Source organism: Levilactobacillus sp. (assembly GCF_022646225.1).
GTDB lineage: Bacteria > Bacillota > Bacilli > Lactobacillales > Lactobacillaceae > Levilactobacillus > Levilactobacillus suantsaiihabitans.
On sequence record NZ_JALCJA010000003.1, the window covers coordinates 1 to 115,343 of the forward strand.

84 protein-coding genes and 1 other annotated feature (1 of these 85 running past the window's edge) are annotated in these 115,343 nt (G+C 52.8%); of the genes, 28 read left to right on the forward strand and 56 right to left on the reverse strand.

The genetic code is table 11. From position 1 onward, the window contains the following. Positions 1–468: 468 nt before the first annotated feature. Together tyrS and LKH74_RS05035 are read right to left on the reverse strand one after the other, a co-directional pair. Positions 469–1,728: a tyrosine--tRNA ligase gene (gene tyrS / locus LKH74_RS05030; RefSeq protein WP_135368769.1), complete on the reverse strand. Its 1,260-nt coding sequence runs from the start codon at positions 1,726–1,728 to the stop codon at positions 469–471. A 56-nt stretch (positions 1,729–1,784) separates the two neighbouring features. After that, positions 1,785–1,983, reverse strand: a binding site (T-box leader). 99 nt (positions 1,984–2,082) lie between these two features. Beyond that, positions 2,083–3,450 (reverse strand): Nramp family divalent metal transporter, encoded by a 1,368-nt coding sequence (locus LKH74_RS05035; RefSeq protein WP_135368768.1) that lies wholly within the window; start codon positions 3,448–3,450, stop codon positions 2,083–2,085. 201 nt (positions 3,451–3,651) lie between these two features. Here LKH74_RS05035 and LKH74_RS05040 point away from each other — a divergent pair, with 201 nt between their 5' ends. Then, the gene (locus LKH74_RS05040) at positions 3,652–3,882 is read left to right on the forward strand and encodes a hypothetical protein (RefSeq protein WP_135368767.1); all 231 of its coding nucleotides are present in this window, start codon (positions 3,652–3,654) and stop codon (positions 3,880–3,882) included. A 442-nt stretch (positions 3,883–4,324) separates the two neighbouring features. On the opposite strand, the gene LKH74_RS05045 is transcribed toward LKH74_RS05040, so the two are convergent. The 4 genes from LKH74_RS05045 to LKH74_RS05060 all read right to left on the reverse strand — a co-directional run bounded on the left by LKH74_RS05045 (position 4,325) and on the right by LKH74_RS05060 (position 8,708). Beyond that, positions 4,325–4,690, reverse strand: a complete 366-nt coding sequence (locus tag LKH74_RS05045) for a MarR family winged helix-turn-helix transcriptional regulator (protein WP_135368766.1) — start codon at positions 4,688–4,690, stop codon at positions 4,325–4,327. Between the two features lie 71 nt (positions 4,691–4,761). Then, positions 4,762–6,123, reverse strand: coding sequence for a DUF2252 domain-containing protein (locus tag LKH74_RS05050; RefSeq protein WP_287708535.1), 1,362 nt, complete (start codon positions 6,121–6,123; stop codon positions 4,762–4,764). 766 nt (positions 6,124–6,889) lie between these two features. Next, on the reverse strand, positions 6,890–8,374 hold the full coding sequence (locus LKH74_RS05055; RefSeq protein WP_135368764.1) for a helix-turn-helix domain-containing protein: 1,485 nt from the start codon (positions 8,372–8,374) through the stop codon (positions 6,890–6,892). A gap of 91 nt (positions 8,375–8,465) precedes the next feature. Further along, positions 8,466–8,708: a hypothetical protein gene (locus LKH74_RS05060; RefSeq protein ID WP_135368763.1), complete on the reverse strand. Its 243-nt coding sequence runs from the start codon at positions 8,706–8,708 to the stop codon at positions 8,466–8,468. Between the two features lie 224 nt (positions 8,709–8,932). On the opposite strand from LKH74_RS05060, the gene LKH74_RS05065 reads away from it, so the two are divergent. The 3 genes from LKH74_RS05065 to LKH74_RS05075 are packed head-to-tail and all read left to right on the forward strand — an operon-like array spanning position 8,933 to position 11,327. Beyond that, complete coding sequence (locus LKH74_RS05065; protein WP_135368762.1) at positions 8,933–10,150, forward strand: glycosyltransferase; 1,218 nt, start codon at positions 8,933–8,935, stop codon at positions 10,148–10,150. 2 nt (positions 10,151–10,152) lie between these two features. After that, the gene (locus LKH74_RS05070; protein ID WP_135368761.1) at positions 10,153–10,446 is read left to right on the forward strand and encodes a hypothetical protein; all 294 of its coding nucleotides are present in this window, start codon (positions 10,153–10,155) and stop codon (positions 10,444–10,446) included. Then, positions 10,443–11,327 (forward strand): polysaccharide deacetylase family protein, encoded by an 885-nt coding sequence (locus tag LKH74_RS05075; RefSeq protein ID WP_135368760.1) that lies wholly within the window; start codon positions 10,443–10,445, stop codon positions 11,325–11,327. The genes LKH74_RS05070 and LKH74_RS05075 overlap by 4 nt, the downstream gene beginning before the upstream one ends. Before the next feature lie 834 nt (positions 11,328–12,161). Here LKH74_RS05075 and LKH74_RS05080 read toward each other — a convergent pair. Then, positions 12,162–13,574, reverse strand: a complete 1,413-nt coding sequence (locus tag LKH74_RS05080; protein ID WP_287708536.1) for a cytosine permease — start codon at positions 13,572–13,574, stop codon at positions 12,162–12,164. A gap of 398 nt (positions 13,575–13,972) precedes the next feature. Further along, a complete protein-coding gene (locus tag LKH74_RS05085) occupies positions 13,973–14,413 on the reverse strand; it encodes a nucleoside 2-deoxyribosyltransferase (RefSeq protein WP_135368758.1) in 441 nt (146 codons plus the stop codon). Between the two features lie 393 nt (positions 14,414–14,806). On the opposite strand from LKH74_RS05085, the gene LKH74_RS05090 reads away from it, so the two are divergent. Together LKH74_RS05090 and LKH74_RS05095 are read left to right on the forward strand one after the other, a co-directional pair. Continuing rightward, positions 14,807–15,283 (forward strand): PH domain-containing protein, encoded by a 477-nt coding sequence (locus LKH74_RS05090; RefSeq protein ID WP_287708537.1) that lies wholly within the window; start codon positions 14,807–14,809, stop codon positions 15,281–15,283. After that, positions 15,270–16,718, forward strand: a complete 1,449-nt coding sequence (locus LKH74_RS05095) for a PH domain-containing protein (protein WP_287708538.1) — start codon at positions 15,270–15,272, stop codon at positions 16,716–16,718. Before LKH74_RS05090 ends, LKH74_RS05095 begins: the two co-directional genes overlap by 14 nt. Before the next feature lie 244 nt (positions 16,719–16,962). On the opposite strand, the gene LKH74_RS05100 is transcribed toward LKH74_RS05095, so the two are convergent. The 4 genes from LKH74_RS05100 to LKH74_RS05115 all read right to left on the reverse strand — a co-directional run bounded on the left by LKH74_RS05100 (position 16,963) and on the right by LKH74_RS05115 (position 20,629). After that, complete coding sequence (locus LKH74_RS05100; protein WP_287708539.1) at positions 16,963–17,910, reverse strand: ABC transporter permease; 948 nt, start codon at positions 17,908–17,910, stop codon at positions 16,963–16,965. Between the two features lie 12 nt (positions 17,911–17,922). Then, positions 17,923–18,816, reverse strand: coding sequence for an ATP-binding cassette domain-containing protein (locus LKH74_RS05105; protein ID WP_135368754.1), 894 nt, complete (start codon positions 18,814–18,816; stop codon positions 17,923–17,925). After that, complete coding sequence (locus tag LKH74_RS05110) at positions 18,813–19,184, reverse strand: GntR family transcriptional regulator (protein ID WP_125576482.1); 372 nt, start codon at positions 19,182–19,184, stop codon at positions 18,813–18,815. Before LKH74_RS05110 ends, LKH74_RS05105 begins: the two co-directional genes overlap by 4 nt. 707 nt (positions 19,185–19,891) lie before the next feature. Then, entirely contained in the window at positions 19,892–20,629 is a 738-nt protein-coding gene (locus LKH74_RS05115; protein ID WP_287708540.1) for a DUF975 family protein, read from the reverse strand. Positions 20,630–20,946: 317 nt separating this feature from the next. Between LKH74_RS05115 and LKH74_RS05120 the strand changes: the two genes are divergently transcribed. Further along, a complete protein-coding gene (locus tag LKH74_RS05120; protein WP_287708541.1) occupies positions 20,947–22,671 on the forward strand; it encodes an aryl-sulfate sulfotransferase in 1,725 nt (574 codons plus the stop codon). Positions 22,672–22,909: 238 nt separating this feature from the next. Here the strand turns inward: LKH74_RS05120 and LKH74_RS05125 are convergent, their stop codons facing one another. Beyond that, a complete protein-coding gene (locus tag LKH74_RS05125) occupies positions 22,910–23,119 on the reverse strand; it encodes a hypothetical protein (protein WP_135368751.1) in 210 nt (69 codons plus the stop codon). A gap of 174 nt (positions 23,120–23,293) precedes the next feature. After that, positions 23,294–24,079 carry an alpha/beta fold hydrolase gene (locus LKH74_RS05130; protein WP_287708543.1) on the reverse strand — a complete coding sequence of 262 codons (786 nt, stop codon included), beginning with the start codon at positions 24,077–24,079 and terminating at the stop codon, positions 23,294–23,296. 417 nt (positions 24,080–24,496) lie between these two features. Here LKH74_RS05130 and LKH74_RS05135 point away from each other — a divergent pair, with 417 nt between their 5' ends. Beyond that, entirely contained in the window at positions 24,497–25,438 is a 942-nt protein-coding gene (locus tag LKH74_RS05135; protein ID WP_135368742.1) for a nucleoside hydrolase, read from the forward strand. A 77-nt stretch (positions 25,439–25,515) separates the two neighbouring features. Next, positions 25,516–26,445, forward strand: coding sequence for a DMT family transporter (locus LKH74_RS05140; RefSeq protein WP_287708544.1), 930 nt, complete (start codon positions 25,516–25,518; stop codon positions 26,443–26,445). A 95-nt stretch (positions 26,446–26,540) separates the two neighbouring features. On the opposite strand, the gene LKH74_RS05145 is transcribed toward LKH74_RS05140, so the two are convergent. The 5 genes from LKH74_RS05145 to LKH74_RS05165 all read right to left on the reverse strand — a co-directional run bounded on the left by LKH74_RS05145 (position 26,541) and on the right by LKH74_RS05165 (position 33,685). Further along, positions 26,541–26,822, reverse strand: coding sequence for a type II toxin-antitoxin system RelB/DinJ family antitoxin (locus tag LKH74_RS05145; protein WP_135368740.1), 282 nt, complete (start codon positions 26,820–26,822; stop codon positions 26,541–26,543). A gap of 421 nt (positions 26,823–27,243) precedes the next feature. Further along, on the reverse strand, positions 27,244–28,875 hold the full coding sequence (locus LKH74_RS05150) for an ABC-F family ATP-binding cassette domain-containing protein (protein WP_287708545.1): 1,632 nt from the start codon (positions 28,873–28,875) through the stop codon (positions 27,244–27,246). A 132-nt stretch (positions 28,876–29,007) separates the two neighbouring features. Further along, complete coding sequence (locus LKH74_RS05155) at positions 29,008–29,868, reverse strand: AraC family transcriptional regulator (protein WP_287708546.1); 861 nt, start codon at positions 29,866–29,868, stop codon at positions 29,008–29,010. 1,344 nt (positions 29,869–31,212) lie between these two features. After that, the gene (locus tag LKH74_RS05160; RefSeq protein ID WP_135369022.1) at positions 31,213–32,412 is read right to left on the reverse strand and encodes an MFS transporter; all 1,200 of its coding nucleotides are present in this window, start codon (positions 32,410–32,412) and stop codon (positions 31,213–31,215) included. A 394-nt stretch (positions 32,413–32,806) separates the two neighbouring features. Next, positions 32,807–33,685, reverse strand: coding sequence for a LysR family transcriptional regulator (locus LKH74_RS05165; protein WP_135367366.1), 879 nt, complete (start codon positions 33,683–33,685; stop codon positions 32,807–32,809). Positions 33,686–33,801: 116 nt separating this feature from the next. On the opposite strand from LKH74_RS05165, the gene LKH74_RS05170 reads away from it, so the two are divergent. Together LKH74_RS05170 and LKH74_RS05175 are read left to right on the forward strand one after the other, a co-directional pair. Continuing rightward, positions 33,802–34,833, forward strand: a complete 1,032-nt coding sequence (locus LKH74_RS05170; RefSeq protein ID WP_135367365.1) for a YeiH family protein — start codon at positions 33,802–33,804, stop codon at positions 34,831–34,833. Positions 34,834–35,507: 674 nt separating this feature from the next. Beyond that, positions 35,508–35,885, forward strand: a complete 378-nt coding sequence (locus tag LKH74_RS05175; RefSeq protein ID WP_287708547.1) for a hypothetical protein — start codon at positions 35,508–35,510, stop codon at positions 35,883–35,885. 245 nt (positions 35,886–36,130) lie between these two features. Here LKH74_RS05175 and LKH74_RS05180 read toward each other — a convergent pair whose 3' ends face one another. Next, the gene (locus LKH74_RS05180; protein ID WP_287708548.1) at positions 36,131–36,733 is read right to left on the reverse strand and encodes a cadmium resistance transporter; all 603 of its coding nucleotides are present in this window, start codon (positions 36,731–36,733) and stop codon (positions 36,131–36,133) included. A 71-nt stretch (positions 36,734–36,804) separates the two neighbouring features. Between LKH74_RS05180 and LKH74_RS05185 the strand changes: the two genes are divergently transcribed. Next, a complete protein-coding gene (locus tag LKH74_RS05185) occupies positions 36,805–37,143 on the forward strand; it encodes an ArsR/SmtB family transcription factor (RefSeq protein ID WP_135367362.1) in 339 nt (112 codons plus the stop codon). A gap of 575 nt (positions 37,144–37,718) precedes the next feature. On the opposite strand, the gene LKH74_RS05190 is transcribed toward LKH74_RS05185, so the two are convergent. From LKH74_RS05190 to LKH74_RS05200, 3 genes are all read right to left on the reverse strand, one after another. Further along, positions 37,719–39,254, reverse strand: coding sequence for a multicopper oxidase family protein (locus LKH74_RS05190; RefSeq protein ID WP_135367361.1), 1,536 nt, complete (start codon positions 39,252–39,254; stop codon positions 37,719–37,721). A gap of 812 nt (positions 39,255–40,066) precedes the next feature. Continuing rightward, positions 40,067–41,860 carry a heavy metal translocating P-type ATPase gene (locus tag LKH74_RS05195; RefSeq protein WP_287708549.1) on the reverse strand — a complete coding sequence of 598 codons (1,794 nt, stop codon included), beginning with the start codon at positions 41,858–41,860 and terminating at the stop codon, positions 40,067–40,069. Between the two features lie 967 nt (positions 41,861–42,827). Continuing rightward, positions 42,828–44,192: a collagen binding domain-containing protein gene (locus tag LKH74_RS05200; RefSeq protein ID WP_287708550.1), complete on the reverse strand. Its 1,365-nt coding sequence runs from the start codon at positions 44,190–44,192 to the stop codon at positions 42,828–42,830. Positions 44,193–46,076: 1,884 nt separating this feature from the next. On the opposite strand from LKH74_RS05200, the gene LKH74_RS05205 reads away from it, so the two are divergent. Then, complete coding sequence (locus LKH74_RS05205) at positions 46,077–46,922, forward strand: hypothetical protein (protein ID WP_287708551.1); 846 nt, start codon at positions 46,077–46,079, stop codon at positions 46,920–46,922. 386 nt (positions 46,923–47,308) lie between these two features. After that, entirely contained in the window at positions 47,309–49,030 is a 1,722-nt protein-coding gene (locus LKH74_RS05210) for a hypothetical protein (protein ID WP_287708552.1), read from the forward strand. Positions 49,031–49,111: 81 nt separating this feature from the next. On the opposite strand, the gene LKH74_RS05215 is transcribed toward LKH74_RS05210, so the two are convergent. From LKH74_RS05215 to LKH74_RS05230, 4 genes are all read right to left on the reverse strand, one after another. Continuing rightward, positions 49,112–49,516 carry an iron-sulfur cluster biosynthesis family protein gene (locus tag LKH74_RS05215; RefSeq protein ID WP_125576434.1) on the reverse strand — a complete coding sequence of 135 codons (405 nt, stop codon included), beginning with the start codon at positions 49,514–49,516 and terminating at the stop codon, positions 49,112–49,114. Positions 49,517–49,849: 333 nt separating this feature from the next. Then, complete coding sequence (locus tag LKH74_RS05220; RefSeq protein ID WP_135367355.1) at positions 49,850–50,221, reverse strand: GntR family transcriptional regulator; 372 nt, start codon at positions 50,219–50,221, stop codon at positions 49,850–49,852. A 36-nt stretch (positions 50,222–50,257) separates the two neighbouring features. Then, on the reverse strand, positions 50,258–52,066 hold the full coding sequence (locus LKH74_RS05225) for an FtsX-like permease family protein (protein WP_287708553.1): 1,809 nt from the start codon (positions 52,064–52,066) through the stop codon (positions 50,258–50,260). 11 nt (positions 52,067–52,077) lie between these two features. After that, entirely contained in the window at positions 52,078–52,836 is a 759-nt protein-coding gene (locus LKH74_RS05230) for an ABC transporter ATP-binding protein (RefSeq protein ID WP_135367353.1), read from the reverse strand. A 288-nt stretch (positions 52,837–53,124) separates the two neighbouring features. Between LKH74_RS05230 and LKH74_RS05235 the strand changes: the two genes are divergently transcribed. The 3 genes from LKH74_RS05235 to LKH74_RS05245 all read left to right on the forward strand — a co-directional run bounded on the left by LKH74_RS05235 (position 53,125) and on the right by LKH74_RS05245 (position 56,003). After that, positions 53,125–54,075: an aldo/keto reductase gene (locus tag LKH74_RS05235; RefSeq protein WP_287708554.1), complete on the forward strand. Its 951-nt coding sequence runs from the start codon at positions 53,125–53,127 to the stop codon at positions 54,073–54,075. 553 nt (positions 54,076–54,628) lie between these two features. Then, the gene (locus LKH74_RS05240) at positions 54,629–54,898 is read left to right on the forward strand and encodes a hypothetical protein (protein ID WP_287708555.1); all 270 of its coding nucleotides are present in this window, start codon (positions 54,629–54,631) and stop codon (positions 54,896–54,898) included. A gap of 454 nt (positions 54,899–55,352) precedes the next feature. Beyond that, positions 55,353–56,003 (forward strand): TetR/AcrR family transcriptional regulator, encoded by a 651-nt coding sequence (locus tag LKH74_RS05245; protein ID WP_287708556.1) that lies wholly within the window; start codon positions 55,353–55,355, stop codon positions 56,001–56,003. Between the two features lie 10 nt (positions 56,004–56,013). On the opposite strand, the gene LKH74_RS05250 is transcribed toward LKH74_RS05245, so the two are convergent. Together LKH74_RS05250 and LKH74_RS05255 are read right to left on the reverse strand one after the other, a co-directional pair. Then, positions 56,014–58,170: a lectin-like domain-containing protein gene (locus LKH74_RS05250; RefSeq protein ID WP_287708557.1), complete on the reverse strand. Its 2,157-nt coding sequence runs from the start codon at positions 58,168–58,170 to the stop codon at positions 56,014–56,016. Positions 58,171–58,508: 338 nt separating this feature from the next. Continuing rightward, positions 58,509–59,864 carry an MFS transporter gene (locus tag LKH74_RS05255; protein WP_287708558.1) on the reverse strand — a complete coding sequence of 452 codons (1,356 nt, stop codon included), beginning with the start codon at positions 59,862–59,864 and terminating at the stop codon, positions 58,509–58,511. Here LKH74_RS05255 and LKH74_RS05260 point away from each other — a divergent pair. Then, the gene (locus LKH74_RS05260; RefSeq protein ID WP_287708559.1) at positions 59,844–60,206 is read left to right on the forward strand and encodes a winged helix-turn-helix transcriptional regulator; all 363 of its coding nucleotides are present in this window, start codon (positions 59,844–59,846) and stop codon (positions 60,204–60,206) included. The two genes, LKH74_RS05255 and LKH74_RS05260, sit on opposite strands and share 21 nt — an antisense overlap. Before the next feature lie 504 nt (positions 60,207–60,710). Then, positions 60,711–61,004 carry a hypothetical protein gene (locus LKH74_RS05265; protein ID WP_287708560.1) on the forward strand — a complete coding sequence of 98 codons (294 nt, stop codon included), beginning with the start codon at positions 60,711–60,713 and terminating at the stop codon, positions 61,002–61,004. A gap of 306 nt (positions 61,005–61,310) precedes the next feature. Here the strand turns inward: LKH74_RS05265 and LKH74_RS05270 are convergent, their stop codons facing one another. After that, positions 61,311–61,757 (reverse strand): Rrf2 family transcriptional regulator, encoded by a 447-nt coding sequence (locus LKH74_RS05270; RefSeq protein WP_135367345.1) that lies wholly within the window; start codon positions 61,755–61,757, stop codon positions 61,311–61,313. A 44-nt stretch (positions 61,758–61,801) separates the two neighbouring features. After that, positions 61,802–62,665: an SDR family oxidoreductase gene (locus tag LKH74_RS05275; protein ID WP_287708561.1), complete on the reverse strand. Its 864-nt coding sequence runs from the start codon at positions 62,663–62,665 to the stop codon at positions 61,802–61,804. Positions 62,666–62,836: 171 nt separating this feature from the next. On the opposite strand from LKH74_RS05275, the gene LKH74_RS05280 reads away from it, so the two are divergent. Beyond that, positions 62,837–63,601, forward strand: coding sequence for a glucose 1-dehydrogenase (locus LKH74_RS05280; protein ID WP_287708562.1), 765 nt, complete (start codon positions 62,837–62,839; stop codon positions 63,599–63,601). Between the two features lie 659 nt (positions 63,602–64,260). Here LKH74_RS05280 and LKH74_RS05285 read toward each other — a convergent pair. Next, entirely contained in the window at positions 64,261–64,989 is a 729-nt protein-coding gene (locus LKH74_RS05285; protein WP_287788519.1) for an SDR family oxidoreductase, read from the reverse strand. A gap of 127 nt (positions 64,990–65,116) precedes the next feature. Here LKH74_RS05285 and LKH74_RS05290 point away from each other — a divergent pair, with 127 nt between their 5' ends. Beyond that, positions 65,117–65,857 carry a sulfite exporter TauE/SafE family protein gene (locus tag LKH74_RS05290; protein WP_287788837.1) on the forward strand — a complete coding sequence of 247 codons (741 nt, stop codon included), beginning with the start codon at positions 65,117–65,119 and terminating at the stop codon, positions 65,855–65,857. A gap of 160 nt (positions 65,858–66,017) precedes the next feature. Here LKH74_RS05290 and LKH74_RS05295 read toward each other — a convergent pair whose 3' ends face one another. The 9 genes from LKH74_RS05295 to LKH74_RS05335 all read right to left on the reverse strand — a co-directional run bounded on the left by LKH74_RS05295 (position 66,018) and on the right by LKH74_RS05335 (position 88,593). Continuing rightward, a complete protein-coding gene (locus tag LKH74_RS05295; protein WP_287788520.1) occupies positions 66,018–68,114 on the reverse strand; it encodes a collagen-binding domain-containing protein in 2,097 nt (698 codons plus the stop codon). Between the two features lie 215 nt (positions 68,115–68,329). Continuing rightward, the gene (locus LKH74_RS05300; protein ID WP_287788521.1) at positions 68,330–70,543 is read right to left on the reverse strand and encodes a KxYKxGKxW signal peptide domain-containing protein; all 2,214 of its coding nucleotides are present in this window, start codon (positions 70,541–70,543) and stop codon (positions 68,330–68,332) included. A gap of 418 nt (positions 70,544–70,961) precedes the next feature. Next, entirely contained in the window at positions 70,962–73,049 is a 2,088-nt protein-coding gene (locus LKH74_RS05305) for a MucBP domain-containing protein (RefSeq protein WP_287788522.1), read from the reverse strand. A 187-nt stretch (positions 73,050–73,236) separates the two neighbouring features. Next, positions 73,237–75,411, reverse strand: a complete 2,175-nt coding sequence (locus LKH74_RS05310) for a MucBP domain-containing protein (protein WP_287788523.1) — start codon at positions 75,409–75,411, stop codon at positions 73,237–73,239. Positions 75,412–75,597: 186 nt separating this feature from the next. Then, positions 75,598–77,787: a MucBP domain-containing protein gene (locus LKH74_RS05315; RefSeq protein WP_287788524.1), complete on the reverse strand. Its 2,190-nt coding sequence runs from the start codon at positions 77,785–77,787 to the stop codon at positions 75,598–75,600. A 206-nt stretch (positions 77,788–77,993) separates the two neighbouring features. Further along, positions 77,994–80,342, reverse strand: coding sequence for a MucBP domain-containing protein (locus LKH74_RS05320; protein ID WP_287788525.1), 2,349 nt, complete (start codon positions 80,340–80,342; stop codon positions 77,994–77,996). Between the two features lie 306 nt (positions 80,343–80,648). After that, positions 80,649–83,192 carry a MucBP domain-containing protein gene (locus LKH74_RS05325; protein ID WP_287788526.1) on the reverse strand — a complete coding sequence of 848 codons (2,544 nt, stop codon included), beginning with the start codon at positions 83,190–83,192 and terminating at the stop codon, positions 80,649–80,651. Positions 83,193–83,336: 144 nt separating this feature from the next. Further along, the gene (locus LKH74_RS05330; protein ID WP_287788528.1) at positions 83,337–86,033 is read right to left on the reverse strand and encodes a MucBP domain-containing protein; all 2,697 of its coding nucleotides are present in this window, start codon (positions 86,031–86,033) and stop codon (positions 83,337–83,339) included. 361 nt (positions 86,034–86,394) lie between these two features. Further along, the gene (locus tag LKH74_RS05335; protein WP_287788530.1) at positions 86,395–88,593 is read right to left on the reverse strand and encodes a MucBP domain-containing protein; all 2,199 of its coding nucleotides are present in this window, start codon (positions 88,591–88,593) and stop codon (positions 86,395–86,397) included. Between the two features lie 388 nt (positions 88,594–88,981). Here LKH74_RS05335 and LKH74_RS05340 point away from each other — a divergent pair, with 388 nt between their 5' ends. Next, a complete protein-coding gene (locus LKH74_RS05340; RefSeq protein WP_135367331.1) occupies positions 88,982–89,692 on the forward strand; it encodes a TatD family hydrolase in 711 nt (236 codons plus the stop codon). Between the two features lie 793 nt (positions 89,693–90,485). Here LKH74_RS05340 and LKH74_RS05345 read toward each other — a convergent pair. Further along, complete coding sequence (locus LKH74_RS05345) at positions 90,486–91,196, reverse strand: MIP/aquaporin family protein (protein ID WP_125576384.1); 711 nt, start codon at positions 91,194–91,196, stop codon at positions 90,486–90,488. Positions 91,197–91,722: 526 nt separating this feature from the next. On the opposite strand from LKH74_RS05345, the gene LKH74_RS05350 reads away from it, so the two are divergent. Beyond that, the gene (locus tag LKH74_RS05350; protein ID WP_135367330.1) at positions 91,723–92,493 is read left to right on the forward strand and encodes a C40 family peptidase; all 771 of its coding nucleotides are present in this window, start codon (positions 91,723–91,725) and stop codon (positions 92,491–92,493) included. Between the two features lie 514 nt (positions 92,494–93,007). Here the strand turns inward: LKH74_RS05350 and LKH74_RS05355 are convergent. From LKH74_RS05355 to LKH74_RS05385, 7 genes are all read right to left on the reverse strand, one after another. Then, complete coding sequence (locus LKH74_RS05355; protein ID WP_135367329.1) at positions 93,008–93,427, reverse strand: Spx/MgsR family RNA polymerase-binding regulatory protein; 420 nt, start codon at positions 93,425–93,427, stop codon at positions 93,008–93,010. Positions 93,428–93,819: 392 nt separating this feature from the next. Continuing rightward, positions 93,820–94,980, reverse strand: a complete 1,161-nt coding sequence (locus LKH74_RS05360) for a hypothetical protein (RefSeq protein WP_287788533.1) — start codon at positions 94,978–94,980, stop codon at positions 93,820–93,822. An 82-nt stretch (positions 94,981–95,062) separates the two neighbouring features. Continuing rightward, positions 95,063–95,527 (reverse strand): hypothetical protein, encoded by a 465-nt coding sequence (locus LKH74_RS05365; protein WP_287788534.1) that lies wholly within the window; start codon positions 95,525–95,527, stop codon positions 95,063–95,065. A gap of 15 nt (positions 95,528–95,542) precedes the next feature. Beyond that, complete coding sequence (locus LKH74_RS05370) at positions 95,543–95,980, reverse strand: hypothetical protein (protein WP_287788536.1); 438 nt, start codon at positions 95,978–95,980, stop codon at positions 95,543–95,545. 66 nt (positions 95,981–96,046) lie between these two features. After that, complete coding sequence (locus LKH74_RS05375; protein WP_287788537.1) at positions 96,047–96,529, reverse strand: hypothetical protein; 483 nt, start codon at positions 96,527–96,529, stop codon at positions 96,047–96,049. Between the two features lie 251 nt (positions 96,530–96,780). After that, the gene (locus tag LKH74_RS05380) at positions 96,781–98,631 is read right to left on the reverse strand and encodes an N-acetylmuramoyl-L-alanine amidase (protein WP_287788538.1); all 1,851 of its coding nucleotides are present in this window, start codon (positions 98,629–98,631) and stop codon (positions 96,781–96,783) included. 150 nt (positions 98,632–98,781) lie between these two features. Continuing rightward, positions 98,782–99,165, reverse strand: coding sequence for a MarR family winged helix-turn-helix transcriptional regulator (locus LKH74_RS05385; protein WP_135367320.1), 384 nt, complete (start codon positions 99,163–99,165; stop codon positions 98,782–98,784). Between the two features lie 248 nt (positions 99,166–99,413). Between LKH74_RS05385 and LKH74_RS05390 the strand changes: the two genes are divergently transcribed. After that, the gene (locus tag LKH74_RS05390; RefSeq protein WP_135367319.1) at positions 99,414–100,235 is read left to right on the forward strand and encodes a Cof-type HAD-IIB family hydrolase; all 822 of its coding nucleotides are present in this window, start codon (positions 99,414–99,416) and stop codon (positions 100,233–100,235) included. 27 nt (positions 100,236–100,262) lie between these two features. Here LKH74_RS05390 and LKH74_RS05395 read toward each other — a convergent pair whose 3' ends face one another. Further along, a complete protein-coding gene (locus tag LKH74_RS05395; RefSeq protein WP_287788540.1) occupies positions 100,263–101,093 on the reverse strand; it encodes an alpha/beta hydrolase in 831 nt (276 codons plus the stop codon). 270 nt (positions 101,094–101,363) lie between these two features. Between LKH74_RS05395 and LKH74_RS05400 the strand changes: the two genes are divergently transcribed. The 3 genes from LKH74_RS05400 (at position 101,364) to LKH74_RS05410 (ending at position 103,836) form a co-directional block, all read left to right on the forward strand. After that, a complete protein-coding gene (locus LKH74_RS05400; protein WP_287788542.1) occupies positions 101,364–102,395 on the forward strand; it encodes an aldose epimerase family protein in 1,032 nt (343 codons plus the stop codon). A 499-nt stretch (positions 102,396–102,894) separates the two neighbouring features. Further along, positions 102,895–103,164, forward strand: coding sequence for a 30S ribosomal protein S14 (gene rpsN / locus LKH74_RS05405; RefSeq protein ID WP_135367317.1), 270 nt, complete (start codon positions 102,895–102,897; stop codon positions 103,162–103,164). A 234-nt stretch (positions 103,165–103,398) separates the two neighbouring features. Continuing rightward, complete coding sequence (locus LKH74_RS05410) at positions 103,399–103,836, forward strand: hypothetical protein (RefSeq protein WP_287788543.1); 438 nt, start codon at positions 103,399–103,401, stop codon at positions 103,834–103,836. Positions 103,837–103,912: 76 nt separating this feature from the next. Here the strand turns inward: LKH74_RS05410 and LKH74_RS05415 are convergent, their stop codons facing one another. From LKH74_RS05415 to LKH74_RS05440, 6 genes are all read right to left on the reverse strand, one after another. Next, positions 103,913–104,197: a type II toxin-antitoxin system HicB family antitoxin gene (locus LKH74_RS05415; RefSeq protein WP_287788544.1), complete on the reverse strand. Its 285-nt coding sequence runs from the start codon at positions 104,195–104,197 to the stop codon at positions 103,913–103,915. A 173-nt stretch (positions 104,198–104,370) separates the two neighbouring features. After that, complete coding sequence (locus LKH74_RS05420) at positions 104,371–106,641, reverse strand: glycoside hydrolase family 65 protein (RefSeq protein WP_287788545.1); 2,271 nt, start codon at positions 106,639–106,641, stop codon at positions 104,371–104,373. Between the two features lie 212 nt (positions 106,642–106,853). Continuing rightward, on the reverse strand, positions 106,854–108,227 hold the full coding sequence (locus LKH74_RS05425) for an SLC45 family MFS transporter (RefSeq protein WP_287788546.1): 1,374 nt from the start codon (positions 108,225–108,227) through the stop codon (positions 106,854–106,856). 195 nt (positions 108,228–108,422) lie between these two features. Beyond that, a complete protein-coding gene (locus LKH74_RS05430) occupies positions 108,423–109,388 on the reverse strand; it encodes a LacI family DNA-binding transcriptional regulator (RefSeq protein ID WP_135367311.1) in 966 nt (321 codons plus the stop codon). Between the two features lie 683 nt (positions 109,389–110,071). Continuing rightward, the gene (locus LKH74_RS05435; RefSeq protein ID WP_287788547.1) at positions 110,072–111,415 is read right to left on the reverse strand and encodes a sensor histidine kinase; all 1,344 of its coding nucleotides are present in this window, start codon (positions 111,413–111,415) and stop codon (positions 110,072–110,074) included. Beyond that, positions 111,405–112,097 (reverse strand): response regulator transcription factor, encoded by a 693-nt coding sequence (locus LKH74_RS05440; RefSeq protein ID WP_135367309.1) that lies wholly within the window; start codon positions 112,095–112,097, stop codon positions 111,405–111,407. Before LKH74_RS05440 ends, LKH74_RS05435 begins: the two co-directional genes overlap by 11 nt. A gap of 1,278 nt (positions 112,098–113,375) precedes the next feature. On the opposite strand from LKH74_RS05440, the gene LKH74_RS05445 reads away from it, so the two are divergent. After that, positions 113,376–115,343, forward strand: partial view of a YfhO family protein gene (locus LKH74_RS05445; protein WP_287788548.1) — the 5' portion only. 732 nt of this gene lie beyond the right edge of the window; only the first 1,968 of its 2,700 coding nucleotides appear in the window; it begins with the start codon at positions 113,376–113,378; the stop codon falls past the right edge of the window.

A 115,343-nucleotide genomic window follows, 5' to 3' on the forward strand; every position in this document is an offset into this window, starting at 1 on the left:
TACACATATTTGGTTTGTCGAAACAATGTTCAGTTTTCAAAGGTCTACCAAGTTATCTGCTCTAACAGACAACTTAATCATCATATCATTTAACCGATGTGATGTCAACAAGAAGTTTGATTTAACAGCGTTTCTCGTTGATGTGTTATCAAGAAGCGACAACTCAATTAATATAACATTTTGTTATCATCTTTGTCAACAACTATTTTCAACTCATCGAATTGGTCTAGTTGGTGAATCGCCGTGACAACATGTATAACTATACCAACCGCAACCCCTACCGTCAACTAAAATCTGAAAATAAATCAACCTTTTTTCAAAGGCATATCTTACCCCTGAAAACACGCAAGATAGTTACCTGACGGCCGTGTGTTTCCTAATTTTATTGCCGCAACCGTTCGTTTTTATTTCAGCAGTAAAAAAGCACGAACGCGCTCGTGACGTGTTCGTGCTTCGCAAATTTCTAAATTAACCGGCAACGCGGACTAAGAAGTACCGCTTTTTCCCGCGCCGGACGATGACAAACTTACCATCGAAGGCACTGGTTGGATCAATGTCAATATCCGTGGCCGTGACCTTTTCGCCGTTGATGCGGATGGCCCCGTTGGTCAGGTCTTCTCGTGCTTGCCGCCGTGAAGATTCAATCTTCGTGTCGTCGACCAACCATTCAACGATGTTCTTTTGGTCAGCGTTCACCGTCACAGATGGCATCTTCTTGAAGCCTTGTTCGATTTCACTGGCCGTCAAGTCGGCAACATCCCCAGAGAACAAAGCCTTCGTGATGTGTTGGGCTTCGACCACGGCTTCTTTACCGTGAACGAACTCAGTGACTTCTTCGGCCAGACGCGTTTGCGCCAAGCGCTTTTCTGGATGGGTCGCCACAGCTTCCTCGAGTTCCTTGATTTCATCTTGATCCAGGAAGGTGAAGTACTTCAAGAACTTGATGACGTCGCGGTCATCCGTGTTGATCCAGAATTGGTAGAACTCATATGGTGAGGTCTTTTCTGGGTCCAACCAGATGTTGCCGCCTTCGGACTTCCCAAATTTAGTTCCGTCCGCCTTTAACAGTAACGGAATCGTCAGGCCGTATGCCTTGGCGTCGGCGCCTTCTTGCTTGTGGATCAGGTCAATGCCGGCCGTGATGTTACCCCATTGGTCGGCACCCCCAATTTGTAATTGCACATCTTCTGCTTGGTACAAATGAAGGAAATCGATTGATTGCAGGATTTGGTAAGTGAATTCCGTGTATGAGATTCCGACTTCCAACCGTGAAGCGACGACTTCCTTGTTCAACATGTTGTTGACGTTGAACAGCTTCCCGTAGTCCCGCAAGAAGTCCAATAAGGAAATCTTGGATAACCATTGATAGTTGTTAACGATCTTGAAGGAGCCGTCTTGACCGAAGAGGTGTTCCATTTGCTTAGTCAAGCAAACTTCGTTGTGGTGAACCTGGTCCATCGTTTGTAAGACCCGTTCCGCCTTTTTACCAGAAGGATCACCAATGGACCCCGTTGCGCCCCCAATGACGATGTACGGCCGGTGTCCCGCCAGCTGGAATCGTTTCAAAATCATGAAGGGAATCAAGTGACCGATGTGCATGGAATCCCCTGTGGGGTCAATCCCAGCGTACAGGCCGACTGCTTTTTCGTTGACCAAGTCACCCAAGCCGGATTCGTCAGTCTGTTGGTTAATGGCGCCACGCCACTTCAGTTCATCAATAATCGACATATCTTTTCCTCCTAAAATTACCATCACTACAAAAAAGCCCCCAATGGCGTTCTGCCATCAGGGACGAATTAAAATCCGCGTTACCACCCAAGTTGTTGTCGATTGACAACCGCTCGTCATCGTTAACGGAATGACCCGCCGAAAAGCTCGGCCGCTCCACAGCGTAATTCGTGACCACGGGCGCTTTGACTCCCAGCACCGTCAAATCTCTTAACCGGAGCCGCCATCACTACTGGACTGTTTCTTAGCTTATGTCCTTGATGATACCGACCCGGAGGCGAAAAGTCAATAGACGCCGGCTTGGCTGCGCGTAAATTTTAAATTTGGTCACACTTTCCATCTTACCGATTAATCTTAGAACAAGTCCGTCAGTGTCGTCCAGACAATCTGCACGTTCAACAGCGTCAGGACAATCGTGCAGACCCAGGCTGACACGGTTACCCAGCGTTTGTTGACCCACTGTTCACCCATGATTTTCTTGGATGAGGTGAAAATTGTCAGAGGAATCATGGAAAATGGCAGCGCGATGGACAAGAAGACCTGTGAGTTGACCAGCAGACTGTCCAAAGCCCGTTCGCTCCCACCGAAGAAGATAGTTGCCGCAATCACGGGCAACACAGAAATCAGCCGGGTCACCAGGCGCCGGACCCACAACGGAATCTTCATATTAATGAAACCTTCCATAATAACTTGTCCAGTCAAGGTCCCGGTAATCGTCGAATTTTGCCCGGAGGCTAACAGGGCGACCGCAAATAGCGTTGACAATAACGGTGACGCCACGGCGCCGGCCAAATGGTTGTCTTGCAACGCCGCGTACAGGTTGCCGAACGTTCCCAGTTGGTCCGTCCCCTTGCCGAAGAACATCGCTGCTCCCAACAACAGTAACAGGCAGTTGATGACAAAGGCGCCAAACAACTGAATGTTGGAGTCCCAGGTGGTGAACTTCACGGCCCGCGCCATTTCAGCCGGGTCTTCACGGTCAAATTTCCGTGTTTGTGAAATCGACGAATGCAAATACAGGTTGTGCGGCATCACGGTTGCGCCGACGATTCCCAGCGCCATGGTCAATTGTCCTGGATGCATGATTTCTGGCTTAGGTATAAAGTTGGCTACGGCCGCACCCATATTAGGTTGAGCAATCACCACTTCGTAGGCAAAGACCACCAGGATGACCGCAATCAGGCACACCACGATGGCTTCGATTTTTCGGAAACCCAGCTTGGTTAATAACAATAGTAATAAAACGTCGAACACGGTCAAGGAGACCCCTAAGATCAGTGGCACACCGAACAGCAGTTGCAGGGCAATCGCGCCCCCAATCACTTCGGCGATGTCCGTGGCCATGATGGCCAATTCCGTGACGACCCACAAAATGGCACCGATGCGTTTGGTGGTATGCGCCCGCGTGGCTTGGGCCAAATCCATTTGCGTCACAATCCCCAGTTTAGCTGCCATGTACTGGAGCAACATCGCAATCAAACTCGAAATCAAGATCACAGACATCAACAGGTACCCGTACTGCGCACCCCCACCAATCGACGTGACCCAGTTCCCCGGATCCATGTAACCCACGGCCACTAACGCCCCCGGTCCCGAAAAGGCCAATAGGTTCTTCAAGAACCCCTTTTCCTTAGGAATCTTGACTGATCCATTAATTTCTTGCAATGACGGTCCGTTTGCGCTGCCGACCAAAGGCGACTTCGTTGAAACGTTGTCTGTCATGTTTTCCACTCCCCTATCTCAATGTTATGCAATCATTATACTGACTACGCGGGGATTATCAAGCATTTTTTAATGGTTCCTAACTTTTATTTTATATTACCCATTAAATAAATAACCCCAAAAATACCAAATTTTCTTGTGTTTTCACGGTTCTTGTTGGATAATGATGGGAAATTCTTTTTTTCAGAAAGTGGAGCAAACATGTCAAATCTCAAAGTATTTTTTGAAATATTAGCGCCGCTGTTCATCGCCATCCTGGTTCTGGCCGGACTCGCCGCCTTGATTGCGTGGCAGCTCACCCCCACAGCCATCGGGTTGGGGGCGCTGGGTGCCGGTGGCTTGGTGACCCTGGTAGTGGCAGGGGTCGTCGCCGATGGCTGGTCACGGCGCCACGCCGCCAGTCGCCAGCCCTCCCGCAAGCACGGCGTTTAAACCACTGTTGTGAGTAATACGGGGTGGACTGGTCGCCTTACCGCCTGCCAAATATGGGCTGGAACGCGGCGGGCGGACCGATTGAGCCATAAAACGGTCTCAATCTCGCTTTGAGCCGAAACCCGCGTCTCAAAGACGCCAGTTCCCTAACCAGCAAAGACCGCTGCTAAGGGAACTCCCACGGCTGAGCCCATATTTGGCAGGCTCTCGGCTACGGTAGCTATTGTTAGCAACCCTGTTTTAATGCCCTCGGATTGCTACCAGTCCTTTTACCGGTGACTGTCATCAAGCTACGTAACTCAGCTAGTACCATTGGTTGCCACACTATTGGCAAGCCTCATCTCAGCGATACAGCGCCGACCAATCATCCTTTTAACTTCAACCAAAATACTGAGCGCCTGGGAAGACAGCCTTCCCAGGCGCTTAGTTGTTGCTATGTAAGTTAACTCTGGTCGCGCAAGGTGCGCAGCGTGTCCTGTAAAATGGTGGGCAGTTGTTGCTGGATCAGCGCCATTTTTTCCGTTCCCAATTGCGTCAGCCCCAGGTAGCGGCGCCGGCGGTCGTGGTCCGCGACCTGTTGCTTCAGGTACCCGCGTTTGCACAGATCGACCACCAGATTGGACGTGCGCGTCGCGGAGAAATTCAGCTTGTGGGCGACCTGGGCGACCGTCATTTGCTCCGCCGCAACGTAGGTCATCAGCTGGCACTGCGGCAGATTAATGGCCAGCTCCGGCAAGGGCTGATTGTAACACTGCGTCACCAACGTATAAATCTGGGTCAACTTCTGTAACTGTTTCTGATCTGGCATCCGCTTCACACTCCCATTCCCAAATGTATCCGCTTACATTATATCACGAACCACATTTCTGTGGCACACCGCTAAGCCAGGCGGTAGTCGACGAAGGCCTGGTAATCGTGCTGAACCTGGTCGGCATAGGCCCAGGCAAAGTCACTCATTGCCTCGTCAAACTGCTTGCCGTTGCCCAGGTAGCCGCGAATCATGGCCGCCGTTGGGCTTTGGCAGTGGGCAATCGCCAACGTCCAGGCACAGGTGTTGGCGTACGTTTGAAATTGGTCCCAGTCCAGTTGTGTCAGGTCGATGGATTCCTTCATGTCCCGGAACTGGCGCACGTAGAAGCTCTGTTCGGTGCCGGCGAAGTAGCCCAAAAATGGGTCCGAGGCCGACTGTAAAATCTTTTGACAATCCACGATGCGTTGACCTTCCGTTTTTTCCAAGGCGACCGTGATGTGCGTGGCCTGTTGACTGCCCTGTTGCCGCGTAGGTAAGGCTTCTTTGACCTGTAAGACCAGGTGGGAGCCGTCGATGCTGGTCAACAAGACCAAGTAACACCGCGAGCCAAAGCTACCGACGCCGACACTGTGCCAGACCACATCCGTGATGTGATACTGCGACAACAAGAGGTTCACGTCGGGCCGCAGTGTTTGCCGATAGGCCGCGAAGTAGGCGGCAATGTGACTGGTCACGTCATCATCCACGTGGGTCGTTCGCGGCGCATTTTCCCGGAAGCACAGGTTGCCGCGGACATCCAGCGTGGTAAATTTACGCACGACTTGCTCGGAGTCGCGCTTGCTAGCCCGTCCCATGATGGACGTCAACAGCTTGGAGCTGTCCTCATCCAGCGCACTGGCTTGGACCAACTTTTCCACTTCGTTCATCGGGTAAAACCGGCTGAGCGTGGTCTGTTCAAACATGTGCTTGATGCTCTTACGATACGTCGTGGCCACCAACGGCAAAAGTTGCTTGATTTTCTTATCCTTGAACCCGTTGGCCTGGGCCGCCAAGAGGACACTGACCATCAGTCGTTTCAAATCCCATTCCCAGGGATTGATACCCGCTTCATCAAAATCGTTGAGGTCAAACAACAGCCGCCGTTCTGGCGATGCGTAAAACCCAAAATTACCAATGTGGGCATCCCCGCAAATAAACGTGGCAATCGTCGAGTCTGGTTGTGCGCGCAGGTCGGCTTCCATCAATTCGGCCGTTCCCCGGAAAAAGGCAAACGCCGATGCGCCCATCCGTTGCGTCCGTTCCGGCAACAGCTCCGGAATCAACAATTGGCGAATCCGGTCCATCATCTGATTACTGTCGCGGTTCGTCGGGGTATAGCTCCCCAGCGCGGCAAACGGCACTTGCGTCCGTGCCGCCTTGCCCATGCGCCGGAGCTCCGCAATAGTTTTATTGACTTGTACCCGCCCGGTACTAAATGCTGCTGGCGTCATCACGCCACCTCCCGTCTTTCATTAACTCCTATTCTACCGCACTCACCGGTCGTTTGGGCGCCGGCGTCAGAGAAAATCTGGCCATGACACGAAAACGAGCCACGGCCACAGACGCCCGGACTCGTTTGTTTATTTTAATGATTGAAGGTTGAAAAATTAACGTGCTGATTGGTGTTCTGACACCTAAAATTGGCGAAACCAGGCGCCTACGTCAGCCAGGGTTCCGCCTGCTCTGGGGAACACCTCCAGCCTGAGAAGCGGTCTTCCGGTTCGCTTGAAAGCCTGGCCAAGACCGCCAGTCTCTCAAGTCGTCCCGCGCTGTAGGCTGAGAAAAAACCTCAGCCAACCCCGCCGACACAGCTGGCTCCACCCTGACTGCCTCCGGCAAGGTTGACAGCTATCAGCAACACTGTGTTAATGAAAGACTAGCCGTCAATGCAGCGACTACCTGGGTTTAAGACGCCTGTTACTGGCAAGCACTAACTTAGCCGAGAGTTCGCCAAATATGGGTTCAGCCGTGGGAGTTCCCTTAGCGGCACGATTCATGCCGCTTAGGGAACTGGCGTCTTTGAGACGTGTTTTTCGGCTCAAAGCGAGGTGTCGAGACCGTCTTTTGGCTCGACCCGTCCGCCCCAGCGTTCCAACCCATATTTGGCGAACGGTAGGCGACCAGTTCGGATTGTGAGGCTGAAAACGACTATTTTTAACGTCAGAAGTCGCATGGTGACGATGATTCTAGCTGAAAGTTCGTCCGCCAGCCAACCCCCTAATCCTCCGCTTCCGGATGACTGTGGTTGTTGAAGTCCAACGCAAACAGGGACATCTCGTGATGCCGCAGCTTGCGAATCAGTCGGTCCAGGTTCTCGCCGTAGGGCAACTCCTTGACCCAGTGAAAAGCCTCGATCTGTTCGCGCTGGGCAAACGCCGCCGCCCGGGGATCGACGCCGTACACCACGATATAGTTGTCACGATGCTGTGGGTCGATGGTCGTTTGGTCCGTCAACAGGCTCAGGTGAACGATGCCGCTCAACAGGCGGTTGAAGATATCCGTGGTCACGCCAATCATGTCATAGGTCACCAGAATTTCGACCTTGGCCGACGTCAACGTCAAGCCGTTCGTGTATTTGCTCAAATACTTTTGCACCATCCGCAGATCCATCTTGCCGACCTGTTGCGGGTACAGCAGCCCCATATTTTTCGCCATGATGAGGGCCGCCGCGGACGAGGACGGCGTCGGCTGATACAGTGCCGTAATTTCTGGCCGCAATAGCGGGTCCACCCGGAACAACAACATGAATTGGCACAGGGAGAACAGCCAGTTGGCAAACCAGTCATCCCCCCGCGCAAAGTCGGCCAATTCGGTCACCCCCGGCGCCAGCTGATAGCGGCCGTTGCGATGCCGCAGTCCCCGATACAACCGAGCCATGGCCTTAGGCTGCAGGGCGCGTACAAAGTATGGCGAACTCGTCAGCAAATAATCCAGCGTCGCCAACTCCGTCAGGGCTTGCTGGGGCGTGTCACCCAGACACGTTTGAAATTGGCCGGCCAGTTCACGGAGGTCGGTCAGGTGGGCCAGCGGCAAGCGCAATGCCGGGTAGCGGTGGCCTTGGGACAATCGCAACAGCGCCAGCGTGATCATCAAGTCACGCCGTTGCTGGAGACTCGCCGCATCCTGGTACAGGCCGGATTGCGTGTAGGTCTGGCACAAGCCCTGGTGTAAGGCCGCTAGCTCCGGTGGAATCGCCGGTAGCTCGGTCAATGGCGTCAGCGTGGTGGTGAACAACATAAAATACAGCAACTGAATCAATGTTTCGTTACCCGCTAAGCTTAACGGGCTCGCCACCAGTTGTAGGTTGTACTGGGCCAGTTCGTGTTTCATCGGCCGCATCCGCCGGTTAAAGGTTGACAAACTGATTTCATGAGCCGCACAAAAATCACTGGCTTGTCGATATTCCCCGGTCAACGTCGCTCGCATGGCCAGATACGGCACGCTCTGGCGGTACAGCCAATGGCGGTACTCGTCCATCGTCACGCGGGTAGTTAGTAAGTCTTTCGTCAAAACCGTCTGCTGGTCGCGCACCAACAGATCACTGCGCAAATTCAATAAAACGTGATAGGCCCGCGAATAGCTCACGTCCGCCATGGTCGCGAAATCCGTGAGGCTAAACTCCCCGTCCTGGTCACGAATATACGTCAACAGCTGGATCTTCAACAGGTCCTTGGCCGTTAACATCGCAAAATCAATCTTCACTGCTCTCTCCCCCTGTAATTCCCCCCTGAGTATACCGAAAACCCCTGAGCCGCGGCGGTTGTCGCCGGTTCAGGGGCAATCAGGGGTTCAGCTAATCAATGCTGTCAATGGTAACGCCCTGTTCATCAAATTTAGCTAGTGTTTCCTTTAAAATAATCCGGGGATCGTCATAGCGAACGCCCGGGAGACTGGTGCTGACAAAGTTGCCCGTCAACTGACCATCAACGACCTCCGGCGATACCCGAACGTCTTCACCCTTATCCGTCGACAACGTCACACTTTCGCCTTCCGTCAGCCGTTGGACCAGGGGCAGGATTGGCATCTGTTGCATCATTTCGATCACCCTTTCAGTTTTACTTTTCTTCTATATTTTACCACGGCGGCTGTCAACCAGCGCTACCGGCCGCTCAAGTAAATGACGTTTTCATTAATATTATTATTAAAGATTACGATTTCGTCATTTTTCATTTTAGCCTTTCCATTCTTTGCTTGGCTGTGGTATGCTGATAGCCGCTAATTAATAATGTGAAGTGAATTTCTGGGGGAGAATACAAAGTTATGTGGTTTAACAATCTCAATACCGCCTTTGTGGTCGGGTATCCAATCTTCGTGTCCATCATTTGGATCACGGGCTGTCTGTTTTCAAGTTTTTATCGACGCCGACAACCGCGGACCCTCCTTGATGCGCAAACCCAACCGTTTGTGTCGATCTTGGTTCCCGCCCACAATGAAGCGGACACACTCGACGCTGCCGTCCGGTCTTTAGCCAGTTTAAACTATGAACGATACGAACTGGTGCTGATCGACGACTGCAGTACGGACGACACGCTGGCCATCATGAACCGGTTAAAAGCCACCTGGCCCAACGTGTCAATGACCATCGTGGCCCTGCCCACGAACCAGGGGAAAGCTAACGCCTTGAATCAGGGACTCAAGGCGGCTCAGGGCGACTACATCGTCGGCATCGACGCCGATAGCCTGTTGGCCCCCGACGCCGTTAATCAACTGGTCACGACTTTAACGTCGCAACCGGATGTCGGTGCCGTCACGGGAAAACCCGTGGTCCGAAACCGTTCTAACCTGTTAGGTCGCCTCCAATTGCTGGAGTACATTGGGGTGATCGACCTGATCAAGAAGGCCCAGGCCTATTTGACTGGCTCCATCACCACCGTCTCCGGGGTCATCGTGGCCTTTCGTCGCGAAGCCTTGGAGCAGGTCGGCGGTTGGAATCCGGCCGTCATGACCGAAGACATCGACATCACCTGGCGGATGTACCGTCATCATTGGCGCGTGGCCTATGAACCGCGGGCCATTTGCTGGATTCTGGTTCCAGAACGCCTGCGCGGCTTGATCAAGCAACGCCAACGCTGGTCACGGGGCGGTCTGGAAGTGCTGGTCACCAATTGGCGCGGCTTTTACCGCAATCCGTGGGGCCAACGGTTCTTGTTACTCGAGACCGTCGTCAGCAATCTCTGGGCCATTTCCACGGCGCTGAGCATCCTGGCCTACACGATCAAGCTCTTGTATTTACACGGCTTGTCCTTAGACGGCAACCTCTTGGTCATCTTGTTGTGCCTGAGTGGCATCCAATTTACGGTGGGCTTCGTGTCCTCGCAAGTAACGGCGCGTTTAGCGGGTCCCGAACTACTCTTGGTGCCCATCTATGTGCTGTACTACTGGATGATCAACTTGGTCAGCTGCTTGTCCGCTATCGCTTCTTACTTCGTCAGTCCGCAACGTAAAGGGACCTGGCGGAGTCCAGATCGGGGGTTATAACCGTGAAAAATCCAAAATTTGATCCAATCGTGCGTCACCAAACGAGTCGCGCCAGTCGCATCTGTCGGGCCGTGATTTTAATCGCCCTGTGGCTGTTCATCGCGCTGGTCGTCTTTGCCAACATTAGCTTCAGTCTCGGCTGGTACAGCGACGGCTTGGTCAGTCTTTACCTGTTGCTCAACCTGCAGCCCCACGCCAATAATGCCATTTTGATGCTGATTGGCGTGTTACTGCTCATCGTACCGATCTATGGCGGTTTACGGTGGGCCCACCTGACAAAGGAGGACCACGCATGAAACGCCGCACTCGTCAGGGCCTGTTGATTGCCCTGGTCTTGACGTTGGTCTTTAGCCTCGGCTGGACCTACCAACGCCAAGCCAGCAAGCAACACCAGACCGAAGAAAGTTACGCCCTACCCGCTCGTTTTAAGCACATGAAAAACGGCATCATGGTCTTTTGTTACCACCGGGTCCTCAAGCATTCCGTACCCACGGAAATCGCCCAGACCCTATCCAACAACTCACAGCTCCACGAGTTCAACGTGCCCGCCGATGAGTTTGCCGCACAAATGGCTTTCTTGAAAAAACACCACGTCAACGTCATCTCGGCAACGACCATGACGCGCATGGTGCAGTCCCACCGCCCCATCACCGGCAAATACGTCGTCTTAACCTTTGACGACATCGACCGCAGCGTCATCGACAACGCCATCCCCGTGATGCGCCACTACAACTTCCCCTTCACGACCTTTATCATCACCGGCAACACCGGCATGTACCGTGAAGGCAGTCAAATGGCCACCTGGAAGGAAATCAAGGCCGCGCAAGATGACGCCGGCGAATTGATGACCCTGGGGCTCCACACCCACAACCTGCACCACTTAACCGCTAAAATGCAACCGGTTTTCCTACAACCCCACTACTACGGCAAATTCCAACGTGATTTTGCCAAGTCAGTCCAGGAGTTGAAGGACCACACTGGCGTCACCGCCACGTCGTTCGCCTACCCTTATGGGGGCGGCACCGCTCAAATCAACAACTTTCTGGCCCAACAAGACTTAAACTGGGTCGCCACGTTGGATTCGGGGATCGTGACGTCTGACACCAACCTAAACGAGACGCCCCGGCTCATCGTCAACCACGAGAGCTGGCCGTCCATCCGCAACTGGCTTAAGTAAGAGTGGGCCAACAGGCGGTTAACTGCCTAGCAGTGTTAAGCGGAACCAGTTGCCTGTTGGCGCACGTTTCAGCTATATAAAGGCGACGCAAAGAGCCTGGGAAGTTTTTCTTTCCAGGCTCTTTTTGGGGGTTGTGAAGATGTGAGGTTGTATAAACCAGGCGCCTGCGTCAGCCAGGGTTCCACCTGCTCTGGGGAACGGCTCCAGCCTGAGGGGCGGTCTTCCGCCTCGCTTGAAAGCCTGGCAAAAATCACCAGTCTCTCAAGTCGTCCCGCGCTGTAGGCTGAGAAAGGACCTCAGCCAACACCGCCGACACAGCTGGCTCCACCCTGGCTGCCTCCGGCAAGGTTGACGGCTATCAGTGACACTGTATTAATTAATGAGTAGTCGTCAATGTAGCTACTATCTGGGGTTAAGACGACCATTTCTGGCATGCACTACCTTAGCCGAGAGTTCGTCAAATATGGGTTCAGCCGTGGGAGTTGTCTTAGTGGCGCGGTTCATGCCGCTTAGACAACTGGCGTCTTTGAGACGCGAGCTTCGGCTCAAAGCGAGGTGTCGAGACCGTCCTTTGGCTCGGCCCGTCCGCCCCAGCGTTCCAACCCATATTTGGCGAACGGTAGGCGGCCAGTTCGTATTACGAGGCTGGAAACGACTATTTTTGACGTCATGAGTTGCATGATACCAATAATTCCAGTTGGTTTTCGCCTTTCAACCTTCAAATTGTAAACCAAAAGCTCCCTCGTCAGCAAAGGACTGACGAGAGAGCTTTTATTTTGGGGTGCATCGCCACGGCTGGCCTTTCACCACCGACTAACCGTGCGTGCGCGAATGCTATTTGACTGCGGGGGCGACGGTTTTTTCACGCGTGACGCGCATGCCGATCCAGTAGATGACGGCGGTAATCACCATCGCAATGAAGGTGGCACCGACCGTGGTGGCAATCACCGCGACTTGTTTCAAGCCCCAGTATGCGACCACGCCCAGCACCCAGCTGGCCACGGCGACCCAGTTGATGCCGTGGCTGTACCAGTAGGCGCCGCGCACCTTGGTCAATTCCGGCAGGCGATACTGCTTGCCCTTCAAGAAGAAGTAATCGACCAAGAAGATGGCAATTTCCGGTCCCAGAAACATGCCGATGCCATCCAAGAATGTTTCAAAAACGTCCAGGAAGCTGGCCAAATAGACCGGGATGAACGTCACTAACGTCGCCGTGATCGTGACGATCCACAGACTGACGTTTAACGACAACCGGTGGGTCATGTTGGTCAGCGCCGACCCAGCAGACATCAGGTTGACCGCGTTGGCCGTGGTGCTGGTCAAGACGATGACCAGTAAGGCAATCACGCCCAGGCCCAATTTTGCTGCGACCGTGCTGGGATCCGAGTTATTGGGGTCGAAATGGTTCAGCGACACCGCCGTGCCAATCGTGGCGAACAGGCCAATGAAGGCGAACCAGAATAACCCGAAGTTGGCACCGAGAAATGACGCCGTGGTCGCCGCCGACTTTTTCGCCGTGAAGCGACTGAAGTCCGAAGCCGCGGTGACCCAGGCTAAGTTGAAGGCCGCTAACGTGTCGGCCGCCACCCCGGAGGACATCCGTAAGTTGGCCGGTGCCCGCCACGCCAAAATTTCGTGAAAGGAGACCGTTTGAAAGACCACGACGGATTCCCATAAGACGAAAACGACCACCAAAATGATGCCGATGCGTTCGATCAAGCGGACGGATTTTTCGCCCAGTGAGATGCTCAATAAATGCAAGACACTCATAATCAAAATGCCGACGATCAAACCAAACGTGCCGCCGGGCTTGCCATACAGCGGCCACCCAAACAGTTCGCCGAAGATATAGCTAATCGACGTGGCGGCGATAAAGGTGTTGACGGCCGCCCAGCCGATAAATTGAATCACGTTGATTGCGGACGGGATAAAACTCCCCCGCAGGCCAAATGAAGCGCGAGTGAGCGCCATGGCTGGTACGCCGGTGCGATACCCCATGTAACTGGCCACCGCCAGCAATGCATAGGAGATCAGGCCGACAATCACCAGGGTCGTGGACGCTGTGACAAAGCCACAGGCCGCAATGACCCCACCGATGTACCACGTTCCGTTATTGGCATTTGCACCAATCCAAGTCGCAAACAAATCCCAGTTGGACATCCGCCGATGCGCCATGGGAATCGACTCCACGCGCCCAAATGCGGGCGTGGCGTGCGTCGTTGCGGCTGTTTTAACCTCTTGAGCCACGGTTCCTCACCTTTCCTTTATTCACTTATTTGTTGTACAAACCAGTTGCCTGCGGCTGCCAGGGGTTCCGCCGGTTATGGGCGGCGGATTGAGTCACAGGGCTCAACGTCTCGCGGCCGAAACGCGCGCCAACAGGCAACTGGCTTCTAGCCAACATGGTGTTGCTGATTCATGTTAACCTGCCGGAGTCAGCCAGGGTGGAGCCAGCTGTGTCGGCGGTGTTGGCTGAGGTTCTTTCTCAGCCTACAGCGCGGGGCGACTTTGAAGACTTACGGGTTTAGTAAGGCTTCAAAGCGAACCGGAAGCCCGCTTCTCCGGCTGGAGGTGTCCCCCATAGCAGGCGGAACCCTGGCTGACGCAGGCTCCCCCATGGCTGCAAGCAACTCCGAGTGGCCAGCTTACAGGATTTCGCCGACGAACTCGCCCTTTGGCAAGGTGTTGAAGTCATACGTCTTGAAGTCGTCGACCGCCTTGGTGTACCAGTGCAGGCTTTCGGTGATCATCAGGTTGACCGCCTCGTCCTTTTCTTGTAAGGCCAGGATGGGCTTGTGGCTCATCGTGGCCACGCCCAGTTCGTAAGCGGTCCCCGAATCCAGGTTCTTGGCCTCAAAGTCGATGACCGTCACGATGACGTCTGCGGCCGCGATTTGGTCCATGTCGCGGTGGAAGATCTCCGTGGCCCACGGCTTGGTAAACTGCTCGTTGGCGGCGTCTTGGTGCAACCGCGGGGAGTAGAAATCTTTGACCGTGGGGTTGGCCTCTAAGGCGGCCTCCAGGCGTTTGACCCGGTCGACCTGTTCGGGACTGAAGAATGGACTTGCGACGTAAATTTGTGCCATGAAAAAACTCCTCCTACTTTTCTTTACAACCGTCGGCCATGAAAAAAGCGGCCGGATCCCGCAAGGAGTCAGGCCGCTAGCGCACATTAAAATTAAGTGACTACCGGACCTTTGTTAGCCTCACGGGACTAAATTAAAAGGACGATTTGGTTGTTGTTAGCTATTATACGGGGTCCACCAGGTTGCGTCAATCCTCATTTTGACCACGCTGCGTCAGGTTAAACGTTTGACACCCTACTGGTCCGGACCGTAACCGCTGACAGACTTTTTCGTCTGATGGGACTAACCGTTGACGCCGATTTTGGTTAAGTACCTAACTGTTTTCACCCAACCATTGTCAATGATTCACCGGCCTGCTACACTTAGACTACCACTCAAGGGAGGAGTCATTTCATGCCATCAACCAACCATCAATTACCACCCCGCATTAAGCGCATCTGGGGCATTAGCGCCCTGGGCAGCCTGGTCGCCCTGCTGGTCATCAGCGGCTTGCTCTGGCTGACGCACCATTACTGGGATTGGTCCATTTGGATCACCGTCTTTGCCCTGATTCTCACGGTCATCGAGCCGCTCATCGAAGCCGCCCTGATCCCATACCGCTACCGGTTCACCCGCTACCACATCACGGACCTGGCGGTGGAAATGCAAGCCGGCTTCATTTTCCAAAAACGCGTCGCCATCCCGATTGCCCGGGTGCAAAACGTCACGTTAAACGCCGGCCCGTTGCTGCAGTGGCAAAAATTGACCAAGGTCTCGATTGCGACCGCATCCACTAGCCACGACATCGAAGGGCTAGAACTCCCCGAAGCTGAGCGCCTCCGTGAACAAATCATGCGGTTGGCGCAGGAGGCGCGCCATGACCAAGCCTAAACGTACACATCCATTGGGCCTGCTCCAACACATCGCCAAATCCATCAAGGACTACTGGTTTTTACTGATTCTGGTGTTCACCAATCACGATCACACTTCGATTTGGTTCTGGGGCATTATGATTATTTTAATCATCGCCTTCTTCGTCTGGCCGCTCGCCAAATGGCTGACGTTGACCTACGTGGTCGCGCCCGATGCGGTGGTGGTCCACTCCGGCGTCTTCGTGCGGCACCACGAGCACATCCCCTACGCCCGCATCCAAACGGTCCAATCTAAGCAATGGTTCTACCTGCGCCCGTTTAAGCTAGAAGAGGTCCTGATCGAAACGGCCAGTCACAGCGACAGCGCCCCGGAAGCCCGATTGGCCGCGGTCCCCATCACGGTGGCTCAACAGATCAACCACTACCGGCAGGCCCCGGCGGCAACGTCCGCACCAGACCCGACGACCGACGACGCAACCCCCACCACCGCACCAGCGGCCGTCACCGACACCCCGGCTGCGTATTATCAAATTAATTACCGGGACCTGGTCAAATTCGGTCTGACCTCGCTGATCTTCATTCCGTTTCTGTTGGTCCTATTAGGGCTATACAACAAGGTTCCCCGCAACGTGACCGACGCGTTGGTCAACGACGCCAGTCACTTGGGACTGACCTTGTTGATTGGCGGGGCCATCGTTATCATCCTGATTGCCTGGCTGGGCGCCTTTCTGTGGACCCTGACGCGCTACTACCATTTCGAACTGTCCCGTGCCGGCCACCAACTGGTCACGGCCAAGGGATTGTTCCAACGCAACACGGTCACGGCGCCGCTCGACCGCTTACAGGGGGTCCGCATCAAGCAAAATATCCTCCGGCAATGGCTGCGACTCCAAACCGTGCAAGTTCTCGTGGCCTCCAAAGCCGCTAGCGATGACGACGACAACGACCTGGTCGTGATGCCGGTGATCGACAGCGCCATCGTCTACGACACCATGCAGCCGTTCATTCAGTGGCTACCGGACCACCAACCGGACTTGTCCGCCCTGCACGTCGCCCGCAGTTGGTATCAAATTCGCAATACCATGCTGGTCGTCGCGGTGCCCATCGCCCTGTTGTGGTGGCTGTGGCCCAGTTGGGGCTGGATCAGCCTGCTGCTTTTGCCGATTGCTGCGCTACAGGGTCGCTTTGCCGCTAAGAATACGGCCGGCGCCCGATTATCCCCGCAGCTATTGGCGTTACAGACCGGCCACTTCTGGGAACGAGAACTGTACTACATTCCCACCGAAAAGATTCAGTCGATGAAACTGACTCGGTCAATTTGGATGAAACGCACGCACCTGGCCCACCTGGTGGTCAACATCCGCCACGGCAACCACAACCAGGCCATCGAGCTGCGCTACCTCCACGCCGACGCGGCCCACGCCATTTACGACTGGTACTTGCACCGGACTTGACCTTAGGCGCCAGCTGGCTGACGAGACTGTCGTTGCGGTGGCCAATACCGCCGCAACCTAACCAAACACCCGCTTCAGCGACGTTACTAAAATCAAATTCAACAAAAAATGGTGTTCCCAACTGTCTCGACAGTCAGGAACACCATTTTCATTTGCCAGTAGCGTTCCCCAACGCCACTGGTCACTCCCCTTGGTAATCCGTGGACTACCCGTTGTGCGTTTGAGCCCTACGCCGACTTACTCTCTAGCCTTCGCGTTGTGAGCGCCACCGATGCCACTTGGCCATGATGCCGGGCCGCCAGAGCCAGAAATACCCGAAGGCGGCGGAGACCAAGAAGCTGATGATGGTGCTGTACGTATCCGTCCCGTTGAACCCGTTGACGCCGGTCACGTACACGACGAACACGATGTAAACGGGCACGCGCAAACCTGGGAACAGCAGATATTCGCCATTGTGTTCCAGCGAGAGGTGCTGATACAGGTACGCGCCCCAGATGAATAGGATCAGGGCCGCCACGACCCAGGACCCGGCAGATAGCCAAGCCACTTGGGCACCGCTTAAGTTCCATCCCAGACCACCGTTGCTATCCAGTTGTTCAAAGATAGCGGCCACGCCGGACAGTGACAGGGTGAACCCAATGAGGGTCACGACTAAGGCGCCGGTCTGCCCCACGATCAGGGCCGCAAACCAGCACATCGCAAACATCCCCAGTGAGCCGGCCAAGCCATAGCCCCACGAGGTAATCAGTCCCGGCCAGGCGAGGTGAAACCCGATTCTGGCCGGAAGACTGACCCAAAAAATACCATACTGCACGGCTAGCGTCAAGCTGACAATGACCAGCATTGCCAGGAGGCCCTGCCACAACTTGGTCCAATAGACCCGCTGACGGGAAAAGCCGCTACTGAATAAGAATTGATTAAAGTTATCCGTCAGGTCCTGATTCATTAACACCAGACCGAGAAGCCAGGCCACAATCAACAGCCAAAAGGAATACGCCGGAAAGTTGCTGGTATTATACACTTCCCAGTGATTGATGCTGGCCTTCACCAATTCATAGTGTCCCTGCGTCCGGTTCAATCCGTGCAGGGTGATCAGGTCATTGGCCACCGCGACCAGCATAGAAAGGAGCCCCGCCAGCACAAACGTCCGGCGGTGTCGTCGCCAGATTAATTTCGTTACTTGATTTTGCAAAGTCCCTACCCCCTACTTGAGTAATTGATAGCCTGTATCGTGCGCCAGGTTCGCCCGGAACAGGTCTTCGAGTGTCAACGGTAATTCTTCCAGCAAGACGGGATGCAGTGCCCGCAACTGCTGGTCGATGGCGTCGGTGTAGTCCGTGATGACGACCACCAACACCCGTCCGGAAACGCGGATCAGGTGACTGTGTTCCTTGAGCACCGCCGGAATCGTCTTGTCCGGCAAGACCAGCTGAATCTTCTTGGCCGTTTCCCGGATGGCTTCCAGATTGTAATCGTGGGCCAATTGACTGTCCTTAAGCAATAAGACGCGGTCGCTCAGACCATCCAGCTCGTTTAAGTCATGCGAGGAGATCAAGAACCCCTTGCGCTGATCGGCCACCTCATCAATCACCATGGTCGCGATATTTTCACGCACGATCACGTCCAGCCCGTCAAAGGGTTCGTCCAAAATGAGGTACGTCGCGTTAGACGTCAACGCCAAAATGATGTTGACCATCGCCCGCATCCCCTTGGATAACCGCCGGTACTGGTCGCCAGCGTTCAGGTCAAAATGCCGTAACAGCTCGCCGTACCGTTGCCGGTCGAATTTGGGATACACCAGGCTGTAGAAATCTGGCAGTTCCTTTAAACTATAATTGCTCAAAAAATTGTACTGCGTGTCTAAGAAGAAAATCTCGCGTTGCCGCGTGGGCGCCTGCTGGATGGGGTGGTCATCCACCAACACCTGTCCCGCATCGGCCACGTAATGGTTGACCATCGTCCGAAACAAGGTGGTCTTACCGACGCCGTTTCTGCCGACCAAGCCAATGATTTCGCCCGGTGCCCAGTTAAAGGTCACGTCCGAAATGATTTGGTGTTTATTGATTTGCTTGCTTAATTGCTTCACCTGTAAGGTCACTGCTCTACCCCCTCATATGCCTGTTTGATCCAACTCACGACCTCGTCCAGGGGCACCCCCAGGTAGCGAATCTCCGTGAGTAACGTTAAAAGTTGTTTTTTACTGGCGACCACTTGGGCCGAATCTCCCGGCGCCGTTGCGGTTTCGCGGACATACGTGCCCTTACCGTGAACGGTGGTGATCACCTGTTGTGTTTCCAATTGCTTGTAAGCCTTGCTGACCGTGTTGGGGTTCAGCTGCTCTTGCCGCGCCATATCGCGGACCGACGGCAACCGGTCGCCCGGCTTCAAAATGCCCTGGACGATCTGTTGCTTGACCCGCCAAACCAGCTGTTCGTAGTACGGCAGGCTGGAGTCATTCATTTGCATATTTGGTTCACCCCTTGGTGTTTGGCTACGTGTCCTGTGTGTACTATTATACCTAGTACACTCGATTTGGCAAGCTTTTTTCGCTGCTGGTTTAACGAATGGCCTTGACTCGAAACCAAATTCGACCGATTGTAACGCTTCGCAATTGCGGTAGCCAGGCTAGATGACTGTCAAGCTCGTTCACATTTCACCCCTGAGTCTGAGACAAAGCATTCCAGAGCTTTGGTCTGCTTCAAATGATTGAAACTTGCACCAAGGTTCTGGCGGGAGTAGCGTCTAACACTACGTTGACTAGACGTTAGTTGACAAGTTAACTGTTATCGAGGGGTAAGTCGGTTGTGATTGGCAAGCGACTCTGTAGCCGAGAGTTCGCCAAATATGGGTTCAGTCGCTTAAAAAGAGTGCGCCAACAGGCGGTTAACTGGCGAGCATTAACGGTGCTAGGCGGATAATCCCGGGTTTGGATTATTTGCCTAGCAGTGTTAAGCGGAACCAGTTGCCTGTTGGTGCACGTTTCGGCCACGAGGCCACTTTGAGACGCGAACTTCGGCTCAAAGCGAGGCGTCGATACCGCTTCTTGGATCGACCCGTCCGCCCCAGCGTTCCAACCCATATTTGGCGAACGGTAGGCGGCCAGGTTGACCATACGTAACCACCCTCACTAACCAAAAAAGACCTGCCCGCGGCAAGTCTTTTCACGATCGTCATTAATTTTCAGACTCATGGCCAGGCGCTGTAAACCGTGTGCCGCCCGGAACGTCTTGTTGCCGCACGACCAGTTGGTTGTAGAACTTGGCCCGCGTGAGGTCGTAGTACGGATTGACAAACAGACCGGCGATATTGAACGTTATGGCCTCCACCATGAACCAGAGGATGAAGCTCAAGTCCATGATGAACAGAAACGCCTTGTTGCCATCCATTAATTTTCGCGATGCCGTGATGGCCTCTAACGCCGTCATTTTTTCACCGCGGTCGACCGCATCTCGGTAAATGTAGAAGGCTTGCGAATAGGCGTAGGCCTTGATGATCCCTGGGAAAACGAACAGCAGTGACCACAGCGCCACGAAAATCCCCGTCAGAATGCTGATGAAGATCCACCCCAGGAAGTACTGGCCCTTGTCAAAGAGCGCAAATGACCGCTGAATCGGGTTGTCGGCTTCGATCTTGCCCCGGTCCAGGTCGATCATGGTCAAGCGAACCCCCATCCGCAACATGCTGGCCACCAAAAAGAACAACCCAGCAAACGAGAAGAAGCCATTCCAGCCAACCGTAGCGCTGCCATCGCTTAAGACGCGTTCGGCCCAGTTCAGGTCACGGGCATACATGCTCCCGCCGATCCACTGCATCGCCATCCATAAAATTGATAGTAGTAGGTAGAATTTAAAATTGTTGGAGACCTGTTGTTTGGCCCCTAATTTAAAGTTCACCCGATCTTGCTTATCCATACGTACTCCTCCCGACAGGCGGCGCCCATCTCATCTTGATAGGAACAGTATACAAGATTTCGGCCCCTGACGATAGGGTGGTGCACAATTAACTTCGCTTAACCCATTGCCCCTTAAAAGAACAGGCCTTCGTCTGGATTATCGAAACGCGCAATCCGCGGCCTCTGGTGGTGGTACTGTTTTCATCCCCCGCCTGCCGCCCCGGGAAAAAGCCGTCACACGGGGGTCCGGTTGAATTTTTATAAAATAATTGCTAAAATGGCAAGAGCATTTACTCGTGATTAACACGGAAAATATTTGAGGAGTTTTTACATATCATGAAAAAGTTTTGGAAGATTACGCTGGGCGTACTGGTCGTGCTAGTGATTGGCGGCGGAGCGACCGCCTACCATGAGCGGCACAACGTTCGGCGGCTTTTGTTGGTCCATCAACATTATGCCAAGAAAAACATTCTGTCGACCAACCAAATCAAGCTCAATTTACGGCCAGCCGTGTCGACCAAGAACACGACGGCCACCAACAAGCTTAACGCAGCCTACCGTGAGGACCTGCGCCACGTCAAGCCGGGCATCACGCACGCCAAGGTCATCGTCAATCCTTATAAAACTTCGCCACTATCTGGGCTGATCTTGGTCAAGACGGCCGCGGCGACCAAGGTCAAGCTGACCGTTCACGGCGATACGCCGAAGACGACGTTGACCAAACACGTGGCTGGCTACCGGACCGCCCATTCGATTGGGGTCCTCGGCCTGTACGCCAACCGGACCAATCGGGTCACGCTGACGTTTACCCAGAAGAATGGCCATAAGAGCTACGCCACCTACACCCTGAAGACGGGCAAGGCGCCGCACGGCATCGGCAAGAACACGCTCAAGACCAGCCATCCTAAGAAGATGGCACTGGGCAAGGGCAATAACTGGTTGACGTTTGCCGTCTCCAGTCAGGGCACCACGTATGGCTTGGACGCCCGCGGTCAGGTCCGCTGGTATAGCACCAACCCCATTTCCCACGTGTTCAAACGCCTGGCCAACAACCACCTGTTGATTCTGACCAAGATTTCGGCTAGCGCGCACAAATACAACGCGCTCCGGGAGACCGACTTTTACGGTCGCGTTTACCGCCAGTACAATTTCGAAGGCCAATTTCCGACGCGCCAGGACCACAGCAAGTTAGCGACCAACACGGTGATTCACCACGACGCCATCCAGCTGCCCAACCGCAACCTGCTCTTGACGGTCGACGACGGTAGTAGTAAGTACGTGGAAGACACCATGATTGAGATCGACTACAAGACGGCCAAAATCGTCAAGGTCATTGACCTCAAGCGTATTTTGCCGAAATCGGCTTACACCAAGTACGACGGGACGCACCGGGCCGACGGGAAGATCGACTGGTTCCACCAAAACTCGATGGTCTACGATCCGCAACGCGACGAGCTGATCGTTTCCGGGCGTAATCAGGATATGATCTTTGCCATCAATTACAAGACGACCAAACTGCAGTGGATCTTAGCCGCGCCGGAAAAGCTGCCGCAACGCTACCAGGCCTACCTGCTGCAGCCCACGACCAAGCATTTCCGCTACAGCGGAGGCCAACACGCCGTCAACATCATTCACAAGCGCAAAAACAAGGGCGAATCGATTGCCCTGGAGTTCTATGACAACAACGTGCCGGTCACGCGGGGCAAGACCAAGCAATCCAAGAAATGGTCGGCCGGAGAAATCGTGTCCATCGACCAACTGAAGTACACGGTCACCAAGACCTGGAGCTTCGGGAAATCCCTGGGCCAACGCAACTTCACCAACATCGTCGGCAGTAGTTACGCTGTCGGTCGCCACAACACGCTGATTGGCTTTGGTTACGCCAGCAACGGGAAACGCAGCGAGTTCGTCGAGGTCAACCGCAAGACCAACCAAATCGTCTTTGACGTCGACCGGACCCACTTCAAGCACGGCGACTGGAGCTACCGGGCCCAACGAATGGCACTGTATCCGGGTAGCGGTACCGTTAAGTTAAATGAAATCAAGCCTGCCATGAAATAAAGCAAAATGAGAGTGGGCCAAAAGGCGATTAGCCGGCGAGCATTAAGGCGGCTAACCGAATAATCCTGGGTTAGGATTGTTTGGTTAGTCGTTTTAAGCGGAACCGGCTGCCTTTTGGCGCACGTTTCAGCTATGTAAAGGTAAACGAACGAGCCTGGGAGTTCCCAGGCTCGTTTTTATTTGCATTTTAATGGGTCGGCCCCCACCCGCAGTGTCTCACGGGGCACTACTGACGGGGTTAGTTGCTACTGCTGCTTTGACTTGGCATGCCACTCGGGGCGCCAGCTGGCCGTTTCCCCTTCGGCGCGTTTTTCAGTTGCGTGGGTTGCGCGGACTTGGCCTGTTGCTGGCCGAGCATGTACCCCGTCCCCCCGCCACCGGCGAAGAGCAAGATGCCGGCGGTCAGCAGGGCTAGCCAATGTTTCGGACCTTGACGGACTGGTTTCACCTGACACTCATCCTTTCTGTTAACTGCTTGGTGGTTAACTTAGGCTTTAGTATACGTGGGGTTTCTTAATTCTGGCTAAACGGGGGGGGCAACCTAGAGCTAAAATAAAACAGATCAAATTCTCAATCGAGAGTCTGATCTGTTTTTGTTTATCTTTATTTACCTAAACCGCCGCTAATCCAGCGTCTTCAAAAAAGCCAACAAGATCTGATTAAACTGCGCTGGCTGTTCGGCCATGACGATGTGTCCGGCATCCGGCACGATTTTCGCCGTACCGTGGTGCGCTAACTTGGCCGCGGTGGCCGCAAACTCGGGATTAAAGAACGGCGACTTGCCACCGGCGATGATTAAAAATGGCGCCTGCAGATGCAACAAGACGTCACGCCAATCCTGGGCGGCGTGGTCGATCATCAACGGGTAATTCAATGCCGCATCGTACGGGTGAGTTTGTTTTTCCGCGTGAATTTGCGCGTAAACGTCGTCATCGATCCGGCCCGCAGTGGACTTGCCCATTGGCTCGGCCAACAACTGGGGGAAGTTATTCCAGGTCAACTGCTTAAACCCGTATGGCCAGCCGGCTTCGGCCACCATCTTCGGGCTCTGATCCACGTCGATGACGGCCTTGACGTGGGCCTCGCCAAACAGGGACAAGTAGGCAAAGAACGTTGCCGCCCCCAGGGAGTTGCCCAACAAAATGGCCTGGTCGACCTTAAGCGCCGCCAACAATTCTGCGACGTCCATCGCGTGTCGCGTGATGCGCCGGCCCTGGACGGTTTGGTCTGAAGCCCCCTGGTTGCGGGCATCAATGTTAATAACGCGATAGCCAGCCGCTAACAGCACGGGTACCTGGGCCGCCCAAATCTTGCGGCTACCGCCGATTCCCGTCAGAATGACAATGGGCGTGCCACTCCCCTGATCATCATAGACAATGTTCACGCCATCATTGGTTTTAAAATTCATGTTGCCGCCCCTCTCGCTAATTTAATCTTAGCTTACGCCGAGGTGGGTCTGGACGTCAATAGCGCAGCGGTCAGGGGGGCGGTCGCCAGCTGGGGCCACCTGCTCATGGGGTAAAACGGTTTAAAGTTCGTGTTTCACCGTTTTGGTATCACTCGGCACAGCCACCGGATATTACAAATTTTATGTAAGCTCTTTATCAAAAAAATTAACTATCGCCTATCATTCATATTAGCAAACGAGTTGATGTATCAGCAATTCCTCGTTAAATCCTTTTACCCTAAAACACAATTTCAACTCACAATTCTTGTCTAAAAATCTTTTCACTCACCCCTTGCATTCACTTGTCAAATTCGGTAAAATATGAACTATCAAATCAGATATTTTGATAAATGTTCGGTATAAGAGGAGAGATTGTTCATGCGTAATGTGTACTTTAACCACGACGGTAGCGTCGATGACTTAGTTTCTTTACTATTACTGCTCCAAATGCCCGACGTCCGGTTGACCGGCGTTGGCGTGGTTGGCGCAGATTCCTATTTGGAACCAGCGCTGGCCGCTAGCCGTAAGATCATCGACCGGTTCGGCCACGGCGCCCAGCTGGACGTCGCCGCTTCCGATTCGCGCGGCGTGCATCCTTTTCCCAAGGAGTGGCGTCTGGACGCCTTTAGTTTAGACGCCCTGCCGATTCTCAACGAAGCCGGCACCATCACCACGCCCGTTGCGGAAAAGCCGGCACACCTGGACCTCATCGACAAGGTGACTCACACCGACGGCCCCACCACGCTGGTCATGACCGGCCCACTCACCGACCTGGCCCGAGCCTTGACCGTCGACCCCAGCATCACCGCTAAGATCGACAAACTCTACTGGATGGGCGGCACCTTTGACGGCCGCGGCAACGTCGCCGAACCAGAACAAGACGGCACGACCGAATGGAACGCCTTCTGGGACCCCGAAGCCGTCAAGACCGTTTGGGACAGCGATTTGGCCATTCAAATGGTCGGCTTGGAAAGTACCCGGCAGGTGCCATTGACGCCAGCGGTTCGCCAACATTGGGCCACCCAACGGCAACACCCGGCCATCGACTTCATCGGCCAGGGGTACGCCTTAGTGCCAGCTCTCCAACATTTTGAAACCAACTCGACTTACTTCCTCTGGGACGTGCTCACGACAGTCGCCAGTGAAACCCCGGCCATCGTCACGACCAAGCAGGTCACCAGCGACGTCTTGACCACGGGACCAGGCCGCGGTCGCACCTTTGAAACGCCGACCGGCCGGCCCATTACGCTGGTCACCACGGTCGATCACGACGGTTTCTTCCAACGCATCGATGAACTGGCGATTTTAGCCGACAAATAAGCTATACTTAGAGGGAACCTTCGTGGCGCCCTCTTTTTTGGGCACGACGATCACCCCATCTGCGAGGAGGAACTGTCATGTTGCCCATCACCATCGGAATCGTTATTGGTATCATTCTTTCGTTACAAACGGCCGTCAATTCACGGCTGCGCGGCTTTATCGGCTCACCTTATCAAGCGTCATTCGTCTCATTTACCATCGGCACCCTGTTTTTAGCCATCGTCATGTGCGTTCAACGTGAATCCTTTGGCATCACCCCCACCACCCTGACGACTCAGCCCTGGTGGATCTGGATCGGTGGGCTGCTGGGCGTGATCTTTCTCACGACCAACATCTTGTTGTTCCCGCACATCGGCGGCGTGCAAACGGCCATCATGCCCATCTTGGGGCAGGTGCTCATGGGGTCGGTCATCGACAATTTTGGCTGGTTTCACTCAGCGCAACAACCGCTATCGGCGGTGCGCGTGCTCGGGTTACTTCTGGCCTTGACCGGCATCATCATCACCGTGGCCCTGCCAGATCTATTGGCCCATCGGCCGGCGACCGCCACTACCGGCAACCCCTGGCCCTGGCGTTTGCTGGGCATCGTGACCGGGGCCTTGGGCGCCACGCAGACCACCATCAACGGCCGACTGGGACTGGTCCTTCACTCGCCGTTGCACGCGGCCTTCATTTCCTTTCTGATTGGAACGCTGGGCCTCCTCATTATTGTGATTGTCGTCCACCGGAGCTTCAAGGAGATCAAACGCGCAGTCGGCCGCGGCAAGCCGTGGTGGATCTGGCTGGGCGGTGCCATGGGCGGACTCTTCGTTTTGGGCAACGCCTACCTGGCGCCCATCATCGGCACGGGCCAGACCGTGGTATTCGCCTTACTGGGACAGATCACCGGGGGCCTGCTGGTCGACCAATTCGGCTTACTTGGTGCCAAACGCAAACCGGTGGTCGCCGTCCAACTGTTGGGGTTAGCAGTGTTAATTGGCGGGGTCGTCTTGATTCGGCTGTTCTAGTTTCGAATTCGGCCGCCTCCCTCCTAAATCTAAATCAACGCAAAAAACGGGTCCCCGCACTGGCAAACACCAATGCGGCGGACCCGTTTTAACGTTCAACGATCGGGGCAGTCCGGCCACAGGGCTTCGACGGCGGCCAGCGATTGCGTGTCGCCCGCCGCCTTTTCCCGCGCAATTTCTGCTCGGAATTGTTCGGGGCTCAGTTCGACATCAAAGGGCAAATCCTGGTCGCTCACCGATTGTTGTAAGAACAAGTGAATCGCGGTGGTGACGCTCATCCCGTATTTTTGGTACACCTGCGTCACGTTTTGTAGCAGTTGTGGGTCTAAATCAAGTTCCACGTGCCCTGATTGTGGGCCATTATCAACCTTGGTCATGGTTCATCCTCCTCATCATTTCTCCTAGACTATCCGCCTACAACCCCAACTTAACATGCACTTATAGGGTCACACAACACTTATCGTTTTAGGGTCGCACGCCATTAATTCGCTCAACGTTTCGCCCTAAAAATGGCTTGGCCGTTAACATTGTCCGTGCTGGCCACCTTACCGTTTGTATAAACCAGTGTCTGCGGCTACCAGCCCCATCATCTTTACATAGCTGAAGCGTGCGCCCAAAGGTAGCCTGGTTCCGCTTAAAACTGCTAACCCAACAATCCAAGACCCGGATTATTCGGTTAGCAGCCTTAACGCTCGCCGGCTAATCGCCTTTTGGCCCATTCTCAGAAAAAAAGCGGTGCCCCGCCGCAACGACCATGCTGGTCATTGTGGCGAGACACCGCCTATCTTTTAAAGTGATTTATTCAGCGTCATACAGCTTAGCGACTTGGGCTTGGACCTGTTGATGAGCCAAGAACTCATCGTAAGTCGTGTCCGCCCGGTCAACAATGCCCTTGGGACTGACTTCGATGATGCGGTTGGCAATCGTTTGGATGAACTCGTGGTCATGGGATGTGAACAGGATACTGCCACTGAACCCGACCAGACTGTCGTTCAACGCGGTGATGGATTCCAGATCCAAATGGTTCGTGGGATCATCGAGCAACAGCACGTTGGCCTTGCTCAACATCATCTTCGACAACATTGCCCGGACCTTTTCGCCCCCGGACATAACATCGACTTCGCGGTTCACGTCGTCCCCGGAGAAGAGCATCTTCCCTAAGAAGCCGCGCAAGAAGGTGTTGTCGCTTTCTTCCTTGGAGGCAAATTGCCGCAGCCAGTCGATGACCGTCATTTGATTTTCGGCAAAGTAGTCGTTGACGTTCTTCGGCAGGTAGGTCGTGCTGGTCGTTTGCCCCCAGACCACGTTACCACTATCTGGTGCCAATTCGCCGGAAACGATTTGCATCAGGGTCGTGGTCGTCAGGTCGTTGCGACTGATGAAGGCGACCTTTTCGCCCGGCCGCAGCGTCAGACTCACGTCGTTTAAAATCGTCACGCCGTCGATGGCCTTGGTCACATGTTCCAGGCGCACCAAGTCATTGCCCAATTCGCGTTCCGGATTGAACTTAATAAACGGATATTTCCGTGAGGACGGCTTGATGTCATCCAACGTGATCTTTTCCAATTGCTTCTTCCGCGACGTGGCCTGCTTGGACTTCGACGCGTTGGCACTGAACCGCGCCACGAATTCTTGCAGCTGCTTGATTTGGTCGGCCTTCTTGGCGTTGGCATTGGCCTTCAACTGCGCCGCCAACTCACTAGATTCCATCCAGAAGTCGTAGTTGCCGACAAACAGCGTGATCTTACCGAAGTCCACGTCAAACATGTGCGTGCAGACCTGGTTCAAGAAATGCCGGTCATGGGAAACGACGATGACGGTGTTTTCATAATCTGCCAGGAAGTTTTCTAGCCAACTGATGGATTGCACGTCCAACCCGTTGGTCGGTTCGTCCAATAGCAGCACGTCGGGATGGCCGAACAGTGCTTGTCCCAAGAGGACCTTCACCTTTTGCGGCTCCGTCAGTTCGCTCATCGGCACCTGGTGGAGTGACTCGTCGATGCCCAAGGCCTGCAGCATTTGGGAGGCTTCCGCTTCGGCTTCCCAGCCGCCCATTTCGCCAAATTCGGCTTCCAGTTCAGCGGCCCGAATCCCGTCTGCGTCGCTGAAGTCTGGTTTCATGTAAATGGCGTTCTTTTCAGTCATGATATCGTAAAGCTTCTTGTGGCCCCGGATGACCGTGTCCATGACCAAGTTGTCTTCAAAGGCAAAGTGGTCCTGGTTCAAACTCGACATCCGCTCGTTGGGCCCCAATGAGACGTTGCCGCTGGTTGGCTTCAATTTGCCCTCAATGATCTTTAGGAACGTTGACTTCCCAGCGCCGTTAGCGCCAATGACCCCGTAGCAGTTTCCTGGGGTGAACTTGAGATTAACTTCGTCGTAGAGCTTCCGGTCGGAGAACTGCATACTGACATTATTGACGGTTAACATGAACGATACCTCCTGTAATTTTCGCGTAAAAAACCAACGTGTCAGGTTAACGGCGACGTTGGTTTCAACTCATATTCGTTATGACATGTTAGGGTAGTTTACCATAAAACGCCCGAACAAGCAATGATTACACTAAGTCCACGACTGCTCGGCGGCATATTTCTCCCGGTAGGTCTTGGGCGTCATCTGGTAGTGGCGTTTGAAGGTCACGAAAAAGTTCTTCTCAGTCCGAAAGCCCGTCTGCAGGGCAATCTCTTGAATCGAGGTCTTCGACGTCATCAACAGCTGCGTCGCCCGCTCTAGGCGAATCTGGCCCAGGTAGGCCTTAGGCGAAATGCCCATGTATTCCTTGAAGTAGCGGGAAAAATAAACGCTGGAATAATTGAGCCGTTCCGCCATGTCGGCAATCGACACGGGTTGGCCGTAGTTGTCTTGAATCTCGGTCACGGCCTGCCGCAAAGGCTGCGGCAACGGCAATTGGTCGCTGCTAACCTGACCATTGACGGTTAAACGCTTCAGCAATTCACCCACCAATTGGTATTCCGCCCCCAGACTGGCCAGATAATCCGCCCGGTCATCGGGCTCGGTCAGCGCATTGGTGGCCAGCGTGTGGACCGAACGCGCCAGGTCCAAGTAAGGCGCCGAGCGCAAGTCCAGATCCAGCGGTCCCCAAAACGGCAGTTGCTTGGCTGCGACCACCTGGAACAGCCAGGCTTGCGGTAACAGCAAGGTGATGATCTGATTTGTTTCGTCTAAAAAAGTCTCATAGCTGTGCACCACTTCGGAGTTCACCACGTACAGGTGCTCCTCTTCCATGTGGTAGGTCGACCCCCCAATGTGGACCGTGCCCGGATGCCCCTTATAGGCATAGGCCAATTCGATAGCCTGGTGCCAATGAGGCAAGACCATCTTCGGTCCACAGGTCCCGTGCGAAATCACGCGCAAGGGCAAGGTCATGGTAAAATTTAAACGTTCATGATACGGCCGCGGCATGTGCGATTCCCCCATTCTGCCCGCTGCAAACAAGATAGACCAATTCCACTTACTCTTTACGACACTAGCATACCACGTTCGGTGAGAATAAGGTTAAATTTAGTAAGCCAATCATTAGATTATGGGATTATCGATTTAGGTAATCCTCGATATAATGAACTCGTAACATCGGTTGAACGACTAGCGTGATAGTACCGACAAACCGCTTGGTGCCGCCACTTAACTGGATCGCTTAGGGGAGTGCTCCAATCGTCGTTTGACCACGAATGATTTGGGCCGTAACCAAATCATTCCTTATTGAAAACCAGACCGCAAAGTTTAGCCGTTGTGGGGGCAACGACTGAACCTATGGCACTTCCAACGTGTAGTCTGCCACGGCCCATCCTTCGGGGGAAGGTGGACTTGGCAGCTACGGATAAGTTTTGGCCATTGGAGTCTTTGGGGGAAAATAAGACCCACGCCTTGGGGGACGTGGGTCTTTTGCTGGTCTTCTTTTTGTTCTGAAGGTTGAAAGACGAAAATCAGCTGAAACTACTATTATCATGTGCCTTATAACGTCAAAGCTAGTCGTTTACAGTCTCACAGTGCGAACTGGCCGCCTACCGTTCGCCAAATATGGGTTGGAACGCTGGGGCGGACGGGTCGAAATCACGTCTCTAAATGGCCTCATAGCCGAAACGTGCGCCAACAGGCAACTGGTTCCGCTTAACACTGCTAGGCAAATAATCCAGAATCAGGATTATCCACCTAGCACCGTTAATGCTCGCCAGTTAACCGCCTGTCGTCACACTCTTTTAAGCGGCTGAACCCATGTTTGGCGAACTCTCGGCTAAGTTAGTGCTTGCCAGTAACAGGCGTCTTAAACCCAGGTAGTCGCTGCATTGACGGCTAGTCTTTCATTAACACAGTGTTGCTGATAGCCGTCAACCTTGCCGGAGGCAGCCAGGGTGGAGCCAGCTGTGTCAGCGGTGTTGGCTGAGGTTTTTTCTCAGCCTACAGCGCGGGACGACTTGAGAGACTGGCGATCTTGGCCAGGCTTTCAAGCGAACCGGAAGACCGCTTCTCAGTCTGGAGGTGTTCCCCAGAGCAGGCGGAACCCTGGCTGACGCAGGCGCCTGGTTTCACCAATTTCAGGTGTCAGAACACCGTCGTTACGGTAATTAGTGCGTTAATTTCACTTTCAACCTTCAGCTGTCAGTTGGCAATACAGAAAAGGCCATGACCAGTCTCACCAGCCATGACCGTAATTTATTAACAATTTTATAGGCAACACGTCAGCAAACGAGTCGTTTCCCCTAGCAAGCGGGAAGCCCGAGTTGCTGATGGCGGCAGGATAGCTAGCCGCTAGTTTGATGCTTGGTTGGGACGGAAGCTGTCTGGGCGTTTGAGCATGAAGGCCATCAGGTAGGACACAATCAGGAACCCGGACACCACCAGGTATGGTGAGTGCGTGTTCCAGTCCAATAACATCCCCGACATGATGGGCCCCACGATGTTGCCGATACTGGTCAATGACATGTTCAGTCCGTTGATCAGCCCTTGGTCGGACTCACTGGCCTTGGTCAGCAACGTCGTGATGGCCGGTCGCAACAGGTCGAACGCGGAGAAAATGACCAGCGTGGCTACCATAACTTCAATCTTGGTGTGGGCTTGCGTGATCCAAATCGTGCAGGCCGCCGCCAGGAAGAAGCAGATGCGAATGACGCGGCGTTCGCCAAATTTGCTGACGAGCGTATCAAACATGGCCACCTGCAAGAACAGCGAGATCAGCCCGTTGAGCGTCAAGACGACCGCAATGTTGCTCAGGCTAAAGTTAAAGACTTCGTTGACGTAAATGCTGTAGATGCTTTCAAATCCTTGCAGACCAAAGGAAGAGACCAGAATCATGGTAAATAAAATGATGATGGGCACCGTCCAAAAGGCCCGCGTCATCGGGTGCGCAGACGGTTGGGCATCGGCAGCAGGTTCCTCCACGACGCGGTTGGTTTCCACGTCATTGGGTAACAGGCTGATCAAGACCACGGCACTGATCAGGCCTAACGTTGCTGCCACCCAAAACGGCGTCTTGTAGCTGATACCGGCGAGAATCCCCCCGATACCAGGGCCCAAAATCAGGCCTCCGCTAAAGGCGGCGGACAACCAGCCAATAACCTTGGCCCGTTGCCGTTTGGTGGTAATGTCTGAGGCCAGCGCCATGGCGGTCGGCACGACCATGGCCGCCGACAACCCACCAATCAGCCGGGAGATGTCGAAGACCCACAGATAGTTGGTCAACGCAAATAAGGCTTCGGAGACCATGAATAAGAGTAACCCGGCCGTCAAGACCGGCTTGCGCCCAATCTTGTCGGACATCCGCCCAATCAGGGGCGAGGCCACGAATTGGGCAAACGCAAATAACGCGTTCATCACGCCCATATCAGTGGCAGACAAGTGCAGCTCAGTTTTCAGGAATGGCATAACCGGAATGATCAAACTAATTCCCAAACACACTAAAAATTCACTAAAGATTAAAATAAAAATGGCCCGTTTCGTTTTTGTCGTCACGATGGCTCACCCCTTCTCTAAGATTTTTTCAACAATATTATAATATTACCAATATTTTATATTAGTTGTCTAATCTTACGCTCAAAGATGAAACCCCGCAACCATTATTTTGGACCGTCTGTTGAAATCCCTTGGTTGGACTAAATTAATGGTGGCGATTGCTGGCAGGACCGCCATTGACTTTGGCCACCAGCGCAGGCGTCGGGGTTATGGTCCGCAGTCTTACGCGGCTGGGTGGGACGTTCCAGGCTTGTTTTGCGTCAACTTTACCTGGCCGAAACGTGGAACAACAGGCAGCCGGTGGCGCTTAAACCTGATAACCAAATAATCCAAGACCAGGATTATTCGGTTATCAGCCTTAATGCTCGCCGGCTAATCGCCTTTCGGCCCACTCTCATTCACGCAAAATCTGCGCCCACCGGCGATAATCGGCCGCAAAGAAACTGTCGTGGGCGTACACCAGATCCAGATCATGGCGAAGGTGGCCCGCCGGCAGTGGCAGGACCTTCAGTTGGCCACTCGCCAGTTCCGTGGCCACCACCGAGCGGTACAAAAAGCTGATACCGGCGCCGCGCAGTAGCAATTGGCGAATGGCGGCGGGATTGTTGACGGTCACGATTTGGCGAAACTCACTGAGCGTCACGTTGGCAGCCTGGGCCAGACTGACTAAGATCTCGCGACTCCCCGACCCAGCCTCGCGGACCAGCAGCGGAGTGGCCGTCAAGTCCGCCCAGTTGACCTGGGATTTCTGCGCCAGAGGGCTGTCGGCGGCGACCACCCCCACGAAGGGTTCTTCGCGCACGATTTGATAGTCGTACTGTGTCTTGTCAAAATTGCCTTCGATCAACGCAAAGTCACTGGTGCCGTCGTCAATGGCTGCCAGCGCCGCTTGGGTATTGGTCACCTGACACGTCAGCGTGCGATAATCCCCCTGTTCCTGGAGAGCCCGAATCAACTGCGGCGCCAAGAATTCGCTCAGCGACAAGGTCGTGCTAAAGGTCAGTTGATGCTGGACCTGCGGGTGTTGCAGGCTCGTGACCACCCGGTTGGCCTGGACCTGGACCCGCCGCACGAAGGCCGCCAACTCCTGTCCGGCAGGGGTAATCGTCAAATGCGGGCGCTGATAGTGGACCAATGCCACCTGCAGCTCCGATTCCAGGCTCTTGATCTGCTGGGTGACGGCCGGTTGCGTGATAAACAGTTGGCGCGCCGTTTGGGTATACGACTTGGTCTGGGTGAGGACCAATAGCGTTTGGTAGCGGTTATCAAGCATCGTTTCCACTCCTTATAAGCTCATTTTATAATGTTATTAAATATCCCAATTTTAACTTATAATTGTTTTCCAGTAAACTAGAGCTTGCTTAAGAAAGATTGAGGAGGAAATTCACGATGGATATTCGAACGACGATGGCGACCCGCAGCTTCTGGGGGGCCGCGGGCCTGACACTGGTGTGTGCGGTGGCCGGAAGCGAACTGGCGCAACTGCCCTATTTGAACCTGGTAGGCGCATTGGTCATCGCCCTGTTACTGGGCATGGCGCTACAACTGGCACCCCGCGCGGTCAACGCCAACCGCGCCGGTATTGGCTTCATCAGCAATAAATTCTTACGATTAGGTATTATTCTATTAGGCTTCAAACTCAACTTGATTCAGCTGGCCCAAGCTGGGGTCAAGACCATCACCCTGGCCGCCGTGGTAGTCACGGGGATGGTCCTGTTGACCTACAACCTCAGCCGCAAGCTGGGCGTCGACCGCGAGTTGGCCATCCTGACTGCCACCGGGACCAGCATCTGTGGGGCCGCCGCGGTCATGGGCGTGTCACCGCAGATCAAGGTCAGCGCCGACAAGGCCGAACGGCAACGGGAAAATGAAGTCCTGGCCGTGGCCATCGTCGCCATCTTGGGAACGGTCTTCACCCTGATTGAAATTGGTCTGAAGCCCCTGCTCCACCTGACGGCCGTTCAATTTGGCGTCATGACCGGGGGCTCCCTGCACGAAATCGCCCATGCCGTGGCCGCCGGAAGTGCTGGCGGTCCGGTCAGCCTGGACACAGCTATCATCACCAAGCTGTCGCGGGTCCTCTTGTTGGCCCCGGCTGCGCTGATCATCGGCTGGTGGTACCAAAAGCAAACGGCGAACACGACCACGACGACCGGTCCCGCCAAGCTGCCGATTCCGTGGTTCATGGCCGGCTTCCTGCTGACCAGCATCATCGGCACCTGGCTGCCGCTGGGCGACGCCACGTTGGCTGGTCTGGTCAAGTTGGCCTACATCTTCTTGGGAATGGCCATGGCCGCACTGGGGATGAGCGTGAACTTCCGCGTCATCTTCCAACGCGGCGGCAACGCCTTCTTGGCTGCGACGCTGTCTTCCGTAGTGTTACTGACGGGCGTGACGTTAGCTAGCAAGTTCTTCTTTTAACATTTAATGTCACAAAATAGGCTACCGACCGGGTTAATCTTGAGTCGGTAGCCTATTTTACTGGTTTGTATCTGATTTTTCTTTAATTCTTACCAATCGGTACACGCTGGTGTAACACTCCCGAAGAAGCCTGTCACCTCTTTATCAAAAAAACAATTGCCAAACAATTGCGACCGGCAACATCCCCCTTTGAACTTTTCCCATCATCCACGTGTCTGATGGGAATCCGGAGTAGCCGCGATTACCAGGCATTCAGTAACGTTCAAGCGGGACTGAATTGGTTAATTGGGTAGCTTTGTTTCGCTGTCCTACACCTATAGATGGCACAAAAAATATGACGTTTATCTTTATTTAGTAAAATATCATTAGACTTATATTAATTATTTAATAAGTATTACTTTATACTTCGCCAAAGTATTTGTGATACACTCTATGCAAACATGAGCACCTAACTTCGCACGGAAACTAATCGTCATCCCAAACACATCAAGTGAAGATTAGGTACTCTCCAAAAATCAACTGGATAATTGCACAACGCCAGCTATATCCATCGGAAGTGGGGAAGAGTAGTGTCTCAAAAAGTGAAAATGGTTGTCCTACAGGCTAAGTAATTTAGAATCACTCAGGACAAAGAACTCTTACACAGTACATTATCGGTCAGTGAGCGAGCAAACTTGCTGATTTTAAAGCTAAACTATAAAGGAAACAAAGTTAATTTTGCCTTACCATGGCGTTCAAGCGTTCCAACTAGTTCCAAAATTTCATCACTAGTTTTTCCATTGCCAGCAACCAGCAAAACTACTGCGGGTCATCGCGCCTGCCTAGATTTCAGAAAAATGTGTCCCCTTCCCAAATCATCTGACCTCTATCAAAAATATCACCTTAACAACAGTAACGACATGATCACTGTACTCTATATCCAAAAAAATCTTGCTCAAATTATCAAACAAGCACAAACTTACCTCCATGATTATGAAAATAATGCCATTCGTAGCAATTGGCTTGTCGATATAGACGGTGATTTAAACAAATTAAAAACAGCCGGGTACTAATCCCGACTGCTTTTTGGGTAATATTCTAAATTAAAGTCCCGTCACCCTCGGAGACAACCATTCACACGGGTAATATTCTAAATTAACGTCCCGTTACCCTCGGAGACAACCATTCACACGGATGATATTCTAAATTAACGTCCCGTCACCCTCGGAGACATAATCAACATCTATAATATACATGAATCCTACTAAGATGTAAACCATCTCGCATTGACAGCTATCCCCCTAGACCGATTCACCGTCTACAACCGCAACAAGTGCTGGAACGTCCCGCTATCATACATAATGTACAGCCCAATCAAGATGTACACTGCTACCGTGATGTAACGCCCCTCGCGTTCTAAAATATCAGCCACCTTGGGTAGGCAGGCCAGGCGATAGCCAATTTCCCAGAAAATGACCACCATCACGGCAAATGTCAACAGAATCAGTGGAATCGTGTTGGGCGCCACCGTGGTGAAGATGGGTACGTAAATGCCGACATTATCGGCCCCACAGGTTGCCATGGTGATCAGCGCCACCTGCCCGATCAGGCGCTTGGGATTGGCGACCTTGGCCGCAATGGCGTCGGTATCGTCATCATCCCCCTGCACCCACAGCTTGATGCCCAAATAAATCGGAATCAGTCCCAAGAAGCCCAGCAGCCATGGCGCCGGTACGAATCCCAGGAAAAAGGCGATCAATAGCGAGCTACCGACTAACACGATGGTTCCTAAAAAGTCGCCAATCAAGACCAACCAGCGGTCCTGATGCTTTACGCGGGCGAAGATTACCATTAAAATAATTAAGTAGTCTAATCCGGTGGAAATGTACGCCGTGACCCCGGTTAGAATCGTTTTCATCATGATGTCATCCCCTCATACATGTTATCTATAACATATGTTATCACGTTCATATGAAAGGAGCAAGCTTTTTCATGTCGGATAGTCCCCAACCAGTCACCTTAATCCAAGAACCTGCGCTAGTCGCGTCGCAGGACATCTTTAAATTATTAAGCAATACCACGCGACTGCAAATTCTCTATTTGTTAGAACAGCGCGAACTGAACGTCGGTGAGCTCAGCGCCCTGCTCGACGTGGAGCAATCCGTGGTCTCCCACCAACTGGCCCTGCTGAAGAAAGAACAGCTGGTGACCTCCCGGCGTGCGGGTAAGCAAAACTTTTATCAGCTGGACGACCCCCACATCTTGGACATCGTCAACGAGACCTTGGCCCACGTGGATCATGTCTTGCGCGGGAAAAAGCACGGCGAGTAGTTCACGAACTGTTTAAACTGGCCGCCTACAGCTCGCCCAATATGGGTTGGAACGCGGTGGGCGGACCGGTCGAGCCAAAGAACGGTCTCGCCCTCGCTTTGAGCCGAAAACCTCGTCTCAAAGACGCCAGTTGCCTAAGCGACGTGAACCATGTCGCTAAGGCAACTCCCACGGCTGAACCCATATTTGGCGAACTTCCGGCTACGGTAGTGTTTGCTCATAACAAGCCGTCCTAACTCCAGGTAGTAGCTGCATTGACGATTAGTCTTTAATCAACACAGCATTGCTGATAAGCGTCAACTTACCGGAGGCTCTCAAGTGAATCGGAAGACGGCTTTTCAGACTGGAAGTGTTCCGCAGAGCAGGCCCCCTGTTTCACCAATTTTAGGTATCGGACCACCGCTGTTACAACAATCACGCGTTAATTTTAAACCTTTAGTTTTTGCTAGCAGAAAAGGAAGACCATCAGTCTCTTCAACCAGACTGACCAGTCTTCCTTTTTGATTTTCAGATATTCAACGTATTGCGCTCAAGAACGGTGCGCTCGCCAGCGAACCGATCGTTGGCTACGCGAGTTACATCTTCATCCCCATCTTTTCGTAGGAGCTCATCCCGGGGAGCTTCAAGTCCTTCACGTCGATGCCCCGCTCTTCAGCGACCGCGTTCATCAACGTGTCCATGTCCATCAGCTTGTACGTTTGTGGGTGGTCCGGATCGTACGCTTCGATCTGCGCCATCATCCCACCATCTTCATGTTCAATGATGTGACAATGGTACATGTAGACACCGGTGTGCTCGAACCAGACCTTGATGCGAACCGTTTCGCCAGGGTTGACGCCGACCGTATCCTTCAGGCCGTGTTCGTTGGCGTACGGTTCATGGCCGTTACGCGACAGGACTAAGAATTGCGTACCGTGCATGTGGAACGGGTGAACCATGCCGCCGTCCATGTCGTTGGTGTTGGTAATGTCCCAGAGTTCAACGTTGCCGACCTTTTGCCGGGCGTCGATCCGTTGCATTTCAAATTTCTTGCCGTCGATCATGACTTGTTCGTCCATCCCGGACATGACGACCTTGCGCACTGGCGTATTTGGCGTCACATCGGGGTTCGGGATGTCTACCAGATGGTCAGGCAAGGTCACGTCGTCCGCGTCAAAATCGTGAACCCGGAAACGAACCAACGGCACGTCATCGCTGTACAGGGTGACCGTGTGGCCCGGCGTGACCTTGCCGAAGTCCACGATGACCTCGGCGCGTTCCGCACAGGTCAACATCAAGTGGGTAAATTCGACCGGTTCCGGCATCACACCGCCGTCAGAAGCCACTTGGGTAAATGGCAGGTCGTCACTAAAGTGCAGCCGCCATTCACGCCGGTTGGCACCGTCCAAGATCCGCAGCCGCACGCGTTGGGTCGTGACGTCAAAGTAAGGATTGATGGTCCCGTTGATCATTGGCGTTGGGCCTTGGACCCCGTCCGGATCATAATCCGCTTCATAATCCCATTGGTTGTCTTCGTGGAAACGCCGGTCTTGCAAGACCAACGGAATGTCGTCGACCCCATAGTTGCGGGGGAATGGTAATTTAGCTTCCACGTCATCGGTAACCAGCGCCAAGCCAGCCAGGCCGTGCCAAACTTGTTCCGCCGTCGACGGGCACGGATGTGCGTGCAACCACAGCGTTGCGGCCGGTTGGTCGACCTTGAAGTCGATGTGGCGGGTCTTCCCGGGATAAACGGGCGCGTGGCAACCGCCATCCGTGTAAGGACCGGGAACGTTTAAACCGTGCCAGTGGAACGTGGTCAATTCAGGCAAGCTGTTCTTCAAATCAATATGCATGGTCTTGCCGCGTTTAAAGACCACCGTTTGGCCCAGCAAAGAGCCGTTGTAGCCCCAGGTCTTGGTCTTCTTGCCCGGTAATAATTGGGTCTCGCCAGCCTGCGCTTCGACCGTGTAATAGGTGTCCGTCGCCGTTTCCTTGTCTGGCTTCAGTAGTGGCGGAATCCGCAACGGCTGTTGTGGCGTCTTGGGTTCCTCCAGTGGTACATAGCCCCCATCGTGAGTGTTATATGCCGCTTCATCAAAGAAATAATCAGTGTGAATTGATTTTGTCATTTTTCAGGCTCCTCTTCGATTGATTAAAGCAAATGTCTCCGCCTCCATGATACCGCATTCACGTGGGGAGAAAAAGGGTTAGTCTAGACCAACCACCATCATTTTCCTAAACAAGTAGAAAAAATTCCCGTTACTTCGTTCCCGCCATACCAACGTTTATCAGCCGTCATCCTTAAGCATTCTCAATAAAGGGGTTACAAATCTGCCGCGAATTTCGTTAGTAAAAGTAGGACGTGAACGTAGGACTAACGCCTTGACTGGAAGTCAGTTGACGGGTTAACCGCCACCGAGGGCCAAGCCAAACGTTATCTGGCACGCACACTGGTAGCCGAAATTCACGCCTCAAAATGGCCTCATGGTCGAAACGTGCACCGGCAGGCAACTGATTCCACTTAACACTGTGTTAATTAAAAACTAGTTGTCAATGCAGCTACTATCTAGGGTTAAGACGACCATTACTGGTATGCACTACCTTAGCCGAGAGTTCGCCAAATATGGGTTCAGCCGTGGGAGTTGCCTTAGTGGCGCGATTCATGCCGCTTAGGCAACTGGCGTCTTTGAGACGTGGTCTGCGGCTCAAAGCGAGGTGTCGAGACCGTCCTTTGGCTCGACCCGTCCGCCCCAGCGTTCCAACCCATATTTGGCGAACGGTAGGCGACCAGTTCACATGATGTGGCTGTAAACGACTACTTTTAACGCCATGAATCGCATGATCACAATAGTTTCAGCTGACTTTCGTCTTTCAACCTTTTGTTATCCGCCTAGTACCGTTAATGCTCGCCAGTTAACCGCCTGGTGGCACACGCTTTTTCCTACCGATCAGTCCGAGCGCGTAGTGCGTAGAGGATGGTGACGGTGTCGACGACTTCTTGGAAGACCGCACCGATGATGGCTGGAATCACGCCGAGACTGGCAATCAGCATCAACACCGTACAGATGACGATCCCGATCATCACGGCTTGCCGGGCCACGCGCATGGTGTCGTGGGCAATCTTGCGGGCCGCACTGACACGGGTCAGATCATCCTTTAACACCACCGCATCCGCCGACTCGCTGGCCGCCGTGGCGCCGTGTGCACCCATGGCGATGCCGACATCGGCCGTGGCCAAAGATGGTGCGTCGTTGATTCCGTCGCCGACCATGGCGACCGGTCGTTGCGTCGCGGGGAGCTTTGCCAGCACCTGAATCTTATCGGCTGGCAAGCATTCGGCGTGAATCTGGTCGATGCCGACCTCACCGGCAATCTGTTCGGCAATCGGCTGACGGTCCCCGGAAATCATCAATAGGTTGTCCACCCCCAGACGGTGCAACGTCGTCATGGTTTCGGCAGCTTCGGGCCGCACCTGGTCACTAAAGCTGACGTAGCCTTGATAAATGCCCGCCGCCGAGACGTACACCGCCGTTTGGTCCGGCTGGTCGACGGTCTGGTCGGTCACAAAACTGGCCTTCCCCGCCCGCACGACTTGGCCTTTGATCTGGGCCTCAACGCCTTGAGCCGTGGTCTCCTTCACGTCCGTGGCTGGCAATAAAGGTTCCGAATTGGCCGCGACCAACGATTGCGCCAACACGTGGCCCGAGTGCTGTTCCGCACTGGCCGCCAGTTGGAGCAGCGTGGCCGGGGTCACCGCAGTGGCCGGCACGACCTGGTCGACCACCAATTTTCCTTGGGTAATTGTCCCGGTCTTGTCAAAGGCAAACGTCTTGACCTGCGCCAATTTCTCCAGCGTGGTCCCGGTCTTGACGATGATGCCGTTCCGACTGGCCCGACTCATCCCCGAGATCAACGCGATGGGCGCCGCCAAAATCAGCGGACACGGCGAGGCCACGACCAGCACTTCCGCAAACCGCACGGGGTCATTTGCCACGTACCAGGCGATGCCGGCAATCACGTAGGCCAGCAGGGTAAACGGCACAGCATACCGGTCGGCCATCCGCACGAACTTGGCCGGCTGTTCCTCGGCTTGCTTGACCAGACGAACGATGTTTTGGTACTGACTGTTGTCGGCGGTCTGGTCGGCCGTCAGGTAAACGGACGCCTCGCCGTTGACGCTCCCGGACATCACCGTGTCGCCGACCTGCTTGTCGATGGGCCGTGCTTCCCCAGTCAGTGACGACTCATTGACGGTGGTCGGTCCCGTGGCCAGCGTACCATCGACGGGCATGACCTCACCGGGTTTGACCAGCAACCGGTCCCCCACTTCAACCGTGTGAATGGCCACGTCGGTAATCGTCTCCCCAGTCACCTTATGGGCCGACTGGGGAGAATTGTTCAGGAGTTCCTGTAGCTCACTGTTGGCGCGGCGGGCGGCAAAGTCCTCTAACGCATCGCCCCCGGTCAGCATGAGTAACACGATTAGCGCCGCCCAGTACTCACCGACAGCCAGCGTAGCAATCACCGCGGTAATCGCCAACAGGTCGACCCCAAATTTACCGGACCGCAACGTCTTGACCATGTCGATGAACATCAACAGTGCCAGCAAAATCCCCAGTCCCGTAATCAGGAGCTGGGCAATGCCCGCTTGGTGCGCGCCAAATTGGAGCACCAAGGCCAAGGCCCCTAAGATGATGACGAACCAGAATCGTTTATACTCACGCAGCTGTTGCATGAAATCCCCTCCCCGGTGAATTTTTTCTTCTAAGTTGAGTATAGCAGAGCTTGTGATTTTTGCCACATTAGGCGGCTTAACAGTACTGCTGGTGGGGATGAAAAAAGGTATTGAACCTGTTGCAGCTCCGTTCCTTAACGTGAATTATTCTGGAAAATTCAAAACTGAAGGTTGAAAGATGGAAATCAGCTGGAACTACTGTTAGCATGCGATTCATGGCGTCATAAATAGTCGTTTACAGCCACATCATACGAACTGGCCGCCTACCGTTCGCCAAATATGGGTTGGAACGCTGGGGCGGACGGGTCGAGCCAAAGGACGGTCTCGACACCTCGCTTTGAGCCGAAGGTCGCGTCTCAAAGACGCCAGTTGTCTAAGCGGCATGAACCGCGCCGCTAAGACAACTCCCACGGCTGAACCCATATTTGGCGAACTCTCGGCTACGGTAGTGTGCATTAGTGACAGTTGTCTTAACCCCAGATAGCAGCTGCATTGACGACTAATCTTTCATTAACACAGTGTTGCTGATAACTGCCAACTTACCGGAGGCAGCCAGGGCGGAGCCAGCTGTGTCGGCGGTGTTGGCTGAGGTTTTGTCTCAGCCTACAGCGCAGGACGACTTGAGAGACTGGTGATCTTTGCCAGGCTTTCAAGCGAGGCGGAAGACCGCCCCTCAGGCTGGAGCCGTTCCTCAGAGCAGGCGGAACCCTGGCTGACGCAGGCGCCTGCTTTCAGCAATTTTAGATGTCAAAACACCGTCATTACGGCAATCAGCGCGTTAATTTTAGGTCCAACCTTCAGTTCGAAACTCACAGCGCTTATTCGCCGGAGCGGTTCATGCGCGCGGTCCCGAGCGAATAACTGGTCACGTCTTTAGTGCGCAGCCCGAGTAGCAAAAAAGTCAGCGACCAGACGGTTTCCCGTCCAGTTCACTGACTCGCTTAATGCCTTGGCAAATTCATTTCACTTAAAAGCGCCGACGAATCCAAGCGCCACCGAGCGTGACCAGTAAGGCTGTGACGCCCATCAGACTGGCCGTGGTGGCGTTGGCCTCACGCGTCTGCGGCAACTTGGTGTTGTGCGTGGTCGTGGTGCCAGCCGTTTGGGTCGCCGTGGCTGGAGCGACGTGCTTGGCTTTGGCAGCTGCCTTGGCCTTGGCCGCAGCGGCTTTCTTTGCGGCAGCCTTTTTAGCCGCCTTTTCCTTAGCCGCCTGGTTCTGGTTGGCGTCCTTGTCGGCTTCCTTAGCGGCCTCTTCCTTGGCTTCTTCCTCTTCACGGGCGGCTTCCTCTTCGTCCGTTTCGGTTCCGCCATCAACGTCGATGGTTCCGGTATCTTCATCCGGGTCCTCTTCGTCGGTCTCGTTCACGTCGCCGCTCCCGGAACCGCTGTTGCCGTTAGACGAAGAAACGCTCCCGTTGGCTTGTTCGGAGTATTTACCGTCACCGGTACCGCCGCCCCAACTCATGACGGCTTTATTTCTAAATTTATACCCGGAGTTCGTCAACGTCTCGTCCGTAATCTTGGTGTAGTAATCAATGGCAATCAGGTTGGAAACGGTGTCGGTAAACTCCACATCGAAGCCGGTGGTGCCATTGTATGTAACGTTATAATCCGTACCTTCCGTCAAGGCTGGCTTTTCGCGTTGGTACTGGGTCTTGCTGGTCCAGTGGGCATTGCTGACGGTGAGACCCTCGATCAGTTCCTGGTTGTCGCCAATGGTGTCGACGACCTTCAAGTTCTCCAGATCAACTTCTTGGCGGTTGACCAGGATCGTCCACTTGATGGTCCCGTTGTCTTGAATGACGCCCTTCTTCGACAGGTTGGCCTCGTCCTTGACGATGTTGATGGTCGAAGTACTGCTGCCACCGTTTTCCAGTGGGAAGACCACGTTTTGTTCGCCGTAGTCGTCACCCCGGTATTTGGTCGCCAGGTTCAGCGTCAGCTTGTCGTTGGTCTTGCCCTCCAGCGCGCCGTTCATGGTGATGACCACGCCGGTGTCGGAAACGACCGCCTTGCCAATCACCGTGCCGTCCTGGTCGATCACGTCAAACGTATCCCCGGGTGTCTTGCCCCGCAAATTGGCGGGAAAGTCCAGGGTGATGGTGTCGCCATCGTGAATCGGCGTGTTGCCAAAGTTCAAGTTGTACTGAATGTCGATGGTATCCACGTGCTTGAAATCTGGGCCGTTCGTGACACTAGCAGACGTGGTAAAGTCAGCCCCGTTGTGGGTGGTGGCCGCCTTTGCCGGTGTTGCCGCTTGGCTGACCACCAATACAACGACTAAACTAAGCAAGCCAATCAGCAGTCGCCAAACTTTACTATTTTTAAGCAAAAAAATCCCCTCCCGTAACATTTACGTAATTTGAGTATACGCGCCCGGCCACCCCCTTGACAACCGGTGTCGCCCAACTTTTTAAATAAGTTAGCCGGTTAACGATTTTATCCGTTTTGGCGTAAAATTGGTGCCTGTTCTGGCTATTTTCAGAATCGCCGTAGCTAGGTTGCTGGCGAAAGCACATTCGGGTAGTCTGAGCAATTTGGGGAAGAGGCTCGTGAATTTAACCTTGAACTGTAACGCAATGAAATTGACCAACACGCACTTGGATGAATGGGTGACGTCGCCCTTAAACTTGTCGCACCTGTAAATGACTGGGAGAGACACTCGCTGCCCTTTCCGTTAGGGTCGCTTAGCAGTCGGTCACTTATTCGGCGATTTCATCAGTTGACTGGGGGTTAATGCGACTACCCTGATCTAGGCTCGCGAGCTGTTCTCAAATTTGGCTTTTTTCTTTAAGTCACGTGAGGCTCGCGAATTTAAAGTTGTAGGCTAACGCAACCAATTCGACCAACATGCATTTACAGAGGTGGATGGAATCCACCTTAAACCCTTATAACTATTAGACTCTTTGATATTGGCAAAGACTGCCCTTTTTTTGAGGTTCGCGGAACTATCGGCCACTTACTCGACGATTTCATAAGTTTACTAGCGGTTAATGCGACTACCCTGATCTAGGCTCGCGAGCTGTTCTCAGATTTGGCTTTTTATATTTAAGCCACGTGCGGCTCGCGAATTTAAAGTTGTCGGCTCACACACTTGAGTTAGGTAACACCAGGTACAAGGCAGTCTGACTGTTAGTTTAAAACTAAACCCGTCGCAGTCATCTACAGGTTAACGGGAATTGTATAGTCACCGCGGGTACGGCCACCAGGACCATAGCGCTGCCGTTGCGATGTAAGCGCCGTCCACCGAACAGGTATTATCCAACTCAATCCGCATAGTCGCCATCAACCCTACCCAATCGTTGCGTAACTGATTTTTTCAGGGGGTATTCGCGACGCCGCAGTCTTCGGCGAAGTCGACACGCTCTGGGGTCACGTTATTTCCGCTGATCACGGCAGTTCATTGGCCAAATGACCCGGGGAACGTGCAGAATCTCTCACTAGCAACACTGAAATCGCTATGTGCTAATCTGGCGGGGAAATAATCACGCTCACTGTCATCTCAATTTTTCTAATGTAGGGCCAGAATTCATCATCCCCCACTCTACCGAACAGTTTCTTGACCTCCAGTCAATTCTGTCGTTAATTTTAAAATATCCTTTTGAAGCCATCCGCAGAAATGCCAATGACCACCCCAACTTCTATATTTCGGTTCAGGGGGACCATTCCGGAATTCCGGATTGTCCGTGGATTGGGGGTGAGTTTTAGTTTGAAGTCCTGTTACCTTGGATTCATCAACTCATGTGACCCCTTTTCCGAGTGGTTAACTTGACCAGATCGTTGTCACTTGGACATCCCGGGTTCCCGGGTCCCTCTTTGCCTAAGACCAGACTTTTGATTTGACGGTCGATGACCTGACCAATTCGTTCGTTAACACTGACGCTACCGACCTTGACGCCAACGACGCGGGACAATCCAAGACTGCCGATGACATTGACCTCAAGTCGGTTGACCCATTGACGGTCGAGGATGTGGTTATCTGACAGTGACTGGTCGCTTCTCAACAAACACGTCACGCCAATCAGTGACGCGTCAATCCGCCATCAACACCAGCACACGTCACCATGACTTTTCTCACAAAAAATCAACAATGGGTTTGCAAACCGGGCAACACGCGGTATAGTTATCATGTTGGTCAATGAGGCTGACCCAAGAATAACAACTAAAACGATGAAATGACTCAACTAAAAACGAAAAAAGATGGAGGAAGAACAAAATGAAAAACAACAAATTAAAATCGACCCTGATGTTAATGACCGCAGTTATGGGGTTAAGCATTGCAGTCCCAACCTTTACGAGCGTTGGCAGTGATGTTACTGCTCAAGCCTCAGTTCCCTTCGATACGAGTATGACCCGAGTCAAACATCCAATGAACAGGGACATCCAATTAAGCATTGCATATTGGCTGAACGATAATTTAACTCAAAAGCAAGCAGATTCAGTTCTTGATAAGGTTGATGTCGCATATAGTGATACTTACGCGAAAACAAAATCAGATAAAAAGTCAATGGCTGCTGCTTTTGCAGCATTAAGTAAGTTTACCGGTGTGAAAATTAGTTCTACGGGTCATTACTCTGATAGTGCTAAGATTGACAAATCAAAAGTTAATAAAGCTGTTAAAGCTGGTAATGGTCAAAAGAACTCTTCAGCCGCTGTCGCTTCAATCGTTAAAGCCCATTCAAAGAAAACAACAACTAAGAAAAAATCCACTAAAAAGTCAACGAAGAAAGCCAAAAAAGCTACTAAGAAGGTTTACGCTTTAAAAGCAACGAAGACTTCGAAGAACGCTAAGAAGATTAAGATTACTGGTAAATATAAGGGTAGTAAGACGACTAAGTACGTTCATGTTCACACTTACAAGACCAATAACTGGGTAAAGCTTTCAAAGAAGCGGACTTTCTCAGTTAAAGTTAAGGCTAATCATGCTAAGCACGTCTGGGTTTACGGTGCCAACCGCAAGACTGTCAAGCACAGTCACAAGAAGGCAACCTACAAGTACTCACGAGCATCCAAGAGTACTGTTGCGACTATCAAGGTAGTAAAAGCAGCTGCCAATAAATAATCCCGTATCAACACGACTTTAATTAAATATGACGTCACTATACTCTAGGTTGGCTGAACCAACTGGGGTATTCGTCTTCATTGAAGCAACCACATCGAACGTGGTTGCTTTTTTGATGTCTATAATGACTTGATACCAACACTTGATTACTACAGTGTTGGTATTTTTAGCTTGGTATCAACAACAATCCTCAAATCAATTAATCACTGACTTTAGTTTCATCAGAGGTTAGCCAAAACAAACCGATTCTTTTACGATCGATCGATTAAGTTGTTTAGGGGTTCCCTTGTTTCTTCTAACCGTTGGGGTATCAAGCTGAACGTATCTGTCACTTACCTCAATTTTATTTGAGGTTAAATCAATTATACATAATTAGGGGTGAGAAAATGTTCAATGACAAACGAGAACGTTCAAAATTATTTGACGTCACTCAAGATTCGACTAGACTTCCTAGAGGTTCAGAATCACAAGCACCACGACAAAATCATCAACTCAAGTCTAAGTTAAAGACCCTGAGTCGTTTAGGCCTGGGGGTATCAATCACGGCTCTAGCAGCTGTGTCTTTTCTAGGTATGGCACCATCACAAACAGCCCATGCTGATTTTAGTAAAAAGTCATATAACGGTGTTTCATACTCTGATTTTACAACCTACTTCTCTGAGATTAGTAGTGGTGGTTATGTAAATAATCAGGATTGGTCCGATATTCCAACTAGCAAAAATGTACGCGCGCAATTCTATCCAACTTTCAATAAGAAAACGAAGGTCGACTTCACAGCCGGTTCGCGTGTTGGCAGCATTTCACCAGCCGCACGCGTTAGTGCGGCTATGGTTAAAAACAAGAAGGGTAGCGCCGTCTATTACCACAATGTTGGGAAGTTTAACGGGAAAGTCGTTAGTATGTCGATTACCTTGATGGGTAAACCATACGGTCAAAAGGGTGTAAATACAATTTACTTCTTTACTAATAAGTTAGGCTTATCATTACCGAAGAATCCCGGCAAAGGTTATACGTATGCTGATACTAAAGGGATTTATAACAGCGATACGACAGCAACTCCAAAGAAAAAGAATTTGCATAAAGTTACTGGGGTATCTACTCAGACCACTGGGGCTACTTTTCATATTCACCTGTACTATGAGAAGAGTAAGAAGTCAATTCCACTAGATGACGAAAATCAAGTTGGGATTAACTTTATGGAAATGGAATCGCCCTGGTTCCATGTAGAGGGTAACGGGATTCACTACAGTTATGCACAGCGTATTTTAAGCTTTAGTAAACCGACAATGGCCGGTAACTATGGTGGGACAAAGGCCTCATCAGCCGATATGTCCTTAGCTAAACGCCATGTTTTCGGGATTAAGAAGTCAACTGTTATTAAAAGAAGTGCTATGAATACACTGCAAGACTTTAAGGGTGGCGACCCTCAACAATCGGTTATGGCTAAATACAAGAATGCCACGATTTCTTTTGCATGGCGTGGTCACGCACCCCGTTCAGATATTCTAGAAATCAATGGTGGTAAGTATAAAGTTAAAAAGCCTAAGACACCCAAGCAACCCGCCCCCAAGAAATACGTCGGTCCGCAATCGGGCAAGCCGTCAACCTACTCGGCAACGAAGTCAGCCTTAGCGGATTACACGAAGACGTTCACCTGGAAGATTCAGCAGAAGACGAAGAAGGCGTCCTACTCAGGTAAGGGGTATACCATTACGGATACCTTACCAGGCGGCACGACCATTGCGTCAATCACGGCACCTAAGGGGTGGACTTATACAAAATCAGGTAATAAGGTCACCTTTAAAGCCACGGCCAACGTTTACAAAGCGGCCAAGACTTACAATTTCTATGTTGCCTCCCAAACCACGAAGGCACAAGCCATGAAGCACACCAGCTTCAACAACCATGTCACTGCTAAGCGAAAGGTTTCCTCAAGTAAGTGGCAAACCAAGAATTCCAACACGGCGAAATGGACGTTGAAGAATGAACAGATTAAGGGGTATTTCATTGATTTCGATCACCACGACCATGCCGTGGCACAGGTGTTGACTGAACACGTAAAAAAAGTTTTTCGCTGCGGAGAGTTAGGGGTATTGCCCTTCCCCTAGCCAGTAGAACCGTTTGTGGCACAACTCTCTAAAAACAAAAAGGACGCCCCCGGGTCATCCCCGGAAGCGCCCAGCAGCACACTAGCAGATTCGCGTGCCTAACGTTTGCATTTCCTTCTTCAAATCCAGCTTGGACTTTTCTTCAGCGGTGTATTCAATCATCCCCACCGCGCTGTCCAAGATGCCCGTGTCATCGCGCAAGGATAACTGGTTGAAGACGCGGTCCAAGATCAGGCCGTTGTTCAAGTACAGCTCGGTGTCTGCGTTGGTCCACAGGTTCAAGCCGGCGTTGTTGGTGACGGGAATGTTGTACTTCGGGTCTTGTTGCGTCAGAGCCACAAACTGGAATTTGTCGCCGATGGCACAGCTCCCACCCAACGTGGAGTACTGATTCGAGCCATCATCCAGCGTCAGCAAAAGCACCGTGTCTGGTTGAACGTTTTGGTCTAAATAAGCCTTCGCTGCATCTTTAATTGTGATTTCCATAATCAAGTCCCTCTTTCTACGCCGTTCATAACTACTTAATTGTACACAACTATTTATAACGCATTCCGGCTGAAATGTAAACTGATTGGCTTACTAAAAGAAAGTGCTGTGCCTTGGCCGCGATGCAAAAAGAGCCTGAGGTGTTGTCCCCCAAGCTCTAGTGCCCGAAATTCAAATGGCCAACATGCGGCGCAACAGGTGTTGCCAGGCTTCCAAGCGAACCGGAAGCCCGCTTCCCAGGCTGGAGGTATCCCCCATAGCAGGCGGAATCCCTAGCTGACGCAGGCCTCTGGCCTCATCAGTTAGTGGCCAGAACTTGCCCGTTGCCCCCGCTTACTCGGCCTCGTAACTCTGCTTGACCAGCGCAATCAGCTCGTCTTCGGACAAGTTGAGCTTCTTGGCCTCACTGGTAAAGCCCGCAACGTAGCGCTGGGAAAATTCCGCGCGGCGTTTCTCGCGAATCATTTTCTCGGCGTCGGCGGTGACAAACATCCCCAGTCCGCGCCGCTTCTCCAGCATGCCAGCTGCGACTAGCCGGTTCATCCCTTTGAGCACCGTGGCTGGATTAATATGAAATTCTTTGGACATCTCTGTCGTCGACGGCACCTGCTCGCCCGCCCGGTAAATGCCGGTGAAGATGGCCTCTTCCACTTGCTCGGCCACCTGCAGGTAGATGGGTTCCGGACTATCAAAATTAAAATTCATATTTTTCCCACATTCTTTGTAAACTTGCCTTGTCGGTTACGCGTCCGTGGATTTAGGCAGCACGATTCGCCAGTACAGGCCCAAGGTGATCAGGTAGTAAATGGCGTACAGCCCGATAAAGATCAGGAAGGTCCAGCCAATTCCTTGGTAGGGACTCATCGGGGCTGCCATCAGCGGCTTAAACATTTGTAGACCGAACAAAACATCGATTATCCCCATGATACCAGGAATTAGGAATAAAATCCCGATTTCTTTTGCAATTCCGTGGCGCATCAGGCCGTGACGCACGCCGACCTTGTACAGCATCCGGTAACGTCGTTGGTCGCCGGGCGCGCCGGACAAGATCTTAAACATCAGGCAAGACGCCAACATAGCCAGAAAGGCGATTCCCAAGAAGTAGCCGATGAATTCCAAGCCACCGAAGATACCCAGGACCAGGACAAAGTTTTGGTAGTTGCCGACCGTCATCTGGGCTGGTTGACTGAAGCGCGCCGTTTCCAAACGGTTCAACCGCTTAAGCGTAGGCAGGTCCGCGGCCAGGTGCTTGACGCGCACCGTGGTGACCGTGACCGTTTGACCAGCCTGGCGCTTGAACTGCGCGGCTGACAAGATTTTCGGCGTGTACGCCCCCACCTTGCCCAAAGCCAGGCTGAGGAAGTCGAGGTCCTTGATGCCGGATTTCTTGAATTCGCTAAACGACTGGCGGGACACGTGCTTGGCCATCCCCGCCTTGGTGTAGGCGCGTTGTTCGACCGGTTGGCGTTTCAGCTCGGCGGCGTTGTAGTAGACCGTCTTGCCCTGCCGCTTTTGCGTGTAGGTCGCCGTGTAGGCACTGTCCAGCTGGTCGATCAGCTTTTGTTCGTGGGCGTTCGCATCGTGCACGGCAATCGTGTAGGTCCCCGTCTTCTCCGCCATCAGTGGCAATTGGCGGTGGTAGCCGGAGCCGACCGTGATGGCCCCCAGCGCCATGGCAAACAGCAAGGATACAATCGTCAGCATGCGCGTATAGTTGTGCACCCGGAAATTCAATTGGCCTAACAAGAAGCCGTTCAACCGTTTCTTGGCCCAACTGGTGCGTCGTAACGCCCGGATGATGGTCAAAATCGTCGCCCGGAACAACAAGTACGTCCCCAACGTAATCGTGACCAACGCCAACGGAATCGCCGTCAGCTTCAGGTCGGTGATGGCAGCCATCGCCCAGTAGCCAATGGCCAAGAAGACGATGCCCAGCACGCCTTGAATCAGCTGCCGAACCGGATTGACCTTGGGCTGGTTGGCCAGTTCATCGCTGTGCAGCAATTTCAAAACGGTCGTCCGCGTCAGTCGCACCAAGTTGAACAGCGACGCCAAGATGAATAAGCCGACGTACAGCAGCGCCGTGGCCACGATGGCCGGCAGGTAAACGGCCGTCAAATGGCTCAGGTGTAGACCCAAGGCGTTTAACAAGAAGCCGACTAGAAACTTGCTCATCAGTAACCCCAGGGCAATCCCAATCGCCGTGGCGACGGTCCCTAAGATCAGCGTTTCCAAGAAGACCAATTCACCGACGCGCTTGCGAGTGGCGCCCAGCATCATGAACAATCCGTAGTCGTGTTGCCGCATGCTGAGCAGAAAACTGTTGGCGTACATGATGTAGACCACCGTGATCAAGATCAACAACACGGCCCCGAAGCCAAAGACGGCGCTGGCCGACGAAATGGCCCCGTTGGCCTTAATGAAGGCCTGGTTGGTCGCCAGGTTGGCAAACATATAGAAGATGGCGGCCGACATGGTCAGTCCCGCCAGCAAGACCAAGTAGTCTCGCCGCCGGTTCTTGATCCCGGCCAAAGCTAATTTTCCTAACATCTCGGTTCCCCCTACTCGTTAAACGTGCCCAGTTCATTGAGGACTTGTTGGTAAAATTCGCGCCGATCCTGGTCGCCGCGCCGCAGTTCGGAGCCAATCTGACCGTCCTTGATGAACAGGATACGTTGACAGAAGCTGGCCGAAAACGGATCGTGGGTGACCAGCAAGACGGACATCTGTTGGCGTTCATTGATGGTCGTCAACAGGTCCAGCAATTCCCGCGCGCTGGTCGAATCCAACGCCCCGGTCGGTTCATCCCCCATCAGGATGGCCGGATGATGGACGATGGCCCGCGCCGCTGCGACCCGTTGCTTTTGCCCCCCGGATAATTCCGCCGGGTACTTCTGCAAGAGGTCGGCAATCGACAGAGTCTCCGCCACCTCGTGAATCGCCTGGTCCATTACCTTGGACGGCGTGCCCTTCAAGGCCAGCGGCAGGCCGATGTTTTCCTCGGCCGTCAGGCTTTCCAGCAGGTTGAAGTCTTGGAAAATGAAGCCGACTTCCTGCGCCCGAAAATCTGCCAGCTGGTTACCGCGCATCTGCGTGACGTCGTGGCCATTGACCACCACGTTGCCCTTGGTCGGTGTATCCAGCGTTGATAACATATTTAATAACGTGGTCTTCCCCGAACCGGACGCCCCCATGATGCCGACGAATTCGCCCGCCGCGACCGTAAAGTTCAGGCCCTTCAAGGCCGTGTATTGCCGCTCATTGGGCTTGCCATACGTTTTTTCCAGGTCACTGACACTGACCACTGTATTGGTTGTCATGTTAAAATCCCCCGCTCGTTAGTGTGTTAGTTAGTTACTTGTGTAATTAACTATAACGGTTCTTGGAAAATTGTCAATCCTTTTTTAATCGAACGTGTTTGAACATTTCTGTACCCAACTGGTGGAAAGCTTTCGGCACCCCTGTTCAGCCCATTTTCTCCCAGCAAGTCCGCCCACCCCCGTGACGGTTTCGCCCCGGTGAAGGCTGAGACGTGAATTCTCGACCTGTTTTGTGTACACTTAAAGGGTACAGTTGTTTGACATTTTGTAAGCAAAGGAGTTTTTTCAATGAAACAGTTACGCTTAGGCGGCACTGACTGGGAAGCCTCTGCCGTTGCATTGGGCATCATGCGCATGGCCACGTTGTCAGTCGATGATGCCGCCAAGGCCTTACAAGCCGCCCATGAAGCCGGGATTACCTACATCGACTCCGCCGACATTTACGGCGACGGGCAATCCGAAAAGGTCTTCAAGGAAGCACTGGCCAAGTCTGGCTTGTCGCGCAACGACTTTTACATTCAATCCAAGGGCGGCATCGTCTTGGATCAAAGCCGCAGCCACGATGGCCTGGTCTTCGGGAAACGCTACGACTTTTCCAAGCAACACCTGCTGGACGCCGTCGATGGAATCTTGGAACGGACCGGGTTAGACTACCTGGACGCCTTTTTGCTGCACCGGCCGGACCCACTGATGGAACCCGCAGAGGTCGCCGACGCCTTCAACACCCTGCAACGGTCAGGGAAGGTGCGCCACTTTGGGGTTTCCAACTTCAACGTGCAACAATACGAAATGGTGCAAGAAGCTGTGGACCAAAAGTTAATGTTCAACCAATTACAATTTAGCGTGGCCCACGCCCAAATGATTACTGAAGGCCTACGCGTCAACATGGACGATTCCCCAGCCGTCACGGACGGTGGCATGCTAGAATTCGCCCGGCGCAAGCACGTGACCATCCAAGCCTGGTCCCCATTCCAATACGGGTTGTTCGAAGGCATGTTCATCAACGATCCGAAGTTCCCTGAATTAAACGACAAGCTGCAAGCCCTAGCCGACAAGTACGGCGTTTCCAAGAATGGGATTGCGACTGCCTGGATTCTGCGGCACCCAGCCAACGTTCAAGTCCTGCTGGGCACCATGAACCCTGAACACATCAAGGATAGCGCGGCCGGAGCCGACGTTAACCTGACGAAGCAGGAGTGGTACGACATCTACTTCGCTGCCGGCAACTACCTGCCTTAACAGCCGATTTAAATCTTAATTTCAACGCACGGCGCTGACTCGCTGGTTTTTCCAGTTGGTCGGCGCCGTTTTTTTAACTCTAAATGACTTAGACCCGTGCCTGCGGCTGCCAGGGGTTCCGCCTGCTATGGGGGACACCTCCAGCCCAAGAGCGGGCTTCCGGTTCGCTTGAAAGCCTCGCAAAACCGCGAGTCTCCCAAGTCGCCCCACGCTGTAGGCTGAGAAAAGACCTCAGCCAACACCGTCGACACAGCTAGCTCCACCCCTGGCCTCCTCCGGCAGAGCGGCGCATTCCCGTTAAAACAGGCGTACCGCCGCTATGACAATCATATCAACGCTAATTTGCTGATAAGATTTCCCGCTAACCTGCTCTGTCGGAAAATAAAAATCTGCGGTCTTGGATTGGTCATTAATCCCATCACACCAAGGCCGCAACACCTTGGAAAAAAATTTTACAAAAAGGGGTTGCCATTTTCTATTTTGGTGGTAAACTGAAGTTGTTCTTGAGGGCGAGTAAGTACTCGCTCGAAGATATGGAAAGGGGATTTTAATCATGTTTACCACTATTTTTTGGATTCTTGCCGCTTGGTTAGTTGTTAACGGCGTTTGGACTTGTTTTGCGACTGGCAACCAAGAGTTGATGAAATGGTTTGGTTGGATCAACGTGGTTGCAATCATCTTGGGCTTCTGGGTCTTCTACGGCGCGGCTAGCGTGGCCGTTTTGACTGGCTGGTTCACCGCGGTCAACTGGATCAATGTCGTCCTAGCCATCATCCAGTTCTACCTGGCTTACCGCAAAGCCGGGACTACCCACACTGCCTAAAGATTACCCTTCACCCCTAATCAACGCCAAAAGCCGGACTGTCCTGGACACAGACAGACCGGCTTTTTGGGTATCGTGGGTTGGTGTTGGGCCTAGTAATCCCCTCTCACACTGGTAAGATAGTAGGAGAGTGGGCCAAAAGGCGGTTAGCTGGCGAGCATTAAGGCTGATACGTGAATAATCCCGGTTTGAGATTGTTTGCTTATCAGTTTTAAACGGAACCAGCTGCCTGTTGGCGCACGTTTCGGCTATTTAAAGTTGGTGTCGACATTGCGCTTACTGGCCGCCTACCGTTCGCCAAATATGGGTTGGAACGCTGGGGCGAAAGGCTTCTCATGTCAGCAACGTTTCCCACAGCATCAGCGCCCTTCGATTAACGTAACCCCTGATTTAACAATTTCAATCCAAACAAGTCAATTTCATATCCGTCACATTCAGAAAAGGTGGTAGTTTCATGCCCAATAAAAAAATCTTAGACGAGTTCCCCGAGGTCATTCAGGCCAACCCGGACCTCACGCAAAAACAAAAAGACGTCTTGATCACCAGCATTCAACTCTTCGCGGAACAAGGCTATGCCAATACCAGCACCCGGCAGATTGCCGCGGCGGCGCACCAATCCGAAGGCACGATGTTCAAGTATTTCAAATCCAAGGCCAACATCTTACGGGCGGCCTTGGAGCCGATCATTCACGAGATCATCCCCGATGTCGAAGCGGAGTTCAAGCGCGAAACGCTCAACCACCCCGCTGCCAACCTGCACGACTTTCTCGACTTCTTCGTCCGCAACCGCATGGCCTTTGCCGCCAACAACCAAGATGCCATCAAGGTCTTCTTTAGCGAACTGCTCTACAACGAAACGTTGCGAACCCAATTTATCGAAACGGCGCGCAACGAACTGATTGCCGCCTTCAAGGACACGATTTTGACGCTACAGAAAAATCACATCATCATCGACTGGCCGTTCAACGAGATTTTTCGCTACATGATTGCCGTCGTCGTGGGCTACGTGCTCGACCGCTACGTGCTCTTCCCCGACCGCGATTGGGACGATGACGTTGAAGCTACCTATTTGGTCGCCGAACTGGAAAAAGTTTTACAGCCCTAGTCATTGGCACTTACGGGGTATCTTGTAACCGCCATTCTAGCGTGCCATGATACTGGCCGGCTAGCGTGTCGCTGTTGATGGTCAACAGTGGGCCCGTGTCGGCTTGCCAGTGGCCGCTCACGTCGACCAGGTCCGCATCACTTTGCGTGGTGTGCGTCGCAATCAACGTGTCACTGGCGCTGATGGGCTGGCTCTGGTTGCCCCACGCAAACCACAGTTGCCCGCTTAACAGTTGGCCGGTGGTCGTTTGAAACGCTTCTCGTTGGCGCACCAGCAATTTCCAATGTTGTTGGGGTCCCCGCTCATCCGCAACACTGAGCCGCCAGTCGGGTTGGCGGTGGATGCGTTGCGCGCTCCCGGTCAATTGGGTCGTCACAAAGTCCGCCTGATTAGAAACCTCGGCAAAGCCCAGGGTGCCGGGCCCCCGCTTCAAGGTGAGGGTCACGGGATTGGACGTGGTGACCGCATCGTGGCGATCGACGGCTTGAAGGACCAATTGGTTGTCGCCAACCCGCAACCGCTCGGCCGGCAACGTGAGCGCCAGCGTCCCCACTGGTTGCCCCGCTGGCCACGTCGCCTGCAACGCATCGACGGGTAGCGCCTGGCCGTTGAGTCGCCCGCGCACCTGGTAATTGGCCAGCTCATCGACGGCAAAGGGCTGGCCCTGATTGGTCAATTGGAGCCGCAGCCGAGCATCCTCATGATGGCCCAGCTGTTGAGTCGCGGGCCCCAGATTAGTCAACTTGAGTCCCACGGCGGCCTGAATCTGTACGCGGGGCAGCGGCAGTTGCGTTTGGTAGTTTGGCCCGTAGAACCGCGCGTTGACAGCGGCGATGGGCACATTGTGGCTGACGGACGGCACGGTCCCCGTGACTGTCACCGTGGCCTGATGATGGGTGGCGTCTAGCTTTTGACGCCAGGTCTTGTGAAGCGTGACGGCTTGCATTTCCGCTGCGCTGAAGGGTTCACTGATGGGACCGCCGTTGTAGCTAACGCCCCCGCCAGTCACCTGTAGCGGTTGCGGCAACGGGATGTCCATGGTCAACGGCTGGATGTCTTGCTGACTGGTCGCGGCATCGTAGTCAAACGTGTAGCGATACGTCAGCTGGTCGCCCGGTGCCACGCGACTGTCGGTCGTGAGCTGTTGGTGGGTCGTGGTATTGGTCAACGTGGCCGTGGCGTTCACCTGGCCCAGCGTGTCGGAACTGTCGATCAGGACCAGGCCATTTTCGCTTCGTTGCGCGTCGGTCGATCCGGTGACACCCCAGTAGACATTCGGTCTAGCCGCCGTCGCCCCGAGCTTGCTGGGGTCAACGGCCACGGTGTCTTGGACGACATCCATGCCAAAGCGAGCCGCATTCGTTCGCGCATCGCGGTCGTTGTAGCGGTAGGTCATCTGCTTTTCGGCAGCGTTCCACGAAAGCGAGAGGTGGTGCCACTGGCCGTCGGCGAAGTTGGCGACAGCCTTGGGTTGGGTGTGGTTGAGTCTCGAATAGTAGTTCCCATTCCCCAGCTGTTGATAAGTTGTCGCCAGACCGGGGTAACCACTCCCGATGTGCATGCCGTCACGAACGATTTCACCGCTATCAAACGCATCGGCCGCCCCAAACTGGGGATTGCGATTGACGTGGGTATCAAATTCCAGCGCCCAACTGTTCTCAATGGCGGTCATGGCCACAATGTCGCTCCCATGGCCCCCGCGGTCATTGCCCCACACGCCTAGGGCCTCACCGCCGCCAGCGATGGCCCAGGCTTTATCGGCAGAATTCTGTAAGACAAAGGCCATTCCCTCGGCTGCGGCCGCCCCCTTATTTCCAAAGTACAGCCACATCGAAATATCAGTATCCTGGCTGGTATCAAACTGATTATTCATCCGCGTTAGCCCCGTTTTCGACCAAATCGCCCCGGCCTGCACATCCTTAGTGGTCGGATTGTCCCGCGTAATCTGGGCAATGGACTGGTCGACCAACGGCGAGTCAATCAGCTTGGTGAAGTTATCCTCACCACTGATTGAAAATAAATTATCTAATGGAATCCCCTGGGGCGCCGTCGCCACGGCATGTTGTAGGTCTGCGTCGCCAACGGCTTTAGTCGCCGCTTGACCAGTCACTGTCCCGGTCAGTAGGCCAGCACCAGCGATTAGCCCCATTAACCATTGCTTTCGCATCGTGGTTCCTCCTCATCTTAAGTCGGCATTCATGATTCGGAGTATACCCAAGCCCAGTCATTATCACAATTTAAATTTATCGTTATAATTATTTAAATATTATATTCTTTATAAATGGCCGTATTCCCGCTACACCGCGGATAGTTGCACCCCGACAACTGCTGGGGACCTTTACCAACGTTATCCCGCGGTGGTATCAGGTTTCTGGTCACCGTCGTCCCGAACAGGCACCCCCAAGCGTCCCTAAAAAGTCCCCCCACACCAAAAACCACCGACAATCACTTTTCGAAGGATTGCCGGTGGTTTTTGACCAGTCGTTGCACTGGTAAGCATTTAACTTAATATTGGTTAAACTTGTGAATCAAGCGTTTGACCGGCCGTGCCAACCGAATCAGCCACAGCGTCAGGCCAATGCTCAAGGCGACCATGCCGGCCCCGAAGAGTGGCGTCCAGCCCAGGCCGAGGTGACTGGTCACCTGACCGCCGATACCGGAGCCCAGCGCAATGCCGACGTTGAAGGCCGCGATATTTAGCGCCGAGGCCATGGTGATGTCTTGCGGCGTGTATTTTTCTGCCAGCTGAACGATGTACAGTTGGAGACCAGGCACGTTCATGAAGGCAAAGAACCCCATGACCAGGACCGTCAGGAGGCCCAGCCACTGACTATTGGCGGTCACGGACAAGACCAGCAGCGTGACGAAGAGGCCGGTGAACATTTTCAACAAGGCTGCGAGTGGCTTGGCGTTGGCCCAGCGACCGCCCATGGTGTTGCCCAAGGCGACCATCAGCCCGTAAACGACCAAAATCACCACGACGGCGCTGGCGGACCAGCCCATCTTTTGTTCCAGCAGTGGAGACAGGTAGGTGTAGGCCACAAAGGTGCCGCCATAGCCCAACGCGGTCACTAACAAGGCGACCAGCAGTTGGGGATTGCCCAAGACCCGCAGAATGCCGCGGGCTGTCGCCTTGCTAGGCAACGGCAGGTTGCGAGGCACCAGCAGGAAGTCTGCTAATAACCCCAGCACCCCGATGAGGCTGATGAAGATAAATGACCACCGCCAGCCCCCCAGCTGACCGATCATGGTCCCCAGTGGCACGCCAGTCACGGTGGCGACCGTCAGTCCCGTAAACATCACCGCGATGGCCGAGGCCCGCTTGGACGGCGCCACAACATCGGCCGCAATCACGGACGCCACGGTCATGAAGATGCCGTGAGCCAGTGCCGCAATTACCCGTCCCGCCAGTAAGATACTAAAGACTGGGGCGAAGGCGGCGACTAAATTGCCGAGAATAAACAGTAACATGATGATAACCATCAAGGTGTGCCGGTTGATCTGTCCAGTCAGGAGCGTCATGACCGGCGCGCCGACCATAATGCCCAAGGCGTAGACGGATACCGTTAACCCCGCCTGCGCTAAACTAACGTGAAAACTCTGAACTAATAAGGGCATGAGCCCCACACTGATGAACTCCGTGGAGCCGATGGCAAAGGCACTGATGGCCAACGCCAAAAGCGTCATCGCCGGTGAAATTTTTTTAGTCATAATGACCTCCCTGGTTTTTGGTTGCTTACGTGATAGATAATGATTATACTGGTTAGCAACCCAGGCACAAGAACCGACTTTAAAGTGCCCTACCCACCAAAAGGTAATAATTGAACAGGAGGCCGTTTCATGCCCACAAAAACTTATCACATTGGCGTCGAAGCCACGATGGAAATCATTGGCGGCAAGTGGAAATCCATTATTTTATGTCATCTGCGCCACCACACCATGCGCACCGGAGAATTGGCCCGAGCCATCCCGCAAATTTCGCAAAAAATGTTGACACAACAGCTCCGCGAACTGGAAGCGGCGAACATCGTCGCCCGACGCGTGTACAAGCAGGTGCCGCCCAAGGTCGAATACTCGTTGACAGACTATGGCCAGTCGCTATCCGGCATTCTGCACGAGCTGTGCGTCTGGGGCGAGGACAACATCGACCGCCGCGAGGCCGCTGGCGAGTCCATCACCCTCCTCAGCCGCGACGACGTATAGCTGGCCAAGTGTGTTCACTTCCGCCTACCGTGGAAATTGTAGAAATCAGTCTCCTGCGGCTGCCAATGAGGGAGCCTGCTAGTTTTCGGCTTCGTGGCGTAACTGATGACAGGCTTGTGGAAAATTTCTCACCTGTCATCAACGACGGCATTGCGGGCCAATCACCAACGCAGCCGAGAGTGGTGCTAAATATGAGCTCAGCCGTGCGATTCCCTTAGCAGCGCTTTTCGGCGTCTTTGAGACGGGAGGCTGCGGCTCAAAGCGAGGGACGAGACCGCCCTTTGGCTCGCCCGTTCGCCACCGCGTTCCGGCTCATATTTAGCACTACGGTAGGCGGAACGCGGTGGCCATTATCGCCGTCCTAGCGGCATTCTCAACGTTTCCTAAGTCAAACCTAAGAAATTCACAGGCAACCTTTAGCGTGCGTTCAAGCTCTTCGCGCTGGCAGATGGTATAACTAATATATCGAAAGCGAAACGCCAAACAATTTGAGGAGTGGTGACCATGACTAATTTAAAAACGATGATGACGAAGGTAATGCTGGGTGCGATGACGGTGACGACCTTACTGGCAACGTCCGCTGGGGCTTCGGCCGCGACGACGACCACGACGCCGGCACCAGCCGTAGCGCAACCAACCGTGGCCTTAAAGAAGCAAGCGCAACCGGAAATTCGGCCCACGACCATTAAACTACACAAGCACGTCACGACGACGCAAATCTCCAGTCAGGTGCAAACGGCGGTCGATGCCAGTGCCCTGAATCTCGACCAGCAGCATCATGACGGCCAACTCAAATAAGTAACCGCTTAGTCCGCTGAGCGCCTAACCCCTGCGCTGCATGACTACCCCTTCATCCCTTGTCTATTTTTTAACGGCCACCCCTCCCCCTCAAAATGACTGGCCGTTTGCGAAATTCCTCTCAACCTAAAGATGCCAAAGCCCCTGACCAGTAGATTGCGCCGGTCAGGGGCTTTGGTTTGTATTAAAAAAGCCACTCTCCATGAGTGGCTTTTGCAAAACAACCTCACCGGATACATCATCGTCCGGTAACTTTTAATTTAACTTGCTGCAAGCCATTCGGCGCCCCCCACAAACACGACTCACTCAGTCTGCGGCCGGTCCCCGTTTCGCGCGTTCCCGCGTCAAAATATCACCGATCAAGCGGGCCAGCGTGATGGTTTTCATCTGCGCTTCGGCCGCCGTTTGGACCTCGGCGTAGGCCGCCCGCAAGGTATCCTGAATGTTGCCACCCACGATGCAGTGTGGGTTGGTCTTGTCGTCAACGTGCAACAGGTTGCCGGTGCCCTCGACCGCTTGGTAAATGTCAAAGAGGGAAATGGCTGCTGGCTGCCGCGCTAACTTGGGCGTTGCCGACCCTTGCTGCGTCGCCAACAGGCCCGCCCGCCGCAACGCGCCCATCAGGCGTCGCACCAGCGCGGGATTGGATTCCACGCTGGCCGCAATCGCCGTGCTCGACAAATCACCATCATGACAAATGGCAATGTACGCCAAAATATGAACCGCATCACTTAATTTATGCGAGTAACGCACAAGCAGACCCCCTTCACCAGTATTCATCGAACCATTATACCCGCTTAACTTTTAGCTGCAAGGGCTGCCGTCAAAAAGTCCGGCAGCGATTGGGCGGGGTGGCCCATGATTTGCCGATAATCGTCTGTGACCGTGGCCAGTAAGCCCTTGGCCCCGCCGGCATACATCGACGCCAGCATGTGGCCCTCGTGCCCCTGGTCATACATCGTGGCAAATTGGGCCAATGTGACCGGCGCGTAACTGATGGCTTCTCCGGAGACTTGGCTGAGCACCTGGGCCAGCGCTGGCATGGTGTAAGAACGTTCCTGCGTCAGCGTGTAAACGGGTTTCGTCCACAGCCGCGGCGTGACGGCGACCTGCGCAAAGGCGGCCGCACTGTCGGCCAGACTAATGAAGCTCAACGACGCGTCTCCCACCGGGTAGATGACGTTGTGGCGGTCAATCAACTCGGGCAGATACGGCACCAGCGGATCGGCGTATAGGGCATTGCGCAAAATGGTGTATGACAACCCCGATGCCGCCAAGCGCCGCGGCACGTAGCCGTAGAACGCCGACAGGTCAAACGGATTATCGGCCTGGTCAGCGATGAAGCCCATGACGATTAGATGACGGACTTGCGCCGTTTGCGCGGCCGCAATCACATTTTCAAACTCCGTGACCCGGCTGAAACTATCATGGCTCTTGCTGGGCACGTAAATGGCCACGTCGGCATCTCGCAGGCTGGCCACCAGGCTATCAGCCTCGCGATAATCCAGCGGCAAAACGGTCATCCCCTGCTTCGCAAACGTCTGGGCCTTGGCTGGGGTGTGGACCCCGAGGGTGATTTCAGTCGCGGACACGCGCTGCGCCAGTTGGTCGACGATTTGGCTACCTAAATGGCCGGTCGCACCGGTAATCACATATTTCATTTGGCAAAACTCCCTTACTTTTTGATGTTACTTTTATTGTTACATGGATGGTGACTGCTTACAAACATTTTGACTCATTTCCCAGCATATTAAGCGCTTTCTGTTAAGTAAAAGAATATAATAAGGATTAGGTAATTAAGCCTAAAATATTTTCACTAAGGAGTGAGTGACGTGGGTCAACAATTAGCAGGAAAAGTGGCCATTATCACGGGTGCCGGCTCCGGCATGGGGAAATCCATGGCGGAATTATTTGCCAAGGAAGGCGCCAAAATCGTGGCCGCCGATATCAACGAAGACCGTCTCAACGAAGTGGTTAAGGCCATCACCGACGCCGGCAATGATGCCGTCGCCGCGGTCACCAACGTTACCAAGGAAGCCGATGTGGTCGCCATGGTCCAAAAGGCCGTTGATAGCTTTGGTCACCTGGACATCTTAGTCAACAACGCCGGTATCATGGATAACATGGCCCCGGTCGGCACGCTGACCAACGAGTTGTGGGACCGCGTGATGACGGTCAACACGACCAGCGTGATGCTGGCAACGCGGGAGGCCTTGAAGCTCTTTACCAAACAAAAATCTGGCGTCATCTTAAATATCGCCTCCGTGGGCGGTATCGGTGGTGGCCGCGCCGGTGCGGCTTACACGGCTTCTAAGCACGCGGTGGTCGGCCTGACCAAGAACACGGCGTACATGTACGAAAACATGGGCATCCGGACCAACGCCATCGCGCCGGGTGGCATCAAGACCAACATTGCCGAATCCATGAAGGGCGTCGACAAGGAAGGCATGGAACGCCAAAGCGTCGGCATGCCACTGTCCCCAGAACCAGGAACCGGCGACGAAATCGCCCAAACGGCCCTATTCCTCTGCTCAGACGCAGCCAGTTACGTAAACGGAACGGTTGTGCCGGTTGATGGCGGGTGGACTAGTTATTAAGATAAGAGTGCGGAGCGAACCGCTTAGACTCTGAGCATTAGAGGAATAAGGTGTTCCTATTCGGCAAAGCCGAATAGGGGCACCTTATTTTTCTAAGCGCAGGAGTCTGGTTCGCGGAGCACGTTTCGGAGGCCGCCAGGACCAGGATAGTCTGGCAAAAATATCTTGAACGCACCGAACCAACCTAACCATAAAGAACCATCGCCGGGCAGGAGGTCTTATTTTTACTAAGCGCAGGGACCTGCCCGCTTTTGCACGTTTCGGAGGCTGCCAGGACCAGGATAAAATGGCGAAAATATCTTGAACAAACTAAACCAGTCTAACCACAAAGAACTGTCGCCGGGCAGGAGTTCTGGGGCTTTCTAAGCGCAGGGACCTGTCCTTTTTCGCACGTTTCAGAGGCTGCCAGGACCGGGATAAAATGGCGAAAATATCTCGAACGCACTAAACCAGTCTAACCACAAAGAACCATCACCAAATAGGGGCACCTTATTTTTCTAAGCGCAGGAGTCTGGTTCGCGGAGCACGTTTCAGAGGCTGCCAGGACCGGGATAAAATGGCGAAAATATCTTGAACGCACTGAACCAACCCAACCACAAAAAAGCTCCCCAACCACGCCAAACAAAAAAAGCCTGAGACCACATCCCAGACTTTCCCCACTACCGCACGCCCAGGTCCACGCCGCCATCCACGTGGAGCACCTGTCCCGTGACGAAATCATTTTCCATCAGGTACAGATAGGCCGAAGCGACTTCTGCCTGGGTGGCCACGCGTTTCAGCGGCACGCCCTGCGCAAAATCCTGTGCCTGCTGGGCCACTTGCTCGGCGCTCAACTGGCGCCACAAGCCTGTCGGCGTCCAGGTTGGTGCGACCGCGTTGACCCGGAAGTCTGGCGCCAATTCGACCGCTAAGCCCGCCACCATGGTATTGATGGCCTGATTGCCGATGATGGCCCCAGATGCGTCATCCGGATGACCGCCCGCGCCGGAGGTAAAAATCAGCGAACCGTGTTCGTTTAAATGCCCGACCGCCGCCTTGGCCAGTTGGAGGTTGGCGAAAAATTTATCCTCGATAGCCTGACGAATGGTGGCCACATCGTTGTCCAAAAAGCCACCGCCCATGGCCCCGCCTAAAAAGGACAGGACGTGGTCAAATTTCGGCTGACACGCAAAGAAGACCGCCAGCTGGTGCGGGTCCTGCGCATCGAGCGCGGTGCCCGTTGCGTCCGTTCCCGATAACTGGAGTCGCGTCAACGCGGCATCCACGTGGGCCTGGCTGTGGCCAATCACGTGCACGCTCGCCCCCGCCTGTAAGGCCTGGCCGGCGACCGTTTCGCCAAATCCCGATGTGCCTCCGACAATTAAAATTCGCTGTTGTGTCAACTTCATTTTACGCACCTACCATTCTTTTGTCTTTACCAGCCATCATACAACAATGGTCACAAATTGACGACCCATTCCGTTATCGTTACACTAGTTAACAGGATAAGTCGATAAGGAGACGATTGGGTAAATGATGTGGTTAGTTTTTCTGATAATTGGATTTCTAGTGGGACTGTTGGTCCTCTCAACTGGGGGCGGCGGTGCGGCTATTTATCTGGGCCTGTTGACCAGCGTCTTCGGGTTGGCGCCCGCGGTCGCCGCGTCCACGTCGCTGTTCACGGCGTTTCCATCGTTGGTGGTGGGTGCCTACGGCCATTACCGCACCGGCCAGATTCATTTTAAGGTCGGCAACCAAATGCTGCTGACGGCCATCCCCGCCACGGTGGTGGGTGCGCTGGTAGCGCCGTACATCCCCAACGACATCTACACCTGGATCGTCGCCCTCATTTTGGCGGGACTCGGCGTGCAGGTGCTGATCAAACGTTTCTTCATGACCAAGGCCAAGGCGCCCCGCCATCAAAGTGCTCAGGCCGCCATCTACGGCATGTTGAGCGGGATCATGGTCGGCGTCGCGGGCCTGAGTGGCGGCGGTCCCATCATCGCGGGGCTGTTGGTCTTGGGGCTGGACATGTTGCCGGCCGCGGCGACCTCCTCTTACGTGCTGGTCGGAACGTCGCTGGTGGGTCTGCTCTTTCACCTGTCAGCCAACAACATCGACTGGCAGGTCGGCATCTGGCTGATGATCGGTGCTGTCCTGGGCGCGTTGTGTGCGCCAAGACTGTTGATGCACGTGGATCCGGCCAAACTCAACTATTACCTCAAGCCGTTCATGGGCGTCCTGCTGATTTTCATGGGCGTGCGCATGCTCTTTTAATCCCAAAATGACCTTGACCCACCGCGTGAACGTGATGAGGCAAGGTCATTTTTTTATAGTTAAAACGTTGCTAGACCAACGTTTGTCAGCAATCGTTCAGTTTTTCCACCAATTAGGGGGTTACAAATCGCGATTGGATTTCGTTAGTACTAGTAGAGGATTAATACCGCCGCTTCCGGTCAACTGCCACGCCGGTCGCCAGCAAGGTGCCGGCCAAGACGAAGCCGACCGCGCTCAGCCAGTTTTCATTGGCCTCACCGGTTTGTGGCAGGCCGTCGCTCAAGCCTAGGGCGCGCAAGATGTTGTTGCGGACGGATTCGAGTTGGGCAACCAATTCGGTATCCCCCTTGGCCCGAGCTGCAGCGATGGCGGCGTCGACCTTGTTCAACAAGGCCTCTTCGCCAGCAACATCACCGTTTTCTTCAAAGTTGATCAAGTCGTCTTCAAAGTCTTCGGCTTCTGCCTCGGAGTAGTCGGGGTGCTCGTGTTCGTAGGTCAAGTCCTCTTCGCCACCGTTATCCTCTTCGGGTTCTTCGGTGTCGGGATCAACGACATTCGGTTCCTCGGTCCCTGGCGTTTCCGTGTCAGGATTTTCAGTGTCAGGTTCTTCTGGATACGTGGGGATGCCAGGAACTTCGATGCCGGGGTGGACGGGAATTTCGAAGTCATTCTCTTCGTCGTCGACGTCTTCTTCATTGTCCTTGTTGTCTTGCAGGTCCCAACGGTGGGTTTCCGCGTTGACCACCACTCTGTCGGCAATAATGTTACCGTCGATGTTGGCATCGGCAATCACGTCAGCGGATGGTGCCAAGATACTGCCTTGGAAGGCCTTCTTGAAGTCCAGCGTCCCGGTGTATTGCTTGTCACTGGCCTGGCTGTTGTAGAAGTTCCACAGCAAATGGTTGTCCCCAAAGTCTTCCGTTTCGTGGTTGTTCCGTTCGGTCCCATCACTGTAGAAGACCTTAATTTGGGAGTTCACGTTGTAGTCGTCGTTGCCACCGGTGTCCACGTTGATGATGACCGTGGTCCCGTCAGCGTCTGGTGACAGGCCGTAGATGGTCAGCGGCGTGTCGCTGTTCAATACGTCCGGCGTCAGGTTGATGACGATCTGGTTGTTTTCGTTAGGCGTCATGTTCGTGATGTCGATGACCCGGTTGTTCTGGTCGTCAAAGTCACTGTTGCTAAACGTCGCATTGCTGGACTGGTTGGCCAACGATTCATTTAGGGCCTTCAGTTTCGCAAATTCGGCGTCGAAATCAATGTAGGTTTGGCCATTTTGGTCTTGGTAAACTTCACTGGCCAGCAGGTGGTCAATGTATTCGCCGTTGATCATCGGCCGGTTGGGATTGCTGATGTCGATCGTAATGCCTTCCCCGAAGACGACCTTGTTGCTCCGCGTGTCCCCACCGGAAACGAAGGAACTGTTGGCAATGTTGGTGACATTTTGGATGTACGAAATATCCTTGTCCAACAATTCTTCAATGATGTTGGTCCCAAAGTTGACGTTCCCAATCAGGTTTTGCACGGCAATGTTCCCGTTGGTGTGGGCGTTCAATTCGGCCTCCCGCGCAAAAATGTGGAAGACGGAGGAGACACCTAAGATGTTGTCCAGGTCTGGGTAGTCATCGTAAACACTACCGCCGGCTTGAATCCCGGTGTCAGCATAAGGCGTCACCGCGGCAGCCGTCGCGTTGGTGCCGGCGAGCTTATGTAGTAAGTTGCTGATGGATTGGACTTTCGACGAATTGGCTGCGGCCTTAGCGATTTGGCTTAAGCTGGCGTGGTCATACCGCTTTGGTGCGGTCGCCTGTTTCACCGTTTGCTTGATGGACTGCTTCAAACTGTGATCGACCTTCAAGGACTTCGGTGTCGTCAGTGACTTCTTATTGACCGATGCGGCCGCCTTGACGCTGGTCGTCTTCTTCGCGTTACTAGACTGGACATCTGATTCAGCCGTGTTCGACGCATCGATTGACGATTCACTAGAGTCACTAGATTGGCTTGATGATTCACTGCTTTCACTAGAACTAGTGGCAGACGTGGCTGAAGGGTCGCTTGCAGACGAGCTGGTAGCGCTACTTTCACTACTGCTGCTTTCCCCGCTGACCACTGAACTGCTGCTAGAGCTAGCCCCAGCAACATCGGCGTTGGCGGTCACCGTGGTCCCGGCACCCAGCGTGACTAACAGCACAGCACAGGCGAAGACCCAGCGACGGCCACTCTTGTACATTTTAAAGTGCGTCCGTTTCGTTTCCATATTGATTTAATCCCTACCTTTCCCAATAAGACTCCACCCCTATTTTCGTCCTCCCGGCGGCAACAATCAACACAATTCGCTAATTATTTTAAACAAAAATTGCTTAGTTGTCCGGTAGTTCACCACATTGATGAAATTGGATAGAAATGGGCAAAAAAAGAGTGACCACAACGAAAATTTTCGTTGGACCACTCGTGATGAATCCATTTATCTAATTAGTGACGACGGGCCTTCACGCCCATCCCTAACGTTGCTAAGGCAACTGCTACGCCGGCAGCAATCAGCTCAGCGCTATTCTGCTCGTTGGTTTGTGGTAACGTCGTTGGGGTCGCAGTCCGCTTGGCAGCCAGACGGCTCGCGGCGGCTGGTTGGTGAGCCACCGGTGCCTTGGTGCCCCGCACAACACGGGCACTGTTCTTGGCCACTAGACTGACCGGCTGACCGTTTCGCTTAGTCGTGTTCTTAACCACGCGGTCGGCTTGCCCGGCTGATTGGGTCGTGGTTTTGGCAGCCGGTGTCGTGGTATCGATGGTGGCACCATCCCCGCCAGTTAACGGCGTGACCGTGTCATCTGTGGTTGGCGCAACGATTTCATCCGCGTCGCCACCAGTGACCAGCGTATCCGGCGTCGTGGTGTCCGGCGTCGTTGGCGTCGTGTCCGGGTTAGTGGTGTCTGGCGTGGTCGTACCGCCAGGGTTGGTGGTGTCGGTGTCGGGATCCTTAGTATCCGGATCAGTCGTGTCTGGGTCAGCGGGGTCCTCGCCATTCTTAACGGTGAAAGTCAGGTTAACGCCGTATTGATAGGTCTTCTTGTTGATGACCGTCAGCGTGTAATCGCCGTCCGGCACATCCCCGATGGCCTGCAACTTGAACCCGCCATTACTGGTGGTAACGATCTTAAAGTATTCGCCAGCAGTCCCCGGATTGTAAACGATCATCGGGTCGTCCGTGACAATGGCCCCCGTTGCATCTTGAACCCCAGCGATGACACCAGCCACCGGATCAATTTCACGATTCTTGGACGTCAACGTGTAGGTTGGACCGGTGACCGTTTGGAAGTCCATGCTGGAGAGCCCTTGGGCATAGCCTTTTTGATTTTGTACTCCAGAAGTTAAGTGGTTGTCTGGTAAATATAACGTTCCCGTGTAATGACTCATGTCGGTCAAATCGCCGGACAGATTATTGTCCGCCGCGTACAATGACGCCAAATTAGGAAAGTTGTCAATGCCGCTTAAATTACCGGTCAGCTGGTTGTAACCCAGCATCAACGTCTTCAGACTAGTGGAACTTCCGAGATCCGCTAAAGTCCCCGTCAAGTTGGCATTCGTCACGGTAAAGTTTTGCAGGTTGTGATAATTTGTGATGTCTGGCAGATTACCGGTCATGCCAGAATGCGTGATGCTTAAGATCATCAGTTCTGGGTTGTTACCAAAGGTTTGCTTAAAGAAAGTTGGAAAATCGACGCCATTCAGCGCGCTGTCAGTGATGTAGACAATGCTCAAGTTCTTAGCAAACGAGAAGTCAATCCAACCATCGGCCGGTAAGTCACCATTTACTTCAAGCATTCCCAATCGGGTAAAGTACTGTAACCCTTCCAGACTCGTTGGCATGCCAGCTGCATTGCTAATGGTCAAGGAATTCAGGCGAGCCAGATTTTCAGAAAGGTTAGCATCAGTAACCGTGACATCCCCCTCCTGATTCCACCGGTTGATATCGTATTCAACTGCGGCTCGCAAATTGGCATCCGGCATCCAAACTGATGCATCCACACCGTCAATGCTGGAAGTAGCGGTCTTCATTAGACTAGTCCGAGCAAGCCGCGCTGGGTCGTAAGTAGCTGGTGTATTCAAGTCGCTAACCGCCATTTTGTCAGTGTTACCGGTTTCATCGATCTTATCAGTGGTGTTATCCGTATTGCCAGCCACATTGCTCTCAGGACTTTCATCCTTGACCGTGTCTGGTGTGTCGTCGACAACATCATCAGCTTGTCCTGACTGGTTATCGACGGGGGCTTGTGGTGCCGGTTCGTCGTTAACATTATCCTTGTCTGAACTAGCATTCACATCAGCATCCGATTGCGGTGCGCCAGTGTTATCCTTTTCTTGATCACCATTGATGACGTCGCTGTTCGTATCGTCGGCAGAATTGTCGAAATCGACGTCACTGTCAGCACCATTTTGAACATCGCTTTCTTCGGTCGTTGAAGATGTTGTTGTCTTTAAGACCTGTTGCTTATCTTGCAAATTGCTTGCTGGTTGGACATTGCTGGACGAAGCGTCATTACCTGACGCATCATCGGCTTGAGCCGTGGTGCCCGCACCAACGAGTCCTAGACCTAAACTCATCACCGTGATGCATGCGAAAACCCAGCGTTTGCCTGCCTTGTAGCTCTTGTAGTGCTCTTTCATTGTCCCTAATTCATTCCGCATGATAACTTCCCCCTAATGAAGTTTATGTGCTGCAATCGCCCTAGCCATTTAATTTTACGTTACACATCTGTTAATGTGGGTAATCTTTTCTACACCCTTATTGTATCCCGTTTCGCAAGAAAATCAAGCTTAATTGTCAGGTGATAAAACTAATTACCCAAATTACTTGTTTTCTCGAAAAATATTTCTTTTGATGGCTACTAGTTGGTGTTTCATTAAAGGTTTTACCTAGTTAGTCACCGCTAAAATCAAGGCCAATTTCCCCAACAAATTCAGCGAATTACGTAAATTGTCTAATCCGTTTCGATAGCGCTTTCGTTAGACTAATCGTCAACCCTATATTTGTTATCTGAATTAACTTAGACACATTTTGACAAGCAAAAGAAGCACACCAAGTCTCTGGCATGCTTCATTAGATCTATTCACGTTTGCGGTGTCGCCAGACAAGGCCCACCACGCCCAGTAGAAGTCCCCAGCCGCCATACCAGGCCAGTTGGTTCTTGTGCTGACCGGTTCGCGGTAAGAGCGGTCGTTGCGACGATGACTGGAAATCAAAGCTCGCCAGTCGGCGTGGTAACTGCGGTGCAGGCGTCGCGGCTATCGCGTCACTGACCCCGGCGTGATTAACGGGTGTCACGGGCGCTACCACACTGGCCGTCCCCGCCTGATACGCAGTTGGCGTTGACTCAACCGTAGCCGTCGGTGTGGCTGATTGATTCGGTTCAGCTGGCTTAGTCACCGTGGGCGGCGTCACGGGCGTCGGTACAGTTGGCTTCGGATCCGGTGTCGCTGGAGGGACGACCCCCGGTGCCACTGGTGGCGTCACCCCAGCAACTGGCGGCTTGGAGGGAGTCGGCTTAGACTGGTCTTGCTGGTAAACGAACTTAATCGTAATCGGATCAGCGGTGTATTTACCTTTGGTATTTTCAGGCAATGGCGTTTGCAACGTGTATCCCTTAATTTTTACCGCTAGCTCTTCAGCATTGTAGTCATCGTCCACAAACCCCTGGGGCAGTTTCTGGTCTTGCGCTATAGTCTTTCCGGATTGGTCTTGGTAATGGATGGTGATGGGGCCAGCCGCCTGAGCGATGGTGTAGGGTTGGATGACGTACCAGCCCTCTCTCGGATTACCCTCTAAATCGATACCTTCTACTTGTTTTTTCGATATATCAGCTTCAGCTACTAGATAATATTGATCTGGTGATACAACTAGGTAATCGTCATCCGGATCATTTACTCCCAAATGTTGATCTGGAATATTTTGAAACCATAAATCATTCCTATCGTTAGCCACAACGATATTTTCTCTCAACAATGTCTGGTAATACGTATGGTAATCCTCCTCAACAATATTATACCTTACATTTTGTCGTAAAAATTCCCCCTCTTCCAAGCAAGCATCATCCTGAATTCTCATCAGATTTACCGTTTCCCCATTCGCTAATTTAACTGGGGAAAACATATGATACTTCCTAGTCTGAGCATCCACCCTGATTGGCGGTAAAATCGCATACTGCATATCAAAGCGTGTCTCTGCATTAGATTTAAGATCTTTCAATGGACTAAAGTCAACTATGTGATTGTAATCTAAAAGAAGTAGTGTTAACTTACTGACGTTCTGAATCGGCGAAATATCTTCAATACGATTATTTCTCAAATTTATCTTTTTCAATTTAGACAAATAAGCTAGAGGAGAAATATCAACCACGTCACCATGCATCTGAAAGGGTGCATAGTTTCGTTCTCCTCCACCCATCGCAATACTTTCCAAATTTGTGGCATACTCTAATCCTTCTAGTGAAAATTCAGTTTTTCCATCAATATAAGTGCTTATTCCATCCGAATGATAACTCCCGATTATACTCACATCACGTAGCAGGCTCATGTCCTGTTGCGTAATATCAGTGACTTTTTTCCAGGTTCTATCTGGATGAGGATCTACTTGATCTCTATCTCCTATCTGTAGCGTCCGTAAAATTGCCTTTTGCAATCTCGGATTCGGCATCCACTCATCAATCGTTCGATCATCATAAGCCATAACTGGAACTGACTGGTCAGGAGTAGGTTCAGTTGATACTGGAATACCCGTCGGCACAACGGCCACAGCCGACTCATCCGTCGAAGTTCCCACTTGATCCGGCTGTTCTCCGGCCACCACGGGCGGTGTCATCACCTGTTCCGCCGTCCGGGCAATCGCAGGCTGGTCTGCCTCGGTATCGGGTGTAAGCGCCGTTGTCAGCTGTACCTGCGCGCCACCAGTCTCGTCCTCGTCGTCATCAGTTGTCGCTGTCGCTTGATCAGAAGTTGGACCAATTTTCGTCTTGCTCGCTTCATCATCTAGTACCTGCGTCTGACCAACTGCCGGTTCGTCTTGCTGGTCCGCTGAGGCCGGCGTGGTCATTCCCAACTGCCAACCAACGCTCATCAGTACCATTGTTGAAAGCATCACACTTTTATCAGCGTTATCCGTAAATAGTCGTCTACTTTCTCGTTGTTTCTTACCCACTTAAAGATTCCCCACTTTCTGCTCATCCCCGGTTAAATTCCCCGTTCAGTCATCTAGACCACTAACGAGTTAGGTATTAGTATACGACAAAATAAGTCAGAAAGACACTATAATATTAATTATTTATCATGGTAATTAAATAATTATAAAATGCAAAAAGGACAGAACCTTAGCCCTGTCCAACTTACTATTTTTGCTTTTTCAGTAATCTCATCCACCGCCGCTTACCTAGCCAACCGTTAACCACCGTTATCAGCAGTAAAGCCATCCCCCACCAAGCCCAGACCCGTCGCTCATCGGTCTGTGGTAAGGTTGGTTGCCGTGACGTCAATTTTCGATGTCCCCCTGCTTTATGGTACGTGGCCGCTTGTTGCAAGGCTGTTCCGTGACCCGGAATTGCTTTTCTTCTTGGCCGTTGTGGCGTCTTCGTCAGCAGGTCCCCAATCTCGGCATGCGTGACTGGCATCGTTGGCGTCACCGCACTCTCCGTACCGGCCGACGGCATCTCAGACGTGGGCGCCACCGTGACTGGCGGCTGGTTCACATCAGTCGGCCCTGTCGCCGTTGGCGGCGTCACCGGCACTGGCGATCCTGGAAAGATTGGTTCCGTCGGTGGTACCACTGAAGTTGGTGGTATCACTTCTACGGGCGGTGTCACCCCAGGAACTGGTGGCCGCGTCGCATCCGGTTTCACTGGATTTTTCCGATAAACATAGGTCACCGAGATGGGGTTGGCAGTGTACTTTCCTGCCGCATTATCCGGTGGCGTCGTCAGCGTGTATCCCTTAATGGCCGCAACCAACTGACTGGTATCATAAGCGTCCCCGACATTTCCCTGTGGCAACGTTCGGTCTGGCGCCAGCGTTTGTCCCGTCTGATCCTGATAATGGACCGTGACTGCCCCAGCTTTCTGGATAATGGTGTAGGGCTGAACCACGTACCACTCGATATCCCCGTCGGTCGTCTTAAACTCATCCGTATCCGGATAAGCCTCCCCCATCAGGTAATAATAATCAGGTAAGGCAATTTGATGATGAGCCTGATTATCCTCTAGACCGCCATAATCACCTGGCAACTGATCAGGAATATTCTTAAAATACAGGGTGCCCCAATCATCATCAGTCTCACCCATATCGATATCAGTACCTGGCATGGTGTGGTACTCAACGAAATTCCAAAGATGCCCCGTCTCGGTCAGTTGAAATGAAATATTTTGTCGCAGATAATTTGCAGGCGTCGTTCCCAATCCCGCCACTGCCCAGGGACCATTCGGCTGTATGTAAGGTGACGCCATTTGTGCCCTTCGCGTCTGGGCATCTACCGCAATCGTAGGCAACGTCACCAGTTGCCTAGTCACTGTCAGTTGACGAAATTCATGTCCCTCCAACGGACTAAAGTCAGCGATATGATTAAACGTTAAATATAACCGGTCCAACTGCTGCAGATGCCGCAGTGGTGAAATATCGGCAATTCGGTTGTTATCTAAGGCCGCATATTCTAGCTTAGGTAGATAGGCCAGCGGCGAAATGTCGACCACGTCACCGTACACTTGGAACGGTTCATTTTGAATGTGTCCACCACCCAACGATAATTTTTCAAGATTCACGGCGTAAGCCAACCCTTTGAGTGAAAATTCCGTTTTGCCATCGATGTAACTACTAATACCATGCGACTCGGCATTTCCCGTGACGTACAAACGCTGTAGCCGCCGCATATCCTGCTGGGTAATTTCCTGCTGGGTGGCCCAGGTCTTCCCATCTGTTTGGGACGTATCCCGTAGCGCTAACCAAACGGCGTGCTGCAGGATCCGGTTCGGCATCCACTGATCAATTGTTTCATGCGTATAGCTCGCCACCGGAAATTGATAGGGGGCCGGCGCTGTGGACGCTGGTTCACCCGTGGTATCCGCAACGGTGTCGGCACCGACTGGCTCCGCGGCCGTCGGCACAGCAGTCATGCGCGTAGTTTGTCGGCTAGTTGGCACTGGTCCCTGGCTCTTGGGCAAAGTCGCCTGAGCCACCGTTCGCGCAATCGCCACTGCATCGACTGTGTTATCCGGGGTCACAGCGCTTGTTGCTTTCTTGGTGGTCACAGTAGTCCCATCAAGCGCCTCAGTTGCATTGATTGCGCCCCCATCTGCCGCATCATCCCCGTCGTCATCCCCGGCCGGTTCGTCGCTTGCCTTTTCCACTGTCACTGCCGGTTGTTGCTGACCGGCAGGCACCGGTGTCTGGTCCGCCGCGGCTGGGATTGCCGTTTTCAGTTGCCACCCCAGGCTCACCAGCGATATTAGTACGATAACCCCGTATTTATCCGTATTAGCTTCAAAATATTTTCGATAACGTTGTCGTTGGACGTGCAAAATCCAATCCCCCCTGATATGAACTAGCTTAGTATCGATGAATTTCTAATCGCTTCATCACTTTTTAGTATACAACAAGCTTCTTTATAAAACTACTATAACATTAATTATTTATAACTATAATTATATTTATGCTAACCACACAAAAAAGGACAGGACCCTTGCCCTGCCCCATATCGTTCACAATTACTTCGTCCGCCGGCGCTTACCAAACCAGCCGCCGACCGCGGTCACTGCCAGCAAGGCCACGCCCCACCAAGCTGATGTCTGGCGTTCGTCAGTCTGCGGCAAGGTCGTCGCTGGTGCGTTGGTCTTCACTGGCGTCGCGGCGGGACTGGTGGTTGTGCCCTGACCCGTCTGGATGGGCCGGCCACTCACGGTATCACCGGCGCCACCATCGGCCGTTGTCACCGAGCCGGTAGGGCCATCCGTTGTCACGTCATCTCCACCATCAGTGATTTCATCCCCATCGCCACCGTCGATCACTTGGTCGCCGTCGCCTCCAGTCGTCTCGTCGTCCGTCTTTTCGTAAACGTATACGATGCGGCCATCACTGTCGCCAAAGACGCCCGTGGCATTGGCCGGCGTCGCGACCAGCGTGTAACCGTCAATCGCCAGCGGGCTCGTGGTATACGCCGTTCCGGGCTGACCACTAACCGTTTGGCTTGGCGCCAGGTCGGTTCCATCGGCCAGCTGGTAGTAAATCGTCATCGTCACATCTTCGGTCGGCGTGACCACAGGTGGCGTCACGGTCCCCCCACCATCTTTTTCATACACGTAAATCACCGTGATGGGATCCGTGCCATATTTCCCAGTGGCGTTATCCGGCGTGGTTTTCAACTTGTACCCGCTGATGGTCACTGGCGACGTCTGGTAGTCCTCGCCAATCATGCCCGTTGGCAGAACCACGTCGGCGGCCAGCGTTTTGCCACTTTCATCCTGATGCTTGACCGTGACCGCCGCAGCCTCTTCGGTAATGTCATACCCCTGCATGGCCACGAACATATAGCTACCATACGAGTCGTTGCCCTCAGCCTTCCCGGTCATAAAATAATTGTTTTCCTGCACATCGACCGTCACTCCGGGATATTCGGTGATGCCCGGGATTTGGTCCTTGAGTGCCGTATAGTTCAACCCACCCTGACCGTCACTCACGCCAGTGCCCCCAGTGAAGTAGAAACGGTAAGTGAAGCCACTACTGTTGAAAAAGACGGGATCGGCAACCCGCACCGCCACCGGTTCCAGCTGAATGACGTTACCGTCGATCGTGATAAATTGGACCTTCAGGTGCGCGGAACGTTTGGTAGCACTGACCTTGACCGGGTCCAAGACGACTGCCTGGGAGCCCGCATGAAATTTTTGATAACTGTTTCCCTTCAGCACGGAGAAATCCTGGATCCGGTTAAATGCCAAATATAGCGTCTGGAGATTCTTCAAGCCAGCTAGCGGCGCCACATTCGTAATACGGTTGTGTTGCAAATCCAAGGTCGTCAGCTTTTCCAAACCGGCCAGCGGTGTTACGTCGGCGATATCCCCGTAGTAAGCCCCCGGTTCACCGTCCAAGTTGCCGCCAGCATAAAAGCTGGTCAAGTTCGTGGCAAATTCCAGTCCATCCAGCTTAAAGTCCGTCTTGCCATCAATATAGGTGCCCGCGCCGGTTTGTATCGAGAGCGCCTTCAGCAGAGCCATGTCCGCTTGCGTAATGTCGGCGGCGCTCGCCCAGCTTTGATTAGGATTCTGGGTCCGCAAGGCCTTCAACACTGCCTGTTGGAGTACGGTGTTGGGCATCCACTCATCAATCGTGGTCGCCTTCTGCTGATGAGCCAACTTCACGGTCGCCGGTTTGGCCACCTGGGCCTTCACCAGTTTCACCGCCTTGAGTTGCGGTGCGGCCCCGGTCTGAGTGACTGGTTTAGCGCTTGGCTGGTCGGCTGGCGCGCTGATGGGCACCGGGGTCTCTACCTCAGGCGTGGCCAAATCAGCGTCTTCAACTGCGGTGACGTCCGTTACTTTAGTGTCAGTCGTCACCGCCGCTTGTGCTGGTTCGGCTGGTTCAGCCGCCGCAGTCGTTTCTGCATCCGTTACAACATCATTTATGTTAGCGTTTTCATCTTCAGGCAAATTAGTTGTCTCATCCGTATCCGCCACTGCCGTCGTCGTTTCCTGAGTCCCTGCAGACAACGTGACTGCCGAATCTGTCTGACTAGCGGTTCCCGTCGCCGCGGTCGGGGCGTTTTCCGGGGTGGTTTCGTCGGCCTGCGCCGTCACGTGCCCCGCTCCCATCGCCAACGTCGCGGTGACCAGACTGGCGAACGCCCAGGTCCGTCCTCGCTTCATCATTTCCATCTGTCGTTTTGACGCAACTGTCCGTCGCACAATAATCCTCCTCATTCTGCTGATCACTCAGCCAGCACCTTAGTGTTACGAAATTGGCTATTAGTGTGTTATTGGCAATCCCTAACTAAGTCCTATTATAACCGATTATCGGGTGAAAAGCCAGCATAGTTTAAACCATTAACATTAAGTAATTAATTGCACAAAAATAGACTAGTCCACTTGATGACTAGCCCATTTTAATGCTATTAGTGTTGTTTTCTGCGGAGACCGACTAAGCCTAATAATCCGCCGAGTAGCGCCAGGCCCCACAGCGGTGAAACGGTGCGCTCATCCGTCTGTGGCAAGGTCGTCTGAGTTGTCGTTGTGGGCGTCGCTTGCGCGGCTGTTGATAAGTTAACCGTCGGCGTCGCTCCCGATTGTGCTGTACCTACTGGCGCACGACCGATTGTAACCCGATTTGCTTGTCCGCCCTTGCCCGGTTGTTGTTGGGCTGGTGTTGCCGGTTTGGCTGGCGTCACCTGATCTGGTTCGGTCGTAGGCGTTGTGGGTTTCGTCGGCTTCGTTGGTTTGTCCGGTTCGGGAGCGACTTGGTCGCCATCTCCGTCCGTTTCAGTCTTGGCGTAGAGGTAGGTCACAACAATATCGATGTCGCTCATAGTCCCGGTAGCGTTGGCCGGGGTGGTAACCAGCTCGTAGCCTGCCGGAATGTTGACGGCCGGACTGGTCGTGTACGTATCGCCAGCCTTTCCTGTGATGATCACGTCTGGGGCCACCTGCGTGCCGTCTGCCGTTTGGTGGTGGACCGTCACGGTAATCGTTTGCGTCGGCGTGACTGGCGGCGTCACGGCGTCCTTGGTGTAAACATAAATGATGTCAATCGGCTCATCGCCGTAAACACCACTCGCGTTAGCCGGTGTCGTGGTCAACGTGTATCCCGTGATAGCTAGCGGTGTGGTCGTGTATTGCTCTCCCACTAGACCGGCAGCCAATACCAGATCATCCGAAATGGCCTTTCCTGCAGTATCTTGATAGTGAACCGTCACCGGCTGAGCCTCTTCGCCGATAGTATAAGGGGTGTAATCCGAGAAGTATTGCACGCCTTCTTCACCATTGCTGTCCTTGTCAAAATAAACTTGTGATAGATAATATTTATACGGCAACTGCGTGGTCTTATAACCACTAAAAACCGTTGCTGTAGAGCCTGGCATGACCTGATCAGGAATGCCGGTGTAAACCACATGACCATTACCATCCGGTGTCCCCACCCCGGCCGATTCGAAACTATAAATAGCGGTTTGTGTATCGTACATCCAGCCATAACCTTTATTGGCCATCGTCTCTGAGTTGAAGTTTTGCGGCCATTTAATCGTAATCGGCGTCGTCGCTGTCCGAGTCTTGCCATCGACGATAATTGGATCATGAATGATTAATTGGTGGTCAAATGTCATCCTATCGGTATACTGTGCATAATTTAACGAAGAAAAATCAGAGACACAGTTATATGGCATCTGCAGTGTGACTAAATTTTTCAAGTCAGCAATCGGCGTCACATCGGTAATCCGGTTCAGCGCTAGTTGTAAGAACTCCAGCTTTGTCAGCGACCGCAACGGTGAAATATCTGTAATATCGCCAAAGTAATGACCACCATCAGGCGATGGCCCTGAATAATTGACCAAAGTCGTGCCCCAAACAATAAACGTATTACCTTTCAAGTCCAAGTAAGTCAGATTAACGGCATACTGTAACCCTTCGAGGGAAAAGGAGTTCTTGCCATCGATGTACGTGGACATGATGTTTTCTTGGATACTGAAATGGGATAATAAGGCCATATCGTCTTGCGTAATGTCATTGACACTGGACCAAGTCTTACCTGAAGCAATCACCATCGGATTGGCCAGGCTAGTAGACTGTAAGGTGTTCAAAATCGCTTGCTGTAGCCGTTTATTCGGCATCCACTCATCAATCGACTGGTCTGCCGTGACTGCCACGGATTCGTCCTCTGGTACCGCTACGACGGGCTGAGGTGTAGGTGATGCCGCCAGCCGCAGTTTCTTCATCCGTTGCGGTGGTGTCATTTGGTCATTGCCTTGAAGCTCATTAACTTGATCATTGCCAGTCTTCTGCTCATCTGCCTGATCAGAAATTACCTGATCATCCGCATTGTCGGCCGGGTCAGCAGGCTGCTCAGCATCGGGTGCCGCCGGTTCATCTGAATCCGGTGTCTTATTAGCTGGCGTTTCAGTATTGGCTGTGTCCGGCGTTGCTGAATTGGGAGTTTCTGATTTCTGATTCTCTGCTGGTTGCGTATCCGATTCTGGTGCTGCCGGTTCCGGCGTTTCCATGCCTTGATCTGCATCCTTGACTTCAGGTGTCGGCGTTTCGCTGGACTTTAGCACCACTTGTTGAGTAGGTTTCACTTCATTAGCTGCTGGCTGGCTACTACTTGGCGCCGCATCCCCAAGCGTATCCGCATGAACGACTTCAGTCCCGCCAACCGTAACCAGGCAAAAGGTCGTGAGAATCCCCGCAAAGACCCACGCCTTCCCCTTCTTGTACATCTTATAATGTTCCGACGCATCGCACTGCTTAAACATCATCTTCACTCCCTAAGTATTGAACCCGCATGATTCGCTGATGATAGTCGCCATAGATATTTGTGAGATTGATTACTTGAGTTCATTATATTAGCAAACTAATATCAAGTCCACACCCCATGACTGTTTAGGACATACATCATTTTTTTGAATTATCATGCAAATTAAATGTAAGCGGTGATATGATACGATTCATAAATAAAATGATGCCGTGAAACAGTTCGAGAAACAATTTGTTTTTCATAGTTACTATCGTTAAAATCCGTAACAAAAAAGAGCCGATCAGCGTCAGCTCCTTTGAATGGTCTAATGGTTCTTTCGTCTTGCCTTGATGCCAACCAGTCCCAGCAAGGACCCCAGAACCGCTAGCCCCCACAGTGGTGAAGTTGCGTGTTCATCCGTCTGTGGCAAGGTCGTCTGAGTTGTCGTTGTGGGCGTCGCTTGCGCGGCTGTTGCTAAGTTAACCGTCGGCGTCGCTCCCGATTGTGCTGTACCTACTGGCGCACGACCGATTGTAACCCGATTTGCTTGTCCGCCCTTGCCCGGTTGTTGCTGGGCGGGTGTTGCCGGTTTGGCCGGCGTCACTTGATCCGGCTCGGTCGCGGGTTTCGTCGGCTTCGTTGGCGTCGTTGGTTTATCCGGTTCGGGAGCGACTTGGTCGCCATCCCCGTCCGTCTCAGTCTTGGCGTAGAGGTAGGTCACAACAATATCGCTGTCGCCCATGGTCCCGGTGGCGTTAGCCGGGGTGGTGACCAGCTCATAGCCTGCTGGAATGTTGGCGGCCGGACTGGTCGTGTACGTATCGCCAGCCTTTCCCGTGATGATCACGTCTGGGGCCACCTGCGTGCCGTCTGCCGTTTGGTGGTGGACCGTCACGGTAATCGTCTGTGTCGGCGTGACTGGCGGCGTCACGGCGTCCTTGGTGTAAATGAAGGTCACCTCAGCTGGTGTCTCCTCGTAAGTCCCTGTGGCGTTTCCGACCGTTTCCTTGTAGGTGTAACCGGCAATGGCGGGGTGATCAATCGTGTACGCTTCGCCAATTTGGCCCGTCACCGTGTCATCAGGCTTGATCGTCTTGCCCTGGTCGTCTTGATAGTGAACCGTCACCGTAGACGTGGCTTCCTTGTAAACGAAGGTGACCGTCTGAGCAGTGTCGGAGAAGGTCCCCGTGGCATTGGCCGGCGTAGTCGTCAGGACGTAGCCCGGCAGCTCCTTAGGCGTGGCGGCATATGACTCACCTACGAAGCCCGTCAATGCGTCCGGATCCGCCAAGGCCTTGCCCGCCTCATCGACGTAATTGACAGTCACATCTTTGGCCGCGTCCGCTTTAAGGTACGGCATGACCATCATCACCTGCGTATCCGCGACACCCTTAACAGTCGCGTCAAACAGTGTGACTAAGAAATAGGAGTAGTCCTCTTGAACCAAGTTTGGGTAGAGATAATCAAACGGATTTTCAGTCCCCCCAGGCATGATTTGGTCCTTAATACCGCTAAAACTCAGCTGATTGCCATCCAGTGTCACCGCATCAGCACCGTTCCAAAAAATACGGACAGTGGGCGTTGGATTGCCAGTGGACGCCACGGCAGACAAAGGGACGCCCAGTCTGAGAACCGTACTGGTTGTGAAGGTCACTCCTTGTGGTGCCTTCACTGGGTTGTCCATGACGTAGCTCCCGGTCTTCGGGATGTAAACCAGCTTTTTTTCTACGAACTGTTGGATAAATCGGCAATCCGTATATTGCGCTAAATTCAACGACGAAAAGTCCGACACCTTATTCTGTGCAAAAGCAAGCTCCTTTAAGTTCTTTAATCCCGTCACTGGTGTGATATCCGAAACACGATTAGCGGTGAGTTCTAACGACTTCAAATTCTGTAAGTCCTTCAACGGTGTTAAGTCAGTGACATCACCACGAAATGAGTACGGCGCCCAATTCATATTGTTCGAAACGTTTAGGGTCTGCAAGTTAACGGCATATTGCAAGCCTTCAAGTGAAAACGAACTCTTCCCATCAATGTACGTGGACAATCCCATACTTGGAATACTAAAATACGTCAACAGGCCCATATCCGCCTGGGTAATATCGGCCACGCTATTCCAGGTCTTCCCGGAATCTACGACCGCCTGATTGCCAGTAGTAATCGCTTTTTGAAAAGTGCCCAACACCGCCTGTTGCAGCGTTTTATTCGGCATCCACTGGTCGATTGACTCGTCAGCAGTTGTCACCGGTGAAGTTGCCGTTACGGCCGTCGTTACCGCGGCCGTGGCTACCTTAGGTGCGACCGGTGCCAGCATCCGGGCCGTGTGTCGCATCTTCTTCTGGGTCGGCGCCTTGATCTGCATATCTGGCGTTACGGCCGTGGTCACCCTGGTTACGGCTTCCTTGGTAACGGGCGCCGCGGGCGTAGTTGGCGTCACTGGTGTTGCCGCTTCCGCCTTGGTTGGAGTCGTGGTAGTTGGGGTTTCCGTAGTCGTAGTTTCCGCAGGCGTGGTCTCAGCTGTCTTGGTTGCTGGCGCGCTGGGTTGCGTTGCCGGCTTAGTTGTCGTGGCATCTGATTGCGGCTTATTCTCAGTCGCTGACGTCTCCGCATCTGCACCAGTATCAGCTGGCGTTGTGGTCCCCGTGTCGTTTTTCGTAGCTGACGTCAGCGTGACCGCCTTGGCTGGCGTTGCGCTTTGACTGCTAGTGTCGGCCGTTTGGTTATCAGTCGCTGGCGCTGTGTCCGCCTTGGCCGTCTGCCCCCCGGCGACGCCCAAAGCCAACGTGGTCGTGACGATTGCGGCAAAGACCCAGGTCTTGCCCTTCTTGTACATCTTGTAGTGTTCTTGACTTCCGCACTGTTTAAACACTGATCTCACTCCTTAAATTTATTCCGCATGATTGATCAACTATCTTCGCCCATGAAACTTATTTCCGAATAACCTTCAACACTATTAACATTGGGCGATAAACAATGCGCCAACCATTTCTAGCTGGTGCATTGTTCGCTGCTCTTAATTCCGCTTCCGCCGTTTGAAACCGACGAGTCCTAACAAACCGCCTAACAACGCTAGCCCCCACAGTGGTGAAGTTGATTGTTCATCCGTCTGTGGCAACGTCGTCTTGGTAGCCGTAGCCGGCGTGGCTGGTTGCTTCGTAGCTGTAGCGGCTAATGCAACCGTTGCGGCCGCACCCTGTTGTCCATTTTGAGCGGCCGGCGTCCGTTTACCGGCTGGTGAAACCGTGTCCGCTTGGCCGCCCGTAACGGGTTGTGGCTTAGCCGATGGCGTTGGCTTAGTTGGCGTGACCATATCCGGTTCAGTCGTTGGCTTGGTTGGTTTCGTCGGCGTGGTTGGGGTCCCTGGTTCAGGGTTAACCTGGTCGCCGTCACCGGTGTTGGTGTATAGGTAGGTCACCGTGATGTCGCTGTCGCCCATAGTCCCAGTGGCATTGGCCGGCGTGGAAACCAGTTCATAACCATCCAAAACGTTCGTCGCCGGACTAGTCGTGTAAGCATCCCCGGTCTTCCCAGTAATGACCACGTCCGGTGCGACCTGCGTGCCATCGGCCGTTTGATAGTGAACCGTGACCGTAATCGTTTGTTCTGGATTGGTTGGCGGCGTGACGGTGCTGTCTTTGGTGTAAGTAACTGTAAAGGTGTTGGCTTCGTCTCCATCACCAAACTTAGCGGGTGCTAAATCGCTAGCCGTGTAACCACCAATAGCCGGTGACTCGGGGAAATTAATTGAATCCCCATACTTGCCAGTTACTTGCTTGCTAGGAGCCGCTTCACTGCCATCTGCATAGACATAGTGAACGGTAGCCGTCTCATCGTTAGCTGCATAAATTAGGTTGATTGTAGAGTCAGTCGCCAGAGTCCCCGATAGTTGTCCATCGGTTACCGCTAATTCCTCTCCGTCTTTTTCCGCCTTGGTAAACGTATAACCCGTTAACCCAGGAACTGCGACTTGCCAATCCTGACCATAGTCGCCCTTCATCGTTTGAGAATCTGCAATCTTATTACCATTTTCATCTAAGAAGTTAAACGTCGTATCGATTGACTTTACGCCAAAGAGAAGTGTGATATTGGTAGGGTCCTTAGTATAAGTCCCCGTGATTGGTGCATTATTTTCAGTTCCAATAAACGAGTAACCCTTTTGCATAATCTGTTGGACATACGCCATGACATTAGCGGACTGATTCAAGTCAAATGAGTCACCAAGAGTTCCAGCTAACGTTACCTGTGGTGCTAAAGATAGTCCATTCTCATTCTTGAAAGTGACGTTTACGTTACCAACCGTATCATCTATTCTATAGGGAACCACTATTTCTCCCTCAAATGGATATCCTCCCAGTCCAAAGAGAGAATCGTGCCAGTTCATAAACAGATAGCCCTGACTAGCATTCAACTTCCAAGTGACTGTCTGTGAATCAAGATTTGTACCCACACCATCACTGGCAAGCCCAAAATTCTGTGAGGTCACTTCAGGCGCAATTGGTACATTTTGCCCTTGAGCATTGGTCACGACAAATGATGGCAAAGTGTAAGTATCTGAATTTAACACCACCTGTGGAAACTTAATTACTTGATATGACATAGGACTATAAGACGCGAGTGTGTCAATCGAATTTTGCAGTGCTGAAATATCATAAAGTTGATTGTAACTTAAAGAAACCGAATGTAACTTCAGGTTCTTTAAAGCTGAGATGTCAGATAGGCTATTCATCTGAAGATTCACATCGGTCAGTTTTTTAAGATTCGCTAAAGCACTGATGTCAGAAATGCTCCCATAAACAAATCTGCCATTCCAGCTTAAGGATGCATCAAGGTCTGGATTGATACTCAAATCTTGCAAGTTAGTCGCATATTCTAATCCTTGCAAAGAGCGGATGCCTAAAACCGCATTATGATAGTCCTCATTTGCTTGCTCATAGTGCAAATCGGAATAAAAACTAACCAAGGTAGATAGCATCTGTTTTGTAATTTGATCAACAGAGGAAATGTCATAATCTCTTTCGAGACGGTGTAACACCACTTGTTGAAGATTTTTATCCGGCATCCACTGATCAATCGACTCATCTGCTTCAGTTACCGGCGTTGCGGCGGTAACTGCTGCCGTTGCCGTTGGTGCTGGGGTGGTTGGCGCAGCTGGCGCCATGGCCCGAGCGGTGTGCATCATCTTCGTGCGCGTTGGTGCCTTGATCCGCATATTTGGTGTCACAGCCGTGGTGATCTTCGTGACCGGTTTCGTGATGGTGGCGGTTACATCTTTGGTAGGCGTTGGCGTCTTAGACGTTGGCGCTGGTGTCGCTGATTTCACTGGCGTTTCTGGCTTAGCCGGCGTCTCAGTCGTGGTTTTGGCAGTCGGTGCTTCGGCAGTATCTGTCTTGGCAGCCGCTGGCGTTTGATCCTGTTCGCCCGTGGTTGTGGTCTCACTAGTAGTGGCGTCATCTGTTGACGGATTTTCCGTCTCATTTTCCGTAGACGCTTGTTTGGTCGTCGACGACAAGGTCGCCGTCTTGGCTGGCGTAGCGCTCTGACCGGACTCGCTCTCCTGGTCAGATTCCGCGGCACCCGTGGTATCCGCATGTGCCGTGGGTCCCCCAGCGACGCCCAAGGCCAAGGTGGCGGTCACGATACCCGCGAAGACCCAGGCCTTCCCTTTCTTGTACATCTTATAATGCTCTTTCGTATTCATCTCATTAAACATAAATAACACCCCTCTAAAACATGTTATTGACGTCTTAATTCCGCATAATTACGAGTTTATTCGGGCATTTCTCATCCCCAACGATGTATGCCCTTTACAAGTTTCATTATAGTGTCTTTTGTCAGAAAAATCCAGTCAACATATAAAACGGATTGGCCATCTTTGTGTTAATTCAATTAACAGATACCCCTAATTAGTTCGTGATTTCATTCCCGTTATACCAGTATCTATCGCTAGTAAGACGTTTTAACCATTTCACATATTCCGCTGAAATATTCTCAAAATCTTTTATGTTACAGTTTTAAAAGTATGTAGAAAAAGACTCGCTTAGTTTTTCAACCAAGCGAGTCTTTTTGAAATTTTAATGCCATTTTCGCAGCCAACCGACACCCAGACCGGCCACCAGCGTTGCCAGCGCTAACCAGCCCACTTTAGCCGAGAGTTGAGCTTCGTCGGTCTGCGGGAGTGTTGCTTGAACCGCTTGATTCTGTTTCTGCGCCAGTTGTTTAGCAGCCGGTTGGACCTGAGTCCGGGCCGATTGGGCAACCGGCGTGACTTGTGGTTCAGATTCTTCCTGTGGGCGGTCGATAGCGATGTCGGCCCCCATACCAGCCTCATTGACCGTGTTATCGCCGGTCATATCCACAGCATCATCGGCCAGTTCATCGCCTGACGCCCCTTCTTCATCCGGAGTAGCCTTGGCTTGGTAAACGTAGACCACCGCAATGTCCGCCTCGCCCAGCGTACCACTCGCGTTCGCTGGGGTGCCAATCAGTTCTAAGCCCTGGTCACTCAAGTCCAGTGGCGTCGTCGTATACGCTTCGCCGGCCTTCCCCGTGAAGCTGGTGTCGCCCGCAACCGGCGTGCCATCCGCCAATTGGTAATGGACCGTCACCTTAATCTCCGCGACGGGGGTCACGACCGGCGGCTGAACTGGCGCCGTTCTTTCGTAAACGTAGACCACATCGATAGGGTCCACCCCGTAAAGGCCCGTGGCGTTTTCCGGCACCGTCTTCAGCTGGTAACCCGCGATTTCTCTAGCCTGCGTTTCGTAGCTATCGCCCACCAGTCCCATCGGCAGCACCTCGTCATCGCGCAAGGCCTTCCCCGCCTCATCTTGATAATGGACGGTCACGGTTGCGGCTTCGTCGGCGATTTCATAAGGCTGGAAGATTGCGGCCAAAACGTGTTTGCCACTATTTTCACTAATTTGGCCAATCAAGAAATACTTGTTTTTCTGGGGGTAAACCGTATAGCTCGAGCTGGTCGTCGTCGGCCCGGGCTCTTGATCGTAAATACCGGTAAACGTCAGACTGCCATCAGCATTTTTCTTGGGCGCTCCATTCATTCCCCGGTAAAACAGTTTCTTAACGCTCTGCCCATTACCAACGACCCGGTACGGCATCGTAAAGCTATTTCCCGAACTCCAGGTAACCACCTGGCCGTCACGGTCCACGTACAATTGCGAAATATCGGCCGTTCGGGTCCGGCTATTCACCCGAATCGGGGGCAAGATGATGTACTGCCAATCCGTGGTGAGTCGGTCGAATTGCCGCCCCGCCAGCACGGAGAAGTCGGTAATTTGGTTATAAGCCAGGTAGAGTTCCTTGATGTTCGTCAGGCCAGCCAACGGCGTGATGTCGCTGATGCGGTTTCCCGACAGATCCACGTACTCTAGCTGCTTCAGTCCTGCCAACGGGCTAATATCCGTGATGTCACCGAAGACCATGGTCGACGTATTTTGTGACGCTGAGAAATGAATGGACTTCAGGTTAACGGCGTGCTCCAGCCCCTTCAGTGAAAACGACGTCGTGCCATCAATGTAGGTGTCGGGGAAGTTGCCCCCACCGGAGATTGACAGCGAGGTGATCAACGCCAGGTCGTCTTGGGTAATGTCCGCCACGCTGTCCCAATGACGACCGTTGGCGGCCTGTGTACTCAGCCCCTGTAGCTGCCGCAACACTTCATTTTGTAACGTTTGGTTCGGCAACCACTGATCGATAAAATTGTCGACGACCGACGCCGCAGAAACCGCTGCCAAATTGGCCGTCATTGCGGCTGGGGCAGCGATTTTAGGTGCTGGTGCCACCCGTTTTTCAACTGGGTCGACCGCTTCTTTTTGGTCTGGCGCTGGTGCTTTCGGGGACGTCGGCTTGGGGTGGCTAGTTGCCGGCGCTTCCACTTCCTCCGCTTCATCCAGCTCGTCTGGGGCAGCTGCTGGTTCTGGCTGGTCCTCATCAGCCGACTCAGTGACGGGCACAACCGGCTTTTCAACGGACTCAGCCGATTCCTCCGTCACTTCGTCCGCGGCTTCGGCAGTTGGCGTAATCGCCGCTTCGTTCGTCGTCGGGGCTGCGTTGTGCAGCGTAACGGTCTCTTCTGGCTCACTACCATCCATGTTCTCGGTCGACGTCGGCGTACCGTCCGGCGTTTCCGTCGCCGCAGATGCCGTCACCACACCCCCGCACGCCAGCGTCGCCGTCACGATTCCCGCGAACAGCCACTGTTTCCCTTTTTTATACATCTTATAATGCCGTTTCTCATCAGTTAAATTGAACACGATATTTCCTCCTTCGTCGGGATTACGCTTAGGGTGTCACAACTATGGTCATCTGATGACTATTGACTCGTTATAGTAAGTATACAGCATAACTAGTTTAACTACCAATTATGATTGTACGCAACTAATAAGATAGTGTACTAAATTGGCACTTCTATTAATTAAGTTATATTTAATTAGACAAAAAATCATATTTAGCCTCGGAAATATTTTAACCAGACTCCCCAGACTGGATAATCTTTACTTAAATAAGTGACCTTACAAACCGCCAAAATTGTTACCTTTAACGCCAGGACCACTTAGTAAGTTCTCCCCGCCAACTCAGCGGTTCACTAGGACAGCCGAGCCAACCATGCTACACTAGCGGTGATCCCAAGGAGGCGAGTTAATGTTATGTGATGCCCATTGTCATTTGGATGGTAGCGCTGAACTGGCGGCCCTACAGCGCGACGAGCACATTTTGGCCGTCATCAATTGTCAGTCCCCGACCGAATGGGAGACCAACCGCAGCCTGGTGGGCGATCACCAGCCCCTGAGCTTTGGCATTCACCCCTGGGCGGCCACTACGCTGCACTGGGCCGAGGTCACGCCCTATTTGGAGGCGACCCAGCTGATTGGCGAGATTGGCATGGACAGTGTTTGGACCGACGTCAACCTGTTGGAACAGGCACGCTTGTTTGAAGCCCAGCTCCACTTTGCTCACGACCACCGCAAGCCAGTGATCCTGCACACCAAGGGCTGCGAGCGCGCGGTACTGACGGCCATTCGCAAATACCCCAACCGTTACCTGGTCCACTGGTACGCCTCGCCGGAATATCAAGCCGATTATATTCGCTTGGACTGTTACTTCACGATTGGCCCGGACGTTTTGACCGATCCCGCGGTCACCCAACTGGCGAAAACGATTCCGTTGAACCGCCTACTGATTGAAACCGACGGCCTGTCCGCCGTGGCGTGGGCCCAACACCGCCCCGTGCAGGTGACCGACTACCCGGCGATCCTGAAACAAAGCCTCCGCATCGTCGCCAACCTCCGCGGCCTGGCCCCGGTTGATTTGGAGGCGCAGGTTTACCAGAACTTACAACGCTTTTTAAGCTAACTGAAGGTTGAAAGTGAAATTAACGCGCTGATTGCTGCAACGACAGTGTTCTGACACCTAAAATTGGTGAAACCAGGCGCCTGCGTCAGCCAGGGTTCCGCCTGCTCTGGGGAACGGCTCCAGCCTGAGGAGCGGTCTTCCGCCTCGCTTGAAAGCCTGGCAAAAACGGCCAGTCTCTCAAGTCGTCCCGCGCTGTAGGCTGAGAAAAAACCTCAGCCAACACCGCCGACACAGCTGGCTCCACCCTGGCTGCCTCCGGCAAGGTAGCGATTATCAGTAACACTGTGTTAATGAAAGACTAGTCGTCAATGAAGTTACATCTAGGGTTAAGGCAACTGTTACTAACACGCACTACCGTAGCCGGGAGTTCGCCAAATATGGGTTCAGCCGCTTGAAGAGAGTGTGACAACAGGCGGTTAACTGGCGAGCATTAACGGTGCTAGGCGGATAATCCCGGTCTTGGATTATTTGCCTAGCAGTGTTAAGCGGAACCAGTTGCCTGTTGGCGCACGTTTCGACTATGAGGCCATTTTGAGACGTGGGCTACAGCTCAAAGCGAGGCGTCGGACAGATTACCCCGTCCCCAGCGCTCCAACCCATATTTGGCGAACGGTAGGCGGCCAGTTTGCATTGTGAGGTTGAAAACGACTATTTTTGTCGCCATGAATCGCATGCTAACAGTAGTTCCAGCTGATTTCCGTCTTTCAACCTTTAGAAGCTAATGAAAACCGCGTGTGCTAAGTTTCAGCACCCGCGGTTTTTAGCTCTTCATCCATCCATTAAGCTTTTAAAATTAGTAGGTAATCCAGAATTGCAGGCCGGCAGCTAAGATGCCCCCAACCAGCGGCCCGACCATTGGGACCCAAGCGTAGTTCCATTCCGCGCCGCCCTTGTGGGGAATCGGCAAGATGGTGTACGCCAACCGCGGACCCCAGTCACGCGCCGGGTTCAAGGCGAATCCCGTAGTCGACCCCAGGCCCATACCGACGACCATGATGACCATGCCGACGATAAACGGCTTCAACCCGGCCGTAAAGTTGCCCAGGTTCAGGAGAATGAAGACGAAGGCCCAAGTGGCAATCGTTTCAGAGAGGAAATTAAAGACCGGATTCTTAACGGCTGGCTTCGTGGCGAAGATGCCCACGTGATTGCCGTTGGCTTCGTCAGGTGACGCTTGAAAATGGGGATAATAATGGATAACAACCAGCGCTGCCCCAACGAAGGCGCCTAAGAATTGGCCCAGCAAATAGGGAACGACGTCAGCCCATGGGAAGTAGCCGAACACCGCGAACCCAATCGTCACAGCCGGGTTCAAATGGCCTTGCGAGCCCAACAGGCCGGCCACGTAAACGCCCATCGTGACCGCCATCCCCCAGGCCACGCAGACGTAGGTCCAGTTGGCCCCTTTGGCATACGCTTTGTTCAAGTTAACACTCGCCATGGTCCCGACCCCTAGTAGAATCAGAATCAGAGTTCCAAAAAATTCACCGATAAAACCACTCATGTAAAACACCGTCCTCTTAAATATGTAATGGATTAAATAAGAGCTAGTCATAGTCTATCACATTCTGTAATGATTGTAGATACAGAAATGATAACGGTTACAGATTATGATTTTAATATGAGAATTTGGGGGTGATTCTGTCAAAGTTTGTTATGGAAACTAACCTCTGGCCGACGAGAACTCAGCGGGACCCGCGGCCGTGTGGTCAGCCAACAGCGCTTTGACGGTGGCGCCACCATGACAACTAGTCCCCGTCTGTGGCGACACGGTGCGGGGTTGGCCGCCTGACCATTTACTGGGCTGGGCCGCCAGCAAGCAGTCGCGACGCTGCGAAACGCGCCCAATCCTCTCCCAACAAAGGTCCTTTCCCGGCCCAATCCATCCAACCCTTGTAATATTACGGCCGCCCACAGAACGGTAATCGCAATGATTTTCTGTCGTAATGGTTCTGTAACCCCCAACGGTTATCTTAGTAATTGTGGAAAGCAGCAATTAAACAATTTACATATGAGGGATGGAGACCAACATGAAGACATTACAAAAGATTAGTTTCGCCGTGGCCTTTGCCGCCGCGCTAGTACCCGTACTGAGCCAAGGCACCACCGCTCAGGCCAACGCCACCAACACCATTGTCAGCACCAGCAACATGACCGACACCGCCTACACGCGCAAGAGTGCGACCGGTTGGACCTACAACTTGGGCGGCACGGCCAGCAACATGACGTTTGGCAAGAAGACCCACTACCTGAAAAACTACCCCAACACCACCTGGCACGCCACCAAGAAGCGCTACATCATCAAGAAAAACGGCGTGAAGTATTTATACTACTACGTGACTAACGGCCGGAAAACGGCTTCTGGTTGGATCTGGCACGGGTATTTACAAAAGAAAAACTACGCCCACACCAGCACCGCAACGACTGGCACCGGGTCGTACAGCGATCTCTATAGCGTGGCCAAGGCGCAACTAGGCAAGCCTTACGTGTACGGCGCCAACGGTCCCAGCTCATTTGACTGTTCCGGCTTTACCAAGTACGTCTTCAACAAGGCCTTGGGGCAAACGCTGCCGCGGACGGCACAGGCCCAGTACGATTCCTACACCCACGTCAGCGCGGCTAACGCCAAAGCCGGCGACCTGATTTTCTTCGGGACCAGCAAGAACAATATCACCCACGTGGGGATCTACAAGGGCAACCACAAGATGATCGACGCCCAACTCCGCGGGGTCATCAACGAAGCCACCAACGTCTCCTGGTGGCACACAGTCGGCTACTCTCGGCCCGCGACATTAAGCTAAATCAAACGACTAAGGTTAGGGCTGCGGCTCTAGCCTTTTTTGCTGGTAACTGAAAAAGAGTGTGACAACAGGCGGTTAACTGGCGAGCATTAACGGTGCTAGGCGGATAATCCTGGGTCTGGATTATTTGTCTAGCAGTGTTAAGCGGAACCAGTTGCCTGTTGGCACACGTTTCAGCCATGAGGCCATTTTGAGACCGTCTTTTGGCTCGCGGCGTTCCAACCCCATATTTGGCGAACTCTCGGCTATGGTAGTGCGTATTAGTAACTATCGTTTTAGCCCCAGACAGTAGCTGCATTAACGACTAGTTTTTCATTAACCAGTATTGCTGATAGCCGTCAACCTTGCCGGAGCCTGGCTGACGCAGGCGTCTGGTTTCACCAATTTTGGGCGTCGGAACACCGTCGTTACAGCAATCAACACGCCCATTCTACTTTCAACACCTCCGGCTGAGCAACATAAAAAGCGCACCACCACAATTAGGCAGTACGCTTTAAGCTTCTATAATGCTGATTTAGGCCAAGGCCGTCTTGTTGCCACCGTTTAAAATCTTGAAGAAGTTAGCCAGTTCCTTCTTCCGGTATGAGGCCGGTACGAATTCCCGGATGGTTTCCAGGTCAAAGCCGGTAGCCAACTTGTTGCGGTCAACGACGATCGGGTTCTTTAAGATTCCCGGATTCTTTTGTAAGAGATCGACCAGTTCGTTCATCCCCATGTCTTGTACGGACGCAGGCAAGGCCTTGTAAGCCTTAGAACGCGTTGAGATCAGGTCGTCGGTGCCTTCTTCGGTCAAAGAAAGCATGTAAAGAATTTCATCCTTGGTTAAAGGTTGTTTTTTAATGTCCCGTGCGGTGAAGATGGCGTCGTGGTTAGCCAGCCATTTCATAGCTTTGGTTACCGCAGTGGTTTTTGCATGAAAGTACATTTTGATCATAAAATCGCCCTCCAATTGTCTATCTTCGATGAGGTACTCATTTTAGCACTCTATTTCTTGAGTGCTAATTATGTTTCTCATTGTACACCACAATTCGCAATGATGGAACCCATTTTACTCGGTCTAGGCCACCTTTTAACAATTTCTTCAGATTCTGCTAAAATCCGGTGGTCTGCCACCCATTTTCAAGGGCTTACAATACACTCTACCAAGGGAATGCAACCGTTTTACGTCAGAACCGTGAAGATTGTTTGAAGATGGCCATCGAGCTTGGAAACAGTGTACCATTTCCCAGGGAAAACTGTCTTTGATGCGAATCAAGTTTGAAGGAAAACTTAACAACCCAGCGAAAAATTTGTATTTTCGCTGGGTTGTATTTGAGTATTTAGATTTTAATTGTCGGGGTCGTCGGAGACGGGGGACCATTCATCGCCTCCGTCGCTCTGTGCTTCTAAGACACCCATCGCACTAACTCGGAAGAACCCAATTGTCGGTGCGAAGTCCTTTCGGCCATTGTCAATAACTCTGACAACAGCTCGCCCCTGGTCATCCTTGGTACTTGGAAAACACGCCGCCTTTTTGTAAGTATGCTTCACTTGGTTGTAATCTGGCAAATGCCGAAAAATCCAATCGTAAAGCTGATCAGATGTCAGATTCTTAGCTGAACTATTATCAAACCCAAAGGCCTGTCCAGGCTTAGCAGATGCTTTATACAGGTTAGACAGACGATTGGCACCATCGTTAACCGTCAACTGATTGTTCTTCAAAACTGCTCGATAAGCATTGACAAACCGTCCTTGTGAGTAAGTCTTCAACAGGTAACTGTTGTCAGCCAGCTTTTGGTACTGTGTTTCATCATTAGCTCCCCAGCCGGATCCAGTCTTGGCGACCGTGTACCGCGACGTAAAGGTATCCCTTTGACCGTCTACACCGTCCGAACTAATAAAGAAACGGGTACGCTCATACGGATCATCGCCGTCAGAAACAGAGTAAATATGCGTTGACCAAGTCCCCGTCAACTCAGAGGGCGCTCCGGCAGTCCAATGACCATCGGTATCGCCAATCAGGTAGGTCGCAGTATGATCAAGCGCTTTGGATTTAACAGAGTAGTACGCATTTTGATCTGGCCGACTGAGGTCGACGGTGAAGTTGTCGCCATGACCTTTTTGAACCTTCAACTGGGGTTCGTCATATTCCGATTTTCCTAAGCTCAGCACCTTCGCGTCAATCACGGTACCGGACTTCGCAGTGACCCGCCAGTGCCAGCTGCCTTGGCGATAGTAGAACTGTGAGTAGGTCATTCCCTTGTCGCCCTGAGTGCTTTGGTCCTCGGCATTCTTGCCCATCAACGGCTTCAGTAGCGTCGTCATTGCGGATGGTTTGGGCGTTTCAACCTTCGCCACCGTCTTCTTGGTGCTGGTCTTGTCCGCGACCTTGGTGGACTGACTAGTCTTGCTGTGGCTGGCGGTCGATTTGCTGTGATTGCCACACCCCGCAACGCCGAGGGCGAGCACTGCAATCAGGCTGGCCCAGACGATTTTTCTCTTCATCATGATTCTTAAACCTCTTTCTATGTATGACAAGGTGAACGCAGGCTAACGCGTGGTTAGTCGGCGTTCATCTTGTGGTGATCGCTTATTTGCCGAAGAAGGCTCTCCGGCTAGCTAACGTTGGTAACTTCGTGTAAACGTCAGCAAACTGCTTACCATTGGCAGAGTGGCTGATCGTCAGTGATTTTCCTTTAAGCTTGTAGTACTCCGTCGAAACGTACTTGCCATCTTTCGTCTGTAGTTTACGGTACCCATACTTGTTCTTCGTGGTGAGTGTAAACGTCTTTTGACTCAATTTTTTGGCCAATTTCAGTGGGCGATTACGTTTCGGAATCACCCAGTTACCCTTCTTGCTCTTCACGATTGCGCCCATATTATAGGTCGTCTTGGTAAACTTTTTAAGGTAGGCCAACTCCCCCATGTTCCCAAAGGCACTCCGCATATCCTTGGGGACCGTAGTTAACTTAGCAGCTTGCGCAGACGTTGGGGCCGCCAAGCCGATACCGAGAAATGCCGCTGACAGTGCGACTGCTGGAATAATCTTCTTCATTTTCGAAAGTCCTTTCTAGTTCCAGATTTGGCCTTTAATTCGTGGGAAGTGCTTAAACTTAGTCATTGTCATCAATTTTCCACGCTTACCAAAACCGGCCTTGATCTTCTTGTTACTGATTTTCCGAACGCGATAGTACTTAGCAAAAAGCTTGTGAGTTGCCCGGTCCGGATAAGTTCCTCTGATTAAGTAAGTCTTGCCCTTCTTTTGGTATTTCACGTTCTTAGCAACATCGATATCAGCCTGAGTATGCTTAATTGAAAAAGTACGCTTGGTCCCTCTGGCCCACGTGTATTCTTTATACTTATTCTCAAACTTGGTCCGGAATTTCTTATTCCGCACAAATTTTGGCAAGCCCTTATGCCAAGTGGCTGCGTCCGCCGTCGTTGCCGTTACCCCACCAAAACTGATGGCGACTAAGGCTGTTACACCTAACTTAAATGCTTTATTCATTTTTCAATTTCCCCTAATTTCATTAAGAATTCAATCCTGACACTTCTGACAAGTACAAGAGATTCGTTACTTCCAAGCGTGACCATTCACCTTAGGATAGTGATAGAAGCGTTGCACAGTAACATACTTGGAACCTTGAGCCTTTTTCCCCTCGGCGATCTTGATTTTCTTTTGGCTTACTTTTCTGATTCGGTAATAACCATACGCCTTACCAGGGTGGCCGGAGTACTTATTCCGCGCCGTTGCCAGCTTATCAACGCCCTTAACAACGTAAGTCTTACCCACCTTCTTATACTTGGTATTTGAGATGGTCAGCGCTGCGCCACTTTGCGGACGATGCGTGGTCAACACGGACTTCGTTCCCTTGTACCAATCGTAATCAAGATAGCCATACTTGTGATTAAACTTAGTCCGGTACATCTTGTGCCGAATGATTTTGGGCAGACCCTTATGCCAAGTGGCTGCGTCCGCCGTCGTCACCGGTGCCGCCGCTCCCAAGCTAACCAACGTAACCAACACCACGCCGACCTGACGGAGACGCTTGTTCATTTTTTCATATGTAATCCTCCTCGGACTGGCCACACACCAGCCCCGTTCTTGTCTACTTAAAGCGATAGCTGACGGTCAAGCTAATTAACCGATTTCACAATCGCTCTCCCAAAGAATAGCAAAACCGGTCGGCCGATAACAGTTCTTCGGACTGGCAGAGTTGCAAGTCACTCTGCACAAAAAGTTGCGGACACCAAAAAGACGCAGCCAACGTCCTTAAAACGTTAGTTGCGTCTGGGGTGGTGCTTAAATTAGGAATCCAAATCGAACGCCAATGCACGCGTCCACAACCCATTACTCATTTGGTAATAAGTCGTAACCTTGCCGTTGGAATCCGTCCGCTTGACCCGGTGCGTAATCGTGACGCGCCGTTCAGCGATGTCAGCTGTGGTGCCCTTTTGCTTGGCCAACAGTGGATCATCGAATGGCCGGGTGTAGACCGGGTAGATCTTCATCAAGGTCAGATCACGACTGTATTCTTCATTGGTGAAGGTATCAAAGACCAAGGCCTTGGCCCGGATCCAGTACTTGGTCGTGGACTTCTTGCTGAAGCGAATCCGGTACCACTTACCCGTATCGGCCGTGGCCCGCATGTCGATGTAGACCCGCATCTTCTTTTGCTTCTTCCAATTGTACTTCATGATATTCCAGTTCTTGTGACCGCGAATATGGTTGTACAAGGAATACTTATCAAAGTTATCTGCGAGTTGAGCGTGTTGGGTGTCCAAGCCCGCCACGTACTTTTCGCTCTTGTTGGTTTGCTTACGCTTCTTCAACTTCTGCGGCTTACTGCTGGAACTCGAGTTCGAGTTGGACGATGGCTTGTGGACCGTCGTGTTGGTGATGGTCTGTTGCGACGTGACGTTGGTGTCCACGACGCTGCCCTTGGTAATCTTGTTATCACTGATGTTGATGGTGTCGCCCGTTAACGGGAAGTTCCCCTTAACAAAGGTGGCGCCAGTCTTTTGCGTGATGGCCTTGTTACCGGTGATGGTGACGTCGGTCATCGGGTTATCCGCGGACGTACTATCCAAGAAGACGTACTGCTTGGTAGGGTTAACGTTGGTAAACGTGTTGTCCGTGATGTTTAAGTTGGTCATCGTGTAATTGGGTTCGGAGTTCAACAGGTAAATGTAGTTCCCAGACCCCAACACGTGTTGGTTGATGAACTGGTTGCCGGTGATCCACAGGTTGGAAATGCCCTTGAAGTGAATCGTGGCGACCCCGTCATCCATCAGTGGCTTGGGATCGACGACCGTGTTGTTGGTGAAGTGGACATCATGGATGATGCCGGCTTTCCCGTGACCGTAGATAGCGTGCTCACCGATCGGGTTCGGCGCATACGATGAGACCTGCCCGGACTTCTTGGACACTGGCAAGAACTGGTTGTTGTCAACCGTCACGTCATAGCTCGGTAAGTTATCATACTTGTCGCCCTTGTTCTTGTAAGACATGGCCTTCTTGTTGGAGTAATCCACTTGAATGGCTTCCTTGAAGTCTTGTGAGCCGTTGAACCCGGTGAATACGGAGTTCGTGATGTTCACGTTGTGGCTCCCATCGATATCGATGTAGTGGCCAGTTGGTGATTCGGCGTTATCAAAGACACATTTGTCAAAATTGACGTTGGTGGCATGGTGAATGCTTTGGGTGAAGACACTTTGGCCCTTGGCTGTGTTATCGCCTTGGAACGTTGCGCCCTTCCAGGTCACATTACTGATCCCACCATCGTAACCGGCTTCCGGACTCGGGTAAGCAAAGTTTACCCGATTTCCATCCGTAATCCGGAAAACGGCACCCTTGTCAAATTTAAACGTGATGTTCGAATGCAGCTTAATGGCACCCTTGTCAAAGAGGTAGGTTCCCTTTGGCACGTGAATCGTGACACTCCCGCTCCACTTGTCGATCATTGCTTGCAAAGCGTCGTTGTTCGCCGTCTTGGCGTCACCGACCATCCCCTGGTGCTTTGCGTTGATCGTGGAAGCCGCTTGTGCGACCGTGGTTCCACTAGTCCGTCCCGGCAGCACGTTCGCCGGACTTAGGCCTAACAGCGTTGCCCCCGTCGCAACGACTACCAGTAGACCCAGCTTTTTCCTCAGATTCAAAAAATCCCCTCCAGTTCCAAAATTCTTTCCACATGTTCCATTATAGCTAAGACATGAAAGCGTTGGGTCATCTTAACCAAATTGTCACACGATTGAAAGATTCCAGTCGTAAAGGGGACTTATTTTCAATATGAATTTAATCTTGCGAACTTACATTAATTTTGCAATATCGTCGTGTAAGCCGTTCAATCGTTCAACGACTTGACCGCGAACTTGCGTGTAAACCTTGACACCATCCGGCGTTAACTTCAGGTTGTGTTGGCGCCGGTCGACTTGTGAGGCGATACTTTCGATTAAACCAGCCCGCAGTAACCGGGAAATCTGCCCGGAGATCATGGACTTGGACACACCGATTTGACCAGCGAACTTCGTTGGCGTGAACTCATCTTTTTGGTCCGTGATGGCATGTAACAGATTGAATTGTTCCAACGAAATCGTAATTTCCTCCGTCTTGATCGTGGTGACTGGCCGCATGATCTTTTGAAGTTGCGAGAACCATTCCAAGGATTGGTTTAAATCGTTCGTTTGCGTCATTTAATCTTTCTTCCTTTCTGCATTGCGTCATCGGGTCATTGGGTTTATCAGACCCGCTAACCATTTATTATAGCCCTTATTTTCAGTCTTTATGTTACTGATTCATTAATATTTTATAGCATATTGGTTAAAAACACTAGTAATTCGAACCCTTTTTTGACTCTTCAGCTAACGTACACCATTGAATTCCCTACTTGAAGCCTTTATCATTAAAATTAGAAATTCTTAAAAACATCAAGGAGAAGACGATGACACACAACATTAAACTGATTGCCACCGATGTCGATGGCACCTTTCTCAATCAACAGCGACAATACAACCATGACCGCTTCGACGACCAGCTGACCCGCATGACGGCAGCTGGCATTCATTTCGTTGTGGCCAGTGGGAACCATTTGGGCCACTTACAACGGGTCTTTGCCCCCACACCACGCGTCCAAACCTTCGTGGCGGAAAACGGGGCTCAGATCGTCGACCAGGGCCAAACGCGTCTGGAAACCGCCCTACCGCTACCACTGGTCCGCCAAGTGATCACCGAAATCTTAGCAGACCCGCAGTTGCGGCCCAAAATCTTACGGTTGTCCGGGGCACATGGCACCTACATCCCCCAAGACGACCAGCCCAGCGACCTGGCGTCGCAAGACTACTTCTTTAACAACATCGTCCGGGTCGCGGATCTCACGCAGGTCGAAGACACCATCTACAAGATCAACGGTGAATGGCCCAACGAGACGATCCAGGCCTTGGCCGCCCGCTTGAATGCGCGTTTTCCGGGGCAAATCAATGCGATGGCCAGTGGTTTTGGGAGCATCGACATCGTGGCTGCCCACATGAACAAGGCAATCGGCCTGACCGAACTGGCACAGGCCTGGCACATTACACCGGCCGAAATCGCCGCCTTTGGAGATAACGACAATGACCGCGACATGTTGGCGCACGCTGGTTTAGGGGTCGCCATGCAAAACGGGACCGCCAGCGTTAAGGCCGTCGCCGACCTCATCACGCCCACCGATAATAATCACGACGGCGTATTAAACGTCATTGACGCCATTTTAGCCGGTGAAGTTTAAAAGTAGCTAAACCATTCGTCACTTGATTCACTTAGGGTCTAGGCCATCGTCAGTCCACAGCAAGCGCGCAATCAACCGCCACATTTGCGGCGAAGCGTGTAGCCGGCCGTGACCAATACCGGCAACGTGGTGTTCGTGATACGTCAGTGAACTGGGGGCCACCAGTGACCGCAGCGCCGTAATCTGATAGACCGGTACGGAACCGTCTGTCAACCGTCCTGAGAGCGTCCCATAGACGTTGTGGATGGTGCCGGGACCGAGGTTACCCAGGTCGGCCCGCACGGCTTGAAGCCGCTGAAAAGCTGCATCAACGGGGTGCGTTCGATCATGTTCATCGACGGGCGCCCCCAACAAGACCATCCGGTTGAGTTGGGGCATGTCCGCCGCACCACCATGCAAAAATAAACTACTAACCGCAGCACTGCCACCCCAAGAATGGGCGACCAAATTGTAGGTCGTCACTTGGTCGTGGCTTTTTAAGTACCGCAAAATACTGGTGATCCAGGTGATCTGCTGCTGATAATCCGCCGTAAAGGGATGATCAAACAGGACTTGAATCAAGGGGTTGCTGGCGGTATTGGGCCAATGTCCCTTCACGCGCAGCCCGCCGTGGCGGTCGACACAGATTGTGAGCACTTGATGGCCCATCCCCTGTCGCGCCAACCACCGCAAGAGCCGGTTGTAGGTCCAGGCATTACCACCCCAGCCTGGCACAAACAGCGTCGGCGTCACGGTATACGGCCAATCAGGTCGGCGCCGTTTCAGCGGTTCGCTGCCCAGCGTTTGTCGACTGGCCCAGTGCAAGCCTAACCAGCCAGCCCCCAAAACCATTGGGAGCGCAGTTAATTTACTAGCCATACCGCAACCCTCCTTGAACTTATCTATTATGCCAGTTCTTTTCATTGCGTACAAGTGAAAATTTGTGCAGAAAAACAATCACTTCTGTTAACCAATCGTGTTCAAAATTCATCCGCATAAGTTAAAATTCGGTTCATCTCGCCTCCTCAGTGACATTTCTCCCCCATTTTCGTCATTTTAACGGAAAATGCATTTGACAATTGTCCGGATAAAAATATATGATAGGGTTAAAATGAAAACGCTTCAGAAAAATAGAATCGAGGACTTGCTATGCAAACTGCAACGAAACACTGGGACACTTACCAAAACGAAGCCGTCACAGAGTATACAATTGAAAATGATCATGGTGTGACTCTTTCCATCTTGAGTTGGGGTGCCACTTTACACAAGTTAACGGTACCGACTGACAAGGGTGATAAGAATCTGGTGCTATCTTACCACAAGATGGCGGATTATTTAGCTAATCCGTTCTACGTTTGCATGGGTATCGGCCGAACTGCCGGCCGAATCACTCGCGGAACCTTTGATCTCGACGGCCAAACGGTCCACGTCGACGCCAATGAGGGGCAAAACACCCTACATGGTGGCCCGCACGGCTTCAACACGGTCAACTGGGCCGGTAATCTCGACACGACCGACCCCAACAAGGCCCGGATTATTTTGACCCACACCTTCAAGGGCGCCGACGACTCGTACCCCGGTGATCTGACCGCCAAGATGATCTACACGCTGGACAACCACGACCGCGTCACGTTGACCTTTGAAGGCAACACCACGGCCCTGACCCTGTTCAACCCCACGCTGCACGTCTACTTCAACGTCGGCGACGATCAATTGATCTCCGGCCAAACGCTGCAGATCAACAGCCAAGAACATTTAGACCTCGACGACGAAAAGCTGCCTACGGGTAAAATGGTTGCCAACGCCGGCACGCCTTACGACTTCGCCGACGGACAAAACCTGGGTCACGCCATCCGCGGCCTACAAGACATCCCCGAAAAGGGCTTCGATGACGTTTACCACGTCACGCCAGGCGCCGACGACACGATTGCCAAGTTGTCCGACCCACAATCCGGCCGCGCCGTGACCATCAAGTCCCAGCGCAACGCCCTGGTCGTCTTCACGGCCAACTCCTTTACCTCCGACATGAAACTAGCCACTGGCGCCGGACAGCCTTACATGGGCGTGGCGTTAGAGGCACAGACCTTACCGGATTCTCAGAACTTCCCCGAGTTCGGCGACGTCAAGCTGGCACCCGGCGAGACCAAGCAGTACGAAATCACTTACGATCTGACTTACTAAGCCAGTGTGGAGCTGGCCGCGTTGGGTGTGTACTGGCCGCCTGCCGTGGCGGTAAATATGGGCTGGAACGCGGTGGGCGGACCGGCCGAGCCAAAGGACGGTCTCGCCCTCGCTTTGAGCCGAAAGTCGCGTCTCAAAGACGCCAGTTGTCTAAGCGGCATAAACCGTACCGCTAAGGCAACTCCCACGGCTGAGCCCATATTTACCACCACTCTCGGCTACGATTCGTGATCGATTGACCGACTGGTTTAGGTCGTCTGTTTGTATTTTCGATTTCAACTGGTCCGGTATCCGCGTCTGAACGCCGGCCTACTGACCGAACTTAACTTCCATCAATCATCTAATAGCCACCACCAATCCCCTAAAGTTCACTCGGGATGGGCGGTGGCTATTTTCTACGGATTCTCAGGTCGCTTTCGTTGACAGGTTCCTGGGCGCTATGATAGATTGGTAAAACGTAATTATTACTATTCTAACTATAAAGGAGCATCACTGATTCATGGCAAAGAAGTCAAAGATTGCAAAAGCTAAGCGCATCGAAGCGACCGTCGAACGTTATGCCGAACGACGGGCCGCATTGAAGGCCGCCGGGGACTACGCGGCGCTCGCCCTGTTACCCCGCGACGCCTCGCCAACCCGGATGCATCACCGTGACCACTTGGATGGCCGGCCCCACGCCTACATGCGCCAATTCGGCTTGTCTCGCCTGAACTTCCGCGAACTCGCCCACAAAGGCCAGATTCCCGGCGTTCGCAAGGCTAGCTGGTAAAACTAGGAAGCAGTTAGGATGAGTTGTTAGCCGCTTCATTACCGGAACTGGCCGCCTACCGTTTGTACTAACCTCCAGCGGGGAGAATCCCGTCATTCTGGTAACTAATGCGTTAATCACACTTTCAACCTTCACAGGCAATTCTTACCCACACCAAACGCAGCCCCGTTTGACGTGGGTTTTTCTATGCCGTAAACTAGGGCCAATACGCAAATACGAAGGAGCACATGACACATGGCAGAAGTTTTAACCGTCCTACAGGAATTCGACGTCTTCGGTAACGGTGACGCGTCCCCTTACGGCATTGACACCCCCAAGATCAATGCGCAATTCGTTGGTGTCGCGCCAGCCGTGGCATTTGACGTTCACAACCAACCCAAGCTGGCACGCGTCAACGCACGCAAACTCCGCGACATTGAGCAGGCCGTTCGCCAGCAATTCGCCTCGCAACTGAACACCCTGGATGGCCCCGATTTGGCGGAAAACCTGGGCGTTATCCAGCAGCTTATCACCGCTTTCAAGGACCGGCTCGAACAAGACTTGCTGGTCCCCGAGCAGCTGGAGCTCGAAAGTCTGACCACCAGCGGCGAATGGTTGACCTACTGGCAAGATGAGGCCCCCCTGGTGCGCGCCAAGGAACAGCAACGCACCAACTTGCCTAAAGATTTTTAACCGACAAAACGAGCCTGGGATTTTTCGTCCCAAGCTCGTTTTTTGTGGTTAAAATTCATTTCTCTAGCTAATGCAATTACGGCCGCGTAACGTCTCGCGCCACCTGGTTCAAATCAACGCTAACCTGCTGAACGGTGTCTCGGGGATAAGCCTTGGCCACCTCAGCAAGCGGCGACGCTACCGGTAACTCTGCTGCGTCATACAGCATCAACCCCAGCGCCGCCGCTGCCTGCCTGGGAGCTGTCGCTAACGACGTTGCCTGACTGATAGCACCAGGTACATCGGGGAAACTAATCGTGAAGCTGGCCGTCTCCGGATCCTGCTTAAACACGGCGGGATAAGCCACAACTTTGTGTGTCATCTTCTGCCTCCTCATCTCGAATCGTCCTCGTCCCCAAGAGAATACCGGTAATTATGTCAGATAGCAAGTAATCAGACCCAGTTCAACTCGCACCAACTCACCTGATTACCTCTAGTCAAAACAAAAATGGCGCCCACCAACAATCTGGTGAACGTCATTTTACGTTTCATAAATTATTCAGTAACCGCGCTAGTCAACTCAACCTTTTCGCCGGCCACGTCAATCGTCAATGGTTCCCCACTGATCAGCTTGAAGTGTGGCCCGTCGGCGTGGACGCTGACTTCGATCAGACGACCACGGAAGACTTGCCGGAAGCTGTAACTTTGCCATTGCTTAGGCAGGAATGGGGCATAGTGCAATTGATCATTGCGGACCCGCATGCCAGCGAAGCCTTGAACAACGGCGATCCAACCACCGGTCATGGCCGTGATGTGTAAGCCATCGACCGTATCGTTGTTGTAGTTATCCAAGTCCAACCGGGCCGTCCGGTTGTAGAGCTCGACGGCCTTGTCTTCGTAGTGCAAGTCAGCCGCCAAGACGGAGTGGATAGCTGGTGACAAGCTGGATTCGTGCACCGTCAGTGGTTCGTAGAAGTCAAAGTTGGCCTTTTTTTGTTCTGGCGTGTAGTCATCGATGAAGTCCCAGATACCTTGTAAGACATCCCCTTGCTTGATGTAAGGTGACCGCAAGATCTTATCCCATGACCAGTTCTGGTTGATTGGGCGTTGGCCTTCTGGAATGGCGCTGACGGGTTCGATGTCCTTGTCCAAGAAGCCATCGTGTTGGACGAAGATGTTCAAGTCCTTGTCGTAAGGCAGGTACATCCGGTCCACGATATCTTGCCACTTGGCCTTTTCGTCAGCGGAAATCGCTAACTTCTTGGCCGTATCGTGGTCGACCTGGTCCAAGATTTCCAACGTGTACTTCAAAGTCCATTGCGCCAACATGTTGGTGTACCAGTTGTTGTCAACGTTGTTTTCGTATTCGTCAGGACCCGTGACACCGTGGATCATGTACTGGTTGTTACGCTTGCTGAAGTGGACCCGGTCAGCCCAGAACTTGGAAATTTCGGTGAGGACCTTAGCCCCTTCATGCAAGACGTAGCTGGTATCGCCCGTGTAACGGGTGTAGTTGTAAATGGCAAAGGCAATGTCGCCATTCCGGTGAATTTCTTCGAAGGTGATTTCCCATTCGTTGTGGCATTCGATCCCATCGAAGGTCACCATTGGGAAGAGGGCACCGTCCAAGCCTTGTTCCTTGGCGTTGACGTAAGCCCCGTCCAGTTGCTTGTAACGGTACATCAACAGGTTGCGGGTGACTTCTGGGTTCGTAATGCCCAGGTAAACGGGAACGGCAAAGGCTTCGGTATCCCAGTAAGTGGCACCACCGTACTTTTCACCGGTAAAGCCCTTAGGCCCAATGTTCAAGCGGGAATCTTCACCGTAGTAAGTGGAGAACAGCTGGAACAGGTTGAAGCGGATCCCTTGTTGTGATTCGTCGTCGCCGTTGATGACCACGTCGGATTTTTCCCAACGCTTTGCCCAAACAGCGGTGTGCGCTGATAAGAGGTCTGCATAAGTCGACTTGGCCACCTGATCACTCAACTGGTGCATGGCAGCCGTCAACTTGTCTTGGGTGTCGTAATCGCGAGAGGTGACCACGATGACCCGCTTTTCCAGGCTGGTCTCGGCTTGGGGCGCCAAGTTGCCGGTGTAGGCATTGACGACTTCCTTGTCGTTGGGCTGCGTCACGGCGACGTTCTTCAAGTCCGTGACCGTGCGCATTTCCATCCCAGAGGTGAATTGCGGTGTGCCAAATGGGTTCGGTGTCGTCTTGGCCACGATGCTACCGCTGTCTTGGCCTTGTTCGGCGGCTAAAACGTCCCAGAAGCGTTCATCATAGTTGGCTTCTTCGTTCTTGACGTCGGCATCGATGCTTGGCTTGATCGTGACGTCCACGCTGTCAGCGCTTAAGTTCTTGACCGTGACCTTTTGAACGGAGAGTTCTTGTTGGGCTACACTCAAGAAGCGTTGGAAGGTCAAAGCAACCTTGACGTCGCCACGTTCAACCGTAAAGGAACGGTTCAACACGCCCTGCTTCATATCCAAGTCCAACGTAAAGTCACTGAACTTGTCCTTGGCTAAATCAATGGCTTGTCCATTGATTTCAATCGGCAACTTGATGAAGTTGACCGCGTTGACCACTTTCCCAAAGTACTTCGGGTAGCCGTTCTTCCACCAGCCGACCCGGGTCTTATCAGGATACCAGACACCCCCTAAGTAGATGCCTTGCAGTGAGTCGCCACTGTACCCTTCTTCAAAGTCACCACGCATGCCCATGTAGCCGTTACCCAGGCTCGTCATGGATTCTTGCAGACGCTTGTCTTTCGGGTCAAAAGTATGAGTAATGACGTTCCATGGTTGTACCTCAAAAATACGTTTCATGGTTAACAGGTCTCCTTTGTTTTAGTCAATCAGTCAAACTGTTCTATCACAGAAAAGAGCGACGCTGGTGGTCAGCCGCCTACATCATGGACTTCCATGACCCAGTCTCGGTTAAGCCGCTAGGCCGCTCCCTCGGCAGACAGGACAACCGTCGACCGAAGTTCATTTCTTAAATCATCTAAATCAAACGTTCATCCAGCAATTTCAAACGATTAAGCTTTGTACGTTTCCTTGATGGCCCCAACAGATACGGCCCCGATAGCCATGATGATACCGGCTAACAAGAACATGTTGGCTTGGGCGCCACCCAATAATGGGAACAGCGCGAAGCTGGCCAGGGAAGCCACGATTTGTGGCAAGCAGATGGACCCGTTGAACAAGCCCAGGTAAGTCCCCATGTGGGCCCCGGACAAAGCGTTAGTAACCATAGTCAATGGGTAAGTGTTCATCGCAGCCCAGGCAATCCCAACTAAGATGAATGAAACGATCAAAGCGTATTGATTGTGCAGGAAGAAGACGGATAAGAACCCGATGGCCCCTAAGCCTAAACTCCCAGCGTAGCCCAACTTGTGGACCCGGTTTGGCAATTTTGCTAAGACGTAAGACCAAACAACCGCAGCGATGGATTGCACGGCAGCCAAGACCCCGTACCAGTTCCCAGCAGCCTGGTAACCAGCAGAAGCGGCGTTAGTCGTGTGCCAAACGTTGGCAGCGATGGCCCCAGCGGAGTAAGTCCACAGGTATTGGAAAGCTACCCAGCAGAAGAATTGAACTAAAGTAACGGTCCAGAAAACCTTGGGTGCGGACTTCAGTAGCGTCCACCAGTTCCCACCTTCAGCGTTATCTTCCTTGGTGATCCCATGGTATTTCGCATAGGTATCTGGGTCGTATTCGTGGACCCGGAAGATGGTGAAGAGGCTGGTGATGACCAGCAGGATAGCCCCAACATAGAAAGCAACCTTAACCGTTGCGGGCACGACCCCTTTAGACGCCGTGTTGGCAATCCCAACGGCTGCAAACAGGAATGGCAGGATGGCCGCTAATACGGCACCGGTGTTGGACAAGAAACTTTGAATCCCGTAAGCATAACTCTTTTGATCATCGTTAACCATGTCCCCGACCATCATCTTGAAGGGCTGCATGGCCACGTTAGAAGACAGGTCCAAGAAGGCCACGGTGATAGCCCCGAACAACAGCGCCGCCAGTGACGCGTAACCAAAGCCCATACTCCCGGAGTTTGGCAACAGACACATCACGATGACCGCGACGATAGTCCCTAACAACAGGTATGGCAACCGGCGACCACCTAATTTAGGCGCCCAGGTCCGGTCGGAATAATACCCCACGATTGGTTGAACGATTAATCCAGCCAGTGGTGGCAAAATGAAGAACCACCCTAAGCTATTGGGGTCGGCCCCAATGGTTTGGAAGATCCGACTCATTTGGGAACTTTGTAACGTGAAGGCGGTTTGGACCCCCAAGAAACCAAAGTTGATCATCCAAATGGTACTGGCAGACAGTTTAGGCAAGCCACTCTTCGGCTTGGCTTCAGCTGTTGGTGCCTTTGCAGAAGCAACATCTGACATGTGAAAATACCTCCTCAAACTAACAAATAATAATTGCTGAAAACGATTACATTGCATATTATGGCACCGCTTTAAAATTAATGCAACCGTTTGCGCAAACTTTTTTGCGGATCAATTTGTCGTTTGGCAGTTCACCTGACAATTTAAAAAGGCTCGCTCACGGGCTTTATTGCCAGTTGAACGAACCTAAAAATACTATTTAATTTCGTACGGAATTTTGATTCGACCCGGCGTCGGCGTGGCCAATGGTTCCCGGTCACTGAACAATAACGCGACAGTCGCCGAACCCATTTTTTCCGGGAAAAGGTTAATGGAATGCAGGTTGGCGTCGGTCAATCCTTCCGGCAGCGAGTGGTTAAAGCTGACGATGGGAAAATGTTTGACGGCCGACTGTTCACGAACTAACCGATAAAATTCAATCGCGTTGAAATCATCCGTGGCCATGATGCCATCAATCTCGGGATGCTGCTTGATGAACAACCGAACCCGGTTGAGCTCGCCCAATTTGCAGGTCAACGGTTCGACGTTGAAGGTCGCCGCCACGCGCTCATAGCCCTGTCGCCGCTGTTGTTCGTAGGCCCAGTTGTGACTGGACTCCACGAAGACCGGATGCTTGACGTGCAGCTGGTCCAGCAGGTAGGTCGCTCCACCGATACCGGCTTCCAGGTTGTCGTTGTCGACGAAGTAATCGCTGGGATGGTCATCGGGCTGGCCAATCGTCACGAACCGCAGCTTTTGTTGCCGCAGGAAGGCCGCAATGGGGTCGTCGTGGTGGGCGTACATCAGGACAAAGCGTTTGATCTTGCCCTGGGCCACCATGGACTTGACGTTTTCCAACAGCTCATCGGCGGTCTTACTGATAGCCACCGACAGTACGTAATGCCGTTGCGTCAGCTGGCTGTTGATGCCCCGCAACAGGTCGATGTAAAACGGGTTTTCTGGTTGGCTGTGGTCGGCCGTCGGGAAAACGACCCCGACCGCATTGGCCTCGCCAGCCGTGAGGTTTTTGGCATTATAGTTGGGTAAATACCCCTCCGCCTCCGCCAGGGCCTGGATCCGTTCTCGGGTCGCCTGACTGATACGGGGGTTATTGTTTAACGCGCGCGAGGCCGTGGAAACAGACACACCAGCCTTCGCCGCGATGTCGCGGATAGTTAACATTTTTTCTGACTACTCCTTGTGCAATCACGCAGTTATCATAAAACCACCTTACCATAGAACCGGATGCATTGAAACTTTTTCCGGGTTTACCTGGTGGGTGAGGTTGAGCCGATGCATGGCTGACGGGATTGTGTAGACTAGCCGCCTTACCGCGGTGGCAAATATGGGCTGGAACACTGAGGGCGGACCGGTCGAGCCAAAGTACGGTCTCGCCCTCGCTTTGAGCCGTCAACCCACGTCTCAAAGACGCCAGTTTTCTAAGCGGCTCCAACCCAGCCGCTAAGAAAACTCCCACAGTTGAGCCCATATTTGCCACCGCTCTCGGCTACGGGACGGGTGGTCAGCAACTGTCGCTAAACCCGACCACGTTGCGGCTGTCTGTTCCACTCAGCCGACGCACCGGCTTCCAACAGCGAAAGTGTTAGCCATACCGACTACCAGGACCCGTCGTCACGTACCGTCAAGTCCACTCCCCTCGCCAGAATACCTGGCGGTCGTGGGCAGTTTCGGTCAACACCACGATATACAAATAGCCTGGATGATTTTCCAGGCTAGCGTGTATCATCTTGACATGGTTGAAACGTGTTCACCAAGGCAGTCGTTTTCGCTTAAACCTGATCCCCAAACAATCCAAGACCAGGATCACCCTTAATGCTCGCCGGCTAATCGCCCTTGGTCTCACTCTAGGCCTTTTTATCGCGACGACTGGTCAGTCCGTTGTTGGGCGTGACTGGCAGTGTGGTCACAAACTGGGTGCCGTGGGGGTCGTTTTCCTTGGCCACGATTGTGCCGTGGTGCAGGCTGACAATCCAGCTGGCGATTGACAAGCCCAGCCCGTTGCCGCCGGTCTTGCGGCTCCGCGATGAATCGACGCGGTAGAAGCGATCAAAGATCCGTTGCCGGTCGGCGCTCTTGATGCCGATGCCTTGATCGGCGACCACCAGTTGCCACTTGCGCCCGATTAGTTTGGCGGAAACAGTGATGGTACTGCCCTTAGGCGAATACTTCATAGCATTATCAATCAAGATATTCATAAGTTGGTGAATCAAATTTTGATCCAGCGTCACGGCAAAATCAGTGATGGGCGCCAGCACCAATTTTTTGCCCTGACTGGCGGCGATTTCCGTGTAGGGTTCCACCGTATGATCCAAGAAACCGGCCACGTGGGTCTTCTCAAAGTTCGTCTGTAGCGTATTGGAATCCGACCGGGCCAGCGCCAATAGATCCTGGGTCAGCTTTTGTAGGCGTTGACTTTCGCTGCTGGCAATCGCGATATTTTCGGCCTGATCAATAATTTTATCGTTCGGTTTGGTCAACAGGAGTTCCAATTTATTTTGAATAATCGTCAAGGGCGTCCGCAGCTCATGGGCAGCGTTGCCCACAAACTCGGTCTGCCGGCCCCACGACCGTAGAATTGGCCGCATAGTCAGGCGCGACATCCAGACGCTCATCAGAATGGACAGGAGCCAAAAGACCCCCATCGTAATCAACATGACCTTGGTAAAGGTGCGCATCGCGGCCTTTTGTGGGTCGATATTTTCCAGGATCAAAAGGTAATGGCCCGCCAAGGTCTTGTCAGCGTTGGTAGTCGGCACCTTGACTAGCAATGTTCGGAAATTGTATTTACCGTTGATCGTAATCGTGTGCAGACGCCCCTGCTCACTGGTGTCCAGCGTGATATTTTTCAGCGTGTCGTAACGCGAGCCCAGCTGTTCTTTATTGAGAATCTTGCCGTTACGGTCAAAAATCAGCGTGGTGGTCATGAAGGGATGGATGGCCTTGTGTCGCGTTTGCTGCAGGCCCTGGTTGGCGCCTTTTTGGCCAAAGGGTTGCTGGGTGGTCGTCCGTGGCGGCCCAGCCAAACGCGCACTGCGTTCGACCCGCAACGTTTGGTCCACGCTGGTCAGAATCGTCCGCCGAAACAAGACGAAGACGATGACCCCCAGCAGGACGAAGATGACGGTGAAGCCGATGAAGCTGCTCCAGAATAGCCGCCACTGTTGCGCGCGATTTACTTTATTGCTCATCGGGGGCCTCCATGATGTACCCCGCATTGCGGATGGTCCGTAACGACAGGTTGCTGCCGGCGTTCTTCAGTTCCTTACGCAAATTGCTCATGTAGACTTCCACCACGGACAGGCTGGTCTCGGAATCAAAGCCCCACAGCCGGTTGAAAATTTGTTCCTTGGTGATGATGGTGCCGGGATTGGCCACCAAATAAGCCAGCAGGTCAAACTCACGGCCCTTCAAGGTCAGTGGTTCGCCGTTAAAGGTGGCTAAATGCTTGCTGGTGTTGATTTCCAGCTGGCCGAGGGTAATTACATCGCTGCTGTTCAAATGGCCGGTACGTTTCAATAACGCCTTCATCCGCGCCAGTAATTCCTCACGGTGAAACGGCTTAGTCACGTAGTCATCGGCCCCATCATTGAAGCCCCGCAACTTGTCGGCAATCGTGTCCTTGGCGGTCAAAATCAAGACGGGGGTCTTCACGCCCTTGTTGCGGATGTGTAACAAGAGGTCCAGCCCACTTTCGCCCGGCAACATCAGGTCTAAAATAATCGCGTCAAACACGTCTTGACTCGCAAGAAATTCCCCCTGCTCGCCATCATAAGCCGCCGTGGTCTCACAGATGGGGGCAATCAGCTCCACAATATCCGCGGACAATTCTTTTTCATCTTCAACAACTAACACCTTCGCAGTACTAGGCAACGGGCATTCCTCCTTGAAATTTCTTCTTTAATGTTCATTCGTTATTTATGACACTGTCTAAATCGTCCGCCTTACCGCCCGCCAAATATGGGCTGGAACGCGGTGGGCGGACCGGTCGAGCCAAAGAGCGGTCTCGACCTCGCTTTGAGCCGAAGCCCCTGTCTCAAAGACGCCAGTTCCCTAAGCGACCAGAATCATGTCGCTAAGAGAACTCCCACGGCTGAGCCCATATTTGGCGGGCTCACGGCTACGGTGGTGGTTGCCAGCAATGTGTACCAGAAACAGGAGCGACTTCACACAACAGTTCCTTGGGGTACAACCATGAAGCAAGTTCGCAGGGATAGCATTCACTGAAAGCTGAGGTTTTCTAGAACACTAGTTACAGTAACGCTTGCCAATCATGCATCCTGGCAGCATCACATCAAGCGACTAACGGTGACACGCTACGCAGCCAACGCATCGTGGCTTGAACGCACCCATCTTGCCGGAGCCAGGTAGGGGTGGAGCCTGCTATGGGGAAACGGGCTTCCAGTTCGCTGGGGCCACCCCTGGCAGCCTCCGGCAAGGATAGTGGGCTTAGACAACACTGCGTCGCAACGTATTCCGGTAGTCGGTACGGGTAGTCAGTCCACTGAAACCCATACTAGCGTCAAACGTACTGAAAGCGACTGCGGTAATTGGTCCAAACGGCTTGACTTGCATCTGCTGGCAACGCGTCCCATAGCCGAGAGTTCGCTAGATAGGCGTTCAGCTGTGGGAGTTCCCTTAGCGGCACGCTTCTTGGCGCTTAAGGAACTGACAAGTTGGAGACGTGGGTTACCGGCTCCAACTTGAGGTCCGAGACCGCCTTTTTGGCTCGGGCCGGCGCCCTCAGCGTTCCAACGCCTATCTAGTGAACGGTAAGGCGGCCAGCCCCAACCATACCGTCAGTGTGCTGGCTAAAGTTTACCACCCCGCAACGATTGACCCAAGTAAAATTATACCCTACACCATTAACAATAACAGAACCTTAAGTTATTGGCCTTACCAATCGCTAAGTTTTTGCGAAGTTTAACGCCTCCCTCACGGAACTATCAGCAATTTGCGGTAGACTTTTGTCAAGGCAACTTGCTATGGTATTCTATAAGGACAGACGTTTGTTGCGCGTTCGTTGTCCCTATTAACGATGAGGGGCGCCAGCTGATCCACCCGGCACTGATTTAGCTGTGGCAATCGGTTAGGCCACCCCAGCAACACAAACTACGATTTATGCACGATTCATTAAACGGAGGGGTATTCATGAAGCAACAACGGCACACCTTAGCGGCACTGCGCGTTAGCCGGTGGGTGTATGGGGGAGCATTCTTGATTCCATTCGTCATTCTGTGTCTAATCTTTTGGCGACTTAAGGTGACACCGTTTGGCCCACGGAACCTATTATTGAGCGATATGGGGACGCAGTACGTGCCCATTTTGGAAAATTTACGGGCGACACTGTTACACGGTCAGTTTCATTTATTTTCATTTTCACTGGGGTCCGGTAGCGGGATCATCCCCCTGCTGACCTACTACATCATCAGCCCGTTTAACCTGTTGGTCTTTGCCTTTTCGGCGACCAAGCTGCCGATTGCGGTCACCTGGATCATCATCCTTAAAATCAGCACAATTGGGCTGACCATGGCCTTCTTCATTCGGCACACCTTCTTGCGCAGCGGCTGGTCCATGCTGCTGTTCACGACGGCCTTTAGCCTGTGTGGCTTTGTCAGCATGTACTTTTACGACATGATGTGGCTGGATTCGCTGATCTGGCTGCCGCTGGTGGCATTGGGGCTACACCGCATCGTCAGCCTACACCACTACGGCCTGTACACCATCAGTCTGACCGCCACGATTATTTGTAATTATTATATGGGTTATATGACCTGCCTGTTTTCCGTCATGTACTTCATCTATTTGATCATTGAACATCAACCGACGCCCACACCGTTCAAGGACGTCTGGCACATGCACTGGCCGGCGATTCGCCAATTTACGGTCGGCTCGCTGCTAGCCGGGGGCATGTCGATGGTCGTCTTGATCCCGACGGCACAGGGGATGCTACTGACGGGCAAGAGCAATTTCTTCTTAAACAACTACCTACCCACGCCGATGTTTGGCCCCGAAGTCTTGGCCCAATTTGCGCCGGGAACCAGTAGCTACCTGTCTCACCTGTACCACGCGCCGTCGCTGTTCATGGGCACGCTGATGTTTCTGCTACTCATCGTGTTCTTCGTGTCGCCGCAGGTCAAAGCCGTCGAGAAGAACCGCACCATGTGGCTACTGATCGTCATGGGGTTAGGCCTGTTCGTCACGATTTTAAATACCGCCTGGCACATGTTCCAGCAACCGGCCGGCTTTCCGTACCGCAACGTCTACTTCTTCACGTTCCTAGCCCTGGTCACGGCCTACCGCGCCTGGCAAACGCACCCCGCCCAATCGATGAACGACCCGCAAAAGGTCCTCGCGTTGGTCTGGGGCGTCGGCCTGCTGGTCATCGGCTTCTTGAGCGCGCAAGTCATCCCGGTCGTTTGGGATCACCTGCTACCCAACTACAACCACGACCTGTACGTCCTGAGCCAGCCGGCCTTTCACCTGGTGTGGCCGGCACTGGGACTGTTGTTGCTCAACACGATGCTGTTGTTCATCAGCGAATGGCGGCCCGTGCGCATTGGCTTGCTGGGCACACTGCTATGCCTGGAGCTGGGCGGCAACTTTTTGTGGGCGACGCAAGGCATGGAATTTGGCTCGCAACCCAAATTTGAAAAGTACTTCCGGCAGGATTCACAAACGTTGGCCAAGGTCTCGGCGGCCAAGGCCAAACCAAATCTGCACCGCATCGACTTTACCCACGATGAAATCGGCAAGGCCTACGACGGTGCCTACAACCACTACAATGATCCGCTGATGTACCGGTATCCGGGTATCAGCTCCTACAGTTCCACGCTAGTCGAACAGGCCCGGGTCTTCCAACACGACCTCGGCTACTTCAGTCCCAACGTGCGCCGGATCAGCCCTCAGGGGTACACGCATTTGACGGACACCTTGATGGGCGTCAAATACCGCCTGCACGGCACGACAGTCAACCGGCTGAACGCTTACGCCGGCATTGGCTTTGCCGTTCCCGCCGAATTGGCTCACCTGCAACTCGACGACCAAAGCGCCATGGTCAACCAGGAGTGGGTGTTACGGGCACTCGGGGCCCAACCCAACACTCTGTCCCCCGTGAAA

What these genes read in the sequence shown, in the direction of transcription:
- LKH74_RS05180 (WP_287708548.1), bottom strand. Translation starts at nt 36,733, where the DNA reads ATGATGAAAACGATTCTAACCGGGGTCACGGCGTACATTTCCACCGGA.
- LKH74_RS05320 (WP_287788525.1), bottom strand. Translation starts at nt 80,342, where the DNA reads ATGTTTAAGCAGTGCGATGCGTCGGAACATTATAAGATGTACAAGAAG.
- LKH74_RS05390 (WP_135367319.1), top strand. Translation starts at nt 99,414, where the DNA reads ATGACACACAACATTAAACTGATTGCCACCGATGTCGATGGCACCTTT.
- LKH74_RS05095 (WP_287708538.1), top strand. Translation starts at nt 15,270, where the DNA reads ATGACCAAGCCTAAACGTACACATCCATTGGGCCTGCTCCAACACATC.
- LKH74_RS05415 (WP_287788544.1), bottom strand. Translation starts at nt 104,197, where the DNA reads ATGACACACAAAGTTGTGGCTTATCCCGCCGTGTTTAAGCAGGATCCG.
- LKH74_RS05130 (WP_287708543.1), bottom strand. Translation starts at nt 24,079, where the DNA reads ATGAATTTTAAAACCAATGATGGCGTGAACATTGTCTATGATGATCAG.
- LKH74_RS05420 (WP_287788545.1), bottom strand. Translation starts at nt 106,641, where the DNA reads ATGAAACGTATTTTTGAGGTACAACCATGGAACGTCATTACTCATACT.
- LKH74_RS05040 (WP_135368767.1), top strand. Translation starts at nt 3,652, where the DNA reads ATGTCAAATCTCAAAGTATTTTTTGAAATATTAGCGCCGCTGTTCATC.
- LKH74_RS05065 (WP_135368762.1), top strand. Translation starts at nt 8,933, where the DNA reads ATGTGGTTTAACAATCTCAATACCGCCTTTGTGGTCGGGTATCCAATC.
- LKH74_RS05210 (WP_287708552.1), top strand. Translation starts at nt 47,309, where the DNA reads ATGTTCAATGACAAACGAGAACGTTCAAAATTATTTGACGTCACTCAA.
- LKH74_RS05230 (WP_135367353.1), bottom strand. Translation starts at nt 52,836, where the DNA reads ATGACAACCAATACAGTGGTCAGTGTCAGTGACCTGGAAAAAACGTAT.
- LKH74_RS05190 (WP_135367361.1), bottom strand. Translation starts at nt 39,254, where the DNA reads ATGACAAAATCAATTCACACTGATTATTTCTTTGATGAAGCGGCATAT.
- LKH74_RS05110 (WP_125576482.1), bottom strand. Translation starts at nt 19,184, where the DNA reads ATGCAAATGAATGACTCCAGCCTGCCGTACTACGAACAGCTGGTTTGG.
- LKH74_RS05140 (WP_287708544.1), top strand. Translation starts at nt 25,516, where the DNA reads ATGTTGCCCATCACCATCGGAATCGTTATTGGTATCATTCTTTCGTTA.
- LKH74_RS05250 (WP_287708557.1), bottom strand. Translation starts at nt 58,170, where the DNA reads ATGCGAAAGCAATGGTTAATGGGGCTAATCGCTGGTGCTGGCCTACTG.
- tyrS (WP_135368769.1), bottom strand. Translation starts at nt 1,728, where the DNA reads ATGTCGATTATTGATGAACTGAAGTGGCGTGGCGCCATTAACCAACAG.
- LKH74_RS05410 (WP_287788543.1), top strand. Translation starts at nt 103,399, where the DNA reads ATGGCAGAAGTTTTAACCGTCCTACAGGAATTCGACGTCTTCGGTAAC.
- LKH74_RS05215 (WP_125576434.1), bottom strand. Translation starts at nt 49,516, where the DNA reads ATGGAAATCACAATTAAAGATGCAGCGAAGGCTTATTTAGACCAAAAC.
- LKH74_RS05135 (WP_135368742.1), top strand. Translation starts at nt 24,497, where the DNA reads ATGCGTAATGTGTACTTTAACCACGACGGTAGCGTCGATGACTTAGTT.
- LKH74_RS05150 (WP_287708545.1), bottom strand. Translation starts at nt 28,875, where the DNA reads ATGTTAACCGTCAATAATGTCAGTATGCAGTTCTCCGACCGGAAGCTC.
- LKH74_RS05265 (WP_287708560.1), top strand. Translation starts at nt 60,711, where the DNA reads ATGACTAATTTAAAAACGATGATGACGAAGGTAATGCTGGGTGCGATG.
- LKH74_RS05205 (WP_287708551.1), top strand. Translation starts at nt 46,077, where the DNA reads ATGAAAAACAACAAATTAAAATCGACCCTGATGTTAATGACCGCAGTT.
- LKH74_RS05225 (WP_287708553.1), bottom strand. Translation starts at nt 52,066, where the DNA reads ATGTTAGGAAAATTAGCTTTGGCCGGGATCAAGAACCGGCGGCGAGAC.
- LKH74_RS05115 (WP_287708540.1), bottom strand. Translation starts at nt 20,629, where the DNA reads ATGGATAAGCAAGATCGGGTGAACTTTAAATTAGGGGCCAAACAACAG.
- LKH74_RS05035 (WP_135368768.1), bottom strand. Translation starts at nt 3,450, where the DNA reads ATGACAGACAACGTTTCAACGAAGTCGCCTTTGGTCGGCAGCGCAAAC.
- LKH74_RS05195 (WP_287708549.1), bottom strand. Translation starts at nt 41,860, where the DNA reads ATGCAACAGCTGCGTGAGTATAAACGATTCTGGTTCGTCATCATCTTA.
- LKH74_RS05060 (WP_135368763.1), bottom strand. Translation starts at nt 8,708, where the DNA reads ATGATGCAACAGATGCCAATCCTGCCCCTGGTCCAACGGCTGACGGAA.
- LKH74_RS05435 (WP_287788547.1), bottom strand. Translation starts at nt 111,415, where the DNA reads ATGAGCAATAAAGTAAATCGCGCGCAACAGTGGCGGCTATTCTGGAGC.
- LKH74_RS05235 (WP_287708554.1), top strand. Translation starts at nt 53,125, where the DNA reads ATGAAACAGTTACGCTTAGGCGGCACTGACTGGGAAGCCTCTGCCGTT.
- LKH74_RS05385 (WP_135367320.1), bottom strand. Translation starts at nt 99,165, where the DNA reads ATGACGCAAACGAACGATTTAAACCAATCCTTGGAATGGTTCTCGCAA.
- LKH74_RS05370 (WP_287788536.1), bottom strand. Translation starts at nt 95,980, where the DNA reads ATGAATAAAGCATTTAAGTTAGGTGTAACAGCCTTAGTCGCCATCAGT.
- LKH74_RS05350 (WP_135367330.1), top strand. Translation starts at nt 91,723, where the DNA reads ATGAAGACATTACAAAAGATTAGTTTCGCCGTGGCCTTTGCCGCCGCG.
- LKH74_RS05220 (WP_135367355.1), bottom strand. Translation starts at nt 50,221, where the DNA reads ATGAATTTTAATTTTGATAGTCCGGAACCCATCTACCTGCAGGTGGCC.
- LKH74_RS05275 (WP_287708561.1), bottom strand. Translation starts at nt 62,665, where the DNA reads ATGAAATATGTGATTACCGGTGCGACCGGCCATTTAGGTAGCCAAATC.
- LKH74_RS05145 (WP_135368740.1), bottom strand. Translation starts at nt 26,822, where the DNA reads ATGACCAAGGTTGATAATGGCCCACAATCAGGGCACGTGGAACTTGAT.
- rpsN (WP_135367317.1), top strand. Translation starts at nt 102,895, where the DNA reads ATGGCAAAGAAGTCAAAGATTGCAAAAGCTAAGCGCATCGAAGCGACC.
- LKH74_RS05400 (WP_287788542.1), top strand. Translation starts at nt 101,364, where the DNA reads ATGCAAACTGCAACGAAACACTGGGACACTTACCAAAACGAAGCCGTC.
- LKH74_RS05285 (WP_287788519.1), bottom strand. Translation starts at nt 64,989, where the DNA reads ATGAAGTTGACACAACAGCGAATTTTAATTGTCGGAGGCACATCGGGA.
- LKH74_RS05300 (WP_287788521.1), bottom strand. Translation starts at nt 70,543, where the DNA reads ATGCGGAATGAATTAGGGACAATGAAAGAGCACTACAAGAGCTACAAG.
- LKH74_RS05295 (WP_287788520.1), bottom strand. Translation starts at nt 68,114, where the DNA reads ATGGAAACGAAACGGACGCACTTTAAAATGTACAAGAGTGGCCGTCGC.
- LKH74_RS05290 (WP_287788837.1), top strand. Translation starts at nt 65,117, where the DNA reads ATGTGGTTAGTTTTTCTGATAATTGGATTTCTAGTGGGACTGTTGGTC.
- LKH74_RS05430 (WP_135367311.1), bottom strand. Translation starts at nt 109,388, where the DNA reads ATGTTAACTATCCGCGACATCGCGGCGAAGGCTGGTGTGTCTGTTTCC.
- LKH74_RS05165 (WP_135367366.1), bottom strand. Translation starts at nt 33,685, where the DNA reads ATGCTTGATAACCGCTACCAAACGCTATTGGTCCTCACCCAGACCAAG.
- LKH74_RS05240 (WP_287708555.1), top strand. Translation starts at nt 54,629, where the DNA reads ATGTTTACCACTATTTTTTGGATTCTTGCCGCTTGGTTAGTTGTTAAC.
- LKH74_RS05345 (WP_125576384.1), bottom strand. Translation starts at nt 91,196, where the DNA reads ATGAGTGGTTTTATCGGTGAATTTTTTGGAACTCTGATTCTGATTCTA.
- LKH74_RS05075 (WP_135368760.1), top strand. Translation starts at nt 10,443, where the DNA reads ATGAAACGCCGCACTCGTCAGGGCCTGTTGATTGCCCTGGTCTTGACG.
- LKH74_RS05360 (WP_287788533.1), bottom strand. Translation starts at nt 94,980, where the DNA reads ATGATGAAGAGAAAAATCGTCTGGGCCAGCCTGATTGCAGTGCTCGCC.
- LKH74_RS05155 (WP_287708546.1), bottom strand. Translation starts at nt 29,868, where the DNA reads ATGCCGCGGCCGTATCATGAACGTTTAAATTTTACCATGACCTTGCCC.
- LKH74_RS05355 (WP_135367329.1), bottom strand. Translation starts at nt 93,427, where the DNA reads ATGATCAAAATGTACTTTCATGCAAAAACCACTGCGGTAACCAAAGCT.
- LKH74_RS05245 (WP_287708556.1), top strand. Translation starts at nt 55,353, where the DNA reads ATGCCCAATAAAAAAATCTTAGACGAGTTCCCCGAGGTCATTCAGGCC.
- LKH74_RS05050 (WP_287708535.1), bottom strand. Translation starts at nt 6,123, where the DNA reads ATGACGCCAGCAGCATTTAGTACCGGGCGGGTACAAGTCAATAAAACT.
- LKH74_RS05425 (WP_287788546.1), bottom strand. Translation starts at nt 108,227, where the DNA reads ATGTCAGATGTTGCTTCTGCAAAGGCACCAACAGCTGAAGCCAAGCCG.
- LKH74_RS05340 (WP_135367331.1), top strand. Translation starts at nt 88,982, where the DNA reads ATGTTATGTGATGCCCATTGTCATTTGGATGGTAGCGCTGAACTGGCG.
- LKH74_RS05185 (WP_135367362.1), top strand. Translation starts at nt 36,805, where the DNA reads ATGTCGGATAGTCCCCAACCAGTCACCTTAATCCAAGAACCTGCGCTA.
- LKH74_RS05045 (WP_135368766.1), bottom strand. Translation starts at nt 4,690, where the DNA reads ATGCCAGATCAGAAACAGTTACAGAAGTTGACCCAGATTTATACGTTG.
- LKH74_RS05395 (WP_287788540.1), bottom strand. Translation starts at nt 101,093, where the DNA reads ATGGCTAGTAAATTAACTGCGCTCCCAATGGTTTTGGGGGCTGGCTGG.
- LKH74_RS05090 (WP_287708537.1), top strand. Translation starts at nt 14,807, where the DNA reads ATGCCATCAACCAACCATCAATTACCACCCCGCATTAAGCGCATCTGG.
- LKH74_RS05260 (WP_287708559.1), top strand. Translation starts at nt 59,844, where the DNA reads ATGCCCACAAAAACTTATCACATTGGCGTCGAAGCCACGATGGAAATC.
- LKH74_RS05375 (WP_287788537.1), bottom strand. Translation starts at nt 96,529, where the DNA reads ATGAACAAGCGTCTCCGTCAGGTCGGCGTGGTGTTGGTTACGTTGGTT.
- LKH74_RS05365 (WP_287788534.1), bottom strand. Translation starts at nt 95,527, where the DNA reads ATGAAGAAGATTATTCCAGCAGTCGCACTGTCAGCGGCATTTCTCGGT.
- LKH74_RS05085 (WP_135368758.1), bottom strand. Translation starts at nt 14,413, where the DNA reads ATGGCACAAATTTACGTCGCAAGTCCATTCTTCAGTCCCGAACAGGTC.
- LKH74_RS05170 (WP_135367365.1), top strand. Translation starts at nt 33,802, where the DNA reads ATGGATATTCGAACGACGATGGCGACCCGCAGCTTCTGGGGGGCCGCG.
- LKH74_RS05120 (WP_287708541.1), top strand. Translation starts at nt 20,947, where the DNA reads ATGAAAAAGTTTTGGAAGATTACGCTGGGCGTACTGGTCGTGCTAGTG.
- LKH74_RS05330 (WP_287788528.1), bottom strand. Translation starts at nt 86,033, where the DNA reads ATGTTTAATGAGATGAATACGAAAGAGCATTATAAGATGTACAAGAAA.